The sequence below is a fragment of the Nostoc sp. FACHB-110 genome, from assembly GCF_014697425.1.
In the GTDB taxonomy this organism is placed as follows: domain Bacteria; phylum Cyanobacteriota; class Cyanobacteriia; order Cyanobacteriales; family Nostocaceae; genus Nostoc_B.
In genome coordinates, this window is record NZ_JACJRU010000015.1 from 56,300 (window position 1) to 140,841 (window position 84,542).

At 39.8% G+C, this 84,542-nt stretch carries 61 protein-coding genes and 1 other RNA gene; 36 read left to right on the forward strand and 26 right to left on the reverse strand.

Going from position 1 to position 84,542, the window contains the following annotated elements; genetic code table 11:
• The first annotated feature begins 912 nt into the window (after nt 1-912).
• The 9 genes from H6G69_RS15955 to rfbD all read left to right on the forward strand — a co-directional run bounded on the left by H6G69_RS15955 (nt 913) and on the right by rfbD (nt 12,359).
• A complete protein-coding gene (locus tag H6G69_RS15955; protein WP_190688812.1) occupies nt 913-1,623 on the forward strand; it encodes a TIGR04283 family arsenosugar biosynthesis glycosyltransferase in 711 nt (236 codons plus the stop codon).
• Nucleotides 1,624-2,026: 403 nt separating this feature from the next.
• The gene (locus H6G69_RS15960) at nt 2,027-2,779 is read left to right on the forward strand and encodes a TVP38/TMEM64 family protein (protein WP_190688815.1); all 753 of its coding nucleotides are present in this window, start codon (nt 2,027-2,029) and stop codon (nt 2,777-2,779) included.
• Nucleotides 2,780-2,829: 50 nt separating this feature from the next.
• Nucleotides 2,830-3,579 (forward strand): TVP38/TMEM64 family protein, encoded by a 750-nt coding sequence (locus H6G69_RS15965; protein ID WP_190688818.1) that lies wholly within the window; start codon nt 2,830-2,832, stop codon nt 3,577-3,579.
• 107 nt (nt 3,580-3,686) lie between these two features.
• Nucleotides 3,687-5,234, forward strand: coding sequence for a mercuric reductase (locus tag H6G69_RS15970; RefSeq protein WP_190688821.1), 1,548 nt, complete (start codon nt 3,687-3,689; stop codon nt 5,232-5,234).
• A gap of 436 nt (nt 5,235-5,670) precedes the next feature.
• Nucleotides 5,671-6,660 (forward strand): GNAT family N-acetyltransferase, encoded by a 990-nt coding sequence (locus H6G69_RS15975; RefSeq protein WP_242072077.1) that lies wholly within the window; start codon nt 5,671-5,673, stop codon nt 6,658-6,660.
• 106 nt (nt 6,661-6,766) lie between these two features.
• Complete coding sequence (locus H6G69_RS15980; protein WP_190688823.1) at nt 6,767-9,049, forward strand: FUSC family protein; 2,283 nt, start codon at nt 6,767-6,769, stop codon at nt 9,047-9,049.
• A gap of 330 nt (nt 9,050-9,379) precedes the next feature.
• Nucleotides 9,380-10,615: a glycosyltransferase family 4 protein gene (locus H6G69_RS15985; protein ID WP_190688826.1), complete on the forward strand. Its 1,236-nt coding sequence runs from the start codon at nt 9,380-9,382 to the stop codon at nt 10,613-10,615.
• A gap of 317 nt (nt 10,616-10,932) precedes the next feature.
• Nucleotides 10,933-11,481, forward strand: coding sequence for a dTDP-4-dehydrorhamnose 3,5-epimerase (gene rfbC / locus H6G69_RS15990; protein WP_190688829.1), 549 nt, complete (start codon nt 10,933-10,935; stop codon nt 11,479-11,481).
• Nucleotides 11,478-12,359: a dTDP-4-dehydrorhamnose reductase gene (gene rfbD / locus H6G69_RS15995; RefSeq protein ID WP_190688832.1), complete on the forward strand. Its 882-nt coding sequence runs from the start codon at nt 11,478-11,480 to the stop codon at nt 12,357-12,359. Before rfbC ends, rfbD begins: the two co-directional genes overlap by 4 nt.
• Before the next feature lie 221 nt (nt 12,360-12,580).
• On the opposite strand, the gene H6G69_RS16000 is transcribed toward rfbD, so the two are convergent.
• Nucleotides 12,581-15,121, reverse strand: a complete 2,541-nt coding sequence (locus tag H6G69_RS16000; protein WP_190688835.1) for a calcium-binding protein — start codon at nt 15,119-15,121, stop codon at nt 12,581-12,583.
• Nucleotides 15,122-15,888: 767 nt separating this feature from the next.
• Entirely contained in the window at nt 15,889-16,071 is a 183-nt protein-coding gene (locus H6G69_RS16005; RefSeq protein WP_190688838.1) for a hypothetical protein, read from the reverse strand.
• A gap of 259 nt (nt 16,072-16,330) precedes the next feature.
• On the opposite strand from H6G69_RS16005, the gene H6G69_RS16010 reads away from it, so the two are divergent.
• The 4 genes from H6G69_RS16010 to H6G69_RS16025 all read left to right on the forward strand — a co-directional run bounded on the left by H6G69_RS16010 (nt 16,331) and on the right by H6G69_RS16025 (nt 19,515).
• Nucleotides 16,331-16,699: a response regulator transcription factor gene (locus tag H6G69_RS16010; protein ID WP_190688841.1), complete on the forward strand. Its 369-nt coding sequence runs from the start codon at nt 16,331-16,333 to the stop codon at nt 16,697-16,699.
• Between the two features lie 5 nt (nt 16,700-16,704).
• Nucleotides 16,705-18,126 (forward strand): ATP-binding protein, encoded by a 1,422-nt coding sequence (locus H6G69_RS16015; RefSeq protein ID WP_190688844.1) that lies wholly within the window; start codon nt 16,705-16,707, stop codon nt 18,124-18,126.
• Between the two features lie 140 nt (nt 18,127-18,266).
• The gene (locus tag H6G69_RS16020) at nt 18,267-18,620 is read left to right on the forward strand and encodes a Spx/MgsR family RNA polymerase-binding regulatory protein (RefSeq protein WP_190688846.1); all 354 of its coding nucleotides are present in this window, start codon (nt 18,267-18,269) and stop codon (nt 18,618-18,620) included.
• Between the two features lie 208 nt (nt 18,621-18,828).
• On the forward strand, nt 18,829-19,515 hold the full coding sequence (locus H6G69_RS16025; protein ID WP_190688850.1) for a type 1 glutamine amidotransferase domain-containing protein: 687 nt from the start codon (nt 18,829-18,831) through the stop codon (nt 19,513-19,515).
• A 45-nt stretch (nt 19,516-19,560) separates the two neighbouring features.
• On the opposite strand, the gene H6G69_RS16030 is transcribed toward H6G69_RS16025, so the two are convergent.
• From H6G69_RS16030 to H6G69_RS16040, 3 genes are all read right to left on the reverse strand, one after another.
• Entirely contained in the window at nt 19,561-20,295 is a 735-nt protein-coding gene (locus tag H6G69_RS16030) for a peptidylprolyl isomerase (protein WP_190688853.1), read from the reverse strand.
• Between the two features lie 1,025 nt (nt 20,296-21,320).
• Nucleotides 21,321-21,788 carry a HetP family heterocyst commitment protein gene (locus H6G69_RS16035; protein WP_190688856.1) on the reverse strand — a complete coding sequence of 156 codons (468 nt, stop codon included), beginning with the start codon at nt 21,786-21,788 and terminating at the stop codon, nt 21,321-21,323.
• Nucleotides 21,789-22,943: 1,155 nt separating this feature from the next.
• On the reverse strand, nt 22,944-26,006 hold the full coding sequence (locus H6G69_RS16040) for an ABC transporter transmembrane domain-containing protein (protein ID WP_190688870.1): 3,063 nt from the start codon (nt 26,004-26,006) through the stop codon (nt 22,944-22,946).
• 841 nt (nt 26,007-26,847) lie between these two features.
• On the opposite strand from H6G69_RS16040, the gene H6G69_RS16045 reads away from it, so the two are divergent.
• Complete coding sequence (locus tag H6G69_RS16045; RefSeq protein WP_190688874.1) at nt 26,848-27,939, forward strand: aliphatic sulfonate ABC transporter substrate-binding protein; 1,092 nt, start codon at nt 26,848-26,850, stop codon at nt 27,937-27,939.
• Between the two features lie 131 nt (nt 27,940-28,070).
• Here the strand turns inward: H6G69_RS16045 and treS are convergent, their stop codons facing one another.
• From treS to H6G69_RS16070, 5 genes are all read right to left on the reverse strand, one after another.
• A complete protein-coding gene (gene treS / locus H6G69_RS16050; RefSeq protein ID WP_190688876.1) occupies nt 28,071-31,427 on the reverse strand; it encodes a maltose alpha-D-glucosyltransferase in 3,357 nt (1,118 codons plus the stop codon).
• Nucleotides 31,428-31,708: 281 nt separating this feature from the next.
• Entirely contained in the window at nt 31,709-34,501 is a 2,793-nt protein-coding gene (gene treY / locus H6G69_RS16055) for a malto-oligosyltrehalose synthase (protein ID WP_190688879.1), read from the reverse strand.
• A gap of 138 nt (nt 34,502-34,639) precedes the next feature.
• Nucleotides 34,640-36,454 (reverse strand): malto-oligosyltrehalose trehalohydrolase, encoded by a 1,815-nt coding sequence (gene treZ, locus H6G69_RS16060; RefSeq protein WP_190688881.1) that lies wholly within the window; start codon nt 36,452-36,454, stop codon nt 34,640-34,642.
• Between the two features lie 20 nt (nt 36,455-36,474).
• On the reverse strand, nt 36,475-38,601 hold the full coding sequence (gene glgX, locus H6G69_RS16065; RefSeq protein WP_190688884.1) for a glycogen debranching protein GlgX: 2,127 nt from the start codon (nt 38,599-38,601) through the stop codon (nt 36,475-36,477).
• A gap of 545 nt (nt 38,602-39,146) precedes the next feature.
• Nucleotides 39,147-40,112, reverse strand: a complete 966-nt coding sequence (locus H6G69_RS16070) for a stage II sporulation protein M (RefSeq protein ID WP_190688887.1) — start codon at nt 40,110-40,112, stop codon at nt 39,147-39,149.
• A 198-nt stretch (nt 40,113-40,310) separates the two neighbouring features.
• On the opposite strand from H6G69_RS16070, the gene H6G69_RS16075 reads away from it, so the two are divergent.
• Together H6G69_RS16075 and H6G69_RS16080 are read left to right on the forward strand one after the other, a co-directional pair.
• The gene (locus H6G69_RS16075; protein ID WP_190688890.1) at nt 40,311-41,153 is read left to right on the forward strand and encodes a hypothetical protein; all 843 of its coding nucleotides are present in this window, start codon (nt 40,311-40,313) and stop codon (nt 41,151-41,153) included.
• Nucleotides 41,154-41,178: 25 nt separating this feature from the next.
• On the forward strand, nt 41,179-41,961 hold the full coding sequence (locus H6G69_RS16080; protein WP_190688893.1) for an RDD family protein: 783 nt from the start codon (nt 41,179-41,181) through the stop codon (nt 41,959-41,961).
• A gap of 58 nt (nt 41,962-42,019) precedes the next feature.
• Here H6G69_RS16080 and H6G69_RS16085 read toward each other — a convergent pair whose 3' ends face one another.
• The 4 genes from H6G69_RS16085 to H6G69_RS16100 all read right to left on the reverse strand — a co-directional run bounded on the left by H6G69_RS16085 (nt 42,020) and on the right by H6G69_RS16100 (nt 45,123).
• The gene (locus tag H6G69_RS16085) at nt 42,020-42,808 is read right to left on the reverse strand and encodes a DUF1868 domain-containing protein (RefSeq protein WP_190688895.1); all 789 of its coding nucleotides are present in this window, start codon (nt 42,806-42,808) and stop codon (nt 42,020-42,022) included.
• A 127-nt stretch (nt 42,809-42,935) separates the two neighbouring features.
• The gene (locus tag H6G69_RS16090) at nt 42,936-43,544 is read right to left on the reverse strand and encodes an FHA domain-containing protein (RefSeq protein ID WP_190688898.1); all 609 of its coding nucleotides are present in this window, start codon (nt 43,542-43,544) and stop codon (nt 42,936-42,938) included.
• A 2-nt stretch (nt 43,545-43,546) separates the two neighbouring features.
• Nucleotides 43,547-44,215, reverse strand: a complete 669-nt coding sequence (locus H6G69_RS16095; RefSeq protein WP_190688901.1) for a hypothetical protein — start codon at nt 44,213-44,215, stop codon at nt 43,547-43,549.
• A 5-nt stretch (nt 44,216-44,220) separates the two neighbouring features.
• Nucleotides 44,221-45,123, reverse strand: coding sequence for a hypothetical protein (locus tag H6G69_RS16100; protein ID WP_190688904.1), 903 nt, complete (start codon nt 45,121-45,123; stop codon nt 44,221-44,223).
• A gap of 298 nt (nt 45,124-45,421) precedes the next feature.
• Here H6G69_RS16100 and H6G69_RS16105 point away from each other — a divergent pair, with 298 nt between their 5' ends.
• Nucleotides 45,422-46,609 (forward strand): glycosyltransferase family 4 protein, encoded by a 1,188-nt coding sequence (locus H6G69_RS16105; protein ID WP_190688907.1) that lies wholly within the window; start codon nt 45,422-45,424, stop codon nt 46,607-46,609.
• 186 nt (nt 46,610-46,795) lie between these two features.
• Here the strand turns inward: H6G69_RS16105 and H6G69_RS16110 are convergent, their stop codons facing one another.
• The 4 genes from H6G69_RS16110 to H6G69_RS16125 all read right to left on the reverse strand — a co-directional run bounded on the left by H6G69_RS16110 (nt 46,796) and on the right by H6G69_RS16125 (nt 53,301).
• Nucleotides 46,796-47,953: a glycosyltransferase gene (locus H6G69_RS16110; RefSeq protein ID WP_190688910.1), complete on the reverse strand. Its 1,158-nt coding sequence runs from the start codon at nt 47,951-47,953 to the stop codon at nt 46,796-46,798.
• A gap of 88 nt (nt 47,954-48,041) precedes the next feature.
• On the reverse strand, nt 48,042-50,546 hold the full coding sequence (locus H6G69_RS16115; RefSeq protein WP_190688913.1) for a response regulator: 2,505 nt from the start codon (nt 50,544-50,546) through the stop codon (nt 48,042-48,044).
• A 2-nt stretch (nt 50,547-50,548) separates the two neighbouring features.
• Nucleotides 50,549-51,022 (reverse strand): response regulator, encoded by a 474-nt coding sequence (locus H6G69_RS16120; RefSeq protein ID WP_190688917.1) that lies wholly within the window; start codon nt 51,020-51,022, stop codon nt 50,549-50,551.
• Nucleotides 51,019-53,301, reverse strand: a complete 2,283-nt coding sequence (locus H6G69_RS16125) for an ATP-binding protein (protein ID WP_190688931.1) — start codon at nt 53,299-53,301, stop codon at nt 51,019-51,021. Before H6G69_RS16125 ends, H6G69_RS16120 begins: the two co-directional genes overlap by 4 nt.
• A gap of 877 nt (nt 53,302-54,178) precedes the next feature.
• Here H6G69_RS16125 and H6G69_RS16130 point away from each other — a divergent pair.
• The 4 genes from H6G69_RS16130 to H6G69_RS16145 all read left to right on the forward strand — a co-directional run bounded on the left by H6G69_RS16130 (nt 54,179) and on the right by H6G69_RS16145 (nt 59,831).
• The gene (locus H6G69_RS16130) at nt 54,179-55,147 is read left to right on the forward strand and encodes a DUF1822 family protein (protein WP_190688933.1); all 969 of its coding nucleotides are present in this window, start codon (nt 54,179-54,181) and stop codon (nt 55,145-55,147) included.
• Nucleotides 55,148-55,391: 244 nt separating this feature from the next.
• Nucleotides 55,392-57,725, forward strand: a complete 2,334-nt coding sequence (locus H6G69_RS16135) for a CHASE2 domain-containing protein (protein WP_190688936.1) — start codon at nt 55,392-55,394, stop codon at nt 57,723-57,725.
• Between the two features lie 61 nt (nt 57,726-57,786).
• Nucleotides 57,787-58,548 carry a DUF928 domain-containing protein gene (locus H6G69_RS16140; RefSeq protein WP_190688939.1) on the forward strand — a complete coding sequence of 254 codons (762 nt, stop codon included), beginning with the start codon at nt 57,787-57,789 and terminating at the stop codon, nt 58,546-58,548.
• Nucleotides 58,549-58,796: 248 nt separating this feature from the next.
• Nucleotides 58,797-59,831 carry a class I SAM-dependent methyltransferase gene (locus H6G69_RS16145; RefSeq protein ID WP_242072078.1) on the forward strand — a complete coding sequence of 345 codons (1,035 nt, stop codon included), beginning with the start codon at nt 58,797-58,799 and terminating at the stop codon, nt 59,829-59,831.
• Nucleotides 59,832-59,849: 18 nt separating this feature from the next.
• Here H6G69_RS16145 and H6G69_RS34680 read toward each other — a convergent pair whose 3' ends face one another.
• The 8 genes from H6G69_RS34680 to H6G69_RS16185 all read right to left on the reverse strand — a co-directional run bounded on the left by H6G69_RS34680 (nt 59,850) and on the right by H6G69_RS16185 (nt 69,116).
• Nucleotides 59,850-61,082: an ATP-binding cassette domain-containing protein gene (locus H6G69_RS34680; RefSeq protein WP_190688952.1), complete on the reverse strand. Its 1,233-nt coding sequence runs from the start codon at nt 61,080-61,082 to the stop codon at nt 59,850-59,852.
• Nucleotides 61,083-61,101: 19 nt separating this feature from the next.
• The gene (locus tag H6G69_RS16155) at nt 61,102-62,310 is read right to left on the reverse strand and encodes an FtsX-like permease family protein (RefSeq protein ID WP_190688956.1); all 1,209 of its coding nucleotides are present in this window, start codon (nt 62,308-62,310) and stop codon (nt 61,102-61,104) included.
• 14 nt (nt 62,311-62,324) lie between these two features.
• Nucleotides 62,325-63,410: an ABC exporter membrane fusion protein gene (locus H6G69_RS16160; RefSeq protein ID WP_190688960.1), complete on the reverse strand. Its 1,086-nt coding sequence runs from the start codon at nt 63,408-63,410 to the stop codon at nt 62,325-62,327.
• 242 nt (nt 63,411-63,652) lie between these two features.
• The gene (gene hpsU, locus H6G69_RS16165; protein ID WP_190688963.1) at nt 63,653-64,222 is read right to left on the reverse strand and encodes a hormogonium polysaccharide biosynthesis acetyltransferase HpsU; all 570 of its coding nucleotides are present in this window, start codon (nt 64,220-64,222) and stop codon (nt 63,653-63,655) included.
• Nucleotides 64,223-64,492: 270 nt separating this feature from the next.
• Nucleotides 64,493-65,434, reverse strand: coding sequence for a glycosyltransferase family 2 protein (locus H6G69_RS16170; RefSeq protein ID WP_190688966.1), 942 nt, complete (start codon nt 65,432-65,434; stop codon nt 64,493-64,495).
• A gap of 15 nt (nt 65,435-65,449) precedes the next feature.
• Nucleotides 65,450-66,382, reverse strand: a complete 933-nt coding sequence (locus tag H6G69_RS16175; RefSeq protein ID WP_190688969.1) for a glycosyltransferase family 2 protein — start codon at nt 66,380-66,382, stop codon at nt 65,450-65,452.
• Between the two features lie 134 nt (nt 66,383-66,516).
• The gene (locus tag H6G69_RS16180) at nt 66,517-67,332 is read right to left on the reverse strand and encodes a hypothetical protein (RefSeq protein WP_190688972.1); all 816 of its coding nucleotides are present in this window, start codon (nt 67,330-67,332) and stop codon (nt 66,517-66,519) included.
• A 341-nt stretch (nt 67,333-67,673) separates the two neighbouring features.
• Nucleotides 67,674-69,116 (reverse strand): DUF4394 domain-containing protein, encoded by a 1,443-nt coding sequence (locus tag H6G69_RS16185; protein ID WP_190688975.1) that lies wholly within the window; start codon nt 69,114-69,116, stop codon nt 67,674-67,676.
• 559 nt (nt 69,117-69,675) lie between these two features.
• On the opposite strand from H6G69_RS16185, the gene cobU reads away from it, so the two are divergent.
• The 15 genes from cobU to H6G69_RS16260 form a co-directional block, all read left to right on the forward strand.
• The gene (cobU, locus tag H6G69_RS16190; protein ID WP_190688979.1) at nt 69,676-70,230 is read left to right on the forward strand and encodes a bifunctional adenosylcobinamide kinase/adenosylcobinamide-phosphate guanylyltransferase; all 555 of its coding nucleotides are present in this window, start codon (nt 69,676-69,678) and stop codon (nt 70,228-70,230) included.
• A 128-nt stretch (nt 70,231-70,358) separates the two neighbouring features.
• Nucleotides 70,359-70,790, forward strand: coding sequence for a hypothetical protein (locus H6G69_RS16195; RefSeq protein WP_190688983.1), 432 nt, complete (start codon nt 70,359-70,361; stop codon nt 70,788-70,790).
• Between the two features lie 294 nt (nt 70,791-71,084).
• Entirely contained in the window at nt 71,085-72,050 is a 966-nt protein-coding gene (locus H6G69_RS16200; RefSeq protein ID WP_190688985.1) for a ribonuclease Z, read from the forward strand.
• A gap of 561 nt (nt 72,051-72,611) precedes the next feature.
• Complete coding sequence (locus tag H6G69_RS16205) at nt 72,612-73,799, forward strand: glycosyltransferase family 4 protein (protein WP_190688987.1); 1,188 nt, start codon at nt 72,612-72,614, stop codon at nt 73,797-73,799.
• A 164-nt stretch (nt 73,800-73,963) separates the two neighbouring features.
• Nucleotides 73,964-74,992, forward strand: coding sequence for a cyanophycinase (locus tag H6G69_RS16210; protein ID WP_190688989.1), 1,029 nt, complete (start codon nt 73,964-73,966; stop codon nt 74,990-74,992).
• 202 nt (nt 74,993-75,194) lie between these two features.
• Nucleotides 75,195-75,461, forward strand: a complete 267-nt coding sequence (locus H6G69_RS16215; RefSeq protein ID WP_190688991.1) for a YciI family protein — start codon at nt 75,195-75,197, stop codon at nt 75,459-75,461.
• Nucleotides 75,462-75,498: 37 nt separating this feature from the next.
• An RNA gene (gene ffs / locus H6G69_RS16220) (signal recognition particle sRNA small type) lies at nt 75,499-75,595 on the forward strand.
• A 25-nt stretch (nt 75,596-75,620) separates the two neighbouring features.
• A complete protein-coding gene (locus H6G69_RS16225) occupies nt 75,621-76,007 on the forward strand; it encodes a phasin family protein (RefSeq protein WP_190688992.1) in 387 nt (128 codons plus the stop codon).
• Between the two features lie 162 nt (nt 76,008-76,169).
• Nucleotides 76,170-76,565 carry a hypothetical protein gene (locus H6G69_RS16230; RefSeq protein ID WP_190688994.1) on the forward strand — a complete coding sequence of 132 codons (396 nt, stop codon included), beginning with the start codon at nt 76,170-76,172 and terminating at the stop codon, nt 76,563-76,565.
• Nucleotides 76,566-76,681: 116 nt separating this feature from the next.
• A complete protein-coding gene (gene queF, locus H6G69_RS16235) occupies nt 76,682-77,095 on the forward strand; it encodes a preQ(1) synthase (protein WP_199336042.1) in 414 nt (137 codons plus the stop codon).
• 126 nt (nt 77,096-77,221) lie between these two features.
• Nucleotides 77,222-78,679: a dolichyl-phosphate-mannose--protein mannosyltransferase gene (locus tag H6G69_RS16240; RefSeq protein WP_190689003.1), complete on the forward strand. Its 1,458-nt coding sequence runs from the start codon at nt 77,222-77,224 to the stop codon at nt 78,677-78,679.
• 439 nt (nt 78,680-79,118) lie between these two features.
• Nucleotides 79,119-81,422 carry an ATP-binding protein gene (locus tag H6G69_RS16245; protein ID WP_190689015.1) on the forward strand — a complete coding sequence of 768 codons (2,304 nt, stop codon included), beginning with the start codon at nt 79,119-79,121 and terminating at the stop codon, nt 81,420-81,422.
• Nucleotides 81,370-81,816, forward strand: coding sequence for a response regulator (locus H6G69_RS16250; protein ID WP_190689019.1), 447 nt, complete (start codon nt 81,370-81,372; stop codon nt 81,814-81,816). Before H6G69_RS16245 ends, H6G69_RS16250 begins: the two co-directional genes overlap by 53 nt.
• A 114-nt stretch (nt 81,817-81,930) precedes the next feature.
• The gene (locus tag H6G69_RS16255; RefSeq protein ID WP_190689027.1) at nt 81,931-83,091 is read left to right on the forward strand and encodes a hybrid sensor histidine kinase/response regulator; all 1,161 of its coding nucleotides are present in this window, start codon (nt 81,931-81,933) and stop codon (nt 83,089-83,091) included.
• Between the two features lie 905 nt (nt 83,092-83,996).
• The coding region (locus H6G69_RS16260) for a two-component system response regulator (protein WP_190689030.1) at nt 83,997-84,542 on the forward strand (546 nt) is incomplete at its 3' end.

Genomic DNA, 84,542 nt, shown 5'->3' on the forward strand with positions numbered 1-84,542 from the left:
ACAGTTGATATAATTGCCAGTAAACTTCTTTTGCTAGTTTGATTCGGTGAATTTTTTAGCTTTGACTGCGCGCACACTGTTTTAGGCGACCAAAAATGTTCATCAAAATCATAATAACTCATCAACTTTCCTCCTACAAAGCAAAATGCAATGTGGCGATAATTAAGCAATTAACTTGGTCTGGTTAGTGAATATGCAAAATTTATTAAATAGGGAAAGTCAATCAATAAACTATTTACTCACCTTTGACTGTGAGAAAATAGATAATGATTGGGCTTTCCCTGAATGCCAATTATTTAACTCGTTACCAGAAACAAGCTAATTTCTTGCTTATTGAGCCACCAATAGTTAGTATTAAATCCCAAGCAACCATTTAATACTTCTGACAAAAGTCACAAATCAATCTATGACTTTTGTCATAACTCAAATTGTCATTCTCTAAAATTTAGGTGTACAAGACCTAAAAATTTATATGATTCTTTATCTCAAATTTCGCCGGATTATTTAGTCAGCTTGACGCAATTTCATTTCACTTTGAGCAATATACTAATAATTAATTTGGTGCGAATTTACGGGTTAATGTTAACCTTTATTATCCTGAGTTAGGAAATATTGATACAATTTGCAACAAACTTCATTTTCGGAAATATTTCTGAGTATTGCAGCAAAACTAGCAATAATTAAATATAGTATCGATGGAAATACATAGAATATAAAAGTGGGAAACAGTCAGATAATTATTCTCCAACGTCAGAGAAAATTAACAGTGCAGACATCTTGTAAAATTATCAAGTACAGGTTAGCGTAAATAAACAGACCATCTGAACTTGCTAAAAGGCTTGTGGTATCACTATTTTTTCTTTTTACTTTTGCCTTGTTGTACTAGTTACAAAATAATAACTGTGATAGTTTGTGAAGCAAAATATTACTCAGACTCCGATTTCGATTATTATTCCGACACTGAATGAAGCCGGGAATATTTCAGGAGCGATCGCTAGTACTCAAACTAGTGCAAACATAGAAATAATTGTGGTCGATGGTGGCTCTAGTGATGACACAATCGCAATTGCTCAGTCTATGGGTGTCAAAGTTATTTCATCATCTCCTGGGCGTGCTGTGCAAATGAACGCAGGCGCAGCTGTGGCTAGTGGTGAAATTCTGTTATTTCTTCATGCAGATACACGCCTAAGTGTTGGCTTTGACGGGCAGATTCGCCAAGTACTATCACAAACAACAACGGTAGCGGGAGCTTTTGATTTACAGATTGATGCGTCCAATTTCAGCTTAAGATTAGTAGAATGGGGTGTAAAGTGGCGATCGCGTTTTTTCCAAATGCCCTACGGAGATCAAGCAATTTTTGTCACTAAAAAAATATTTCAACAAATCGGTGGTTTCCCAGAACTACCAATTATGGAAGACTTTGAACTAATGCAGCGTTTAAAGTCTACAGGGCGCATTGTCATTATTAACACACCAGTTATCACATCCCCTAGGAGATGGCTACAAAAAGGCGTTTTGCAAACTACGCTGCTAAATCAAATAGTTGTGATTGCTTATTTACTAGGAGTTTCCCCGCAAAGAATTCGTAGCTGGTATCGTCGGGAAAAATTTAAGAGAATTTAAGCTGTTTCTCATCTAAAGATAATATGTAAGGATTCAGCACACAGAAGTTAGAAGTCAGAATTTAAGAGTTATTTAGAATGATGTCTATATGTTCTCGAGAAGAAAGTGATTAAATTTTCTCACATTCTGGCTCCTGGATTCTGACGGATGTATACTTACGATACTATTTTATAGTAATTTGATTTAATTTTTGAAATTCTCTATACAGATGACGATTATGGAGTAGGAAAAAGCATTTTTGAATTTAGTGTATGTTTTTTCCAAATCAAATATAAGTCCTATAGTAGTCTTAAATTATCTCTTTTTTATTTTTTTACTTGGCTTTTTGGCGGTTTGTTTTATTTAATGTAGGATTGACATAGCATTAACTGGTAATGATTGTAGTAACTTTATCGTCAATATAATGTTTACAAAATATAAACCACGCAAAAACAAACTGAAATTTTTTATATTGGCTTTTCTAATTGCGGTCTTACTAATTACTGCAAAATATTTTAATATTCAAGAATTTTTATATAGTTTGATTAATCAAGTTAACAAACTTGGCTTTTGGGGGCCTGTTGTTTATATTTTCATTTATAATTTAGCAACATTACTGTTTATTCCCGGCTCACTTTTAACTTTAAAGGGTGGTTGTTTATTTGGTGTATTTTGGGGTTCGGTTTATGTATTAATTGCAGCAATGATTGGAGCGACTTTAGCTTTTTTAATTGGTCGTTATTTCTCCCGCGATTGGGTATCTAGCCAAATTGAGAAACATCCAAAATTAAAAGCTATTGATTTAGCAGTGGCGAAAGAAGGATGGAAGATTGTACTATTAACTCGCTTGTGTCCGATTTTTCCCTTTAACTTATTAAATTATGTTTTTGGAGTAACTCAAGTTTCTTTAAAAGACTATGTGTTAGGTTCTTTGGGGATTATCCCAGGTACAGTAATGTATGTGTATATTGGTTCCTTGGTTGGCAACGTAGCAATGTCTAGTATGTCTAATATGCCAATAAATTCCGAGGCTGAATTATATCAAAAAATTACACAATTAATTGGATTAATCGCTACTATTTTAGTTACTATTTATATTACTAAATTAGCGCAAAAAGCTTTAAACAAAAGTATAATAATTACCGCAACAGAGGATGAAAATAAAAAGAGGTTGTAGTTAGAAAAATATGTAGGTGAATCACTGCTGATTAAAAAGGAAGAACACCGATGAATACTGGTAGGAAATATAATCAAATCATTAAATTGGTAATTTTAAGTATTGCATTTTTGGCGATCGCCACCTTATTTCCATCAGAATTCGCCTTAGCACAAACACCATCACCTGCAAATTTCTTCAATCCTCAAACACTTTTCCGCAATGCTTTAGAAGGGATTGATAACTTAGGCACTTGGGGTGCTATAGCTTTTATTGGACTTTATATTATTGCCACTATCGCATTTTTACCAGGCGCAATTTTGACACTTGGGGCTGGTGTTGTCTTTGGTGTAGTTTGGGGTGCTATTTATGTATTTATTGGTGCAACTCTTGGTGCTACTGCTGCATTTTTAGTGGGACGTTACCTCGCTAGAAATTGGGTAGCCAAAAAAATCGCAGATAATAAAAATTTTGCCGCCATTGATCAAGCAGTAGGTAAAGAAGGCTTAAAAATTGTTTTATTAACTCGATTGTCACCGATATTTCCCTTTAATTTATTAAACTATGCCTTTGGTGTGACAGGTGTTTCTTTAAAAGATTATTTTATTGGTTCTGTCGGGATGATTCCTGGCACAATTATGTATGTGTATATTGGTTCTTTAGCGGGGAATTTAGCACTCATTGGTACTGAAAGGCAACCAACTAACTCCACACTACAATGGGCTATTCGCATCATCGGATTTATTGCCACACTGACTGTGACTATATATGTCACCCGCATTGCCCGGAAAGCTTTAGCAGAAGAAGTAATTAATAACTGAAGTAGGCAACAGGAAAAAATTTATTTTACACTTCATACTAGCCTGCGGCAAGCAGCTAAAAGCATCTACACATTTCATACTTCATACTTCACACTTCATACTTTATTATGTCTAATTCAGAATTAGAAAGAGTTATAGTTCGCCCAGTGGATGAGTATAATCAAAAATTAGTTTCTTATGTGCATCCACCAAATTGGGTCAATCCCCAACCTGCTGATTGTTATGATTTAGTAGTAATTGGAGCCGGAACAGCAGGATTAGTAGTAGCAGCTGGGGCGGCTGGTTTAGATTTAGGTTTAAAAGTTGCATTAATTGAAAAGCATCTCATGGGTGGAGATTGCTTGAATGTAGGTTGCGTACCTTCTAAATGTATGATTCGCTCATCGCGGGTAGTTGGCGAAATTTGGCAGGCGAAAAATTTTGGCATCAATGTTTCTCAACAAGTCGAAGTGGATTTTACCGCAGTCATGGCGCGAATGCGGCGAATTAGGGCAAATATTAGCCCCCATGATTCGGCGGAACGCTTTAAAAATTTAGGTATTGATGTTTTCTTAGGTAATGCTAGATTTGCCAGCAACAACACTGTAGAAGTTGACGGCAAAATTTTGCGGTTCAAAAAAGCGGTAATAGCTACAGGTGCAAGGGCTGTCCGTCCACCCATTCCGGGAATTGAAACAGTTGGTTTTTTGACCAACGAAACCGTTTTTTCCTTGATTCAAAGACCAGATAAATTAGCAGTAATTGGTGGCGGGCCAATTGGTTGCGAATTAGCCCAAACATTTCGGCGTTTGGGTTCGGAAGTTACTCTATTGCATAGCGGTTCTCATTTGTTAAATAAAGAAGATGCTGATGCCGCAGAAATTGTCCAAAATGTTTTAATTCAAGAAGGTATTCGTGTAGTATTAAATTGCCAATTAGAAGAGGTAGTTGCAGTTACCGAAGGAAAAAGGTTGTACTTTTGTGCTAATGGTAATAGAGATTCGGTGACAGTAGATGAGATATTAGCTGGTGCGGGACGATCGCCCAATGTAGAAGGTTTAAACTTAGAAGCAGTAGGGGTAGAGTATGACACGCGTCAAGGTGTGAAGGTAAATGACTATCTTCAGACAAGCAACCCCAAAATTTATGCTGCTGGAGATATCTGTATGAACTGGAAATTCACCCATGCGGCAGATGCGGCAGCACGTATCGTGATTAAAAATGCATTTTTCTCTCCCTTTGGGTTGAGTCGTTCTCAACTTAGTAGTTTAGTGATGCCTTGGGTGACATATACAGACCCAGAAATTGCCCATGTAGGAATTTACGAATATGAAGCACGAAAACAAGGTATGGATGTAGTGACAATTAAAATTCCTTTAAGTAATGTAGACCGAGCGATCGCCGATGGCCAAGAAGCAGGATTCTTGAAAATTATCCACAAAAAAGGATCTGATCAAATTCTTGGTGCTACCATTGTGGCGGCTCATGCAGGTGAGATGATTTCGGAAATCACCACCGCAATTGTCAATAAAATTGGCTTGAGTAAATTAAGCAGTGTGATTCATCCCTATCCTACCCAAGCTGAAGCCATTAAAAAAGCCGCAGATGCTTATCGTCGCACTTTGCTAACAGCAAATACTAAACGGCTTTTAGGATTTTTAACCAAACTCTCTTAAATTGGAAATTTTGACTTGTTTCATTAAAATTGCACCATTTTCATCAGCAGAAAATTTGCCTATCCTTTGGTGTGGTTTCTTTTCCCCTACAAGGCATAAATACAGCGTTGTTCAGTTTGGTGCAGTACATCTTTCAAGGGGGAGAGACTAGAAAATGTACCAGGACTTACGTATGAAAACGAAAAATCAAGGGTTTGGAGAAGGGGGCAAGGGTTTAGGGGTGTAGGGGTGTATGTATCCAAAATCCTTACACCCGACACCCGACACCCATTAACCCAGCCTCCACAGAAAATCTGGCATTGCTGATTAGTGGGATGTTTTTTGTTTCGCGCAAAGGCGCGAAGAATCAATATTTTATTTTTGTTAAACATCTCAATTCATCCCGCATTTATGCAACGCCGAAAATCTTTGTGCATAAGTCCTATGTACCTCATCCATGCCTGTCAAAAATGTGGTGGAAGCCCCATTGATTTTCCCCTACACCCCACACCCTATTGTGGAAACGTCTTCTGTTCCCCTCGACGGTCTTGATGATCAGTCTTTAACCGGACACGATATTATGCCTATCTTAAAAATTCTCCAACCTGGCGATGAAATACTGCTAGAAAATTTTTTGTTGCAGCACATCAACACATCTATGTTTTTGCGTTCAAATTGGCGAGAGGCGGGCTTAGTTGACCAAGGTGCAAGGTTTCAGGGAACTTATGTAGCAGCGATCGCTAATACCAGTATAGTTGCAGTCGCGGCTCATTATTGGAATGGGATGCTGGTAGTTCAAGCACCGATGTATCTTAACGAAGTGGTGCAAAGTGTAGTCGCACAATCAAATCGAGCAATTCAGGGAATTGCTGGCCCGGCGGCACAAGTTGAGATAACGAAGGAAGTATTGAGATTGGTGAATCGACCAACTCAACTCAATGAAAGTGAGATATTATTTTCTCTGCAACTATCAAATTTAAAATTGCCCACTGCTTTAGCATCAGGAGAAGTTGAGTGTCGTTTACCCTATCCAGAAGAGTTTGAGTTACTCAGCCAGTGGTGTGTAGCTTACAACATCGAAACTTTAGGACAATCAGACACACCTGATTTATGGTCAACTTGTCGTCAAGAAATTAAAGCTAGGCAAGCTAGTGCGAGACATTGGGTATTGATAGTGGAAGATACCCCCATAGCTTACACCGCCTTTAATGCTTGTTTACCTGATATTGTCCAGATTGGTGGCGTATGGACACCGCCAGTACTCAGGGGTAGAGGTTACGCCAAGTGTGTAGTGGCTGGGTCGTTATTAGCAGCGCGATCGCATGGTGTCGAACGTGCTATTTTATTTACCAATCAAGCCAACCAAGCCGCCCAAACAGCATATCGAGGTATCGGTTTTCATCCGACTGGAGAAGAATTTGGGTTAGTGATATTTGAAAATCATTAAAAATTGCGCTCGCCGCTTTAGTACCTCAGACATATTTCTGAGATGGATTCATTTTTGGAAAATAAATTGGGTATGATTCTTTCCTATTTACTTCCCTAAACCAATAATGCCATCTACAGATAAAGGTTTTTTTAGTTGGTTATTGCTGCAATTCCAAATCACACCAGGTAAACCCGCAATTGTCACCGGATTGCGTAGCCTTTTGATTTTGGGTGTGCCGATTGGCTTCGGCATCATTAGTGGTAATGCTTCTGCTAGTGCCATCGCTACTATGGCCGCTTGGTTTGTGGGTATGGTTAATGTTGATGGAACTTATCGCCAGCAATTCATGGCGATGATTGCCACGACAATTACAGTCACAACAGTATTTCTCATTGCCAGTCTAGTCAGCACTCATCTCTGGTTAGGAATTCCCGCAACATTTATTGTCATCTTTATTGCAGGTTTAGCAGGTTTATACGGTAATGTCGCCTCATCTATTAGCCTAGTGACATCAATTATGTTTGTCATTGCCTCCGCTAAATTTGCGACCTTTACCGATTTAGCAACACTGATGCAACACTGTTTGCTGTGTCTGGCTGGGGGAACATGGACAACTTTATTATCATTAGGAATTTGGTCTTTTAATCCTCAAGTACCAGCCATTCAAACAGTCGCTAATTGTTATCGTTCGTTGAGTAAATTAGTAGATTTAGCCAACGAACTTGCTTTAAATCCTCAAGATATTCAAAACTGGGCAGAAAGATTTTCGCCAGCGCAAGATACGGTCATTCAAAATTTAACATCTGCCCGTAGTGTTTGGACAGCAATGTGGACTGTCAAAAAAGGAGCAAACCAGCAAGGCAATAACTTATTAATGTTGATTGAGGATGTCAATCAAATTGTTAATTCTATTACTGCTATTACAGAATTATTAGCGATCGCCGCGACAAATCAGTTATTTTCTCAGTTACAAACCGAGATTTGGCAAGTAATTAAACAGTTAGCAATTGCTTTACAAATGTTGGCAAAAAGCATTGCTCAACGCAAAAACCTGCTGCATTTAGGCGACTTAGATCGCAGCGTCGAAGCCTTGCAACATCAGTGGTTAGTTTTACGCTCTCAGGTATTAGTAGAAACAATCAACCCCCAGACAGATGACTATAACGATTTAATTCATCTGCGCAAAATTATGACTAGTCTGGTAGATTTAGCCCAGCAAATTCACACTGACGCAGAAATTATTACAGATTTAAAACAAGGCAAACAAAGTTATATTACTCCAGCAAATATTTCGCTTGCACCAGAGTCAAAACCTTTAGCCATCATTGATACATTACGAAATAATTTCACATTTGATTCCATCGTTTTTCGCCACGCTTTACGCCTCGCCATCATTACCACACTCGCAGAATTAATTGCCTCAGTCTGGCAACTTCCGCGAGGTTACTGGATTACTTTAACAGCCTTAGTTGCCCTGAAACCTAACTTCGGTGGAACCTCGCAAACCACAGTGCAGCGAGTCATCGGTACTATTTTGGGTGGGCTGATAGGGATTGGGTTAATTTTCCTCATCAAGAATTCTACAGCGATCGCTTGTTGTCTGTTGCTGTTAGTATTTATGGCTATGTCTGTGCGACCTTTAAGCTACAGCCTATTTACCATCTTGCTCACTCCCGCCATCATCTTACTACTCAACTTGATTAGCGCAGGCGGCTGGCAAGTAGGAGTATTAAGAATTGTCGATGGTTTAGTTGGCGGTGCTTTAGCCTTAATTGGTAGCTATGTACTTTTCCCCCGTTGGGAACGACAGCAACTCCCCGCCCAATTAGAAAAAACAATTCGCGCTAATCTTGTTTACTTTCAACAAGTAATCGCTCACTACCTGCATCCCGAACAACATGGGTTTGCTACTCTCAACACTCTCCGCCATCAAGCAGCCTTAGAAAACGCCAACGCTACCGCAGCCGCTCAAAGATTGTTTAGCGAACCCCGCCACGTTCAAGGCGAAATTGAACCTGTAATGACCTTGATACTCTACATTCGCAGCTTTTTCACTTCAGTCACCACCCTAGCCGAACATTTGCCAGAATTCAGTGGCGAATACCAATTTACCGAACTCCAGCCACTAACAGACGCAATGATTCAAATTTTAGAAAACTTGGCAGATTCTTTAGCACAGCGACAGCCACCCCAACCTTTACCTGCATTAGATAGCTATCTTGAAGCCATTCACAACCAAATTCAACAGTTACACAATGCTCGTTTATCAGAAATTACCACCAGTTCCCAGATATTAACTCCCATATTGCAAGCTGTTCGAGAACAAACGCCTTTATCTATCGAATTAGAAAGAATTATTAATGAAATTAAAGTCATCCACTGTGTAATGGGCCGAATTATTAAATAATACTGAAACAGAGAGATAGCAAACTGATTTCTGAATACATAACATTAGCTTATGTAGCAGAATTCATGGTGAATTTCTTTGCCTGCCATTGAGGGAGTTTTACACCATAAAGTCGAATGGTTTTTCAGGTAGGATAAGTTGCTTGATCTAATAAAGTAGTAAATGAACTACTCATATCGTGTCCGGCTAATCAGTTGTGATTCGACAAATTTGTGCAGAAACGCAAAAACCCTCTCCTCTGCCTCCTTGCGTCCTGAATTATAAGTCTTTAACAGGACACGATATCACTCCTACTTTTTATTGTCCCCTCTGAATTTTGGGATAGTCCTAATGCGAATTTTATTTCTCCACTCTAATTTCCCTGCTCAGTTTCGCCATTTAGTAATAACTCTTGCTAAAGATACAAAGCACCAAATTGTTTTTGGGACTATGCGAAAAGACGGCAACATTCCCAATGTTGGCAAAGTGATTTATCAGCCTACACGCGAAGCTCATCCGCAAACCCATCAATATGTACGTAATTTAGAAAATGCAGTTCTACAAGGACAAGCAGCTTATCGGATGGCACAAGAGTTGCGATCGCAAGGATTTGTCCCTGATGTGATCTATGGACATTCAGGTTGGGGTTCAACACTGTTCATGAAAGATATTTTTCCCAAAGCAGAACTGCTGTGCTACTTCGAGTGGTTTTACCATGCTCATGGCTCCGATGCAGACTTTGATCCGAGTGAGCCTTTAGATGCCGATACGGAAGCTCGGATTAGAGTAAAAAATGCCGCAATTCTTCTCGACTTGTACAGTTGCGATCGGGGGCTTTCTCCAACTCAATGGCAACGTCAACAGTTTCCCCGGGAATTTCATAGCAAATTAAAAGTGTTGCATGATGGTGTAGATACAAATTTCTTCCGTCCTAACTTAGGTATCAAGTTAGTGCTGCCTGAATGTGGTCTAGACTTATCTGGAGTCGATGAAATTGTCACTTATGCGACACGAGGTATGGAGCCTTATCGAGGGTTTCCCCAATTTATGGAAGCAGCTGCTTTGATTCAGCAACGCCGTCCAAATTGCCATATTGTCGTTGTTGGTGATGATCGTGTGGCATACGGCAAACAATTACCAAATGGCAAAACTTATAAACAATTAATGCTGGAAAAACTGCCACTAGATTTATCGCGGTTACATTTCACTGGTTCTTTGCCATACAATCAATATCTCCAAGTATTGCAAGCATCTTCGGCCCACATTTACCTCACTCGTCCGTTTGTCTTGTCTTGGTCAATGTTAGAATCGCTGGCCACAGGATGCTTAGTCATTGCTTCTAATACGGCTCCAGTCACAGAAGTAATCGAAGATGGCAAGAATGGCTTACTTGTAGATTTTTTCTCTCCAGAGCAAATCGCTGAACGTGTAGATGAGGTATTGAATCATTGCGATCGTATGGCAGAGATTCGCCAAAAAGCAAGAGAAATAATTGTGCAACGTTATGAATTATCACAATTACTACCTCAACATCTTGCTTGGATACTCAAAGAGAAAACTAATCATATAACTCAACTAAATGGATGAGTCGTGAATTTGCTAATTAATCAATAATATAGGACTCATATTTTATTCATGAAAAAAATTAGTACACCCAGATAAATCTTCTTTCTATTCCCCTAACCCTACTCCCTATTCCCTAACTACACAACTAGATTCAAAAATCAAACCGGATGCCCATATAGGCAGTATTTATGTAAATAAATTTCCTAAAATATCACTCGTTATCTACCATAATCTTGTGGGATACTATAAGCATTGTTAGCATACACTTTGCTAAGTCATAATTGTGAAGCAAGTCTCTTGCTATTAATTTTGATCAAACAAAAATCAAGTGAAAATCAATGCTTGCTATACATCAAACCAGAATAAGTGAAGTTTTCCTGATTAAACAAAAAATTTTTCACGATGAGCGTGGCTTTTTTTACGAATCTTACAATCAACAAAAATTTGTCCAAGAGACAGGCATCAATGTCAACTTTATCCAAGATAATCATTCGTATTCTAAGCAAAATGTTCTCAGAGGATTACATTACCAAATTAACAAACCACAAGGAAAACTTATCAGAGTTATTCAAGGTAAAATATTTGATGTAGCCGTAGACATCAGGAAAAGTTCTTCTACCTTTGGCCAATGGGTAAGTTATGAACTCAGTTGTGAAAACAAGTTACAACTTTGGATACCACCAGGGTTTGCACATGGTTTTCTTGCGCTTTCCGAGGTTGCTGAAGTTGTCTATAAAACAACTGAATATTACTATCCGCAAGGAGAACGTACTATTCTTTGGAATGACCCTGATCTAGCTATAGAATGGCCGCTTTCATCCTCACCCATATTGTCAGCAAAAGACCAAACTGGTCAACTATTTAGAATGGCTGAAGTATTTTTATGAAAAAAATATTGCTGATTGGTAGCCAAGGTCAAGTAGGACAAGAACTACAACGAATATTGATACCATTAGGTAATATCGTTACTATTTCTCGTCCTACTGTAGACTTATTAAAACCTGACAGCCTTCCAGATATTATTCAACACCATCAACCTCAAGTAATTATTAATGCTGCTGCTTACACTGCTGTTGAAAAAGCCGAAACGGAACCAGACTTAGCATTGACTATTAATAGTACATCACCTGGAAGGATTGCTAAAGTAGCTGAAAAAATAGGAGCTTACTTTATTCATTTTTCTACTGATTATGTTTTTGATGGCAAAAAAGCTAGTCCTTATAAAGAAACAGATCCGACCAATCCTTTAAATGTCTATGGTAAAACTAAGCTTGCTGGGGAACAGTTAATTCAACAGAATTGTCAACAACATTTAATTTTACGTACAGCCTGGATTTATAGCAGCTTGAGTAAAAGCAATTTTGTCAAAACCATGTTGCAACTTGGTCAAGAAAAAGCAGAAATTTTCGTAGTTGCAGATCAAATTGGTAGCCCTACATGGGCAAGAGATATTGCTGATGTCATAGCCAAAATAATTTATCAAATCGCGCCAAATATTACCGGAACATATCACTATACTAATAGTGGTGTTGCTAGTTGGTATGATTTTGCGATCGCTATCTTTGAAGAAGCTCAACAGTTAGGTTTTCCTCTGACAATTAAACAGGTAGTTCCCATCAATACCTCACAATATCCAACACTAGCTACTCGCCCTCTTTATTCAGTCCTGTCTTGCAACAAAATATCGACTGTTTTAGAGTCTCATATTCCTCATTGGCGAATCAGACTGCGGCAAATGTTAGCAGAGCTATATTTATATACTTAGGACTTCCGCACAGAGTTTGTCTGTGGAGGCTGGGTCTAAGGGTCTAGAGGAGGAGAGAGCATCGAACCACCCGTATGTGGTACAAACCCCATATGCATCAAAGCGATGGTATTGGTAGGGGTTCCAAGCACCCTCCAAATACCATCTTCCCTACACCCTGTTCTTGACCAAACCCAGAGATGGTGACATTCGGGGTTTGGTCAATTTAACTGTGTCTGTCTTTAGGCTACAGTGACTCCTAGTGTATAAGAACCAGGATTAAAATAGCCACCAGTGAAAGTTCCGCCATTTTGCGGGAAGTAATCATAATCACTTACGGAAATGGAGTAAGTACCTGCCGCTAGTGAAGCCGTGATTGAGCTAAAAATCCCGCTACTCACTAAATTCCCAGCACTATTAAATAGGCCGAGAACTGGATAGCTACCACTATAGTTCGGCGTGTTGATAGTCACAGTTCCTGCGCTGGCTAAAGAAAATGTGAAAAAGTCAAAATCAGGTTTGTTCCCTGGAAGTGTTGCCAGTTGAGCAGAGGTGTTAACTTTGGAACCTGATGTTAAAGTACCTAGCTTCTCAGCAGTAGCTAGTGTGTTGTTTGTCCCTTGTCCAGCATCTTCTTTCTCGTAGAATAAGAAGTCGTCACTATCAAGCCTCAGAGAAGAAGCTTGCACAACACCAATGAGTTCATCTAGCTCTCCCCCTGAGTTGTCCAGAAATACCCTTATATTGTCTCCTACAGTCTGCAAGCGATAGTCTCCTAGAGTTCCTTTGAGCTGGATTGTATCCTCGCTAGAGTTGAAGCCATTGATGATAGCGTAGTCTGTATCACCACTAGTTAAACTATTGTTATCGTCATAGAAGACATTAATAGCGTCTCCAAGTACGAACTTATCTTCTCCAGGCCCTCCTGTTAGGGTATCAATCTCCCCTAAACCAGGAGAATTAGAAGCAGTTGTATCAATGCCTATAAGGACATCGTTTCCTGGCCCTCCAAGGAGGTTGTCATTGCCGAGTCCGCCAATGAGGGTGTCATTACCTTCCCCTCCTTCAACTTGGTCATTGCCAGCCCCACCAATCAGGCTGTCATTCCCATCCTCGCCCAAGACGAGATCATCACCTTCTTGACCATCAAGAAAGTCATAACCATCCCCACCAAGCAGGGTATCATTACCGCCTCTGCCAAAGAGGGTGTCACTACCAACTCCCCCAATCAGGGAGTCATTAAAACTAGAACCAAAGACTTGCTCAATATTGAACAAGACATCATCCCCGGCTCCGCCACTGGCAGTTCCAGTGCTAAGGTCAACGGTGACTGCGGCAGTGGCATTTGAATAGTCAGCAGTATCAATGCCAGTCCCACCAAAGATTTGGTCATCTCCACTTCCACCTTCGAGTAGGTCATTGCCAGCCCCAGCCAGCAGGGTGTCATTGCCAGCCCCACCAAGCAGGGTGTCATTGCCCTCTCTACTAATGAGAGTATCACTCCCATCCCCACCATCGAGTTGGTCATTGCCAGGCCCACCAAGCAGGGTGTCATTGCCACTTTCTCCAACTAAGGAGTCATCGCCATTCCCGCCATTAATCAAGTCGTTGTTAGTCCCGCCAACGAGGGTGTCATTGCCGTTATCACCAAAGAGGCGATCATTGCCAGCCCCTCCATTGATAGAGTCATTACCGTCCCCACCACTGAGGAAGAAGTCATTGCCAGATCCGCCCAAGATAGTGTCATTGAACCGAGAACCAACGATTCTTTCAATTTCCAACAGGACATCATTTCTGCCCTGGCTAGTAGCTGTTCCAGTGGCAAGATTAATCGTGACTGCGGTAGTGGCACTGAAATAATCAACAGTATCAATGCCATCTCCACCCAAGAGTTGGTTATTGCCAAGCCCACCACGCAAGGTGTCATCGCCAGCGCCACCACCGACAGTATCGTTGCCATCTCCACCATCAAGCAGGTCATCGCCAGTTCCACCATCAAGCAGGTCATTGCCACCTCTACCAAGGAGAGTGTCATTACCACGCCCGCCTGTTAGGGAGTCGTTGAAAGCAGAACCCAAGACTTGTTCGATATTAAACAGGACATCATTGCCAGCCCCTCCAGTAGCGGTTCCAGTCGCTAGGTTAACGGTGACACCAGCAGTGGCATTTGAATAGTTAGCAGTATCAATGCCAGTTCCACCAAAGAGTAGGTCATCCCCCTCTCCTCCTTCTAGTAGGTCATCGCCAGATCCGCCAAGGAGGGTGTCATCGCCAAGCTGACCAATCAAGCTGTCATTACCATCCTCACCATCGAGTTGGTCATCGCCAGCCCCGCCATTGAGGGTGTCAAACCCTTCCCCGCCAAAGAGTTGGTCGTCACCGTCCTCTCCTGCAAGTCGGTCATTCCCGTACCCACCTTCGAGAAGGTCATTATCGGCTCCACCAAGGAGGGTATCATCACCATACCCACCAAGGAGGGTGTCGTCACCGGCTCTGCCAAGGAGTTGGTCGTCGTTGTACCCACCATCAAGTGAGTCATTGCCAGCTCCACCAAGAAGGGTATCATCGCCGAACCCACCAACAAGGGTGTCCTCACCGTCTTCACCATTGAGAAGGTCATTGCCGTCCTCACCCTCTAGTGAGTCATCGCCAGTCCCACCCAAGATGTCATCATTGCCGCCCCGACCAAAGAGGTTATCATCACCTCCCTGACCAAGGATAGCGTCATTCTCAAACGTGCCAATTATAGTGTTATTCTGGTCGGTTCCAATTAGGTCTGCCATATCAATCCCCTCGGTGATAACTTACTTTGGTTCACAGATATTCGCTGGACAAGGTGTCTTCTATAAGTAGCCATGCCAGTAGGTAGAAACCCTCCCTAGATAGGTGGTTCAAATAAATGCCGAGCCTATTTAGACAGAAACTGCCTAAAAAACCGAATAAGTTGTAGGCTTATCTCTCTAAGTAAATAGACATTGTTAAATAAACACACCTATCTAAGGAGATTAACAATTACATACTGTAAGAAAACTAGCGTTAACAGTAATTAACCTATTTCTTAAGTAAACATTAAGACTTGCATTAGACCCAATAAAATGTTTTAGCTGTTAGCTAACTGACAAATTTAGATGTTTGATGACATCTCGATTAAACCAATTTATAGGAACAAAATTCTAAATTTGTACTGGAAAAATTTATTTTATTATTCCCAAATTGGTAAAGGTTAAATTTTTATTGAACTAAAGCAAGTGATAACATCTACCGATTTTAGTCTCTTATTTGCTTCATAAATGTGTCAAACATTTTTTACAAAAGTTTATACACGTATATATTAATACAAAAGATTTATAACTGATAAGAGCCAGAATGGTTGATTTTATGAGTTTTTGTGAATTAACTATTGTTAATCAAAATGTTTTACATAATTAAGTTATATCTAATTAATCAGGTTTACTGATTAACTTAAAAATACAGTAATTTTCATTGATGAAAGTTTAATAAACACTACATTTAACTATGAAAATGTCTATCTATCAAATTGCTGATTTATTTAAATATTCTGAATTCTGACTCCTAACTCTTGAATGCTGTTTGATAAAATTGATGACTCTTTTGTTGCTGGGATTTTGAGGGCATCAATGACAGTAAAGTGTAAACTAGCCGTTGGGCGTGGGCAAGAATTGAGAGCATTTTTCTTGCTGTTGATTATGCTTTTCTCGCCGTTTTTTCGCATATTTCTGCCTTTATGTGCAAATCCAACTCCTCTTTCAACTTAGCGATCGCCTACTCCTGAGTAATTTACGTAATATTACTTTAGTTAGATATTTGCTGACTGCTGAAATCACTTTTTTACACTCTTGTTTGCTTATTTATGGTTTATCCTCAGAGCTACAAGATATAAGTGTAATTAGGCTTTCCACCTAACTTTGAGAACTCAATTGTCTACTTACTTAACTCTTGATTTGCTGTGATGTCAGATGGAGAAAAGAAAAATGCCGCATATTTTACTTGTCGATGATGAAGCAGCCTTGTGTGATAGTCTTAGCTACACACTCCAAAAAGAAGGCTACACTGTCACAACAGCTGCTGATGGGCATAGTGCTATTAAACAGTTCCACAAACAAGTTCCCGATGTCATTTTGCTGGATATCATGCTGCCAGAAGTCAGTGGTATGGAAGTTTGCTGGCGAATTCGGGCGTTTTCTGATGTGCCGATTGTCATGCTAACAGCCAAGGATCAAGATATCGATAAAATTTGGGGTTTAGAAGCAGGGGCAGATGATTACGTTACCAAACCGTTTAACACCCGCGAACTCCTAGCAAGAATTAAAGCTGTCCTGCGCCGTCGTTCTGGGGAATAGCCTTTATGAGATGCTGGACACCGCCCATCAAATTCAATACGATTCATGCCAAACTGCTAGCCACGTATATTTTATTGACTACCTTGGGTACGTCACTCATGGCGAGTTATATTCTGTGGTCGTTTCATGCCTACTTTATGCGAACACGACAAGCAGATTTGGAAAATTGGACAACTGCTTTGGGTGAGAGTGTCGCAGATGCCCTAGAAGAAAAAGATATTCCCCGGGTAAAGTTACTGGTGCAGAGATATGGCGCACCACAAACTGTGACGCTGCGGGTTTTTGATGCTCAAGGCAATTTGATCGCCACTTCCGATCCCAAATTAGATAGGCGGGTGACAAATTGGTATGTAGTTCCAGGAATGCAGCAAGCTTTTCAAAATACAGCCGCCCAAGGAGTTGCTAAAGGAGTTTTAAGCAATGAAGATCGTCTGTATATTGCCAGACCAATTGAACGTAAACATCAATTACTAGGTGTGCTACGAATGTCCATGACGCTAGAACAATTTCAGCGTCAGTTTATGAGGGTGATTTGGAGTGTTTTAGGAACTTTAGCCCTCACCATTTTGTTGTGTGCGCTGATTAGCAGTAGATTTGCCCGCAGTCTCTCCAAACCAATCGAGATTATGCGTAATTTTGCGATTCGCTTGGGTAGTGGCAATTTTGGCGATCGCTTAATTATTCACCAAAACAATGAATTGGATCAATTAGCTGTAGAATTGAATCGGATGAGTGAACGCCTAGCTTCCCTAGACCATGAACGGCGGGTATTTTTAGCAAATGTCTCTCACGAATTACGCACACCAATTAGTAACGTCCAAGTGACAGTTGATGCCCTCAAAGGTGGTGCTTACGAAGAAGCGCAATTACGCGATCGCTTTTTTCAAACTATCGAAAACGAAACCAAACGCTTATCACGATTAATTCATGACTTGCTGGATTTAGGACGCTTAGAAGCAGGAGTCACAGAGTTAGAAGTACAAACAATTCCCCTGCGGGGACTAATTAACCGTGCTGTCAACGCCGTAGAACCACGAATGCAAGCAGCTGGTGTAACTTTACAAGTCAATATCGCTGAATTACAAATTACAGGCGATCCCGAAAGGCTGTTACAGGCAATTCTCAATTTGTTAGATAATGCCATTAAACACTCACGCCCCAATTCTCAAGTGTTTATTTCTGGTCATAGCGCAGGGAAAACAGCAGTTATCAAAATTCAAGACCAAGGTCAAGGTATTAGTGAGAGTGATTTACCCCGGATTTTTGAGCAATTTTATACCACAGACCCATCACGCAAAGGTAGCGGTAATGGCTTAGGATTAGCGATCGCCAAACGAATTATCGAAGCCCATCGAGGCAGCATTACTGCTACCAGTATTCCACATCAAGGCGCAACTTTCACAATTAGCTTACCCCTACAAGGTTAAACTAATCGTCAAGAATAGGGTGTAGGGTGTAGGGAAGTAGGGAAGATAGTATTGGAAGAGGTTTCCAAGCTCTCTCTTCTCCCACACCCCGTCCCAACGCCTATGAATACTTACACGAAAAACCTCTTAAATTCTCCATTATGTCCCTTCTAGTTTACGGTATCCCCAACTGCGGCACATGCAAAAAAGCTCTAAATTGGCTGCAAGTTAGTCATATTGACTATCAGTTCATCAATACCAAAGAGCATCAACCGACTCGTGAACAGATTCAAGACTGGGTAAACTCCCTAGGCTGTGCTGCTTTACGAAACACTTCTGGTCAATCCTATCGTGCTTTAGGTGAACAAAAAAAGACCTGGACTGATAAGCAGTGGATTGACGCATTTACACAGGATGCAATGCTGCTAAAACGTCCACTTTTTGTCAAAGATGGAATAGCTGTGTCCGTTGGTTTTAGAGATGAAACAGTAGTAAAAGCAAAATTAGGGTTTTAGACTTTTATACCTATACCAAGTTGCAGTCAAAGATAGTAACCTAGTGGCGTGTCTAGACTAAACACGCTTGACACCTTTGCATTGCTTCTATCCAATTGAAACCATATAAACCTATCCAGAAATTACTGTGACGTTTCTCACTTTACTTTTCGTTACATACTTCGGTTTATTTGCACCGTTCTACTGAAATTAACTAATTTTCAGACTTATGAAAGATAAAAAAATTCTGATTGTCATCACCAGCCATAACACTTTGAATAATGGTAAAGAAACTGGCTACTGGCTAGGAGAGGTAACACATTTCTACCATATTCTGGCGGATGCAGGTTTTGAAATTGACTTTACCAGCCCTCAAGGAAATCAACCACCGCTAGATCAAAGAAGTTATGATTTACGAGATAAAGATAATCGTTTATTTTGGGAAGATGAAAGCCTGCAAGCTAAACTGAACCACACAATTCCTATTGCAGCGGTTAACCCAGAAGATTACATTGCCATTTACTATGCAGGTGGACATGGGGCAATGTGGGATTTTCCGAATAATCAAAAGCTAGCACAGGTAGCAGCCCAAATCTATGAACAAGGTGGTTATATCTCAGCCGTATGTCATGGTTCTGCTGGACTGCTCTCGATTAAGCTGGCTGATGGGCGTTCTTTGCTAGACGGGAAAACGGTTACAGGGTTCGCCAACCTAGAGGAAAAATTGATTCGTTTGACTAAAGCTGTTCCCTATCTTTTAGAGGATGAGTTGAAAAACCAAGGAGCTATCTATAAAAGGGGGGTACTACCTTTTATACCCCATATTGAAGTGAGCGATCGCCTAATTACTGGGCAAAATCCTCAATCTGCCAAAGCAGTTGCTAAAGCATTAGTCGAATCGCTATCTCAAAGATGATTCAGTGGCTTTTAGCTATATATCTTTAAGCAGAACTCAGGTTATTTATGCAGAATTTAGGAGATTTTCCAACTCAGTCATTAACCAATTTTGCAACATATTATCGATAATTTTTTGATAGTTGGTCGCATTTAATTCCGCCGCGATAAATTCTTCTACTAAAAAAAGATGATAGCCTTGTGCAGATTTGTAAGGGCCTACAACTTGCTTAGGTGAAGTTGTAAAGACAATGGTAGCGATATCTGGCTGCAGATTACATCGATAAACCATCCCTTCATATCCACATCTCCGCCTACGCTGAATATCAATATCGTGTAGGTGAGCTGCTGCATAAAAACTGATTTCACCTTCTTCTATTTGATAATAAAGTTCTTGCGCTAGGTTTTGAGTATTAATTATTGTTTGATACAAAATAACTTGTTCAAACTCTGAGCGGTTTTGATTGAAAAAATGCTCGACTGTATCAGCAAATAAGGCTTGTGCTAGTTTATTGGATAATAGGCGATCGCAAATTCCTCTTTCCCAATCATAAGGTGTAATTAATTGATCAGCTAACCATTCTAAAGTATCGGCGGCTCTTTCTAAACGTTTTTCTCGGCGCTGATTTTCTGCTTCCGCCTCAATTTCTTCAGCAGTAATTGTAATTCCTCTTATCTCGGCAGCTTGCCAGATGATTTTATTAAATAAAATTTTTTGATATACTTCCTTCAGCCTAATTTCTTTTTTCAGAAATTGCACAATCTCTTCCGGTTCAATTAAAATTTTTGTCAAGTCACTCATTAGTATTAATACTTGTTAAATTTAGCAGGTTAAATGTTACAGAATTTCCCAACTAATATTAATCCACAAAATAATTGTGTCAGATAAATTACTAGCACCCAACCACACACAAAAATTTAAACCCTAAAAAAGACAGCAGAAAATACCCTATTCCCTACTCCCTAATTTACGAATACAAAAAACTGGAAGCTATGTGATTTTTGCTTCCAGCCGAGGATAAATTTATTGTTTTATTACAGCAGCTATCATCCTGTATGGTAATCAAAACAAAAGCGTAGTAGCTATATGTTTTATTTGCCACAACAACGGTAAACTGTTACTTTTCTCTTTCTGCTACAAAAACTGTAGGGAAGACTCTATAGTATTTCCCCCACCACAGGAAAAATAAATAGAGAGCTTTTAAAGTTAGAATTAGGGCCTTCTAACTTCTTTGCTTAGGCTTCCTCAGAAACAGAACCACCAATAGTAACAGTTAGAGCGTCTGTCTTGGTTGCGGAGTTAAGTACTCCTGATGATTCTGATTGCTTCAGCAAAAACAATCAGTTAAATATATTCATAGTCAGATATTCAATGATTTTATCATTGTTAATGAATGTATTCCTTAATCACCTCTATTTAAGTATCTATGTATAATTTAAAGGATTTTTATGATTAAGATTTGCCATTTTGGCACATTTTGAACCTAAATCTGATAATTTCTTTGCATCTTTATATACCAAATCTTTGTAGGGCAGGCATTTTAAGACACACACACAATCAACTCATGCCCAACTTGCAAATACTAAGTTTTTTAACAATTCAAATAGTAAGTTGAGCAATATTGAGGAATGTAAAAATAATCTCAACGTAAGGATTCAGGAGTCAGAATCCAGGAGCCAGAATGTTAGAAAATTTAATCTCTTTCTTCAGGGTAACAATAGACCAATCATTTTAAATTACTCTTAAATTCTGACTTCTGTGTGCTGAATCCTTACCCATAACCTACCATGCGATCGCACTCTAGTATGGTAGGTTATATGCTCTGTTTAACTGGCTTCATAAAAATCTAAGGACAAATCCTGAATGTGTTGAGTATTAGACGGAGATTTCAAAGATTCATACTCTTGAATTTCTTGTGACAACCACTGTTCCATATTGCCGCCACGAATTTCGGTTTTTTGTTTACCAACTACCTCAAGATAAGCTAAGTCTTTAATCTTACCCAAACAACTAGCTGTTACAGGTGTTTCGTGTCTTTTCTCACCTGATGTTGAAGTAATTTTTATTGGTTCGCACTCTTGTTGTGGTGTTCTATTGGTGGAGGAATTTTCTTTCAGCAATCTGTTATAGGTGCGGTAGGGAATGTAATGTAATGGGTTGTAACCAGCTACACGTAGCATTAACACACACGCCCAAGAATACTTACCAGCAAGAATCGCTTCAACAATTTGGTCAAATTGTTGAGGATTGATACCTTTATTAAAGTTGCTGAGGCTAGTCATGTTGTGATTCATAGTCTTATTTGTGTGGATAATTTAGAGTTGGAAGTAGTAAATATTTAAGATGCTACGGTTTTGCATGGTGAGTCATTAATACTCTCATCCCTATGCACACACAGAAATACTTGGTTTTATCGATAGCCGTTGCAGGTTATGACAACTACTCGTTATATTTAGCTATTTTTTTAGTTGTAGTTATATACCTGTAAATCTGCTGAAGATATATTGGGACACCACTGAAGTAGACAGCAATCCTTAATTCGCAATCTAAAATTACAAAGCCAAAATTGTCTGAGGCTGTAACTGCATTTAATTTTGATGTTGATATCCATGAGCTTGACCTTGGTGTAGAAAGTTTACTGTGTTTAATTGAGTGTGCTGCTTTGCCGTAATTTGGTAAATTTCCCTTAGTTATCTAAAAACAACTTCACTAGTTATTTTTATTTTTTTACTTCGGCTTGGCAGTGTAATCAGTCACTTTTCAACCTTTCATCGTGTCATTTAACAGACTATAAACAATCTTGGTTTGGCTCGTGGTAGATACAGTTTTATCCTCTGTTACTGCTCTAAATAATTAATTTAGTTTATTTCCCTGATAATTAAATCGTATAATATTTTGCACTTTTTTAAGGGCAATTTAGTGCCAAACTTTAGTATTTGCACTGAGTAATTAAAATCAATTCATCAGAAATGATTAATAACTACTTTAGTATTTATACTACGTTTTTTCGTAAATGTCATCTTCTGAGTTAATAACTTTATCAGTTGAAATTACTGAATTTTAATTGATACCTAAATGTTGATTATGCAACTTTGGGTATTGTCACGGATTTGTTTATTGGTGGGGGGTTTGACCCCTCATGTTTTGTTTATTTAAGGTTGTTATTTTCCTCAAATTCATATAGAAATTTACCATTAACTTGTCTAATAAACAATCACTAAATATCGTAATTTCAATAGCATAAAAAAGTGCAAAGTAATTTTATTTACTTTACACTTGTAAAAATTTTCTTAAAAAAATGTAAATTATAGCCGGAAAAGGATAAGGAAGGGTAACGGGTGTAAGGGTATAGGGGTGTAGGATGTTTTGTTGCGTGGCACAATGCAGCATCAATTATCTTTGTGTAGCTAAATTCCTGGCTCTTTAAGAAGTTAGGGATTTGAGTAAATTTATGCAGAAAAATTAGGCGCGACTAGGCGAGAATAAAAACCCTGTTTATTCATGAGTTCTAGGTGATTACCTTGCTCAAGTAATATACCTTGGTCAAAAACGAGGATTTGGTCGGCGTGACGCACGCTAGAAAGACGATGGGAAATGATAAAGGTGGTACAATACTGGCTCAAACGCGCTAATTTTTGGTACAAGTAACGCTCAGATTCCATATCTAAGGCACTTGTCGCTTCATCTAATATTAAGATTTTGGGGTTGCTAATTAAAGCCCGCGCGATCGCAATTTTTTGTCTTTGTCCCCCAGATAGTCGTATACCTCGTTCTCCGATAGCTGTATCGTAGCCTAAAGGTAAGTCGCGGATAAAACCGTGGGCTTCGGCTAATTTGGCTGCGGCGATCGCTTGTTCGCGGTTAAAATCTGCATTATTAAAGGTAATATTCTCTAAAACACTTCCCGAAAACAAAAAACTATCTTGGCTGACAAAACCAATTTGGCTACGTAACGACTCTACAGACACCGCCGCAATATCTATACCATCAATTAATATTCGTCCACTGTCGGGACGATATAAACCAGCCAATAAATTAACTAAAGTGCTTTTACCAGAACCACTTTGACCAATAATCGCAATAGTTTGCTTGGGCTTTACCCAAAACGAGACATTGTGCAGAGTGTGACGTTTATCATCTGGGTGATAACGAAAACCAACATTCTCAAATCGCACTTCCCCACGAATTGTGGGCATGATTTGTAATGGTTGGGAAGTGTTTTCTTCTGGCTGGGAGTCCCACACATCGTTAACTCGTTCTGCTGCCGTCAAGACTTCTTGCAATTCATCTCCCAAGCCCACCAACGCCAACACGGGATTTGTGACATTACTAATTAGCAAATTAAAAGCGACAAACTCACCCAATGACATCTCGCCACTAATAACTAGCTGTAAGCCACACCACAAAACAACTGTAGTCGCCAAGTGACTCAGCAAATTTCGTAGCATTTGCAAGACATTGGCTAACTTCTGTCGCCGTAAGCGCGCTTTGAGCATTTTCAAAAAACGCTCTTGCCAGTATCTCTGCACTGGGCGTTCGGCGGCGGCGGTTTTGACGGTGCTAATCCCAGCTATCATTTCTATAATGGTAGAATTTTGTCTTGCTGAGGCTTGTAACAGTTCCCGTGATGCTTGTTTGAGGTAGGAACTAGCGACTATAGTTAAAATCACAACGGGGACAATTCCACCTAGTACCAACAATGTCAACCGCAGATTAAAATATGCCATCACTCCCAGGTAAACAAATATCATCAAAGCATCTACGGTGCTGGTGATGGCGTGACGGGTAATAAATTGTTGAATTTTGCGGTTTTCTTGAATGCGGCTGAGTATGTCTTCGACTCGGCGGGAGGCAAAAAATTGCAACGGTAACTGCAATGTATGTTGGATAAAACCGCCAATTAAATTAATATCGATGCGGTTGGCGAAATAGTCGAGTAAATATTGACGCTGCGCTGTGAGAATAATGCGCCACACACCCAAACAAAAAAAGCCGAGTGCAAAAGCATTCAAACTAGCCAAGTGTTGGAGAGGTATTACTTGGTCGAGAACAATTTGAGTCAGCAAAGGAATTGCTAACCCAAAAACTTGGATGACTAAGGAAACAAGAATAATGTATTGGAGTAGTTGGCGGTAAGGTTGTAATATCTGCCAATAACGATTTAAAGATAGCTTCTCGCTTTTAACCGCGTGAAATTGCTCAGTTGGGTTTAATAACAGGGCGTAACCTGTCCAACTCGCTGCAAAATCTAGGCGCGATAGCCATTTTGTCCCAACTGCGGGGTCAGCAATTAAAATGCGATCGCCTTTAATTCGCCAAACCACAATATAATGAGTTCCTTGCCAATGGGCAATCCAAGGTGGATTTTGCTCTAATTTAATTAAAGTTGCCCGAACTTGTTGCACTTGATAACCCAAGGTTTGGGCTGCTGTTGCTAAACCAGATAACGATGCGCCTGTAGTGTCTATTCCGGCTAAGTTCCGCAATGTATTGAGGCTGAAGCGTTTACCCCAATACTGGCTAATCATTGCTAAACAAGCCGCACCGCAATCTGATGAACTTTGTTGGAGAATGAAAGGATATTTCCGCCGAGGCTTGGGTGTTGAGTGTGGCTGGTTGATAAAATCAATGTCTGACTCTGGGGGAATTTCTGGCGGCGAGTATTCCAACTTGGGAAGCGGAATTTGTGTTAAAGGACTCGATAGATTGTTCTTAGAAGTTTTACTGGTAAAGATTTGCGGTGCAATTGCTTTGGCTGATGCCCATTCTGCTTGCGGAAGATGGTAAACTAGCAAATCTGTTTGGGCAACTGCATCTGGGGATGTTTCATGAGGATATCCCCAGCTATCTCCAATTGATAGTGAGGTAGTTCCAGACGCTAGCCAAAATCGCCCTTGTGTTGCTGGTGTGGCTGTGGCTAAAGATGAACCAGCCGAGATTTTTTGAGGAATTATATAAGGTAAGAATTGCTGTAGAGTTTTGCTATTGAGCGATCGCAATTGAGTATAACTTTTAAAAAATATCAGTGCTTGGCGCTCAAATGCTAATTTTTGTAAGTGTGCTTCTAGATGAGGTAGGCGTTGCAACCACACTTGTAAATCAGAAGTTGTAATTTGTGCAACAAAACCCGGACTTGCACCAAGCGCGCGGTATGCTAGAGGGCGATCGTCAAATAAATTATCTGCACCAAATACCTGCTCTGCTAATAACAACTTAGTAGAAACTTCTCGCCCTAAAGCTGCATCAAAACTTAGCAACCGCACTCTACCTTGACATACTAAGTAAAAAATATTGCTCTTACTTTCAGTAACACTATTGTCAGTGTTGGTAGTTAAATCATCACCTAGTTTAAACTCGCGGATTGTCCAATACTGACTAAATTCAGATGTTAAACTTGTATCCCCTACAACTGTTTTCAACAGTTTCATCAGACTTGCTTCTAGAGTCAATAACTGTTGCTGACTGTCATATTTCAGTTCTCCCTGAACTTTAAATGAAGAAGAGGGGTTCATGCTTTATTTTCTGTTCTCGGTGTTACTTTTTGATTGTTTAAGCGTAATTAATGTAATTAGAAAAGCTGGTATTATTCCACCATCCTCAATCAAATGTCATTAGTTTTTTCATAATAATTCGGCACTTATACTAATTTAAGGTGAAGTTGCACATATCCTGATCCCCCTAAATCCAAGCCACTTGCTACAACAGAGGGAACCTCCGCAACGCAGTGGCTTACCTTTTTTAAGGGGGCTAGGGGGGATCAGACGAAATGTTTAATACTTCTCAGACATTCTCTCAGCGTTGCTATAACACACCCTACAATTTAAGATTTCTTTGATAAATAATCTCTTTTTTACAGAGATTTGTTGACTAGCAAATTATTATGTTTGTCTTGAACATAAGTTAGTTAGTGCTGTGAATGAGAGAACTCAAGTTAGAACAACTGAGGACAAATTAGTTAAGTTTTATTTAACCTTACCTACATTTTCTGTTAATTTCTGAAACACCCGGAAAATACAGCCACATCTTAAAACGGTGCATTTTAGCAGTAAACACTGCGCTATTCGAGATTTGGATACTAAAACAACTACGGTGGCGATTGTGTAGTTTTAGCTACAGATTTTTGCCTGATTAATGACATCACTACTCAAGTCAGAGTTACTCAAAATATACCTATTTAGCTTTTACCTGTTCTCTATTCCCCATCACCTGCTATACCTTTTTGCACCCTATCAAAAAATCAGGCTTGATTTTTAGGAAATTTCTGTGATAGTCTGCATTTAATAATACGGTTTATCTACTGATTTACCGTAGTTTAAATCCAGTGTGTTATCGCTCTCCAATACTTAATTCATTATGGTCGCTACAGTTAAACCTCAGTATATAAACGTTTTTCGTCGCTGGACGGCACTTGTTGTCCCAGGATTATTAACAGTTGTCACTTCTTTAACATTAGTTAGTTGCACCCCTCAAAACCAAAAATCAGAAGCCCCATCAGGAACGGCTAGCAATGTCGCTGAAACTAAGCCTTCAGGAATCAAGACTAAAGTTTTGCGGATGGGATATCAACAAGCGGGTGATTTAATTAGAGTAACGAAAGTTTTAGAAAAGCGTCTAGAACCCTTGGGTGTGAAGGTAGAATGGGCGCAATTTGCCCAAGGGCCACAATTAATGGAAGCCATGAATGTTGGCAAAATAGATTTAGGTTCGGTTGGGGAAACACCTCCTATTTTTGCTCAAGCGGCTGGGGCGCAAATTGTTTATGTAGTAGGTTCCCAACGTACGGCAAATAGTGGTAAAGGTAGTGCGATCGCAGTACCACCTGATTCTCCCATTAAAACTTTAAAAGATATCAAAGGACAAAAAGTAGTCTTTCAAAAAGCTTCTGCATCTCACTACTTTATCCTCAGAGCTTTAGAAGATGTGGGATTAAAATATAGCGATATTAAAGTTTTAAGTATTCCTAACGTTGAAGCGAGTAGCGCATTTTTAGAGGGTAAAATTCCTGTTTGGGTAACAGGTGATCCCCATCTTGCTAGAGCGGAAAAATTAGGTAAAGCAAGAATTTTGAGAACTTCGGAAGGGCTTGATTCTCCTGGTGGATATTATATTGGCGGCAGACAATTTGCCATTGACAATCCTGAATTGCTGCGAATAGTGATTGAAGAAATTGATAAAATTCAACGCTGGGCGGAGGCACATCCCAAAGAAACAGTTAAGTTAATCGCACCATATCAAAAACTACCACCTGATGTGATGGACTTAGTAATTAGTCGCCGTTCCTATGGGTTGCGCGCTATCTCACCAGATTTAATTCAAGAACAACAGCGAGTGGCAGATTACTTTTATAAAAATGGCCTGCTTCCCAAACCTGTGAATATTCGAGAATCATTGCTCACACCTGAACAGTATGCTGCAATTACGCCAGCGACAATCAGTCAGAAATAAGCGATTAGTAGTAGAGACGGGATATATCGCGTCTCTACTAAATTTATGCAATCGTCATGAATGCGAAATGGTATTACGCCTGAAAACGAAAATCAACGCTTGCGGAAAGTTATAAGTCCTGGTAGTGAATTTTATTCGCTTTCTAGCAATTGTAGAATTAATTGCAAAGGAATATCTACCATATCGGGACGATGGTTAAGTTCGTAACTCAGTGCATCGATCGCTTTTTCTAATAAGAAACTAGAAATTAGCACTTGGAGTTCATTGGCGGTTTTGGGTAAGAAATCGTCTATGCTGGCAATTTCGATGTAAGAATTCAAGAAAGCGGTACTTACCCAGGTGTACCAAAATTGCCCCCATTCTTCTTGCAACACTTGATTTTCTGGCAAAATCATGCCGCTTTCGATTTCTTGGCGCAGTGCTTTATTAACCGCGTAGTGGAATGATAGCAGCATTGCGGCGACATCTCGCAGAGGCGATCGCTTTCTGCGGCGTTCGCTCAAACTGCGAGCTACTCTGCCTTCAAAGTGGGTAATAATAAAGTCTTTACCTGTATACAACACTTGCGCTAGATGGTAGTCTCCGTGATAACGAGTGCGTAAAGCAGTGATTTTTTGCTTCACTATTAACTGAAAGCGATCTAAAATTTCCTGTTGGCGGTTGAGGACTTCGATTGCTAATTGCTGGGTATTAGGTGGTAAGGATGCTAGTCTTTCTGGCAATACTCTCAAGACTTGCCCTGTTAAATTACGCGCATTTTGATAGATAGAACGTTGATAAAACGTCGAAAAAGCTTCTGGGGCGAAGTCAGGGTTATCTATACTTGTCGCCAATGCTAAGTGGAGTTCGGCTGTCGATTTACCCAAAAGTTCCACACTAGAAAGATAAGCACCGATGGTGTGTCTTGCTAATTCGGGAATTTCTTGACGCTGCAAATCTATTAAAGAACCGGCGGGGATAGGTACTTCGGTAATAGCGGCGTGCTGTGTTTTAACTAAATCAAAGTAGTGTCGCAAGCTATCGAGAGTGTAGTCCCAACCGCTACGAATATCTAAGATAAACTCTTGCAATATCCCGATAGTCATGGGTTGGCTATGATTGTAAAGAGCTTGATTTGATTGATGATATTCAATTGCCCCAGCTAAAGGAATAAAGTTTTGCAAGGATTTTTTTTCACTGAGGAACCGCCGAATTTCTAAGTCGGGGTGCATTCCGGCTTCAACTTTGCGGAAGAGTTTGAAATACAAGCGATCGCCATAAAATATACTGGTGCTAGGTTTGCCATCTACCTGCTGCACGGTAGGATTCCGGTAAATTGCATCATTATCGATGGGGAAGAAATCAGTCGTCGAGGCAACTAATTTGCCTGTGATGCCTTGGTAAGAGTTATGATTAGCGATCGCATCTAATAAAGCGACAACAAAAGTTTTATCTGTTAAAGCATCAAATAACACCCCACTGGTATCAGGTGTTTGTTGAATTTGCAGCCTTGCAACTACCGCTTGCGGTGTTTCCGCCAAGATGTGCATTGCTTGTTCACCTGCTGCATAAGCTAAAAATAGCAGGTAAGTTTCTGGACTTTCTTCCAGGTAATCTACTTGTAACCAAACAATTTGAGCCGATTTATCATCGTAGGGTAAAGAAACAGCCTCAATAATTTGTACTGATTGGACAGTTTGGGTTTTGCTGGCAAACCAGTTACAGGTATATAAATAATCTCGCAGTATAGTTTCGAGGGTATTTTTCACTTCCCGTTGAGAAGTTACCTCTTCCCAAGCACTATCAACAACCAGAGTCGGTAATTGGGCTTGCAGTTTCGGCGGTTGAGTCAAACTAGCCTTGCGTTGTAGGGTGAACCAATAAAAACCGTAGGGACTCAAACTCAAGAAATAGCTAGACTCGGTAATTGTGGGAAACTCAGTATGTCCAAAAATTTCTACTGGCGTTGACCCGTTGAAAACAGATAAATCTAAGGCTACAGTCTGTACATAGTGAGATAAATTCGCTACTACCAATACTGTTTCATCATCTGTTGAGCGAGTGAACGCCAAAACTTTGCGATTATTAGAGTGCAAGATTTCCAGCTTACCTTGTCCCAATGCGGGGAAGCGTTTGCGAGTCGCCAGTAGACGTTTCATCCAATACCACAGAGAATTATGGTTAGCTCTTTGGGCTTCCACATTGACGGCTTCGTAGTGGTATTCTGAGTCAACAATTACGGGTAGATAAAGACGCTGGGGGTTGGCGCGACTAAAACCAGCGTTGCGGTCTGCACTCCACTGCATGGGAGTACGTACACCATTGCGATCGCCTACATATACATTATCACCCATCCCGATTTCATCACCGTAATAAATTACGGGTGTCCCTGGCATAGATAGCAGCAAACTGTTGAGTAACTCAATTTGGCGACGGTCATTTCCTAAAAGCGGTGCTAACCTGCGGCGGATACCTAAATTTAACCGCATCATTGGGTCTTGGGCATACACCCGATACATAAAATCGCGGTCTTCATCCGTCACCATTTCCAAAGTCAGTTCGTCATGGTTGCGGAGGAACAACGCCCACTGACAATTGTCGGGAATGGCTGGTGTTTGCTGGAGAATATCAACAATGGGGAAATTATCTTCCATTCGCAATGCCATAAATAAGCGCGGCATCAGGGGAAAATGGAAGTTCATGTGACATTCATCGCCATCGCCATAATATTGCGCTGCATCTTCCGGCCATTGATTTGCTTCCGCTAACAGCATCCGGTTAGTAAATTTCGCATCAACTTGCGCCCTTAATTCTTTTAAGAAAGCATGGGTTTCTGGAAGGTTTTCGCAGTTCGTTCCCTCGCGTTCATATAGATAGGGAACCGCATCCATGCGTAAGCCATCGACACCCATTTCCAACCAAAAATCTAGTACCTCAAATACCGCTTTCCTGACTAAAGGATTATCGTAATTTAAATCTGGTTGATGAGAGTAAAAACGATGCCAATAATAAGATTTTGCAACAGCATCCCAAGCCCAATTTGAAGTCTCAAAATCTTGAAAGATAATCCGTGCTTCTTGATATTTTTCTGGCGTATCATTCCACACATAAAAGTCTCTTTCGGGGCTACTTTTAGGTGCGCGTCTTGCCCTTTGAAACCAAGGGTGTTGGTCGGATGTATGGTTAATAATTAATTCAATAATTACCCGAATTCCCCGTTGATGGGCGGCATCTAAAAACTGTTTAAAATCATCTAATGTGCCGTAAATTGGGTTAACACTGGTGTAATCGGCAATATCATAACCATCATCTTTGAGAGGTGATGGGAAAAAGGGTAGTAACCAAATTGCAGTGATGCCTAAATCTTGCAGATAGTCTAATTTTTCGGTTAACCCGCGAAAGTCACCAATCCCATCATTATTACTGTCAGCAAATGCCCTAACAGGTAATTCATAAATAATTGTATTTTTAAACCATAAGGGGTCATTGGAAAGAAGGTAGTTAGTCATTTTTAATCTTAATTTTTTTTAAACGAACCGCCAAGGACGCAAAGGACACAAAGGAAGAAGAGTTTGATAGGATTCCTTAAAGGATGTTTTAAAAGTCCCTAGTGATGTATCAAGTACTTTTAGATCCCCCTAAATCCCCCTTAAAAAGGGGGACTTAGACTCTAGTTCCCCCTTTTTTAAGGGGGGATAGGGGGGATCAATAGGTGTCTAAAGTCACAGCCAACCACTTTTAAAACAACCTCTTAAACTCTCCGCGCCTCTGCGCCTCTGCGTGAGACAAATCATGTATTAGTTAACAACGCCACAGGGAAATATTGCAACGCATCACCAACTAATAATTGCGTATCTCCTTTAACTATTTGCCCACTAATTCCATCTGTCCAAGTTGAGGATTCAGCAGGTAGTTTAATAGAAGTGTCATTCCAAACTTGTGTTCCTAACGGATATTGCCCAGGTTGAATTAAACTAGTCAAAAACCGAGGCACAATCGTAATAACTGACTGGTTGTTATGAACTCTTGCAAAAGCAACAATATGGTCTTTAAATTGTCCTTCCACTTCTAAAGGTAGATATTTACCTTCTTGGAAAACATCGACATATTTGTTTCTTACTTTTAACGCTTGCACAACCAGAAATAACTTAACTCTGCCATCTTCTTTACTTGCTAGAATTTCTTCAATTAACTGCAAAATCTCAGATTGAGATTTTTCTTTAATATGTTTGAGATAATCGCGTCGCAGTTCAAAATCAACCGGACGGCGGTTATCAGGGTCAACCATACTAAAGTCCCACATTTCTGTTCCCTGATAAAAGTCGGGGAAACCTGGGGAAGTAATTTTGATTAGAGTTTGAGATAGAGAGTTGAATATACCATAGTAAGCAATTTGCTTTTGAAAAGGTATAAACTCCTGGATAAATTGATTAGAATCTGATGGTTCTAAAACTCTGCTGGCGAAGTCTATAAAAGCATTTTCATAAATGCTATTTTGTCGTAACCATGCTGTATGTACTTTCGCTTCTCGAATGGCTTTTAACAGGAAATCTTGGAAGCGACTATAAAAATCCTCATACTCATGTTCAAAAAATGGCAATGCCCCAATTAGCATCTGATAAAATAAATATTCGTCGTTAGCATCTGGCATGACAGACTTTTTATCAGTGCGGCTTTTCAGATGACGATTAATTTCACTAAATCTCTTAACTTGGCTTTCCCACTCCTCAGGAATCTCTGATAAAACATTCAATCTCGCTCTAATATCTTCACCCCGTTTAGTATCATGGGTGGAGGTTGTATTCATGGCATACTGCCAACGCGCTTGACGTTCTTGATTAAATTGGTCAAACTCAGCCAAAGTAATACCAAATTGGTCAGGTTTTCCCCCAACTTCATTTACAGAAACAAAGCGATTATAAACATATAATGCTGTATCTTCCGCGCCTTTTGCCATCAGTGGCCCTGTATATTGTTGCAGACGCATGACAAAGTATAACCACTGTTCTTTTTCTGTTTCAGTTAAAGAATCATCGTATTCTAGTAATAGTAACTTTTCGATAAAGTTTAACTCATTATTTAGGAAAGGAAGATGGGCTTTGGCTTGTTCAATTACTTCCTGAGTATAGGTACGGTCATTGTCTGATATCCCATCTTGGTCTATGTAGGTTCTATATATTGGGAAGCGAGTTAATATTTCAGCAAGTGCGCGTTTCAAACCATTGATAGTAAAGTCATTACCATAGCGATACCTACTCGAAATTCTCCTTAATAGATACGCTAAGTTATCGACATCTCCGGCTAAATTTCTTTCTAATATGAGATGTTTTTTATCTTTTTCTGTTTCCTCGTAAGGAGTTTTCCAACCTGTGATATTGTAATAAGCTTGGGTAAAAGCTTCTTCATTTTCAGTTTTACAGAAAATTCCATTGACGTAATTTAAAAAGTCATACCCAGTTGTACCCTGAACTGGCCAATTTCCGGGTAAATCTTCTCTTGGCTGTAAGATTTTCTCGACACAAATATATGTATCATCTACTTGTTCTTTCAGCCTTTGGAGATACTGGGTAGGATTATATAAACCATCGATATGGTCAATTCGTAAGCCTGTAACGTGTCCGGCTTTGACTAAGCTACAAACTAACTCATGAGTATTTTTAAATACCTTTAATTCTTCAATCTTGACAGAAATTAATTCATTAACTGTAAAAAATCTTCTGTAGTTAATTTCTTCAGCACCAACTTTCCAATATGACAGGCGATAGAACTGTTGAGAAAGCAAATTATCTAATGAGTTAAAACTCTCTGGTTTTCCTGGTTCACCATTAAATAATTTCAGGTTATCATCAATAAATGTTTTAACTTCTGTATTATCTGAATACAGTTCCCATAATAGACCTTTAACAAAATCTATTTGGTCTTGTCTTTGGTTTGGGTGTGCATCTTGGGGAAAATTCTTCACTATGTAAAGCACTCCCAGCAACCTGACAAATACAGGGTGCTTTCTCCCTAAAGTTCTTGCTAACTCGCCTAAGTTGCGGCTTAAGAAAATTGTATAAGATTCTAAGTTGACTGGTAATTTTAAACTATAATAATTGATACTCAAGCCGCTTTGATCGTATTGCAGTTGAATCTCTCCTTTTTCTAGACAATCACCATAAAATTGTCCGAGGAGTGGTGCTAATATCGGTTCTTGGCTACTAGCAAAAGGCGAATTCCAAGAAATATCAAAATAGTTAGTATAGTTAGAATTACCCCCATTTTCTAAAATATCCATAAGATATTTATTTTGGCTATCATAAGCCATGTGGTTAGGTACAATATCTTGTAACCAACCAATGTTAAATTGTTTTAAATCTTCAACTAAAGCAATAAAATCTTCTTGAGTACCTAACTCGACATTTAATTGATTTGGGTCAACAATATCATAACCGTGGCTACTACCTGCCCTCGCTTGAAATATTGGTGAAGCGTAAAGTTCAGATATGCCTAATTCTGCTAGATAACTAGTAATTTCTTTAGCAGAGTTAAACGGAAATTGAGCATTAAATTGAATTCGATAAGTAGATACAGGTATACGCATATTGTTTAAGGGAGTAGGGAATAGGTGTTAGACATGGTTTAGCTGTTTAACTTTTTAGATCCCCCTAAATCCCCCTTAAAAAGGGGGACTTTGATTTTATTTCCCCCTTTTTTAAGGGGGCTAGGGGGGATCTAATTTTTACGCTTCATACAAAGCAAAACTTTGACTACGCATGGTTAATTGCTGATGTGAATTAATTTCTTCTGGTAAAATTGAGCCAGTTCCTAGCCATTTTTCCTCAGAAGAATCGAAAATTTTTCGCCAAGAATTATTGCCAAACTCGTTATCAAAAGTAATACCACTGGTATTAAAATTAAGCAGACAAAGTAGTCGCTTACCTGCGATATCTCTTGTCCACCAAACCAGCTTTTTATCTTCGTTACTTCCCGATTGAATATTGTTGCGATCGCCTGTTGTCCAACCAGGAATTTGCTGACGTAATTGAATTAGGTGGCGATAAAAATCTAATATCAATTTATGCTTACCAGTTTGGCGTTTTTCCCAATTCAATTTACACTGCAAAAATGTTTCTTTCCCTTCTGGATCTGGTGGTTCGCCTTGGGCGTGAAAAGCTTTAAATTCTCTCTTTCTCCCGTCTCTGACTGCTTTAATTAAATCCGGGTCTGAATGACTCACAAAATAAATAAATGGTGCATCTTCTGCATATTCTTCACCCATAAATAGCATTGGGATATAAGGAGAAAGTAAAACTGCCCCTGCTGCCAATTTCACCGCTTCAAAAGATACCAATTGTGATAATCTTTCACCCAGCATCCTATTACCAATCTGGTCATGATTTTGAATATTAACTACAAATTGATAGGAAGGGCGATCGCTTGCTGAGTTACCATGAAAGCGTTGGCGATGTTTTGAATATTTCCAGTCATAAACAAAGTTGTCTTTATAGGCTTTGGCAAGATGTTCATACTTGTCAAAATCTTCGTAATAACCAATCAAATCGCCTGTTAACGCAGTATATAGTGAATGGTGAAAATCATCGCTCCACTGGGCATTAAGTCCATATCCACCAAATTCCTGTGGGCGAATCAATTTGGGGTCATTTAAATCACTTTCCGCGATTAAATATATCTGCCTTCCTTGCGCTTGGGAAAGTTCGGCAACATTTTCTGCCAGTTCTGCTAAAAAATGTTTTGCACCTAAATCGTAAATCGCCTGAACCGCGTCTAAACGCAGGGCATCAATATGATATTCTCGTAACCAATAAAGTGCGTTTTGAATGAAGAAATTACGCACATCATAGCTATGGGCATCATCATAATTAATCGCACTACCCCAAGGAGTGCGGTATGTTTCTGTAAAATATGGGCCATAGCAACTTATATAATTTCCTTCTGGGCCAAAGTGGTTATAAACCACATCCAAAATCACCGCTATGCCATGTTGGTGACAGGCATCAACTAATTGCTTTAACTTCTGCGGCCCGCCATAGGAATTTTGCACAGCAAACTGATAAGCCCCATCATATCCCCAATTGCGATCGCCTGGAAATTGACCAATGGGCATCAGTTCAATAGCATTTATACCCACTTCCCGCAAATCTTTCAGCCGGGGAATAATTGCCTCAAATGTCCCTTCTGGCGTAAACGTCCCAACGTGTAACTCATACATAATCATTTGTTCTAAAGGAACGCCAGACCAATTACTGTCATTCCATGTAAAACTATGGTCAATTACCTGTGAGGGGCCGTGTACATCTTGGGGTTGAAAATTCGAGGCAGGATCGGGTCTTGTTTCCGCACCATCTAATTGATAAAAGTACAGAGTTCCTGGTTCTATATTGTTAGCTGTAACTTGCCAGTAACCCCCATGCTTCTCCATCGGAATAACTTGATATTTGGGCGAAACAATTTCAACTGCAACTGTTTTTTTCTCTGGGGCCCAAACTGTGAATTCACAACAACCATCGCCTAAATAATGCGCACCAATCTTCATAATTATTCAAAATAGTTTGATTATTCAAGACAACGTAATACAACAAGCGATCGCTCTGTTACTGACACAGTTTGATATCCTGAAATTGACTTCTCGTCTTTGATAAAACGAGGTCTGTCAGTATCAATCACTAATGTCCATGTCTTATCTTGAAGACTATGGGGCAAAGCAAACTCTATCGGTTCGTAGTGGGCATTAAAAAATAGCAGAAAACTTTCGTCAATAATGCGTTCACCATGCGGCCCAGGGCTAGCAATTCCTTGTCCATTCAAGAATATTTCCATCACCTTCGCATAACTAACTAGCCATTGCTTGTCAGTCATCTCACTACCATCAGCATTAAACCAAGCAATATCGCTAATACCATGACCATGAATAGGACGACCTTGAAACCACTTGCGCCGCCGGAATACTGGATGCTTATGGCGGAAATAAATTAATTCCCGTGTAAAATCTAATAAATCTCTATTGGTTTTGAGAAATTCCCAATTGCGCCAAGAAATTTCTGAGTCTTGGCAATAAGCATTATTGTTACCCTGCTGAGTACAACCAATTTCATCACCCGCCAACAACATAGGTACACCTTGAGATAGCAGCAGAGTGACTAAAAAGTTGCGCCGTTGCCGTTCTCGCAGACGCAAAACTTCGGGGTTGTCAGTTTCCCCTTCTGCACCACAATTCCAAGACCTATTATGGCTCTCACCGTCTCGGTTATCTTCACCATTCGCCTCGTTGTGCTTTTCGTTATAGCTAACTAAATCATTCAGCGTAAAGCCATCATGGGCGGTGACAAAGTTAATACTGGCATTTGGACTGCGGCCATTTGTTTGATATAAGTCCGGGCTACCAGTAAAACAGTAAGCAAACTGCCCCAAACTATTATCAACACCTCGCCAAAAATCTCTGACTGTATCCCGATATCTGCCATTCCACTCTGTCCAAAGTACAGGGAAATTGCCTACTTGATAACCACCTTCGCCCAAGTCCCAAGGTTCAGCAATTAGTTTCACATCTGCTAAAACTGGGTCTTGATGGATAATGTCAAAAAACGCCGCCAAGCTATCTACTTCATACAATTCCCGCGCTAACGCCGAAGCCAAATCAAACCGGAAGCCATCGACGTGCATTTCTAGCACCCAGTAGCGCAGACTATCCATAATTAACTTCAAGACTTGGGCGTGGCGCACATTCAAAGAGTTACCACAACCCGTAAAGTCCATATAATAACGAGGGTCATCTTTGACTAAGCGGTAATAAACGCTATTATCAATACCTCGGAGGGATAGCGTTGGGCCTAAATGGTTGCCTTCGCCCGTGTGGTTATAGACAACATCTAAAATCACCTCAATGCCTGCAAAATGCAAAGCTTTCACCATCTCTTTGAACTCGGTGACTTGTTGCCCTAAGCAACCACTTGCACTATATCCGCAGTAAGGAGCAAAATAATTAATTGAGTCGTAGCCCCAATAATTGTTTAGTCCTTTATCTACTAAATGTCCAGGACGCGATAAAAAATGATGCACAGGCATCAATTCAACGGCTGTAATTCCTAGCTGCTGCAAGTATTGAATTGCCGCAGGATGGGCTAACCCGGCATAAGTTCCGCGCAATTCTTCAGGAATATCAGGATGCAGCTTGGTAAAACCTTTGACATGAGTTTCATAAATTACCGTTTGATGCCAAGGTGTCCGCAGTAATTTGTCATCGCCCCAATCAAAAGATTGATCGACAACTACAGACTTAGGCATGATGTGAGCATTATCTAACTCTGAAAAAGCTAAGTCTTTTTCTGGTGCGTTCCAAGAGTAGCCAAAGACAGACTCATCATTAGCAAACTCACCATCAATTGCCTTACCATAAGGGTCAATTAATAGTTTATTAGGGTTAAAGCGATGACCCATTTCGGGCGCCCAAGGGCCATGCACTCGATATCCGTACCTGTGTCCTGGGCCAATTCCTGGCAAATAACCATGCCAAACAAAATTATTCTTTTCGGTTAATGGAATGCGAACTTCTTCGTTATTATCATTAAACAAACAAAGTTCTACCCCGGTGGCATTCTCTGAATATAAAGCGAAATTTGTCCCTTTACCATCCCAAGTTGCACCTAAGGGATATACACTCCCTGGCCATAATGCTAAATACATAGGTGAAATTCCCAGAATTGATATTGGGTGGAAAACATAAATAAAATTTATGAGTTTTAATTAATTGCCTTAGCAATTCTTTATAAGAAATTAAAAAACTTTAAAATGAATTTATAGTGAAAACAGTTATCTTGCTTCCATCAGAAGAAGGATAAGATTTTAAACCACAAGGTAGATGAAAAAATTTTAAATTTAAGTATTGTTTTGAATTAAAGGATAAATCTCAATAAATTAGCGATCGCCACTCATCAAACAAATATTTATCAGATAAATATAATAATTATCTTATTGGGCTTCAGCTTCCCGACTTCTTCAATAAGGCGGGGAAATTATTATTCACAAATAATTTATAGAAAAATATCATTTGTTTAATTAAGGTTATTCGTGATGTTGCCAAATCTGTAGAGACGTTGCCTTGCCAAGTCTCTACAAATATTATCGGGAGGCTAATTAATTTATATGAACTGTATTGATTGATGGAAATAAATAGGCAAGAACAAATTTTTGATTTCTGTTAGAGAATTTCCCGAATAATCCATTGTTTTTTAATCCTTCCTCCCTGCCCCCTTGCGGCTGCAATAAAGTAGTAAAAACACAAATAAGAGCAGACCAGCCAGATATTTTACTATATCTGGCACAATCGGATTAGGAGAAAAAAAGCCTTCAATCGTACCTGCAATAATTAACATTGGTACAATACCAAATACCAATTGTGCAGCTTGGGAACCGTAAAATTTTAAGGCATCACTGCGCCGATATTTACCAGGAAATAAAATTGCTCTGGCGATTAATAAACCTGCACCACCCGCAAAAAATATCGCTGGCAGTTCTAAAGCTCCGTGGGGAAAAACAAATGCCCAAAAAGGATAAGCTAAATTATTTTGACCTACTAAAGTACCTACAGCACCAATCAATAAACCATTAAAAATCATTAAATAAATTGTGAAAATTCCCGCCGTGATGCCACCAGCAACCGCACCAAAAGACACAGAAAGATTATTAATCATAATGCTGCTGGATGCTAAAGGCTCAATCCCCACAATCGAACCCATCCATAATTTATGTTCATCTCGGACTTGAGAAATTAACCTCTGTGGGACTATCAACGACATAAATGTAGGATCTTGCCACGCATACCACCAAGCAATTACCGCTCCCAAAAAAAACAAACCCGTAGCCGCAGCAATATAAGGAAAAGTTTGCTGCACTACCGATGGTAAACCCCAGCGATAGAATTCCAACGCGGCGCGCCATTCTTGCCGACGCGAACCTTGATAAATCTGCGTATAAGCCCGCGTTGTTAATATTTGTAAACTCTGGGTTAAAGTCTGACTAACTTGTTGCGTTTGAGTGCGAGCTAAATCGGCCGCTACTGAACGGTACAAACTTGCTAATTCTCTAATTTCATTGGCACGTAAAGATTTTAGCCCTTGTTTTTCAATTTTTTTTAATAAAATATCTAAACGCTGCCAATTTACTTCGCGTCGCGCAATCCAACGTTGAAGATTCATAAATTTTGCAAATATTATAGTAATTTTATCGCCATAAAATCAAAGCTAGGTATAAAGACTATTATTATTCTGAATTCTGAATTATGACGGCTGAATTCGGCTGTAAATTACAAATTACAAATTAAGAATTACGAATTGCCATAACCTAATTTAAGATAGCCACAAATTCACAACTCTACTTTTAAGGAAATTTACATCATGTCAGAAAACTTTGGTTCGCCTGGGGCTATGCAACCCCTGAGTCCCGGAAATGTTGTTAGTGCGGCGGTGCGTCTATATCGCTCTCATCTAAAAACTTACTTCAAACAGGCTACGATTGCTCACCTGTGGGCGTTGGTTCCTGTTTATGGCTGGGCTAAATGTGCGGCTACGGCTGCACTGATATCTCGCTTGGCGTTTGGCGAATTGGTTTACCAACCCGAAAGTGTTGCAGAGGCGAGTAGACATATTAATGCTCGCTTGTGGTCATTTTTGCGAGTATCTTTTCAGGTGGGGCTATCTCTGTTCGGCGTTTACATCTTATTAGCGATCGCAGGTGGCATAATCTCATTCATAATCGGCCTAGTATTTGGTGCGCTTCTAGGAAGTGGAGGGATAATCGTCGGCTCTGGACTGGCAATAGCTGTCATGGCTATAACTATGCTGGTAGGACTGACATGGTTTTATGCTCGTTGGGTAGTTGCCGAAGTACCTTTAGCCGTTGAAGAAAATATTAATGGCGCTCAAAGTGTCGATAGAAGTTGGGAATTAACGAATGCTTCTGTCTTGCGAATTCAAGGTGTAGTTTTAGTAGCTTTTTTAGTCACATTCCCAATTGTGGGAATTTTAAACTATCTACCTAGCATTTATATTGTCAAGTTAGAACCAGGTTCTACTCTTTACTGGATAGTTTATTCTTTATCCATCATCACCAGCTTAATTGGCGGCATTTTAGTTATGCCATTCTGGCAAGCACTCAAAGCTGTTTTATACTTTGACTTGCGTAGTCGGCGTGAGGGTCTGGGTTTGCAGCTACGTGAACCTCCTCAAGATTTACGCTAAACTCAAACCCAAAATAAAATTTAAGATGAACTTTTTTAACCGCATTCGGCTGCAAACGCCAGAAAGTGTAGAAATAGAGTTTACATTAGCAGGTATTGGTAATCGCGCCTTAGCTTTACTAATAGATTACTGTTTATTAGGTCTAACTTTATTTTTATTTGTTCTGGTTTGGGCTATTTTTTCCTTTCAATTTTTTGACTTGGTTAATAACTGGACAAAAAACGCCGATAGTTTGGGACTTTGGTTATTAGCATTTTTTTTCCTGCTCATGTTTTTTATTTATGCAGGTTATTTTGTATTTTTTGAGACTTTATGGCAAGGACAAACCCCAGGAAAACGCTTTGCTAAAATTCGCGTTATTCGAGATGATGGTAGACCTGTAGGATTAGCACAGGCAACATTGCGTAGTTTACTCAGACCATTAGACGAATTCTTATATATTGGCGCGTTTTTTATTATGTTTAGCCGTCAAGAAAAGCGTCTGGGTGATTGGGCCGCAGGTACTATTGTTATTGAGTCACAAATAGTTAATTCATCGTCAACATTCACAATTTCCGAACAAGCTGATACGCTGTATGCACAATTGTTAGAAATTGCCGATTTATCACAACTATTACCTGATGATTTTGCGGTAATTCGAGAATATTTGCAGCGACGTAATGCCATGACACAAAGGTCAAGAATAGCTTTAGCTGCTAAGTTAACGCAACAAGTTGTCGGTATTATTAAATTAGATAAATTGCCCCAAGCGAATCCTGATGTATTTTTAGAAGCGGTTTATTTAGCTTATCAACATAAAGAATATTAAAAAAAATGGAGACAAAGAAAGTTAACCTTTGTCTCCTGATCAATTCCTAGACTCAAATTTAAAAATCTAAACTTGGCCAGTCTGGTTCACGATAATAGCGTGTCATATCATCAAATTTTCGTAATTCAACACGGTTAGCCAGAAATTCGGGCGAATCTCCTAACCACTGCTGATTTAATTCCCAAAGCAAATTACTGAGTTTATTGCGGTCTAAATCAGGTGAAATATCACCAAAATAGCCTAAAGTAATATGGGCTGTTAGATGATAGTGCTGTTCAATACCTAGAGCGATTAGCTGAGGATTTTGATAAATTTTGCGCCGTAATTGAATAATCTGTTCGTAAGACTTTTCATTTTTAGGCACTAAACAAACACCCACCGCTCGTGGCATAATCACTAATCCCAGAATTTGCCAATAAATTGGGTGAGTTCCGGGTGTGATGGATTGTTGATATTGCTGAAATATTTCTGCACAACAAGCGCGTAATTCTTGTTCAAAATTGGGATTCTTTTCGCAAGCATCAGTGTAAGCATGATCCCAAATCAAGTCTGCCAAAGTTAAATGGAAGCTAGCAGCTGGTACAGGTACAATCAAATCATGGTCGATAGGTAGCTGTATAAGTTGCTGTTGATAGGTGGCTAACTTGTCATAAAAAGCAGAATTTTGTGGTGCTTCGTCGGCGGTGGGGGTGATGAGTGTATAGCCAGGAAAGGGTGTGGCTTGTCTAGTTTCATTTTGGAGTTGGAATTTAGAAGACTCCTGAATGTGCTGTACTTGCGTTTTGTATGCTTCTGGTAGCGTCATTCTTGCTACCCGGTTTAGGTAAGTTTGATAGTTGTCGTCCAATCTTCAATAGCCTCGCGCTCTCACTTGATAGATTTTAGGGAAAATTGCTCTGTTTTGATTGAATGATTTAAAAAGTTTTGAATGGGAGTGGGTAATAATCACTTTTGATTAATGGCAATCAAAAATTTCAACTTGCTCCCATGTTAGTTTCAAAGTCAGTATTTCTTTCTTCTTCTAGGCTAATTCCATCAGCTTCGGTAAAGTCAGGATCATCGCTATTTTCCTCCTTGGAAGCTTCGTTAAATTCGTCACGATTGTGATTGCTACCCCAACCGTAGCGATAACTACCATAGTCAGGGTAATAGGCGTAGTCTTCTGTGTAAGTTTGGTTACAGTGAGGACAGTTGATGGTATCCGTGCGTCCACAACGACGTTTAAACAAAAAGCCTACCATACGATCGCATTCCCACACTGATGTTATCTGAATGACGATTTCTGTGCTACCGATTTGAATGCGATCGCCATTTTGGAGAATCCCCCGCGCCGATTGTACGCCGTTAATTTTGATGCCATTGCTGGTATCTTGGTCAATAATAATTAACTCTTGATTTTCTGTAGTAATTAAAGCGTGATAATCTGCAATTAAATCGTCTTCAATGACAATTCTCGAAACTCTATTTTCCGCAATTTGTCCTGGCATAATTGCAAATTGGCTTCCTATGGTCACTGGAGTTTCTAATAATGGTTCGCGGCGATCGCCTGTATTTGGATCTATCCAAGTTAACTGTATTTGCAAGTTTATTGCCCTCCTGTGGAATTAACAGCATAAGCTAAAGCCGCCTGCTGTTCGCGGGTGAGAACGTCAAAACCAAAGCAAGCAAAAGCAATTGGTGATATGTTGGCTTTTGTCGAGAAAATAGTTTTTTCTGATGGATTGACTAAAGCAGTTTTACCTCCTTTAACTTTAATTTTGTAAATTAACTGCTGATTCGCCTGGAATATTTCTAAGCCATTTTCTCGTGGCTTAATCTGATAAATTTCTTTATCAGTGCCATCTTCTAATTTATAATCACCATCTGGCTGTTTTTTGAGAATATATAACTCTTGATTTTGTCCAGAATTTTCTAATTTCCAATACCCTTGTTTAATGACTACATAACCTAAAGTTTTTTCTGCTGGATTTTTAAACTTGATTTTTCCAGATTTTTCTGACTTAATCTTGACTATTTCTTGTTCTTTTGCATCAACTAATTTAGCTCCATCGGCTTGCTGTTTCAGGGAGAATAAATCTGCGCCAGTCTCACTTTTAAATTTGATTTTATCAGTTTGGTTATTGACCTTAGCTGCTGTAACGGCGATTGGACTATTACTTACTTGTGGTTCTATCGGAGTTTTATTTTCATTACTACAACCCAAAATAGTAGCTATTAATAAAATTGAGATGGAAAATTTTAAAATTATTTTCATAAGTTTTATCGAGCTAATTTTTTGGCTAAATTCAGTATCTGATAAACACTTAAAAACATAGTCGTGATGGTTTGATATATTTCTGCTTGATTATCAGCCACATTTGGGGCAATTCTGACAGCAAACTGTATAGATTTATCAGCAATTTTTAAACTTCTTAGGTGAGCTAAATTAGGTAATTTAATTGCTCCTCTAGCTTCATTTTCTAAAGTTTTAACGGCTGCATAGCGGCGTTGAGGATAAGCAATGTTTAAGTTTATATCTAATCCTCCAGATTTGATTTTAGATTTATATTTGCTTTTGCCACTACTACCACGTTTCCAACCATATTGCTTTTTCGAGATAGCAGTTGCTGATAAGTCAAAGCGAGTTTTATCTAAAAATTTACCTTGAATTTTTAGCCATTCCTGTTGATGATGGTCAATTTTCCAACCAGATTTGACAGGATGAGGTATAGTATTAGTTTTATAATCTGCTTTTTCAGTTGGTTGAAAAGACAACTGCAAGTTAATCTCGGCATTTGAATCTATATCTCTAGATAGCATTTGCAAGATTTTTTGCGTTGATTGATAGCGATAATTTAAAATATTGATTCTGCCAAACTTAAATCTATTGACTAAAGCATAAATAAACCCAATAATTAACCCAATAACGACAACAAAAAATAATATAAACAGTAGGCTCTGCGAGTTATTATTAGTGATTAAACTAGAGGCAATAATCATTAAGATAATTGTAATAATTATTCCTATAAAGTAATAAAGTGCCTGCTTGCCGAATTCCTGTTGTTTTTGCTCTGCTAGGCGGTCAATTTCTTTTATCTGCTGTAAATCGCTGAGGATTTGAGCAACAGGAGCTTGCACTGTATAGGTTAAATTTTGACGGAATTGTTTTAAATCAACAGGCATATTATTGTAACCTCATCAGTTGTCATGAGATTGATGAGCTTTAGCTTGATTTTTTATTTTATTCAATTTATTGAGTTTTTTTAGAAATCAGAAAAAATGCAATAAATTTTATTGAAGAATTCAGAAGCCAGGAGTCGGAATCAAGACGCTCGCAGACTCACACTTCGCTGTGCTATCAATAGGAGACGCTATGCAAACGAGAAGCGTGGGGGTGCAAAAATGCCGTTTATTCATCTGTGGCTTTGCACAAAATTCCCAGGCTGAATTCTGTTTTGACAAAATTAGTCTGTAAATATTGATGAATAAACCAAAAATAGCTTATATATCTTTTGATACTGTTCCTGCGCCAAAAGGTGCAGCAATTCATATTATTGCTTTTTCGAGAATATTAGCAGATGCCTTTGATGGCATTAATTTAGTCACAGTTTCGTCAACAACTGAATGTATAGATGGTCAAGAAATTTATCCACAAGTTATCCAAACAACTTTGCCTGCTGTAGGGGATAATTTAATTCAGCGAGTTTTGTACTTTCGCCATCAGTTAAAGCGATGGTTACAAGGCAAGGAATTTGCGGCAATTCATATACGTTCTATTTACGAAGGCTATGGCATCGCACTACAAAAAAGCCGATATTGCCAGCAGCTAATTTTTGAAGTTAATGGTTTACCTTCTATAGAATTAAAATATCGTTATCCCGCAGTAGCTGATGACAAAGAACTGTTATATAAATTGCGATCGCAAGAACAAATTTGTTTAACAGCCGCAGATTTAATCCTTACGCCTAGCAAGGTTACAGCGCAATATTTACAAAGTCGTGGTATCCCAGAAAATAAAATTAAGCTAATTCCTAATGGCGTAGATTTAGAAGTTTTTACTTATAAAAGTATAGGGGATGTTACCAGCAAAAAGCAAGAATTACAAATGTTATATTTTGGGACACTCTCATCTTGGCAAGGAGTCAATTTAGCCATTGAAGCTTTAGGTCTAATCAATAAAGATATTCGTGCTGATTTAACAGTAATTGGACAAGCAAGACCAGAGCAAATCAAGATTTTAAAACAACTGGCTCACAAATTACAAGTTGCAGATAAACTTCAGATATTAGCACCCATGACTCAATCAGAATTGGTGCAATATATTCATACATCTGATGTGATTTTGGCTCCTTTAACAGCAAATGACCGCAACTTAATTCAAGGTTGTTGTCCCCTAAAAGTTTTAGAAGGAATGGCAACAGGAATACCCATCATCGCTAGTGATTTACCAGTAGTCAGAGAACTAGGAGAAAATCAAGTACATTTTTTATTAGTTAAACCCGGTTCAGCCAAAGCAATAAAAGATGCAGTTTTACAGTTATATAACGAGCCAACACTAGCAAATCAACTTGCCCAAAATGCCCGAAAAAAAATTGCCGAAAATTATACTTGGCACAATGCCGGACAAGCTTTAATTGCAGCTTATACAGAATTAGGCTGTGAAGTATGAAGTATGAAGTATGAAGTATGAAGTATGAAGTATGAAGTATGAAGTGTGAAGTATGAAGTATGAAGTATGAAGTGTGAAGTATGAAGTATGAAGTGTGAAGTATGAAGTATGAAGTGTGAAGTATGAAGTGTGAAGTATGAAATTTACTTCTTTTGCCTTTTGCCTTCTGCCTTATCATGATTATAATCACGACGACTTATTTATTCGGTCAATTAAAGTTTGCAACCGTTTTTTTTCTTGAGTGATAGAATATTCTGCAAGGATGCGATCGCGTGCAGCTTGAGTGATGTTAATTTTGTCTTTTACTGGAATTGTCAGATATTCCAACACTGCTGCCCCGAGTTTATGCAATTGCGATCGCGGTAAAATAAAACCATTTTCACCATGTGTAATAACTTCAGGAATTCCACCCGCATCACTAGCAATGCAGCAACAACCACAAGCCATTGCTTCTAACAGCGCATTTGGCATTCCTTCCCACAATGAAGGCTGGAGATAAACATCACACAATTGCAAATGTGCCGCCACCGTTTGCGGATGATTTAAATGCCCAGTAATAATTATTCTTTGAGCATTTTCTGGGTACTCACTAGCATATAATTGCAGCACAGATTCCTGCGAAGCCCGCACCTCCCCAATAATTAATAAGCAAGCCGGATGCTGAGAACGTACGGTAGTGAACGCATTCAACAAAAATTGCTGCCCTTTCTTTTCTCGCAATTCACCACAAAAACCGATGACTAACTCATCTTCGGCAATACCTAAAGATTCTTTGTTAACTGTGGTTGTCTGCTGTGGTGCAAAAACTTCTAAATCAACTGCATTTTTTAACACCAACACATCATTTCTCTCACTCAAAAGTTTAATTTTCCGCGACATATCAGCACTCACCGCCGTAATCACTGTGGCGTGTTGTAGCGTCCATTGCAAACGGGCAAAATCTCCTGGGGGAAACATTTCTTTATCAATATCATTACCACGAGCGCTGACAGTGCTAACTAACCCTTGAAGTTTGGCAAACCAAGTAGCTAAAAACCCGCTAGGAAATAAATAATGTCCCCATACAGCATCATAGGGACGAGAAATATGCAGCCATTCCAGCACATTGAGAGTGTGAGGCATCGTCATCTCCCAATGACGATATAAACCAATTCGATAAACACGACACTGAACATTTATAAATTCTGGTGGTAAAACTTCCCCTGGTTGCAGATAACGACTCCATGTCACCACATCAACCTCTACACCTAATTGAGCGAGTGTAGTTACCAACCTTGTTGCACTTCTAGCTAAACCCCCTAAATCAGGGGCAAATCTTTCTGTAATGAATAGCAACCTTGTCATAAATTTAGGGTGTAGGGGTGATGAAACTCTGATTCATCAAATATGAGTCCTGTGAGTCCTATACATATTCAAATTACAGTTGCTACGATTAACTACTCTGGATTAATAATTGCTTAATTCTTTCTACTAAGTGTTTCAGTTTAACAGGTTTAGCGAGGTAATCGTTAACACCAGCTGCCAAACAGCGTTCTAGGTCTCCTGGCATAGCTAGAGCAGTCAAGGCAATAATTGGAATAGAATTAGTTTGGCAATCAGCACGAATTCGCCTAGTTGCTTCTAAACCGTCCATTTCTGGCATTTGAATATCCATCACAATTAAATCAGGCTGGTGTTGCTTGGCCATTTGTACAGCTTGTAAACCGTTGCTGGCCAATACAATCTGAAAATTCCGTGCCTCTAAGTAATTAAACAGAGTTGTGATGTTAGCTTCATTGTCTTCTGCTAACAAAATTTTGCCAGATAATTGGCTCTCAGTTTTACTTAACTCGTCTACGGCTGAAGCTAGCGGAACTTTCGGTTCCTGAACTGAGTTTTCTGGTGGCGATGGGGGATACCACGGTAACAGTATAGTAAAACAACTGCCTTGCCCGACTTCACTGTTGACGGAAATGCTACCGCCATGTAAATCAACAATTCTTTGAACAATGGGTAGTCCTAGTCCCGTACCTGCATAGCGGCGAGATAAAGAACTATCTAACTGAATAAAGGGCTGAAATATTTGACTTAATTGCTCTTGAGGAATACCAATACCATTATCGGTAACTTGCAGCTCAACAGCTTGCTGAGAATAATTTATTTGCGCTGTGAGTTTGACTTGCCCGCCATCGGGTGTAAATTTAACTGCATTACTCAGTAAATTAACTAAGACTTGAACTAATCGACGTTCATCAGCCGGAATTTCTAAGATAGTGTCATCGATTTCGCAGGTTAACTGAATGTGTTTATTTTGAGCTTGTTGTCGGACAAAACTGAGGCTAGATTTACACACAGAATGCAGGGAAACTGCCTTAATTTCTACCTTGACTTCGCCTGACTCAATTTTAGATAGGTCTAAAATATCACTAATCAGTGCCAGAAGGTGTTGGCCGCTCTTTTCAATAATTTGTAAATATCGGCGTTGTCGTTCATTTAAAATGCCAAAGATATCTTCTAATAAGACTTCACATAACCCCAAGATTGAGTTGAGGGGAGTACGTAATTCATGACTCATGGTAGCGAGAAACTCATCTTTGAGGCGGGCGGCTCTGGCTAATTCGGCATTGGCTAAACTGATTCTTTCGGTACTATGACGCAACTGTGCTTCTGCTTCTTTGAGGGTGGTGATATCTCGTCCTACCGATTGAAATTCTGTAAATTCTCCTTGTTGGTTAAACAGCATTCGATTAATCCACTGAGTCCAGCGAATCTCGCCGTTAACTAAGACACGGTTTTCAATCGTGACAGTGGGATTTTCCGCATTCATCGATTTGATCAGCCGACCTACCATTTCCCGATCTTCTACAAAAATTACAGGTTCGTAACTTTTGCCAATAATTTCTTTTGGCTGCAAATTAAAGTAACGACAATAAGCTCGATTGGCAAATATAACTGTTGTATCTGGTAAATATCGAATAATCAGGTCGGTTTGCTCTTCGACGATCGCCCGATAGCGAGCTTCACTTTGGTGTTTTAATTGATTGTAGGCATGGGCTTGCTGGAGTGCCACACCTAAGTGAACAGCTAGTCTTTGCAAAAATTCAATTTCTGTATTCTGCCATGCGCGCACAGCAGTACAGTGATGGGCGATTAACACGCCCCACAAGTGATTGTCTTGCAAAATCGGGACAACTAAGTTTGCCCGCACCTGCAAGCTTGCCAGGAGTTCGACATGACAAGGGGCAATGCTACCATCGTAAATATCCGGCTTGACGGTAATGAGTCCTTGACGGAATGGTTCAATGTAACTTTCGCTGAAGCAAGGATCATGGTAAGAAGTAGAAAGCAGGGGAAGCCATTGGGAACCGACGGATTCTGTCACCACAGTACCTAAACCATCGGCCTGCAAGTTAACAATCAAGACACGATCAGTTTGAAGAAATTGGCGTACTTCGTTGACAGCCGTTTGCAAAATTTCTTCTAGATGCCGACTTTGATGAATTTGCAGGGTAATTTGGGCGACTAAGCGTTCTTGCTCGATGCGCTGTTGCAGTTGAGTGTGTAACTGTACCCGTTCAATGGCTCCATTTACTGCTAGGTGCAATCCATTGGGGGTGATTTGTCCCTTAATTAAATAATCCTGCGCCCCAGCTTTCATTGATTGTACAGCGATCGCTTCATTACCTTGGCCGGTAACTACAATCACAGGTAAAAAAGGCTGTTGTACCAAGGTTTGCAATTTGAGCAAAAATTCCAAGCCATCCCAATCGGGCAATCGATAATCCAAGATGACAATATCAGGTTTATGCTGTTGCCATAGGTTTAGCCCCTGCGCCCCCAGGGATGCTTCGAGAATAGTGTAGGAATAATCTGGATCTTTTTGTAAATAACGGCGATATATTTCCCGATCTTCAGGGGAGTCATCCACAATTAACAGGGTGCGTGGGGCTAGAACCATAACTAATCTTCTAGATAGTTGGGTAATGTTGTCACTTCAAACCAGTACTCTACGAGCATTTGAATATCTCGTTTGAGTTGGTTAAAGTTGATCGGCTTGACAATATAGCTGTTTACGCCGTATTGATAACACTCTTCAATATCTTTTGGGTTGTTGGATGTGGTAAACACAACCACGGGAATGGTTTTTAGTTTTTGATCCTGTTTAATCCGGCGTAAGACTTCTCGTCCATCGGTTCCCGGTAAATTCAGGTCAAGTACAATCAAGCCAGGACGTATTTTTTGACAATTTTGATAATTACCCGTGCGATTTAAAAATGCCCAAGCCTGCTCGCCATTGACACAGCGCTGAATTGGGATGGCTAAATGAGATCGCAACAAAAACCTTTGTAATGCCTCAAAATCTTCGTTACTATCTTCTACAACTAAAATTGGTGGTGTTGGCTGCTGAACAGGGTAAGCCGAATAATGATTCATACCTCTGTCTCCGCTGCTAGGGTAAAGTAAAATATCGTACCTTCATTAATGGTAGATTCTAAGCAAATTCGCCCCCCATGCCTTTCGACAATTTTGCGGGTAATTGTTAAGCCTGCCCCAGTTCCACCACCAAACTCATCTCTGCCATGCAGACGACGAAAGATTTGAAAAATCTTTTCTTGATGTTCAAGGAGAATGCCAATACCATTGTCGCGTACATAAAAAGTATAGGGTATAGGATGAGCTTGCTTGTCCTCATTTACTGGTTGCTGTTGTTGATTCCCAGCCATAAAGCCAATTTCAATCCATTTTTGAGCTTTATTGTTGTACTTAATGGCATTACTAATCAAGTTGGTAAACAATTCCGTCACTTGGGCGCGATCGCAATCTATACTTGGCAAAGTCCGCGGCACACGAAATTCAATTTCACTGTGTGGTCGAGAAATCGTCAAGGTGTTAATTACTTGTTGAACCAACTCATCCAAATTCACCCTTTGACGGATGAGTTCGGCGCGTCCCAAGCGCGAGAAATGCAGCAGGGAATTAATCAAGTCTTCCATGCGCTGCGTCAATCGCACTAAGGTTTGTAACTTTGCTGTGCCATCCTCATTTAAGATATCGGCGTAGTCTTCCATCAAAAAGTTGGCGTAGTTGTGAATGCCGCGTAGCGGTTCCTTTAAGTCGTGGGAAGCAATATAAGCAAAAGAATCGAGTTCTTCGTTGCTGCGTTGCAGTTCATAATTCATCGAGGCTAATTCGTCGGCTTGGCGCAACACAATCCCAACAATTAAGCTTCTGAGTTCGGCGACTGCGGCAATTTCACAAGCTTTCCAAGCTAAAGCACAGCCGCGTACTGTTTCTTGCCACAAATCAAAGGATTTACGCGGTGAAAGTTTCTGGCTGCCATCTGCGGAAACTTCGACAGGTTTATTGGGGTTGCCGCCCCAATTGACTGTTTGGATGATTTCTGGGCGAAACCAGACAATATAGTTGTGATGCACGCGGGAAATTTCCAGGGCTAAAACTCCACTAGCGATCGCTTTGAATGATTCGGCTGTGGCATAATTTTTACTGAGGCAGTTGGTGGCAAAGATACTGTCTTGGAGATAGGGTTTAATCCAACTCAATAAATCACGCATTTCTGGCTCTGATGGCGTTTCACCTACGCAAATATATTGATTCCCTGTACAAATAACAGCACCCGTAGCAGACACCAGCTTCAGTAGTTGAGTTTTCAGTTGTACCATCCCATCAACAAAAGACTGCGCCTGCGACAAAGCCTCGACAAATTGAGTTTGTAACAATTTCAACTGGCGTTTGTCATCACTGTCTTCGCTGGCTGCTTTATTTGCTAATTCCACCGACATCACCTGTCCAATAAACTCACAAACAGTCCTGGTATGGTAAGGAATATATTTCGGGGAAGAATGATGACAGGCAATCAATCCCCAGAGTTTTTTCTCCTGCAACAGCGAAATAGACATAGAAGCCCCCACACCCATATTTTGCAAATACTCTAGGTGCAGGGGAGAGACACTCCGCAAAACAGCCAAACTCAAATCTAGGGGTTGATGAGTGACGGGATTATCGACGGGAATCAAAGCCACAGGTTGATATTGGGCATTGGGAATCAACCTTAACCAATTCAGGGTATAAAGATGACGAGCTTGTTTGGGAATATCAGAGGGTGGATAACGTAAATTCAAATAAGGTGTTGCTTGGTTGGTATCTTCCGCAATCACACTACCTGCATCGTCTGGATCAAATTGATACACCATAACGCGATCAAACCCCGTGATGCGGCGAATTTCTTGCACAGCTACCTGACACATTTTCAGCAATGTCGGAGCTTTTTGCAGTTTCGTGATTGGTTCTTTGACTTGATGATAAAAATCAAAAAAGTCAGGTTTGTGCGAGGTAAGTTGTGGTTCTAGTTCTAGCAGTACTACTTGCTGCCAACGATGGACAATCCCATCAAAATCAATCAGGCCATCCAAGCAGCGAATTGACAAATGCATCGGATTGGTAAAATCAAAGTCTGTCGTTAAGCATTGTTGAATGCGTTGGATTTGGGGTTCATTGAGTAAATCCCATAGGGTTTTGCCTAGTAAATCTGTTGGTGAAGATGCGATCGCTTCTGGAATATTACTGCTGACTTGAATAATTTCCAGATTTGGTTCTTGCAGTACTAATAAAATACCATGCGGTTGGATCATCCCCGGAATATGGATTGGTTCGAGATCGCAATTAGTCAAATCAATATCAGTTACGTCAATCATGGCTTTCTCTACTGCCCTAGATTGACTGATAAAACTGAAAAATTCAGGATTTGGGGTAAACTACAGCAATAGGGAAATTTCTGAAGATGGCTATTTTTCCCTGTTTTATCCCAAACCTTGACACCATGACCAAGCCCCGTGGGGGTGGGTGTAGGGGAAAATAGATGACACCCTATTTCACCACCTAATCTGTATGCCTCAAGCTGACTTTTGCTCAGGGGTAGGGAACGTAGCGCACTAGCCACCTGTTTTGCCAAGAAGTATGTTGTTTTGAAAATGAATTTATGTTGTTTCAGTCTTAAGGAAGATGACTGCATATCGGTTTTTTTCTAGATATTAAATGTTGATGGTAAAGTACACCCCAATTACACAAGCAAACTGCTCGTACTTCTATCCCATAATTGACCATAAATCTTCCATCAGATAATTTACGGCCAGATGTTTTCAGGCAGCAGTTTTTCTAGTAGAAACGCTTTTTTCTCGCCAATAGTAGAAGTAAGCGCATCACCACAACTGGATATCTACCTTTTAGTAATCCCTAATTATTATTTGGATTACTATTTGCTTCACAGGATTTAACTAAGGGAAATTACCCACATATTTGCTATAAATTGATTTGAAAACCTTCACAAAACTAGCAAATATATTTTGCTTGGGAAAAATTAAAGTTAAGTTTTAATATATATTAATGCTTTTAGGACTACTGAGCAGTCCGAAAAAGTACGCATTTATGACTATAACAAAATAACAATTAGTGATATTACTAGGGTAGATCAATCATATTTCTCAACTTTTGTCCTAAATTTGGCATAAATTTAGTCAAAGTGGGCGATAGATATGTATATGAACAGCATCATTCAACACTGGGTATTCACTTATGACTAAAACCACCCATAAGCTAAATGATTTGGGAATCGAATTACCAATTCCTCAAACTGCTCGTACTATTGCTCAAAAGTTTGCCAACCAACAACCTACTTTTGCCAAAGCAGAACAAGTCCGCTTAAATACTTTAGCTGTATTGGTTGTCAACGACTACTTGCAAATGATGGGAATTCCCACTAATCTCAAAGCCAGTGACAGTTGGAATCCTATATTACAGATGTGTGGCAACATTGCTGATTTAGAAATTCCTTTGCTAGGGCGCTTAGAGTGTCGTAATGTGCAATCACACGCACAAGAATGTTTAATTCCCCCGGAAACTTGGGAAGAACGTATAGGTTATGTTGTAGTCCAAATTGATGAATCACTGCAACAAGCAAATATCTTAGGTTTTATTCAAAATGTAGACACGGAATTATTACCTTTAAATCAACTGCAACCTCTAGAAGAATTAATTGAGCGCATTAGCCAATTGAAGACATCTCCAATTCAACCATTGGTAAACTTAAGCCAATGGTTTATTAATCAATTTGAAGTCGGTTGGCAAACAGTAGAATCATTACGCGAATTATTAGCAATCAATCCCGCTTATGGGTTTCGAGGTAGGATAACGGCAGAAGAAATATCACCCCATCAACCACAAACTCCTACTAGACGAGCTAAACTCATCGATTTGGGTATTCAAATCGCCAATTATCCGGTGATGCTAATTGTCGAAATTAGCCCAGAGTCAAATACTAAAACTAGTATTCGTTTACAATTACATCCTACTGGTAATCAACTGTATCTACCAGAAGGATTAAAATTGACGGTTTTGGATGAATCAAAAGTGGTATTTTTAGAAGCACAAGCCAGAAGTGCAGACAATTATATTCAGCTGCAGTTTCGCGGTGATATTCAAGAACGGTTTAGCGTGCAAATATCTTTAGGCGACATGACTTTTACAGAAAGTTTTATGATTTAAAATCCTCATCAAAGTAGAGATTGATGTTCAGCCAGATAAGCTAGATTTTCCTCAACACTTGAAGCTAGAAGCACAAAACTTGGTAAAGAGATAATTGTTCGTCAGCATTTTATGTTTCCTGCAACCTACCTACTGCACTCAAATTTCATGGTTAGTGTTTTGATTGCGTCACTCCCATGATTGTTCGATATCGTGATGTTTTGCTGGATAGTTTTTAACTTTTAACTGATATACCGCGACAGTCATGACTAAGTTAGTGGTTTTGAAATTCGGGGATGGTAGTTTTAATCAAGGGTTTGCTGTAACTCTTCAGATTGGAGAAGAAAACGATCGCCCGGAATCCGAAATTACAGGGAGACTGTCTCCATGTCCAGAAATGCCGCTTTACTATAGCAGGTGGCAAGCAAGTTATTTAAATCTCGGTAAAAGTTATCGCTTAGATGCTGATAAAATTCAAGTCACAAATGTCTCCATCAACCAAAGTTGTCAAGACTTAGCTCATGCTTTGCGCGCTCGTTTTAACACTTGGTTAAGAGTAGAAGAATTTCGCCCGTTAAGAGAAAAATGGTTAGAAAAGTTATTACCAACAGATGAAATTCGCGTAATTTTGCAAACAGACAATAGCCAATTGCAGAGATTACCTTGGCATTTGTGGGAATTACTAGAACGCTATCCCAAAGCCGAAATTGCGATCGCCTTACCAACTTATGATCGCATTTTGCAACCGCGTACGCAAAATCCAAAAGTCAAAATCTTAGCCATTGTCGGCAATAGTCAAGGGATTGATACCCAAGCAGATCAAGCGATTTTGCAACAGTGTCAAAACGCGGAAATCACCTTTTTAGTCGAACCGCAACGTCAAAAATTAAATGATTATCTTTGGGGAAAAAACTGGGATATTTTATTTTTTGCTGGACATAGTTCCAGTCAAGGAGATGAGGCGACAGGAAAGATTTATCTCAATCAAACTGATAGCTTGAGTGTGAATGAGTTGAGATACGCTCTCAAGCAAGCCATTGAACAGGGTTTGCATTTAGCAATTTTTAACTCCTGTGATGGTTTGGGACTGGCGCGAGAATTAGCAGATTTACAAATTCCCCAAATGATTGTGATGCGCGAACCTGTTCCCGATATGGTGGCGCAAGAGTTTTTAAAGTACTTTTTAACCAGTTTTTCCCAAGGAGAACCAATCTACCAAGCCCTCAGACAAGCCAGAGAACGTTTACAAGGCTTAGAGGATAAATTTCCCTGCGCCACCTGGCTACCAGTCATTTTTCAAAATCCGGCACAAGTGCCATTAACTTGGCAAGAACTCATAGTTACCGCCACCGTAGAAATTCCCTGTTCACCACCACTGCGTCGCTGGCAATGGCGATTATGTTTATCATCTAACTTTGCCGTAATTGCTGTAATTTTTGGGCTGCGGTTTTTTGGAGCCTTTCAAGGTGTAGAATTTTTAGCATTCGACCAAATGATGCGATCGCGTCCTGATGAAGGCATTGATCCGCGGCTATTAATTGTCACAATAGATGATGCGGATTTACTGGCACAACGGCGCAACGGCGAAAAATTAAAGGGAACTTCTCTATCTGACAAATCACTCAATACCCTGTTAACAAAATTAGTCCAATATCAACCGCGAGCGATCGGTTTAGACATTTATCGTGATTTTCCTGCCGAACAGCCAAATTTAATTCCTCAACTGCAAAAAACAGATAACTTAATTGGCGTATGTAAAGGCAGCGATGCCACTGCCAACACCAAAGGCATTGAACCACCACCAGAAATTCCTAAACAACGGCTCGGATTTAGTGACTTTATTCATGATGCTGATGGCGTTGTGCGTCGCCATCTGATGTTTTTCACCCCAGAACCAGCATCGTTATGTCAAGCTGAATATGCTTTTAGCACGCAATTAGCCTTTCGCTATCTGATATCATCAGGAATCCAGCCAAAATTTACGCCCCAACGGCAATTACAGTTAGGGAAAGTTGTGTTTCCGCGTTTATCTGCTCACAGTGGTGGCTATCAAGGTATTGATGCCAACGGCGGACAAACCTTACTCAACTACCGCGCCGCCAAAATGATTGCCGAAAAAGTGACACTGACCCAAATTTTATCTGGTTCAGTTAATCCCACTGCCATCAAAAACCGGATTGTCTTGATTGGTGTGACATCTAAGGGGGATTTTCCTGATTACTGGGATACACCCTATGGCAATACCTTAGACACACAAATGCCAGGAGTGATAGTACAAGCACAAATGATTAGCCAAATGCTCAGTGCTGTGTTGGATGGACGACCTTTACTCACAGTCTGGCCGCTAGCGATGGAAATTATCTGGATTTGGGGTTGGTCGATTGTCGGCGGAATTCTCGCTTGGCGGTGGCGATTACTGCCAATATTGTTATTAGCAATAGGTATTAGTGCTGGTGTGTTGTATGTTCTGTGTCTAGTTCTGTTGATTGAAGGTATCTGGGTTCCTTTTGTCCCTTCAGCTTTAGCTTTATTGGGGACAGCGACTTTAGTTTCCATTCAACATAAAACTTTTTGCAAAAGTTCCGAAATAAATCATTAACTACTTAATAGACGCAGATCACATTCCCTATTTCAGTCCTAGAGATTGGAGGCCACAACTGATGAAACTTTATTTAGGATTAGCTTTTGGCTACGCAGCCTTTTTAGCTAGCCAAATGGCAGTAGCAGCACCAATACCAGCTAAGGTGACATTAGCCCAAAAAGTTAGTTTTACTCCGCCACCACCACCTAAAGATCCCCCTCCTGGTGGACGAGTCCTAGGAGGAGCCAAACGCGGTCAATGTCCCCAAGTCAAAACTGACTTAACTGCCTTAGTACCTTTTACCCAAGAACCACCGAATATTACCAATGTCTGGAGTTTGACCACAGCAGCCCACCCAACATTTTGGTTTTATGTGCCCTATGCTCAAGATTTTGCTAATCCAGTTGAGTTTGTCTTGCAAGATAGCAAATTAAAACAGATTTATCAAAAAGCGATCGCACTTCCCACGCAACCTGGTATCATCAGCATTTCCTTACCTCCTGATACCCCCTCATTAGCTGTAAATGAGCAGTACCGTTGGTTTTTCACTGTTTATTGCGACAAAGCCAGACAATCCCCTCCGGTTTTTGTTGAAGGCGTAGTCAAACGAGTTAATCTCGACTCACAAATCACCCAAAAACTCAAAAAAGCCACACCATTACAAAAGTTTGCTATCTATGCCAAATACGGTATTTGGCACGAAGCCCTCACAACACTGGCACAACAAATACAAAAAAATCCTCAAGACCCTGCCCTAGAAAAACAATGGCAAGACTTATTAGCCAGTATCCGCCTAGATAATGTTGCCAAAGAACCAATTTTGTCAGCAAAACCTGAATAATTCAGGGCTGATATACCAAGATTGTTTGTGAAGACTGGGTGTAAGGGTGTGTTAATGGGTTTTGAATACCGACACCCACACACCCCTAGGCCCCTTCACCCCGATATTACTACTTTAGTCCTATGATATTGTTTTAATCCGCTAATTTTACGTATACAAAGATTACGAAAAAAGACAATTTACTTAAAAATTGAACTGTTGGTTTTTGCTATTTGTTATTCTCAACTTTTGAGCATCTTCATTTATAGATGTCAGACTATAACAGTCATCAAAAGTTACAACATCCTCATCCTGCTACCAATATTTCAGTGATTAAACACAATTACAATATGAGCGAAATTATAGTCAAAGAAAATGCACCTAACTTATTTCCCAATGGAGATTATGTTTCGCCAGGATTTGCTACTGTTAAGCCAGATTCCTGTTTTCCTAACATGGTATTAGGCAACAAATATGATTCTTCATGGCTTTATCTGCGGCGAGATATTCCGCATAACTGGTATGTAGATCAAAGACGGCATGGGGTAGGATTTGTTAGCCGAGATGAGGCGCATATTCTGTACAACACAGCTTTAAAATTTACCGGGAAAAAAGCTTTAGAAATAGGTTGTTGGATGGGTTGGTCTGCTTGTCATTTAGCTTTAGGAGGAGTAGAGCTAGATGTGATTGATCCGATGTTATCAGAACAATTATTTCATGAAAGTGTGAGCGATTCTCTCAAGCGGGCGGGTGTGCAGGAATCTGTAAATCTCATCCCAGGATATAGCCCAGCAAAAGTAGCAGAAATAGGTAATAAATTTAACCGAAAATGGTCATTAATATTTATAGATGGACATCATGAAGCACCCGCACCGCTCAATGATGTCATAATTTGCGAACAACTAGCAGAGGACGATGCTTTAATTTTATTCCATGATTTGAGTTCCCCTGATGTTGGTCAAGGCTTAGACTATTTAAGAGCTAAAGGTTGGCACACAATGGTTTATCAAACTATGCAAATTATGGGAGTTGCCTGGCGAGGCAATGTTGAACCCGTGACGCATCAGCCAGATAATACAATTGATTGGCGTTTACCGCCACACTTGCAATCTTATACAGTTAGTGGTGCAAATCAAACTGGAAAACCTAGCCAATTTACAAGTTTTTTGCAAGCAATTCAGCCATATACTTTATTGAGTGAAGCACAATTATTTGCGCTCTACAGTCAAGGGCAACAAGTGTATGACTATCTTTTTTGGCTACCAAAAATTCTCTGGCAGGCAATCTCTAGAAATAAATTTTAAACTTTTAAATAACAGTTATTATTCACTATCTTTAATTTGCGTTGGTAGTTGATTAACTAACTCACTCAAAACATCAATTTTACTCCTTGAGGTTTGCCTACAGTAATCCTCAAGGATTTGTAATTCTTTATTAGCCAGGGGAAGCTGCTGATATACACTAGGGCGAGTTTTGGCTTCTCTTTGCTCAATTTTAATGGCTTGATAATTTAAAAGTGCAGAAGTCATTTCGGAATTAAGCATCATTTTTTGAAAATCAGTACGTTCAAAAACTATAGCTTTTGCGGGTGTGCTATCTGCGGCTTTGACTGTTGCTGTTCGTTTACCTTGTTGTAATAAACCTACTTCACCAAAATAACTATTAGGCCCCAATTTTCTTAATAGTTTTGGTTCTGAGCCTGGATCTTCTTGAATTACGTCTACTTCTCCCTCCATCAAAATATAGAATTTATCAGCTAAATCACCTTGACGGAAGACAATTTCACCTGGTTGAAATTTCAAGATGTTGATTTTGGGAATCACATCTGTTAATTGTTTATCTGTTAAAGTTGGTAGGGCAACAGATAATCGACCTTGATAGTCTAAATCTAGTTGACCATCTTCCATCCGCACAATGCGATTGGTAATATTAAAAATTCGGCTGTCATGAGTAACAATTAAAACAGCGCTGCCTTGTTCTTTTGCTAGGGCTGTCATTAATTCAACGACTTCTTGTCCGGTGTGCCGATCTAAAGCAGAGGTTGGCTCATCGGCTAAAATCAACGGTGGACGGTGAACGAGGGCGCGCGCGATGGCTACTCTTTGTTTTTGCCCACCAGAAAGATCCCTTGGATAAGCATTTAAGTGCTTTCCCATACCTACTGCTTGCAATATTTCCGTACTTTTGCGTTTTGCCTCTGCTGGTGTGAAATTTTTTTGTAGTTCTAAAGACAACATTACATTCTGAAGCACAGTCATAAAATCCAGCAAGTTAAAATGCTGAAAAATATAACCTATACGTTGTCTTAGCTTCATCCGCTCAACTTCACTAGCCCCTTTTAATTCATGCTCTAACACTTTTAGGCTACCTTCTTGCACAGAACGCAGACAGCCAATTAAAGTTAAAAGTGTCGTTTTGCCTGAACCAGAAGCTCCCGTTAAAATTACAACTTCTTGGGGATTAATCTCTAAATTGACTCCAAATAAAATTTGTTTTTTTCTGCCTGCTTCTTGATAATAATGATTCAGTTCTTGAATTTTAATAACCGGATTCATAAATTGTATAATTATTAAACTATTTAAAAATCTCTACTGGATCTGCATCTTTAACCTTAAATAAAGAAAGTCCTGCCGATATCAGGCAAATGAGACTAACTAACGACAGAACAAATAAAGCTACACCTAAAGACATCTCAATAAATATCTTGGTCACATTAAGTAGGTAATCATAAGCAAGGTAAGATAAAATTAAGCCAGGGATATATCCAGTAATTACTAAAATAATTGCTTCTTGAATAACTACAGAAACTAAAGATTGTTGGCTAAAACCTAGAGCTTTTAAAGTGGCATAATTACCAAGGTTGTGTGTCACCTTTACATAAAGAATTTGATATAAAATAAAAATACTAATAACCACAGCCATAATTAAAATAAACCGAAAGATAAAACCCATTGGTGAATTATTTTCGTGAAATACTTTTTCTCGTTGGATTAATTCGGTTTTGGAGAATACTTTAATAGTTGTGGGTAAATAACTTCTTAATTGTTTAACAGTTTGTTCTATATTCTCGTCAGACTTAAACTCTGGCTTTAATTTAATCAAGCCAACATCTATTTTAGTCTCATCCCGGCCAAATAATTCACTAAAAGTTGTTGAACTGGTAATAAAACTAGCATCATAAGCATTATTCACACCTAATTTAAATAGTCCCACAACTCTAAGCTCTCTTAACGAGCTAGAATTGCCTACTTGGATTTCTGCTAAAGACTCTCCTTTTGCCTTAACATCGGCAATAATGGGATAAAATTCATTCCTCGCATTTTGGTCAAATAAAGCAAATTTTTGCTTGTTGAGTTTTTGGAGATTTGCTTCTATTCCTGGCAAACTTAGTGTTGGCACATTTAAAGAAATGCCCATCACATTAACTCTAATCCGATAAACGGAATTGTTTTTGTCATACCATTGAGTTGAAGTGATATAAAGCGGTGCAACAGATTCTACTTGCTTAAGTGCTAATGCTTGATATAAAGGTCTAGAAGAAAAAGTTACTGGTTGTAATGCCGTTGATGAAAGAGAGCTAATTACAACAATATCTGCATTAAAATTTAAAGGTAATTGTAATGCACCTTCTAAAAACGCATTTCTTAGCCCTACCTGCATAAATAGCAAAAATGTAATACAAATAATGCCAATCACACCTGCAATAGTTTGATTGCGTTGATATCTTAATTGCAACAAAGCAATGGGAATTTTTTGCAATTCTCTTAAATAACGTTGAATCATGAGTGAGCAATTGTTTAAGGTTGTATATTGATGGCTACATCAACTTTGAGATTAGTCATACCTGCAACAATATGACTACTTTCTTGATTTAGGAGAATTTTCACTTCTACTACACGAGCGTCTATATTTGTGGTGGAATCTGTATCTAAAACATTGCGATTACCAATTTCTAAACCTATTTGGGCGACTTTTCCTAGTAGTGGTTTTGTGAGACTGGGACTGGTAATTGTTGCTGTTTCTCCTATATGTACTTGGCGGATATCTGTTTCATAAACTTCCGCAACCACTACCATTTTTGTTGTATTTCCTAAACTTAAAATGCCTTGGGTTCCTACCATTTCGCCGGGAAAAGCTTGGACTTTTAAGACTTGTCCAGCTTGTGGCGATCGCACTATACTTAAATCCAACTCTGCCATAGCTTGTATGACTTTGGCTTTGGCTTCTTTGACTTGTGCTTGGTACAAATACACATCTACGGGACGCACTTCTGCCAAACTATTCAACGCCGCTCGCGCTTGATTGACATATCTTTGTGCAGTTTCCATCTGTAGGCGTTTGCTATCGTACTGCGAAGCTGAAACTGCTCCTTCTTTGTACAAGATGTGATAGCGTGATTCTTCAGCTTGCGTATTTTTTAATTCTGCTTCTAATCGCCCTATTTCTGCCTTTTGAGCTTGTAAATCTCCTTGTTTTGCCCCCGCTTGCACCTGCATTAAACGAGCTTGCGCTACCTGGACTTCTTGTTCTGCCATTCTCACCGCCGCTAAACGACGCGTATAATTATCCAAAACTGCTAGCACTTGTCCTGACTTTACCCAGTCTCCTTGCTTTACTAGTAGTTGTTGAATTCGCGCCGATTCTGTTGTCGAAGCCGGAAACACTCGCCGCACCTCCCCTTCTGGTTCCACACGTCCTAAAGCCGTGACAGCTTGTACTACTGGAGGTGCAACCACTGACTGAGGTGTAATAGTTTCGTTGCTTTTGGTTATTGATGGGATTTTGACTTTGCTAACAGCGATCGCGCAAGTAAACAATGTAGCAAAAAATACAAATATTTTAGTGTTTTTACTTTTATAACCTGAGATAAAAAAATTCGTCATACTTACTCCAACTTAAGTGCTAAAACCTTTAATAAACAATAGATATTTAGTTTAATTTCAGTTCTATTACGCAAAAAATACCAGCGTAAATCAACTGGTATTTTTCTCTTTTTAAATATTTGAGGTAATGATTATTACTAGGATTTATATTTACACTTTGCCAGCAAACTCAACAGCAATCTGAATTCATCCCGCATTTATGCAACGCCTAATTTATTTCTGGGAAATCCCTCATAATAGTTTTAACTCTGTTCCCTTAATCGCGGATACTGAGGGCGACAGGGACTTCCCCAACATACTTGGCCAATTGGCATACTAGTAAACACACTACTACGCGCGCCAATTACAGCATTCGCGCCAATTTCTACGCCTGGCCCAACAAAACAATCAGTAGCTACCCAAGCACCATTACCAATGGTAATTTTCGCTATTTTTAACCCAAAAGCTGGGTCATGAATATCATGACTACCAGTACATAAGTAACTTTTTTGCGAGATGACGCAATGTTCACCGATACAAATCTCATCTAAACTGTATAAAACTACGTCATCACCAATCCAACTGTAGTCACCAATAGTAACTTTCCAAGGGAAAGTAAAACGAGCAGTTGGTCGAATGACTACACCTTTACCAATGCGCGCACCGAACAGTCGCAACAAGAAACAACGCAGATTACTCGAAGGGTGTAGCGTTAAGGGAAAAGCGATCGCCTGTACAAGCCACCACAGCAAAATATACCAGCTAGGGCGACCCCGGTCAAACCAGGATTGGTCATACTTGCGTAAGTCTACAAAAGAATTGTTATTAGTCATGGCTCATTTATCATTTGTCAATAACAAGGGTGTGTGGCTGAGTGTGAAAACGTTGTTGCAAGGGGCTTTGATCCCACTGTTTGTTGGGGCTTTTTCTTTCCTACACCTGCCCCAACGGGGCTTGGTCAACTGTTAATCAAAGAATAGGGACTGGGTTGCAATTCACAAAACCCAATCCCTAACATTCAATATCTAAATAAAGCACCCATGATAAATAGCTTTCAAGCTTCCTACCTAGGTTTCTTCATTTCATACTTCATACTTCATACTTCATACTTCATACTTCAAACTTTTCTCTTGGGGTAAAGATGGTGGTGCAGATTTAGCGGTGCTAGCTGTATTTAATTTACCACCACAGTTGCGTAATTCATACAGTTTCACGCCAATTTGATATTCGTATTGACTTAATAAACGTCCATAAATATACCCGGCTTTGCCATCTAAGAAACCGCGTTGAATAATATAGAACAAAATAAAGCGCAAGAATGGTTTAAATGGTAAATGCACCCAAACTTTTTTCAAAAAGCGTTTGCGTTGAACTGCATCACCAAATAAGTTTGCGCCAATTGTGCCTTTTTCATCTTGACCAGCCAGCAGATTGTAATAAACACGGGCTTCCCAATTAGAATAGCGATTGTGTCTTTCCAACCAGTGGAACAAATCACGGAAATCTTCATGGAGCATATCATTTTTGAGATAGCCCACTTGACCTTGTAAAATAACGTGTTCGTGAACTTCGTTATCGCCTGTGTTGGGGATATCTTCAGTATTTAGGTTTTCGTAACGCCCCATTTTGTGTTTAAATAACCGCAAATTCCAATCGGGATATTTACCACCGTGGCGAATCCATTTACCTAAGAAAAATACCCGACGATTGAGATAATAACCGTTAAATTCATTGCTTTCGATCGCTTGAGCAATTTCATCCCATAATTCTGGTGTAATTCGCTCATCACAATCGACAATCAATACCCATTCATTGCGAAAAGGTAGGTTATCTAAAGACCAATTTTTCTTTTTCGGCCAGCGTCCATTAAAGTGAAACTGAACTACATTAGCACCATAATTTTTGCCAATTTCGATACTTTTATCGCTACTTTGTGAATCGACAATAAATATTTCATCTGCTCTTTGCAGGCTAGCAAGACAAGCTGGTAAATTGGCTTCTTCGTTTTTGGCAGGAATAAGTACAGAAACGGGAATTTTTGACATATATGTTGTTATTGGTTACTTTTTATTGGATGTAGATAATAAACCCTGAATCGCCGCATTTAAATAAGCTATCTGGCAATATGTATAAACGAGTTTGTCGAAGCGTTCTGCTGGGTCGGAAAAATACTGTAATGTTTTATATAAACCCCGAATCAAGCGCTCGCCACCGCGTTGTAACTGGCCAATACCTGTTTTACCTGCAAGTTGTTCTCGATAGCATTCACTAATACCTTGCCACCAACCACGATTTAAAAACCAAGTGCGATTGAGCCTTTCGGGTGCAACGTTATGAGCCACTAACGCCTCAGGCAGATAGGCGACTTGCCAACCACGCCCAAGGGCAAATTCTGTCATTTGCAGTTCTTCGTTAGATAACAGGTTTTTTCCGACTCGTCCGAGATGGGGATCAAAACCACCGATTTCTGCCAAAAAGCTCCGACGAATGGAATAATTCAAGCCTCTGGGGGTTAACCCTGGCTGCTGGATATAAACTATGCTGTTTCCCAAATCGTAAGCTCCCAAATTGCCTGATAACCCAGAAGATAGCCATTTGGGTGGTTGGATATTGGGCGGCCATAAAAGGGTGACTTTGCCACCGGCGATCGCTAGTTTTGGGTTATTCTGATATGCAGAATACAATACTTGCAACCAGCGATCGCTGGCGACAGCATCATCATCTAAATATGCGAGAATTTCGGCACTAGCAGCTTTAGCACCAGTGTTACGCGCCACCGATAACCCGGTGGTGGGTTCAAAGATATACTTTAAACGGGGATTGCAGGCTCTTTGTTCTACAACTTCGCGGGTGCTATCGCTTGAGTTGTTATCTACCACTATCACCTCAAAGTCAGCCGCAAAATCCTGCGCCAACAGGCTATCAATCGCAGCACCTAAATAGGTATCACGATTGTGAGTGCAGATAATAGCAGAGATTTGGATGTCTGGCATAGGATTAAAATTAAGTTGTCACCCTTGGATTTTAGATTACAATCTTCTATCCAACGGTCGCCTGCTCAGTGCTAATCTATAACAAAAAATCCAGACCCACCAACCGCGTTTCTTCGGAAATAGTCTTTAAATCTTTATGCTTGTTGAATATGGCTGTGTAAAACTACCAAAGTTTCAGCTAACTGACTCAGGCGTGTTTCTAAATCTTGTTTGCGTCCCAACAATTGACGTAATTTTTGATGTCTGGCTATAGCCATACTAACCGTAGCCACTTGATCGGGTGGACATGGGCGCGACCAAACTTTTCCCGATTCATCCAAGCCACAAAGGCGATACCCTGTCCGGGAAAATTGATAAGCGTCCTGAGAGCCAGTTGTGCAAATTTCTTCTACGTAGTTCATCAGCTGGTCTACCTCTGCATGGCGCAGTGTCGCTGTTCCCGCTTGTTCTGGGTCTTTAGGATTAGATTCTAACCATCCATTCACTAGCGGCCCTTCCAAATAAAGGTCTTGAATTTGTTGCAGAATAGTTTGGAGTTCGTACTGCCAACCAGCTACATGAACTTGAATTTCTTGCAGCAAATTCATGGCTAAAGCTGGATTAGCACCGTGGCGATGGTTGCTAAAGCTAGGAGTTTTAAATTTGGGTAAGCTAGGTGTTTTCCCGCCGTTTTCTTGGGCGGGGAATGTTTCTACAGATTGATGCGTAGAAAATAAATTTTGTTCAAGAGTGACATCTTTTTGAGTTTCTACCTCAATTTTGTCTGGAGTTTTTACTTGCGTGTTCTCCACATCTTCCGAGACAACTTTATCGGTGGTAGCTTCTTTGCCAGAAACACTAATTCTAAAAGATACGGGACGCTTCGGCGATTCACCTGTTTCGACAGTTACATTCTCACGATTGACTAAATCGTGTAGAGTCGCCTCAATTCGTTTTAGACCTGTTTTCATAAAGATACCCTGTAAATGTGCTGCCCCCTGTGATGTTTCATTGTTCACAGTGGTGTGTTGGGAGTTTTAGCTTTTGCTAATTTTGGCACAAATTAATGCTGGTGCTAATTTATCTGGGAAAATATCTTGGCAACAAACTCAAAACTTTAGTTTAAGAACATGAAACTGATAGGGTTATCCGAGGATGTCTGAGAAGTATTAAATTTTTTGCTGATAGAGACGTGATATATCGCGTCTGGACATGATCCGTATTCATATATATAAATCACAGTTGTCATCAGCAATAGACCTTAATCTCTCGCTGATGACAACTCTTGATTGTGGTTAAATGTCAAAAACTGTTATGGAGTCACAATAAATTCAGTAGGACTGGTCACAAATTTGAGCGCACCATCATTGCCAACATAAGTTAGTCTCACTCTACCAGTGGTAGCTCCCACTGGCACAACTATTCTAATTTGGTTAGGCTCAACACTTTGAATTACCGCCCCAACACCATTAAACCCATTAAATGTGACATTATTGATAGTTCCAGCAGCCGGAAAGTTCAGACCTTGGATAGCCACAATTGTTCCTACTCGTCCACTAGAAGGAGAAAAGCCTGTAATCGTTGGCACTGGTGCGGGAATTACAGTAAAATTTCCAGAACTGGTGGCAATTCCGGCAGATGTTTTGACAGTAAATGGCCCGGTAGTTGCTCCTGGTGGCACAATTGCAGTAATTAAAGTTGGCGAAGAAGATAAAATTTCTGCGCCGATACCGTTAAATGATACCTCTGCATTACTGAGATTTGTCCCAGTAATAAACACCTGTGTACCGACAATTCCACTAGCAGGTGTAGAACTGGAAATGGTGGGTTGATTATTCTGTACCGGTGGAACTGTAGAGACAGCAACATCAATGAAGCCACCATTAATCACAGGGAAAATTACTCCAGGGAGCAGTGAGGGATTTAAAGGTGGAATGACAGTAGCTGCACCTGTATTCAGATTGACACAATATAAAGTTGTGCCGGAAACTGCGACGGCTGTATTCACTCCCTGAGCATTGGTAGAAATATCCATCCCCGCGTTAGGAGCAAAATTCACGCCTAGAGAACCGATAGTGGCATTAATTCCATTAGCAGTGGGATTTTGGACAGTCAATACATCTTTGTCGTAGTCAATATTGAAGAGTGTGGTTTGCCTAGCTCCATTGACGTTGTTGTTATACGCTCCAGCCGTAATATTGGGGTCTACACCTTCATTGCGATCGCCATCAGCATACACTAAGGACAATTGCGGATTTGTCACACTTAATTCTCCACTAGCCCCGTTGGCAACTGCTAAGTTTTGGTCATTACTACCTATCAAACGTAGTGCATCGAGAACAGGGTTAAAGTCCATCAGCGATTGAAATCCACCATCGAAGCTAGTTGGTAAAGTGCTGACTAACTTACTATTACCAGTGTTGAAATCAATCACATAAATTTGGTCTGTATCCGTCAGTCCATAAAGTAGATTATTGGCTGGACGAAAATCAATACCTTGCAATGTCCCATTAATTCCCGTCACTGGAATTCGATTACTGAAACTGCCAAGAGTCGGATTATAGGTGAATAGATTATTGTTACTATCCAAAGCCAAAATTTGCTGGTTAGTCGGTAAAGCCGAGCAAGGTGCTGGAAATGTAGTCACCTGAGCAAAAGCTGAATTTACATTGGTGAGTAGACTTACACAGCAAAACAGCACAACTGCTAATAAAAGCGATAATTTTTGAGCAGTTGTTTTTAAGATTGTTTTCATCAAAATCTCCAGTTATTTGTGTAGTTTGAGAAAGCAAAATTCATCATCCGGAATTCATCATTAATTGCAATATTTGATCACTAATTTTAGACAAATAATCTTTAATTTAGTGTTACTATACATAGGTTATTAATCGGCAGCTTTCTACAGAATTTAATTCTGTATATACAGCCTGACTGTATAGTAAATTCTGGATTTTTAAAGAAAGACAATAGTAGTTTTCTTTCTTGAGCTTTGCTCTTCTCTAATAAGGATTACGACCACTTTGAAGATTTGGATCTCTCTTGTACAAAAAAACTTGGACAAGATTTTTATGTGTTAATGAAGTTCCTGCTATACACCCTTTCAAGGGTAGGGGTTTAAGAAAATGACAGTTTAGCTAGTAAAATACATTACTGTTATCAGAAGGCAAAATCCGTGTCAGACAAGGCGAAGAATTGAGGGTGTGGGTGAGAATGCTTTGTGAGTAAAAATTTATTAATTTTTCTTTGGTTGTAACTAATATGAATAAATGTATTTTTGATAATTCTAAGCAGAATCAAGGTATTAGGAAACATCTGTGAGTGTCATTTTAATTACAGGGCCTGCTAGGTCAGGAAAAAGTGAATGGGCCGAACATCTAGCCATGCAGTCAGGTAAAAAAGTTGTTTATGTAGCCACAGCTAGAGAAAACCCTGAGGATAGAGAATGGCAAAAGCGCATTCAAGCACATCAACAACGTCGTCCGCAAAATTGGGAAACCTTAGCAGTACCAGTAGAGTTATCTACTACTTTGGCTGATGCCAAGCCGAATACTTGCTTATTAATTGATTCTTTAGGAACATGGGTAACTAATCTTTTAGAGCAAGATGAAGTTAGCTGGCAAAATACAATTGCAGAGTTGATTGATACGGTACAACTAGTTGCTGCTGATATGGTGTTTGTGGCGGAAGAAGTAGGTTGGGGCGTAGTTCCAGCTTATCCGATTGGCAGACAATTCCGCGATCGCTTGGGTTCAGTAGTCCGGCAATTAAGTGCAGTCTGTGAAGCGGTTTATTTGGTGACTGGTGGTTATGCTTTGAATTTGAGTGTGCTGGGTACACCTCTACCTCAAGTCATAAATGATGAAATGTAAACTATTTTTTACGAAAAATTAAGACAACTTGCTTATTATTTTGTATGTCTTCTGAAGGGCAAATTTTTAATAGAAAATTAATAAGATCAGCAGAGTAAGCCTCCTCATACCGAATGTACAATCAGAGTATGGCAAACCAAGAAGATGTAAAAAAATATCTTGCCTACTGGTTTCAGTTAGGTAAGAGAGTAGTAGTCGGTAATGGGGTAGCGCACTTGTTACCTCAACCAGTTTACAGAGGTGATCGTTATAGCCAAGAATTTGAAGACTGTTGGCAAAGAATTATCTCGTCAGAGTCCGGTGACTGTTATCTCGAAGGGACTAGCGAAACTATTGCCCAATTACTTACGCCTGCATGGGAACTGATGCCTTGCAGTCGTTGTAATATGCCAGTACCCATGAAAAATGTGGGAATGCCCGCAGAAGTCTGTCCATGTAGTAATTTACCAGGCTGGCCTAATACCGATTTACCTGCACCACGTTCGGCTGTGAATAGCCAAGAACGATTAATAGGAATTCGGGATCGGCTTTTAGAAAATCTGGCGGCAAAAACTAAATAAAATTTGTTGACTCTTGAATTTTCAGGCATTGCTGATTAGTGGGATGTTTTTTGTTTCGCGCAAAGGCGCAAAGGCGCGAAGAATCAATATTTTATTTTTGTTAAACATCTCAATTCATCCCGCATTTATGCAACGCCAATTTTCAAAGGTGGAGCGCCGTAGTTTATCTCAAAAACTGCGGTATTTTAATATTGAGTAAATTTTGCTGATTTAATGTCCAATGACAAAGAATCAAGGACAAGTGACAAAATAAAATAAAGAGCCAAAACCAGCAATAGGAAAACAAAAAACGCTGTGCAGATAACATTTTTAGGGACAAGTTCGGGTGTACCTACGCGATCGCGTAATGTTTCCAGTGTCGCCCTCAGATTACCACAACGGGCGGAACTGTGGTTATTTGATTGTGGTGAAGGTACTCAACATCAAATTTTGCGAAGTGACCTAAAAATCAGCCAACTTTCCCGAATTTTTATTACTCATCTGCACGGCGACCACATTTTTGGTTTAATGGGGCTTTTAGCTAGTTGTGGTTTAGCTGGCAATGTAGACAAAATAGATATCTACGGGCCGCCAGGATTAAATGAGTATATTCAATCTGCATCTCGCTACTCGCACACACATTTTTCCTATCCCATCAAAGTTCATGCCATCCGTCCAGGCGTAATCTATGAAGATGATGAGTTCACCGTCACCTGTGGCCAATTGCATCATCGAATTACGGCTTTTGGTTATCGAGTGGCGGAAAAAGACCGCGCCGGACGGTTTGATATTGATAAAGCTAAAGCACTGCAAATTCCCCCAGGCCGGATTTACGGTCAACTCAAACGCGGGGAAACAGTGACATTAACTGATGGGCGCGTGATTAAAGGCACTGAACTTTGCGGCCCTACAGAAATTGGCCGCAAAATCGCTTATTGTACAGACACTATTTATACTGAAGGCGCAGTGGAATTAGCCCAAGATACCGATGTGTTAATTCATGAAGCCACCTTTGCCCATCAAGATGCAGATATGGCTTTTCAGCGATTACACTCTACAACCACAATGGCAGCCCAAACAGCCTTAGCTGCTGGGGCGCATCGGTTAATTATGACTCATTTTAGCCCTCGTTACGCTCCCGGCAACCCCATAGATTTGAAAGACTTACTGCAAGAAGCGAGGGCCATTTTTCCCCGCACAGATATGGCTTACGATTTTATGACCTATGAAGTACCACGACGCAGAGAAGCCAAGTTAACAGAATTAGAAGTCAAGTCTTAACTTACGGGTAAGTATACATCCGTCAGAATCTAGAAGCTAGAATGTTGGAAAATTTAATCACATCCTTCTCGATCACAATCGACTAATTATCTGGAATTACTTTTAAATTCTGGCTTCTGACTTCTGTGTGCTGAATCCTGACACTTAGGGTATAGCAGATGGCAGCCTAATAAGATAGCAATTGCTCAAAAGAAAAGATACAATCAAAAGTCTTTAACTTTGTTAACTATTACCTAATTTCCGGTTTGTTAATTAGTTAAAATAGTCACAAAAACTTTAAGCAAATTCAATCGGTAGATAATTTTTTGCTAAATCCATTGTGGGATTTCAAAAGAGGGGTGAGATACTTCCCCCCATCTTGCCATTTTATAGATTAATCTAAAAAGTTTCCCGAGGACTTTGCGAATTGTCCTAACCTTGTTACTCTGTGATTTATCCAGACAATTGTTAAAAAAATAGAAAACTTTAGTAAACATAGTGACTCAAGTGATTTCTCCCCCTTGTATTTTTTAGATAAATCTAGTTGCTGAGAATGTTATAAAACTTTGGAGAGTTTAGTAAATGAAAATACTGGTATTAAGTTGGGAATTTCCACCAAGAATAGTAGGCGGTATTGCCCGACACGTAGGGGAGTTGTATCCAGAACTAGTGAAACTGGGACATGAAATCCACTTGATTACTGTGGAGTTTGGCCAAGCACCGATGTATGAGGTAGTTGAAGGTATCAATGTACATCGCGTACCAGTGGCCGCAGGCAATGATTTTTTCCACTGGGTGGTGAATATGAACCAAAGTATGGGACATCACGGTGGTAAATTAATCGCTGAGGAAGGCCCGTTTGATTTAATTCATGCCCATGATTGGTTAGTCGGCGATGCGGCGATATCACTCAAGCATAATTTTAAAATACCCCTAATTGCGACGATTCACGCTACAGAACACGGACGCTACAACGGGATTCATAACGATATTCAACGCTACATTCACGGCAAAGAAAACTTACTCGCCTTTGATGCTTGGCGCATTATTGTCTGTACCGACTATATGCGTCGGGAAGTAGAACGCGCCCTCAGCAGTCCTTGGGATAAAATCGATGTGATTTATAACGGTATCCGTCCCGAAAAGAAACAGCATCATCAAGATTTTCATGCTCAAGACTTTCGTCGTCAATTTGCCGAAGATGGGGAAAAAATTGTTTACTATGTCGGCCGGATGACTTATGAAAAAGGTGTACCAGTATTATTAAATGCCGCACCGAAAGTGCTATCCCAAATGGGTGGTTACGTTAAGTTTGTGATTATTGGTGGTGGTAATACCGATCATCTTAAGCGGCAAGCTGCAGAATTAGGGATTTGGGATAAATGCTATTTCACTGGTTTTTTATCTGATGAATACTTAGATAAATTTCAAACAATCGCTGATTGTGCGGTATTTCCTAGTTTTTACGAACCCTTTGGTATTGTGGCATTAGAAAGCTTTGCTTCACGCGTTCCGGTAGTTGTTTCTGATAGTGGTGGTTTCCCGGAAGTTGTTCAGCATACCAAAACTGGGATTGTCACTTGGGTAAATAACCCTGATTCTTTGGCGTGGGGAATTTTGGAGGTTTTGAAAAATCCTGGATATCGGCAATGGTTGGTGGATAATGCTTATGAGGATTTACAACGCCGCTTTTGTTGGAAAAAAATAGCCCAGCAAACTCACTCAGTTTATCAGCGTGTGGTGCAGGAGCGATCGCAAGTTAATTGGTAATTCAATACAATGTAAAACTGCGGATACCGCCCAGCAGTGCCGAGAATCAATTATTACGCTGGGTTAATTTGCGTTAAAAAACATTACAAGCCCTGTACGCTGGGAATTTCCAGCCTGCTGATGCGAGAGTAAACAGTAAATGCAGTTTGCTCTAAAAAGTTAGTATGACGAAGGCATTCCCAGATATAGCAAAGTTCTGGAAGAATTTGGGAACTGTGTTGTTTAAGATGGGAGCCAGTTTAATAACCCGTCTTACAGCATACCTGAAACGCCACTTCCTTGACAACACTGTTGATGTTGTTCTACCGTCGTCGCTACCCCACTTGGCTGGCCCTGTGTTGAATTTGGGAGGGGGCGGGCCGGATGTCGAAAAAGCAATTCAATGGATGATTGATCAAGTTAGGGGCGGTAGTAACAGTCCGAAAGTTGATGTTGTAGTAATTCGCACCTATGGTAGTGATGACTACAATCACCTGATTGATGGCATGAGAGGTGTGAACTCTGTCAGGACTTTAATTATTAGCAACCGCAATGATGCCAACAGAGATGATGTTGTCGCCAAGGTGCGAAAAGCTGGGGTAATTTTCTTTGCAGGCGGCGACCAATGCCAATATATCCGCAGTTGGAAAAATACCAAACTCGAAAACGCTGTGCGCGAAGTCTATGCTAGAGGTGGCGGCATTGGTGGCACAAGTGCAGGTGCAATGATTCATAGTGAATATGTTTATGATTCTTGCGCTTGCGAAGACAGCATTGAAACTAGAGAAATTCTAGAAGACCCTTATCGCAATATCACCTTTACATACGACTTTTTTCAATGGAGTCCTTTGCGCGGCACTATCATTGATACCCACTTTGATAGCCGTAAACGGATGGGTCGAATTATGGCGTTTATTGCCCGGCAAATTCAAGATGGCAAAGCTAACCGTGTTTTGGGAATAGCTATTAGTGAGGAAACATCGGTAGTGCTTGATAAATATGGTTTTGCGAAGGTGATGGGTAGGAATGCCGCTTATTTTGTCTTAGGAGATCACCCACCAGAAGTTTGCCAACCTCGTACGCCGCTAACTTATCACGACTATAAAATTTGGCGCGTTCCTAGCGGTGAGACTTTCGATTTGAGAAACCCACCTAGTCGAGGTTATTACTTTAGAAGTGTGAAGCGGGGGAGGTTTAATTCAGATCCTTACTAAGAGTTTTTTAACGCGGAGGCAGGAGAAGGTAAACGTAAAGTTGAGGCAGCAAAATTGCTACCCCATAAGAGTTCGACGAACTTGTGACAGAATATTAAGTCGGACATCGCTGAACCTATCTCCTGTCTGTTGCGATCACTGACTCCTCAAAATAGTAATAACTTAGAACAGAAGTATTTTGTAGCAAGAGGTAGCCGCGAAAATGCCGTGGTTTGTGAAAATTGAGGAAGGAAAAGTAGAAAAACCTATTTTTGACCAATATGTACCTGCCCACAACGCTTATGTAAAAGACTTAATTACCAAAGGACACAAAGCCCGTACAGGCTATTGGGCGCAAATGGGCGGCGGGATGCTACTGTTTGAGGCAGCTTCGATAGATGAAGCACAAGCAATTGTGGCTCTTGACCCCTTGGTAAAAAATGGCTGTGTCAGCTACAAGCTTTATGAATGGAAAATTGTAGTCGAGTAGGACACAAATACTGACTTTTAGTGTTATGATTTGTTTAGACCTGGATCTACGCGACTTCAACGCCTAAACCTTGTCAGAACCGGAAGGTAGCAGCAATACAGGATGCTTGTGGTAGGCGTAGTCTCCGGGTCGCCCTATTTTTAGGAGCGATCAGCAGCAATGCCTGGTTTTGGAGATATTGTACAAAAAGCTTTTTACCTCGGTGTTGGATTAGCTTCTTACGCAAGTGAGAAAGCGGGAGGGAAATTAGCAGAATTGCGATCGCAAGTCCAAAAACTGGCAGACGAAATGGTAGCACGGGGCGAGATGAACACGGAAGAAGCCCGGCGCTTTGTGGATGATATGATGAAGCAAGCGCAACAGCAAGCACCTGCACCAGATGAAAACTCAGAAAAAACAACTCCTTCGGAACCTCGCCGCATCGAAATTTTAGAGGAAGACGAAGAGCCAACTATAAAAGAGACCTCAACGGAAAATGTGGATAACTTGCGCGACCAAGTGCTAAAACTGCAAGAAGAGTTAAAAAGATTGCAACGCGATCAGTAAAAGCTACTCTTTATCTTCAGCATTAGTAGTGAATAGCATTTTGGTGTAGCTACCACCCAAAAATTTTGCCTCTACGCTGCCTAAAATATACCGAGCGTACATTAATTTGGGTGAATTTAAGTATTGTATCCTAATTTTACAGCCAGGAAGAGCGTCAAATTTATGGAAGAATGGCAGAAAGATTTAATGGGAATCATGGAGACAGTGGCCGAGGAAGTAGATCGATTCTTTCAAGGAATGAGTGAAATGGTAGATGCCTTTTTTGACCTTACAGAAGAATTGACTGAGCAAGCCCAAAACAACCTGGCTGCTGAAGTAGAACAGTATTTGCAAGAGATATCTGCGCCTTTGTTAGAAATATACTGGGATCTCGAAGATGTCGTCATAGATGCAGATCCGGGTTTTCCTTATACAGTAGAAGCCACACCAGAACAAAACCCTGCTTGCATCGGCTGTACAAATTATCACGGTCAAGTTTATGGCGGTAATTTATTAGTTTGTGCTATGCACCCCCACGGTTGGGATGATGGGAATTGTCCCGACTGGGAACAAGAGTAAGGTGCAGAGGAAGACCTTTTACTCAGCAAGAGCGCGCTTTTAGCCAATAACAATTGACAAAGGACAAACGACCCTTGACTATTGACTATTGACCCTTGACCGATGACAGATAACAAATGATTAATGAAAATTTAGCTGAAACTGCAACTCAGCCTCAGCAAGAAGTTAAGTATGGCGAACGCCAGATTGCGGAAGGACAATTAATTACCTTTCCGAATCCGCGTGTTGGTAGGCGATATAATATTGAAATTAGTTTGCCAGAATTTACTTGTAAGTGTCCGTTTTCTGGCTATCCTGACTTTGCGACAATCTATGTCAGCTATGTACCGGATGAGCGCGTTGTGGAATTAAAAGCACTGAAGCTCTATATTAACAGTTACCGCGATCGCTATATATCCCACGAAGAATCAGCAAATCAAATACTAGATGATTTGGTGGCAGCTTGTGACCCCTTAGAAATTACAGTCAAGGCTGATTTTGCTCCCCGTGGTAATGTGCATACAGTGATTGAAGTCAAACATCAGAAATAATTGGCGATCGCATCATAGGTAAGTCATGTTAGGGTGGGCAATGCTCACCCTAAAAATTTTCTTTTAAGAAAATCAAGACAAGGGGGAAAATAACATAGGACTTATTGACTAACTAATAATTGATCGATGACTAAAAATTGGTTTCGCATTGGGTTAGTAAGTATATTTATCCTCTCGCTGGCTCTGAGATTTTGGGGCTTAGATAGGTTTAACACCTTAGTGTTTGATGAAGTTTACTACGCTAAGTTTGGTAATAACTATCTTGTTCATGTTTCCTTTTTTGATGGTCATCCACCAATGGGAAAACTGATGATTGCCCTGGGAATTTGGCTGGGTAGTCATATCCCATTTTGGCATGATAGCGTGAATGGGCTGACAGGTTCACTGCGATCGCCTTGGGATTATCGGTGGATGAATGCCTTTTGCGGTTCATTTATCCCTTTATTAATAGCTGGAATTGCTTATCAATTAAGTTCGCGCCGTAGCTTTGCTTTAATTGCCGGCTTGTTTACGGCTCTTGATGGCATATTTATCGTTGAATCTCGTTACGCGCTGATCAATATATATATAGTTATCTTTGGTTTGTTGGGGCAGTTGTTGTTGCTGCTGGCATTAAATCATCAAAAACAAAAACGTCAATTATTTTTATTTATAGCTGGGGTAGCTTTTGGTTGTTCAGTAGCTACCAAATGGAATGGTTTATTTTTCTTAGCGGGAATTTATTTTTTGTGGATATTTGCTTGGATATGGCAAATTTTAGCCAAAAAAATCAATCCATCAAATGGCGACGAAGAATTAAATCAACCAGCATCCTCACCATTACAAAAGCTCACACAACTTTATGGTTGGCAGATGTTATTGTTTCTGGGAATTATCCCAACGATTATTTATCGGCTCATTTGGATTCCTCATTTAAAACTAGATACAAAATACGGATTTATAGAAGTTCACAAACAAATTTTAGCTTTTCATGAACGGTTAGGAGGTAATAATGCTCAAGTGCATCCTTACTGTGCTGCTTGGTATAAATGGCCGCTGTTGACGCGACCAATGGCATACTACTATCAAACAGCCCAAAGTGCTAGCGCTCCCTTACCTGTTTTCGGGCCAAATTTACCTGCTAATGCCGGAAAAATTGTTTATGATGTCCATGCAATGGGCAATCCTTTTTTGTGGTGGTTTGGAATTGCGGCGATTGTATTTTTGCTAGGGATGTTAATTGCCTCAATGGTAAAGTTTTGGCAACAGCAAAAACGTTTGATTTTACCAAAACATTTAACAGTTGATACATGGATAGCTTTGTACTTAGTGGTCAATTATGCTACTAACTTAGCACCTTGGATCAAAGTGACGCGTTGCGCTTTTATTTACCACTATATGACAGCTGTGGTATTTGCATTTTTAGCGATCGCTTGGTTTGTGGATCAGTGTCTACGGAGCTATTATCCTCCGTTGCCAGTGATTGGCGTTGCTATCTCTTTGATGATTTTAGCGGCTTTTGTGTTTTGGTTGCCCATTTATTTAGGTTTACCGATTACATCCGAAGGATATAGACTGCGGATGTGGTTTAACTCTTGGATTTGAGCCAATTTAGCATTAAAATAACTTCTACATATCACCTGTAACCTCTGGGCAATTAACCCTTAATACTGCTACATATATACAGTGTGATTAATCACATATTTTTTACATTTCTTATCGGTATTTAAAGAGCCTGGCTGTTAGACTGAAAACGCAACCGAGGTATCAACATTTAGGCATCAATAAAAACTACAATTGATGAAAAAATAAAGAAAGATTTTATATTTCAGCTTTCTGATTTTTTCTCACAGTAGTTAAGGTAGTCAGAATATAGACAAAAGCTTTAACTCTATCTCTATCCTTAGCGATAACTAGCAAAATAATTCCTAGAAGCAAAATTATACAAGCTTACATCTAGGAAGTGTCATAAAGTGCTCAATTCAATAGGTAAAACCTATTTAGAAATTGCTTTTGATGCTCCCTAGCAATCAGGAGAATCCTAATGGAACTAAACTTACAACTTCCTAGTATTAATGTTACGAGCTTAAAAGAAGCTCCGATTCACACTTGTGGGCAGATACAGCCGCACGGAGTTTTGTTGGTATTGGCTGAACCAGAATTACAAATATTACAAGTTAGTCATAATACTTGGAATGTTTTCGGGATTGAACCCGAAATTATGTTGCAAAAAAGACTAGAAGATTTACTCGACTCATTTCAAATTGACAGAATTAAAGCTGGGTTAATCGCCGATAATCTGGAATTTATTAACCCTACAAAACTTTGGTTTAGAAAAAAAGGTGATGAATATGTAGTTTTCGATGCGGTCTTCCATCGAAATTCACAAGGGTTGTTGATTTTAGAATTAGAACCAGCACTTTCTCAAGAAAATATCCCGTTTTTAAGTTTTTATCATCTAGCAAAAGCTTCTATTAACCAGTTGGAAAAAACTTCAACGCTCAGGGATTTTTGCCAGATAATTGTTCAAGAAGTGCAGAAAGTAACCGGATTTGACCGGGTAATGTTATATAAATTTGACCATGATGGACATGGTTCAGTTGTAGCTGAAGAAAAGCTAGAAACGCTCGAACCTTATTTAGGGTTACATTATCCTGAGTCTGATATTCCTAAACCAGCGAGAAAATTATTTGCCTCGAATTCTATTAGAATTATCCCCGATGCCAAGGCAGAACCAGTACAGTTGATTGCGGGTAATAATTTAGCTAATCAAAATTCTGTAGATTTAACAAATTCGATTTTGCGAAGTCCGGCGGCTTGCCATATTGAATATTTACACAATATGGGTGTGGGGGCTTCTTTGACGATATCCTTAATTAAAGACCAAAAACTTTGGGGCTTGATTGCTTGTCATCATCAAACACCGAAATTAGTCTCTTATGAATTGCGAAAAGCCTGCGAATTTTTAGGAAGAGTAATATTTGCAGAAATCTCCGCCAGAGAAGAAACAGAAGATTACGATTATCGGATGAGTTTGACACATATTCAATCTTTGTTAATTGAATATATGTCTCAAGAGGAAAACTTTATCGATGGTTTAGTTAAACACCAGCCGAATCTTTTAGATTTAACTAGTGCTAAAGGCGCGGCTGTTTGTTTTGGCGATCGCTGTACACTTATAGGTGAAACTCCCGCCGAAGAAGACTTGAGTTTTTTGGTACAGTGGTTAAAGAATAACGTCGATGAAGAAGTATTTTATACAAATTCTTTGCCACAGGTTTATCCTGATGCCGAGAAATTTAAAAACGTTGCGAGTGGTTTATTAGCAATTCCCATTTCTAAACGTAATTATGTGTTGTGGTTCCGTCCTGAAGTTATTCAAACAGTGAATTGGGGCGGTGATCCCCATAAAGCATTTGAAGTAAATCAAACAGATGGCGATGTGCGCCTGTGTCCCCGCAAATCTTTTGAATTGTGGAAAGAAACAGTTAAGCTCACATCTTTACCTTGGCAATATGTCGAAATTAAAGCCGCCCTAGAATTGCGAAAAGCAATTGTGAATATTGTCTTGCGCCAAGCCGATGAACTCGCTCAATTAGCCCAAGATTTAGAACGTTCTAACGCCGAATTGAAAAAATTTGCCTACGTCGCTTCTCATGACTTGCAAGAACCACTAAATCAAGTAGCAAATTACGTGCAGTTATTAGAGATGCGCTATAACGAAGAACTGGACGAAGACGCGAAAGAATTTATTAGCTTCGCCGTTCAGGGAGTGAGTTTAATGCAGACTTTGATTGATGACGTATTAGCATACTCCAAAGTCGATACCCAAGCGATCGCATTTCAACTAACAGAAGTCGAAACCGCCTTAGAACGCGCTCTTGGCAACTTACGGCAGCGTATTGCCGAAACAGGCACTATAATTACCCATGATCCCTTACCAACAGTCATGGCTGGGAGTACCCAGCTAATGCAGCTATTTCAAAATTTGATTGCTAACGCCATCAAATTCCGTAGCGACCAACCACCACGAATTCATGTAGGTGCAGAAAGATTAGAAGATGAATGGTTGTTTTGGGTACGCGATAATGGTATCGGTATAGAACCCAAATTTAGCGATCGCATTTTTGTCATCTTCCAACGCCTACACACCAGAGATGAGTATCCTGGTACGGGTATGGGTTTAGCCATTTGTAAAAAAATTGCCGAATGTCATCGAGGTCGCATCTGGGTAGAATCACAACTTGGTGAGGGAGCTACCTTCTACTTTACAATTCCTGTTGGAGGGCGCGAGCGTGAGCGTAGAAACGGAAGACAAGCCCAAAACCATCTTTTTGGTCGAGGATAATAAAGCCGATATCCGCTTAATTCAAGAAGCATTGAAAAATAGCGCAGTCCCCCACGAAGTCGTGATAGTCAGAGACGGCGTGGATGCAATGGCCTTTTTACGCCAAGAAGGTGAATACGCCGATGCTCCTCGCCCCGACCTGATTTTGCTAGATTTGAACTTACCCAGGAAAGATGGTCGAGAAGTCTTAGCAGAAATTAAAAGCGACCCACTCCTGAAACGTATCCCGGTAGTCGTGCTGACAACCTCAAAAAACGAGGATGATATCTTTCACAGCTACGACTTGCATGTCAACTGCTACATTACAAAATCTCGGAACCTCAGCCAACTCTTTCAAATAGTCAAAGGTATCGAAGATTTTTGGCTATCTACCGTCACCTTACCGTCAGAGTAACCAGATGGGTGTAAGGGTGTAAGGGTGTAAGGGTGCTGAATAAGATATTTTTCCTCAGCACTCAGCACTCAGCACTCAGCACTCAAAACTTCCCAGGGCTTGAAATAAAAAACTATGGCTGGAAGCTTAGTAAAAATCTTGTTAATTGAAGACAATCTGGCAGAAGCTAGGTTAATGCAAGAGTTTTTGCAGCAAGCCGATGCTAAAGAATTTGTGCTAGTTCATGTCAAGCGATTACAAGAAGCACTCAATCAACTCAGAACTGACAACTACGATATTATTTTGCTAGACCTGACCTTACCGGACAGTCAAGGATTGTCTTCTTTGCCAGTCTTGATTAATTGCGCGCCTAGTGTGCCCATTGTGGTACTCACAAATACTAACGACGAAGAATTGGCAGTTGCAGCTGTCAGAGAAGGAGCGCAAGATTATTTAGTCAAGCGTCACGTTAACGTCAATGGTTTAGTGCGTTCTATCTGCTACGCGATCGAGCGTAAACAGGTTTTAGAAACATTACGACAAGTTAATCAAACATTGCAAGTGCGCGTTGAAGAACGCACAGCAGAACTAGTCAAAGCCAACGAAATTAACCAATTCCGCTCGGAATTAGTTTCGATGCTTTCTCACGATATCCGCCAACCTTTAAATACAATTCTTTTAGCGGCTGGATTGCTCCAAAATAATGAAGATAAATTAACTCAAGAAAAAAAACGTAATCATTTACAAATAATTCGTACCGCCATCAAAAGTATGGCGCAAATGTTGGATGAAGTCTCCCTCATTGGTAAGGCTGATTCTAGTAAATTTCAGTGTGACCTAGAGCCATTAGATTTAGAAATATTATGTCGTCAACTAGTAGAACAAGTGCAACTAAATCTGAAAGATAAAAATCTGAGCTTAACTTTTACTAGTTATGGAGAAGTCGGTGAAGCTGTCTGGGATGAAACCTTACTACGCCATATTTTAAGTAATTTACTGAGCAATGCCATTAAATATTCCCGCGCTAATGGCAAAATTGAGTTTGAATTAATTGGTCAAGCAAACTCAGTTATATTTAGATTTCAAGATTGGGGAATTGGTATTCCTCCACAAGACATGAGTCGGCTATTTCAACCTTTTCAACGTGCCGAAAATGTCGGCAGAATTCCTGGAACTGGTTTAGGTTTAGCAATTGTGAAAAAGTGCGTAGATGCTCATGGAGGGGAAATTAGAGTCAATAGCGAAGTAGAAATTGGGACTACATTTATTGTCACTTTACCTTTAATTAAACTGTAATTATAGTAATTTACTATCAGGGAATACTCAGATTTAGTATTGAGCAGGCGATCGCACTTTGATAAAAATCAAATAATTGCCTGACTTAGTTGTTACTAAATCTGAGCTAACACAAGCCTACCATTGATAGCCTATTCAATTGCCAGACATTGTGTCTACCATCTTCAGAAGTAGGCAAAAATTTTATCCTCATGTGCCAGGCAATACAAACTTTTATTAATCTGACTAATAAATATTAAAAAAGGTGAACGGCAAAGGAGCATTATTCAGCCGTTCCCCTAAAAATGTGCTATTACTTGCAGTTTAAAAAATAACTCAATATTGATCTACTTGCAAAAGAAGTATCACAAAGTGTAATTCTCATGTATTGAGTAATACAACATAACTTAACAATGGCTTCTTTGGTACATCCTTACCATCCGTACATTCTATTGCATAAATCAATACAGTTCAGTTAAGGCAACAACTTAGACTGGTGCAGGTTGGGTGGAGGAACGGAACTCAACATTCACGCATACTTTGTTGGGTTACGCTATCGCTACACCCAACCTACTATTCTCTTAACTGAACCGTATTGTTGCATAAATGCCAACATCGAGTAAATAACTGGCTTTACCAGAAATCCTCTGGCGTTCTGGCAATACGTTCGGATCAGAAATTTACTGGTGAAGGCAGGCCGGGGAGCAGGGGAGAAGTTACTATTGCGGCTGTTTTGGCTCATCAACCAACTACTTACACAAATTCTGCCATCAAAAATTATTTAAGTATATGAGTTGTTAGTGATTAAGAGGTCTTTTCCGGGAACACTCTTATTGAGCGAACAAAATTTAAAAAGATTTTTTAATTTAGGCAATGAAAAATTACAATTTGTTGCTGATGACCCATAACATTTATAGGAGATGTATATGAATCAATACTCTCCTCTCACCGTCTTACTAATTGATGATAGTGCAGTAGATCGTTATATTTACCGACAGTATTTGCAGCACGATAAATTAAATAATTATGAAATTTTAGAATTTCAATCAACCAAACAAGCAATTTCCTGGTGTGAGCAACACACCCCAGATGCGATTTTGCTGGATTATTTAATGCCCGATGACGATGGACTAGAATTTCTCAGGCAACTCAGGGAAAACCTCAATAACAACAAGTCGGCGGTCATCATGCTGACAGGAGCCGGAGATGAAATGATTGCGGTGAGTGCTATGAAAAACGGCGCTCAGGATTATTTAGTCAAAAATCATTTCAATCCAAAAACTTTACACAGTGCAATTCGTCATGCCGTAGAGCGCATCAAGTTAACACAACAGTTAGAAAAAAGCCAAGAGCAACAACAACTAATAGCACAAATCGCATTAAGAATTCGTCAATCTCTCAAACTAGAAGAAATACTGCACCAGACAGCGCAACAAGTACGCCAATTTCTCCAAGCCGATAGAGTATTAGTC

Excerpts from the sequence above, each read along its gene's own strand:
- H6G69_RS15960 (WP_190688815.1), top strand. The coding sequence starts at position 2,027 with ATGTTTACAAAATATAAACCACGCAAAAACAAACTGAAATTTTTTATA.
- H6G69_RS15965 (WP_190688818.1), top strand. The coding sequence starts at position 2,830 with ATGAATACTGGTAGGAAATATAATCAAATCATTAAATTGGTAATTTTA.
- H6G69_RS15970 (WP_190688821.1), top strand. The coding sequence starts at position 3,687 with ATGTCTAATTCAGAATTAGAAAGAGTTATAGTTCGCCCAGTGGATGAG.
- H6G69_RS15975 (WP_242072077.1), top strand. The coding sequence starts at position 5,671 with ATGCCTGTCAAAAATGTGGTGGAAGCCCCATTGATTTTCCCCTACACC.
- H6G69_RS15980 (WP_190688823.1), top strand. The coding sequence starts at position 6,767 with ATGCCATCTACAGATAAAGGTTTTTTTAGTTGGTTATTGCTGCAATTC.
- H6G69_RS15985 (WP_190688826.1), top strand. The coding sequence starts at position 9,380 with ATGCGAATTTTATTTCTCCACTCTAATTTCCCTGCTCAGTTTCGCCAT.
- rfbC (WP_190688829.1), top strand. The coding sequence starts at position 10,933 with ATGCTTGCTATACATCAAACCAGAATAAGTGAAGTTTTCCTGATTAAA.
- rfbD (WP_190688832.1), top strand. The coding sequence starts at position 11,478 with ATGAAAAAAATATTGCTGATTGGTAGCCAAGGTCAAGTAGGACAAGAA.
- H6G69_RS16000 (WP_190688835.1), bottom strand. The coding sequence starts at position 15,121 with ATGGCAGACCTAATTGGAACCGACCAGAATAACACTATAATTGGCACG.
- H6G69_RS16005 (WP_190688838.1), bottom strand. The coding sequence starts at position 16,071 with ATGCGAAAAAACGGCGAGAAAAGCATAATCAACAGCAAGAAAAATGCT.
- H6G69_RS16010 (WP_190688841.1), top strand. The coding sequence starts at position 16,331 with ATGCCGCATATTTTACTTGTCGATGATGAAGCAGCCTTGTGTGATAGT.
- H6G69_RS16015 (WP_190688844.1), top strand. The coding sequence starts at position 16,705 with ATGAGATGCTGGACACCGCCCATCAAATTCAATACGATTCATGCCAAA.
- H6G69_RS16020 (WP_190688846.1), top strand. The coding sequence starts at position 18,267 with ATGTCCCTTCTAGTTTACGGTATCCCCAACTGCGGCACATGCAAAAAA.
- H6G69_RS16025 (WP_190688850.1), top strand. The coding sequence starts at position 18,829 with ATGAAAGATAAAAAAATTCTGATTGTCATCACCAGCCATAACACTTTG.
- H6G69_RS16030 (WP_190688853.1), bottom strand. The coding sequence starts at position 20,295 with ATGAGTGACTTGACAAAAATTTTAATTGAACCGGAAGAGATTGTGCAA.
- H6G69_RS16035 (WP_190688856.1), bottom strand. The coding sequence starts at position 21,788 with ATGAATCACAACATGACTAGCCTCAGCAACTTTAATAAAGGTATCAAT.
- H6G69_RS16040 (WP_190688870.1), bottom strand. The coding sequence starts at position 26,006 with ATGAACCCCTCTTCTTCATTTAAAGTTCAGGGAGAACTGAAATATGAC.
- H6G69_RS16045 (WP_190688874.1), top strand. The coding sequence starts at position 26,848 with ATGGTCGCTACAGTTAAACCTCAGTATATAAACGTTTTTCGTCGCTGG.
- treS (WP_190688876.1), bottom strand. The coding sequence starts at position 31,427 with ATGACTAACTACCTTCTTTCCAATGACCCCTTATGGTTTAAAAATACA.
- treY (WP_190688879.1), bottom strand. The coding sequence starts at position 34,501 with ATGCGTATACCTGTATCTACTTATCGAATTCAATTTAATGCTCAATTT.
- treZ (WP_190688881.1), bottom strand. The coding sequence starts at position 36,454 with ATGAAGATTGGTGCGCATTATTTAGGCGATGGTTGTTGTGAATTCACA.
- glgX (WP_190688884.1), bottom strand. The coding sequence starts at position 38,601 with ATGTATTTAGCATTATGGCCAGGGAGTGTATATCCCTTAGGTGCAACT.
- H6G69_RS16070 (WP_190688887.1), bottom strand. The coding sequence starts at position 40,112 with ATGAATCTTCAACGTTGGATTGCGCGACGCGAAGTAAATTGGCAGCGT.
- H6G69_RS16075 (WP_190688890.1), top strand. The coding sequence starts at position 40,311 with ATGTCAGAAAACTTTGGTTCGCCTGGGGCTATGCAACCCCTGAGTCCC.
- H6G69_RS16080 (WP_190688893.1), top strand. The coding sequence starts at position 41,179 with ATGAACTTTTTTAACCGCATTCGGCTGCAAACGCCAGAAAGTGTAGAA.
- H6G69_RS16095 (WP_190688901.1), bottom strand. The coding sequence starts at position 44,215 with ATGAAAATAATTTTAAAATTTTCCATCTCAATTTTATTAATAGCTACT.
- H6G69_RS16100 (WP_190688904.1), bottom strand. The coding sequence starts at position 45,123 with ATGCCTGTTGATTTAAAACAATTCCGTCAAAATTTAACCTATACAGTG.
- H6G69_RS16105 (WP_190688907.1), top strand. The coding sequence starts at position 45,422 with ATGAATAAACCAAAAATAGCTTATATATCTTTTGATACTGTTCCTGCG.
- H6G69_RS16110 (WP_190688910.1), bottom strand. The coding sequence starts at position 47,953 with ATGACAAGGTTGCTATTCATTACAGAAAGATTTGCCCCTGATTTAGGG.
- H6G69_RS16115 (WP_190688913.1), bottom strand. The coding sequence starts at position 50,546 with ATGGTTCTAGCCCCACGCACCCTGTTAATTGTGGATGACTCCCCTGAA.
- H6G69_RS16120 (WP_190688917.1), bottom strand. The coding sequence starts at position 51,022 with ATGAATCATTATTCGGCTTACCCTGTTCAGCAGCCAACACCACCAATT.
- H6G69_RS16125 (WP_190688931.1), bottom strand. The coding sequence starts at position 53,301 with ATGATTGACGTAACTGATATTGATTTGACTAATTGCGATCTCGAACCA.
- H6G69_RS16130 (WP_190688933.1), top strand. The coding sequence starts at position 54,179 with ATGACTAAAACCACCCATAAGCTAAATGATTTGGGAATCGAATTACCA.
- H6G69_RS16135 (WP_190688936.1), top strand. The coding sequence starts at position 55,392 with ATGACTAAGTTAGTGGTTTTGAAATTCGGGGATGGTAGTTTTAATCAA.
- H6G69_RS16140 (WP_190688939.1), top strand. The coding sequence starts at position 57,787 with ATGAAACTTTATTTAGGATTAGCTTTTGGCTACGCAGCCTTTTTAGCT.
- H6G69_RS16145 (WP_242072078.1), top strand. The coding sequence starts at position 58,797 with ATGTCAGACTATAACAGTCATCAAAAGTTACAACATCCTCATCCTGCT.
- H6G69_RS34680 (WP_190688952.1), bottom strand. The coding sequence starts at position 61,082 with ATGAATCCGGTTATTAAAATTCAAGAACTGAATCATTATTATCAAGAA.
- H6G69_RS16155 (WP_190688956.1), bottom strand. The coding sequence starts at position 62,310 with ATGATTCAACGTTATTTAAGAGAATTGCAAAAAATTCCCATTGCTTTG.
- H6G69_RS16160 (WP_190688960.1), bottom strand. The coding sequence starts at position 63,410 with ATGACGAATTTTTTTATCTCAGGTTATAAAAGTAAAAACACTAAAATA.
- hpsU (WP_190688963.1), bottom strand. The coding sequence starts at position 64,222 with ATGACTAATAACAATTCTTTTGTAGACTTACGCAAGTATGACCAATCC.
- H6G69_RS16170 (WP_190688966.1), bottom strand. The coding sequence starts at position 65,434 with ATGTCAAAAATTCCCGTTTCTGTACTTATTCCTGCCAAAAACGAAGAA.
- H6G69_RS16175 (WP_190688969.1), bottom strand. The coding sequence starts at position 66,382 with ATGCCAGACATCCAAATCTCTGCTATTATCTGCACTCACAATCGTGAT.
- H6G69_RS16180 (WP_190688972.1), bottom strand. The coding sequence starts at position 67,332 with ATGAAAACAGGTCTAAAACGAATTGAGGCGACTCTACACGATTTAGTC.
- H6G69_RS16185 (WP_190688975.1), bottom strand. The coding sequence starts at position 69,116 with ATGAAAACAATCTTAAAAACAACTGCTCAAAAATTATCGCTTTTATTA.
- H6G69_RS16195 (WP_190688983.1), top strand. The coding sequence starts at position 70,359 with ATGGCAAACCAAGAAGATGTAAAAAAATATCTTGCCTACTGGTTTCAG.
- H6G69_RS16205 (WP_190688987.1), top strand. The coding sequence starts at position 72,612 with ATGAAAATACTGGTATTAAGTTGGGAATTTCCACCAAGAATAGTAGGC.
- H6G69_RS16210 (WP_190688989.1), top strand. The coding sequence starts at position 73,964 with ATGACGAAGGCATTCCCAGATATAGCAAAGTTCTGGAAGAATTTGGGA.
- H6G69_RS16215 (WP_190688991.1), top strand. The coding sequence starts at position 75,195 with ATGCCGTGGTTTGTGAAAATTGAGGAAGGAAAAGTAGAAAAACCTATT.
- H6G69_RS16225 (WP_190688992.1), top strand. The coding sequence starts at position 75,621 with ATGCCTGGTTTTGGAGATATTGTACAAAAAGCTTTTTACCTCGGTGTT.
- H6G69_RS16230 (WP_190688994.1), top strand. The coding sequence starts at position 76,170 with ATGGAAGAATGGCAGAAAGATTTAATGGGAATCATGGAGACAGTGGCC.
- queF (WP_199336042.1), top strand. The coding sequence starts at position 76,682 with ATGATTAATGAAAATTTAGCTGAAACTGCAACTCAGCCTCAGCAAGAA.
- H6G69_RS16240 (WP_190689003.1), top strand. The coding sequence starts at position 77,222 with ATGACTAAAAATTGGTTTCGCATTGGGTTAGTAAGTATATTTATCCTC.
- H6G69_RS16245 (WP_190689015.1), top strand. The coding sequence starts at position 79,119 with ATGGAACTAAACTTACAACTTCCTAGTATTAATGTTACGAGCTTAAAA.
- H6G69_RS16255 (WP_190689027.1), top strand. The coding sequence starts at position 81,931 with ATGGCTGGAAGCTTAGTAAAAATCTTGTTAATTGAAGACAATCTGGCA.